General features: G+C 65.4%; 108 protein-coding genes, 2 tRNA genes and 1 pseudogene (1 of these 111 running past the window's edge). 57 read left to right on the top strand and 54 right to left on the bottom strand.

The features are described from left to right. Positions 1 to 388: the start of an MFS transporter gene (locus E4K64_RS22305; RefSeq protein ID WP_135165439.1), read on the bottom strand. The gene continues 857 nt to the left of window position 1, outside the view; only the first 388 of its 1245 coding nucleotides appear in the window; it begins with the start codon at positions 386 to 388; the stop codon falls past the left edge of the window. Positions 389 to 555: 167 nt separating this feature from the next. Between E4K64_RS22305 and E4K64_RS22300 the strand changes: the two genes are divergently transcribed. The 5 genes from E4K64_RS22300 to E4K64_RS22280 all read left to right on the top strand — a co-directional run bounded on the left by E4K64_RS22300 (position 556) and on the right by E4K64_RS22280 (position 10093). Further along, a complete protein-coding gene (locus tag E4K64_RS22300) occupies positions 556 to 1908 on the top strand; it encodes an Nramp family divalent metal transporter (protein ID WP_135165438.1) in 1353 nt (450 codons plus the stop codon). A gap of 652 nt (positions 1909 to 2560) precedes the next feature. After that, positions 2561 to 5581 carry an ATP-binding protein gene (locus E4K64_RS22295; protein ID WP_283812332.1) on the top strand — a complete coding sequence of 1007 codons (3021 nt, stop codon included), beginning with the start codon at positions 2561 to 2563 and terminating at the stop codon, positions 5579 to 5581. Next, on the top strand, positions 5578 to 6864 hold the full coding sequence (locus E4K64_RS22290; protein ID WP_135165436.1) for a cytochrome P450: 1287 nt from the start codon (positions 5578 to 5580) through the stop codon (positions 6862 to 6864). The genes E4K64_RS22295 and E4K64_RS22290 overlap by 4 nt, the downstream gene beginning before the upstream one ends. A 20-nt stretch (positions 6865 to 6884) precedes the next feature. Beyond that, positions 6885 to 8696, top strand: coding sequence for a hypothetical protein (locus tag E4K64_RS22285; protein WP_135165435.1), 1812 nt, complete (start codon positions 6885 to 6887; stop codon positions 8694 to 8696). Continuing rightward, the gene (locus tag E4K64_RS22280) at positions 8693 to 10093 is read left to right on the top strand and encodes a Dyp-type peroxidase (RefSeq protein ID WP_235884744.1); all 1401 of its coding nucleotides are present in this window, start codon (positions 8693 to 8695) and stop codon (positions 10091 to 10093) included. Before E4K64_RS22285 ends, E4K64_RS22280 begins: the two co-directional genes overlap by 4 nt. A 58-nt stretch (positions 10094 to 10151) precedes the next feature. Here the strand turns inward: E4K64_RS22280 and E4K64_RS22275 are convergent, their stop codons facing one another. The 3 genes from E4K64_RS22275 to hemB form a co-directional block, all read right to left on the bottom strand. Continuing rightward, positions 10152 to 10928, bottom strand: coding sequence for an arginyltransferase (locus tag E4K64_RS22275; protein WP_126258524.1), 777 nt, complete (start codon positions 10926 to 10928; stop codon positions 10152 to 10154). A 120-nt stretch (positions 10929 to 11048) separates the two neighbouring features. Next, positions 11049 to 11591, bottom strand: a complete 543-nt coding sequence (locus E4K64_RS22270) for an RDD family protein (protein ID WP_167772184.1) — start codon at positions 11589 to 11591, stop codon at positions 11049 to 11051. A gap of 245 nt (positions 11592 to 11836) precedes the next feature. Further along, positions 11837 to 12898 (bottom strand): porphobilinogen synthase, encoded by a 1062-nt coding sequence (gene hemB, locus E4K64_RS22265; RefSeq protein ID WP_135165433.1) that lies wholly within the window; start codon positions 12896 to 12898, stop codon positions 11837 to 11839. A 125-nt stretch (positions 12899 to 13023) separates the two neighbouring features. Here hemB and E4K64_RS22260 point away from each other — a divergent pair, with 125 nt between their 5' ends. The 12 genes from E4K64_RS22260 (at position 13024) to E4K64_RS22200 (ending at position 23785) form a co-directional block, all read left to right on the top strand. Next, positions 13024 to 13509, top strand: a complete 486-nt coding sequence (locus tag E4K64_RS22260) for a DUF6163 family protein (RefSeq protein ID WP_126258521.1) — start codon at positions 13024 to 13026, stop codon at positions 13507 to 13509. A gap of 511 nt (positions 13510 to 14020) precedes the next feature. After that, complete coding sequence (gene ldtR / locus E4K64_RS22255) at positions 14021 to 14539, top strand: transcriptional regulator LdtR (RefSeq protein WP_018320040.1); 519 nt, start codon at positions 14021 to 14023, stop codon at positions 14537 to 14539. A 201-nt stretch (positions 14540 to 14740) separates the two neighbouring features. After that, positions 14741 to 14977 (top strand): hypothetical protein, encoded by a 237-nt coding sequence (locus tag E4K64_RS22250; protein WP_135165453.1) that lies wholly within the window; start codon positions 14741 to 14743, stop codon positions 14975 to 14977. A 37-nt stretch (positions 14978 to 15014) separates the two neighbouring features. Further along, entirely contained in the window at positions 15015 to 15236 is a 222-nt protein-coding gene (locus E4K64_RS22245) for a hypothetical protein (RefSeq protein WP_135165432.1), read from the top strand. A 267-nt stretch (positions 15237 to 15503) separates the two neighbouring features. Continuing rightward, the gene (gene glyA, locus E4K64_RS22240; protein ID WP_135165431.1) at positions 15504 to 16802 is read left to right on the top strand and encodes a serine hydroxymethyltransferase; all 1299 of its coding nucleotides are present in this window, start codon (positions 15504 to 15506) and stop codon (positions 16800 to 16802) included. Between the two features lie 43 nt (positions 16803 to 16845). Further along, entirely contained in the window at positions 16846 to 17328 is a 483-nt protein-coding gene (gene nrdR, locus E4K64_RS22235; protein WP_028135990.1) for a transcriptional regulator NrdR, read from the top strand. Then, positions 17325 to 18473: a bifunctional diaminohydroxyphosphoribosylaminopyrimidine deaminase/5-amino-6-(5-phosphoribosylamino)uracil reductase RibD gene (gene ribD, locus E4K64_RS22230; RefSeq protein WP_135165430.1), complete on the top strand. Its 1149-nt coding sequence runs from the start codon at positions 17325 to 17327 to the stop codon at positions 18471 to 18473. Before nrdR ends, ribD begins: the two co-directional genes overlap by 4 nt. Then, complete coding sequence (locus E4K64_RS22225; protein ID WP_135165429.1) at positions 18473 to 19096, top strand: riboflavin synthase; 624 nt, start codon at positions 18473 to 18475, stop codon at positions 19094 to 19096. Before ribD ends, E4K64_RS22225 begins: the two co-directional genes overlap by 1 nt. A 181-nt stretch (positions 19097 to 19277) precedes the next feature. Next, positions 19278 to 19769 (top strand): 6,7-dimethyl-8-ribityllumazine synthase, encoded by a 492-nt coding sequence (gene ribH, locus E4K64_RS22215; protein ID WP_135165428.1) that lies wholly within the window; start codon positions 19278 to 19280, stop codon positions 19767 to 19769. A gap of 4 nt (positions 19770 to 19773) precedes the next feature. Beyond that, a complete protein-coding gene (nusB, locus tag E4K64_RS22210) occupies positions 19774 to 20271 on the top strand; it encodes a transcription antitermination factor NusB (RefSeq protein WP_126258513.1) in 498 nt (165 codons plus the stop codon). A gap of 156 nt (positions 20272 to 20427) precedes the next feature. After that, positions 20428 to 21429, top strand: coding sequence for a thiamine-phosphate kinase (thiL, locus tag E4K64_RS22205; RefSeq protein WP_135165427.1), 1002 nt, complete (start codon positions 20428 to 20430; stop codon positions 21427 to 21429). Between the two features lie 235 nt (positions 21430 to 21664). After that, positions 21665 to 23785: a sodium-translocating pyrophosphatase gene (locus E4K64_RS22200; RefSeq protein WP_126258511.1), complete on the top strand. Its 2121-nt coding sequence runs from the start codon at positions 21665 to 21667 to the stop codon at positions 23783 to 23785. Positions 23786 to 23972: 187 nt separating this feature from the next. Here the strand turns inward: E4K64_RS22200 and E4K64_RS22195 are convergent, their stop codons facing one another. Continuing rightward, on the bottom strand, positions 23973 to 24971 hold the full coding sequence (locus E4K64_RS22195) for a Bug family tripartite tricarboxylate transporter substrate binding protein (RefSeq protein ID WP_135165426.1): 999 nt from the start codon (positions 24969 to 24971) through the stop codon (positions 23973 to 23975). A gap of 228 nt (positions 24972 to 25199) precedes the next feature. Beyond that, positions 25200 to 25685: an outer membrane protein assembly factor BamE gene (locus tag E4K64_RS22190; protein WP_167772183.1), complete on the bottom strand. Its 486-nt coding sequence runs from the start codon at positions 25683 to 25685 to the stop codon at positions 25200 to 25202. A gap of 98 nt (positions 25686 to 25783) precedes the next feature. Between E4K64_RS22190 and E4K64_RS22185 the strand changes: the two genes are divergently transcribed. The 7 genes from E4K64_RS22185 (at position 25784) to E4K64_RS22155 (ending at position 30512) form a co-directional block, all read left to right on the top strand. Beyond that, entirely contained in the window at positions 25784 to 26335 is a 552-nt protein-coding gene (locus E4K64_RS22185) for a ubiquinol-cytochrome C chaperone family protein (RefSeq protein WP_135165424.1), read from the top strand. After that, a complete protein-coding gene (locus tag E4K64_RS22180; RefSeq protein WP_135165423.1) occupies positions 26332 to 26901 on the top strand; it encodes a YceD family protein in 570 nt (189 codons plus the stop codon). The genes E4K64_RS22185 and E4K64_RS22180 overlap by 4 nt, the downstream gene beginning before the upstream one ends. Before the next feature lie 300 nt (positions 26902 to 27201). After that, positions 27202 to 28263, top strand: coding sequence for a phosphate acyltransferase PlsX (gene plsX / locus E4K64_RS22175; protein WP_135165422.1), 1062 nt, complete (start codon positions 27202 to 27204; stop codon positions 28261 to 28263). After that, complete coding sequence (locus E4K64_RS22170) at positions 28260 to 29240, top strand: beta-ketoacyl-ACP synthase III (RefSeq protein WP_135165421.1); 981 nt, start codon at positions 28260 to 28262, stop codon at positions 29238 to 29240. The genes plsX and E4K64_RS22170 overlap by 4 nt, the downstream gene beginning before the upstream one ends. Positions 29241 to 29374: 134 nt before the next feature. After that, positions 29375 to 29716, top strand: a complete 342-nt coding sequence (locus E4K64_RS22165; RefSeq protein ID WP_205680496.1) for an integration host factor subunit alpha — start codon at positions 29375 to 29377, stop codon at positions 29714 to 29716. A gap of 24 nt (positions 29717 to 29740) precedes the next feature. After that, positions 29741 to 30322: a MerR family transcriptional regulator gene (locus E4K64_RS22160; protein ID WP_126258504.1), complete on the top strand. Its 582-nt coding sequence runs from the start codon at positions 29741 to 29743 to the stop codon at positions 30320 to 30322. Between the two features lie 112 nt (positions 30323 to 30434). After that, positions 30435 to 30512, top strand: a tRNA-Pro gene (locus tag E4K64_RS22155). Between the two features lie 361 nt (positions 30513 to 30873). Here E4K64_RS22155 and E4K64_RS22150 read toward each other — a convergent pair. Genes E4K64_RS22150 through E4K64_RS22140 form a run of 3 tightly spaced genes read right to left on the bottom strand, consistent with a single transcriptional unit; the run spans position 30874 to position 33892 of the window. Then, positions 30874 to 31401 carry a hypothetical protein gene (locus E4K64_RS22150; RefSeq protein ID WP_126258503.1) on the bottom strand — a complete coding sequence of 176 codons (528 nt, stop codon included), beginning with the start codon at positions 31399 to 31401 and terminating at the stop codon, positions 30874 to 30876. Then, entirely contained in the window at positions 31398 to 32507 is a 1110-nt protein-coding gene (locus E4K64_RS22145) for an FAD-dependent oxidoreductase (protein WP_135165420.1), read from the bottom strand. The genes E4K64_RS22150 and E4K64_RS22145 overlap by 4 nt, the downstream gene beginning before the upstream one ends. Next, positions 32504 to 33892, bottom strand: coding sequence for an MFS transporter (locus tag E4K64_RS22140; RefSeq protein ID WP_135165419.1), 1389 nt, complete (start codon positions 33890 to 33892; stop codon positions 32504 to 32506). Before E4K64_RS22140 ends, E4K64_RS22145 begins: the two co-directional genes overlap by 4 nt. Positions 33893 to 34015: 123 nt before the next feature. On the opposite strand from E4K64_RS22140, the gene E4K64_RS22135 reads away from it, so the two are divergent. Then, entirely contained in the window at positions 34016 to 34768 is a 753-nt protein-coding gene (locus E4K64_RS22135; RefSeq protein WP_135165418.1) for a GntR family transcriptional regulator, read from the top strand. A 62-nt stretch (positions 34769 to 34830) separates the two neighbouring features. Next, positions 34831 to 34909: transfer RNA gene (locus tag E4K64_RS22130), tRNA-Pro, on the top strand. Between the two features lie 78 nt (positions 34910 to 34987). Here the strand turns inward: E4K64_RS22130 and E4K64_RS22125 are convergent. The 3 genes from E4K64_RS22125 to E4K64_RS22115 all read right to left on the bottom strand — a co-directional run bounded on the left by E4K64_RS22125 (position 34988) and on the right by E4K64_RS22115 (position 38208). Next, positions 34988 to 36115 carry an acyltransferase family protein gene (locus E4K64_RS22125; RefSeq protein WP_135165417.1) on the bottom strand — a complete coding sequence of 376 codons (1128 nt, stop codon included), beginning with the start codon at positions 36113 to 36115 and terminating at the stop codon, positions 34988 to 34990. 427 nt (positions 36116 to 36542) lie between these two features. Beyond that, complete coding sequence (locus E4K64_RS22120; protein WP_135165416.1) at positions 36543 to 37325, bottom strand: outer membrane protein; 783 nt, start codon at positions 37323 to 37325, stop codon at positions 36543 to 36545. 298 nt (positions 37326 to 37623) lie between these two features. Beyond that, positions 37624 to 38208: a TetR/AcrR family transcriptional regulator gene (locus E4K64_RS22115; RefSeq protein ID WP_235884743.1), complete on the bottom strand. Its 585-nt coding sequence runs from the start codon at positions 38206 to 38208 to the stop codon at positions 37624 to 37626. A 163-nt stretch (positions 38209 to 38371) separates the two neighbouring features. On the opposite strand from E4K64_RS22115, the gene E4K64_RS22110 reads away from it, so the two are divergent. After that, positions 38372 to 39337, top strand: coding sequence for an alpha/beta fold hydrolase (locus tag E4K64_RS22110; protein WP_135165414.1), 966 nt, complete (start codon positions 38372 to 38374; stop codon positions 39335 to 39337). 123 nt (positions 39338 to 39460) lie between these two features. Here E4K64_RS22110 and E4K64_RS22105 read toward each other — a convergent pair whose 3' ends face one another. After that, entirely contained in the window at positions 39461 to 39700 is a 240-nt protein-coding gene (locus tag E4K64_RS22105; RefSeq protein ID WP_126258496.1) for a hypothetical protein, read from the bottom strand. A 629-nt stretch (positions 39701 to 40329) separates the two neighbouring features. Here E4K64_RS22105 and E4K64_RS22100 point away from each other — a divergent pair. Continuing rightward, complete coding sequence (locus E4K64_RS22100; protein ID WP_135165413.1) at positions 40330 to 41301, top strand: SDR family NAD(P)-dependent oxidoreductase; 972 nt, start codon at positions 40330 to 40332, stop codon at positions 41299 to 41301. Between the two features lie 252 nt (positions 41302 to 41553). Next, positions 41554 to 42669, top strand: a complete 1116-nt coding sequence (locus E4K64_RS22095; protein WP_135165412.1) for an alpha/beta hydrolase family protein — start codon at positions 41554 to 41556, stop codon at positions 42667 to 42669. A gap of 16 nt (positions 42670 to 42685) precedes the next feature. Here the strand turns inward: E4K64_RS22095 and E4K64_RS22090 are convergent, their stop codons facing one another. Then, positions 42686 to 43192, bottom strand: a complete 507-nt coding sequence (locus E4K64_RS22090; RefSeq protein ID WP_126258493.1) for a MarR family winged helix-turn-helix transcriptional regulator — start codon at positions 43190 to 43192, stop codon at positions 42686 to 42688. A 410-nt stretch (positions 43193 to 43602) separates the two neighbouring features. Between E4K64_RS22090 and E4K64_RS22085 the strand changes: the two genes are divergently transcribed. Then, positions 43603 to 45090, top strand: a complete 1488-nt coding sequence (locus E4K64_RS22085) for a porin (protein ID WP_135165410.1) — start codon at positions 43603 to 43605, stop codon at positions 45088 to 45090. Positions 45091 to 45360: 270 nt separating this feature from the next. Here E4K64_RS22085 and E4K64_RS22080 read toward each other — a convergent pair whose 3' ends face one another. The 3 genes from E4K64_RS22080 to E4K64_RS22070 all read right to left on the bottom strand — a co-directional run bounded on the left by E4K64_RS22080 (position 45361) and on the right by E4K64_RS22070 (position 47244). Next, positions 45361 to 45831: a GcrA family cell cycle regulator gene (locus E4K64_RS22080; RefSeq protein ID WP_135165409.1), complete on the bottom strand. Its 471-nt coding sequence runs from the start codon at positions 45829 to 45831 to the stop codon at positions 45361 to 45363. 72 nt (positions 45832 to 45903) lie between these two features. After that, positions 45904 to 46101 (bottom strand): hypothetical protein, encoded by a 198-nt coding sequence (locus E4K64_RS22075; RefSeq protein WP_007603456.1) that lies wholly within the window; start codon positions 46099 to 46101, stop codon positions 45904 to 45906. 201 nt (positions 46102 to 46302) lie between these two features. Next, positions 46303 to 47244, bottom strand: a complete 942-nt coding sequence (locus tag E4K64_RS22070; protein ID WP_135165408.1) for an acetamidase/formamidase family protein — start codon at positions 47242 to 47244, stop codon at positions 46303 to 46305. A 167-nt stretch (positions 47245 to 47411) separates the two neighbouring features. On the opposite strand from E4K64_RS22070, the gene E4K64_RS22065 reads away from it, so the two are divergent. The 3 genes from E4K64_RS22065 to E4K64_RS22055 are packed head-to-tail and all read left to right on the top strand — an operon-like array spanning position 47412 to position 50205. Next, entirely contained in the window at positions 47412 to 48179 is a 768-nt protein-coding gene (locus tag E4K64_RS22065) for a YdcF family protein (RefSeq protein ID WP_167772188.1), read from the top strand. A gap of 55 nt (positions 48180 to 48234) precedes the next feature. After that, a complete protein-coding gene (locus E4K64_RS22060) occupies positions 48235 to 49017 on the top strand; it encodes a DUF169 domain-containing protein (protein WP_126258488.1) in 783 nt (260 codons plus the stop codon). A 9-nt stretch (positions 49018 to 49026) separates the two neighbouring features. Next, entirely contained in the window at positions 49027 to 50205 is a 1179-nt protein-coding gene (locus tag E4K64_RS22055; RefSeq protein ID WP_135165406.1) for a saccharopine dehydrogenase family protein, read from the top strand. Positions 50206 to 50217: 12 nt separating this feature from the next. Here the strand turns inward: E4K64_RS22055 and E4K64_RS22050 are convergent, their stop codons facing one another. Continuing rightward, positions 50218 to 50658, bottom strand: a complete 441-nt coding sequence (locus E4K64_RS22050) for a hypothetical protein (RefSeq protein WP_135165405.1) — start codon at positions 50656 to 50658, stop codon at positions 50218 to 50220. 331 nt (positions 50659 to 50989) lie between these two features. Here E4K64_RS22050 and E4K64_RS22045 point away from each other — a divergent pair. Next, positions 50990 to 51404: pseudogene (locus E4K64_RS22045) on the top strand (MarR family winged helix-turn-helix transcriptional regulator). A gap of 100 nt (positions 51405 to 51504) precedes the next feature. Here E4K64_RS22045 and E4K64_RS22040 read toward each other — a convergent pair. The 3 genes from E4K64_RS22040 to E4K64_RS22030 form a co-directional block, all read right to left on the bottom strand. Continuing rightward, the gene (locus E4K64_RS22040) at positions 51505 to 52752 is read right to left on the bottom strand and encodes an O-antigen ligase family protein (RefSeq protein ID WP_167772181.1); all 1248 of its coding nucleotides are present in this window, start codon (positions 52750 to 52752) and stop codon (positions 51505 to 51507) included. Positions 52753 to 52909: 157 nt separating this feature from the next. After that, positions 52910 to 54457 (bottom strand): undecaprenyl-phosphate glucose phosphotransferase, encoded by a 1548-nt coding sequence (locus E4K64_RS22035; RefSeq protein WP_167772180.1) that lies wholly within the window; start codon positions 54455 to 54457, stop codon positions 52910 to 52912. A 118-nt stretch (positions 54458 to 54575) separates the two neighbouring features. Beyond that, the gene (locus E4K64_RS22030) at positions 54576 to 55709 is read right to left on the bottom strand and encodes a glycosyltransferase family 4 protein (protein WP_135165402.1); all 1134 of its coding nucleotides are present in this window, start codon (positions 55707 to 55709) and stop codon (positions 54576 to 54578) included. A 202-nt stretch (positions 55710 to 55911) separates the two neighbouring features. Here E4K64_RS22030 and E4K64_RS22025 point away from each other — a divergent pair, with 202 nt between their 5' ends. Beyond that, positions 55912 to 58212 (top strand): GumC family protein, encoded by a 2301-nt coding sequence (locus E4K64_RS22025; protein ID WP_135165401.1) that lies wholly within the window; start codon positions 55912 to 55914, stop codon positions 58210 to 58212. A gap of 175 nt (positions 58213 to 58387) precedes the next feature. Here the strand turns inward: E4K64_RS22025 and E4K64_RS22020 are convergent, their stop codons facing one another. Beyond that, positions 58388 to 59569, bottom strand: a complete 1182-nt coding sequence (locus tag E4K64_RS22020) for a GNAT family N-acetyltransferase (RefSeq protein ID WP_135165400.1) — start codon at positions 59567 to 59569, stop codon at positions 58388 to 58390. A 158-nt stretch (positions 59570 to 59727) separates the two neighbouring features. Here E4K64_RS22020 and E4K64_RS22015 point away from each other — a divergent pair, with 158 nt between their 5' ends. Continuing rightward, a complete protein-coding gene (locus E4K64_RS22015; RefSeq protein WP_135165399.1) occupies positions 59728 to 60774 on the top strand; it encodes a polysaccharide deacetylase family protein in 1047 nt (348 codons plus the stop codon). Here E4K64_RS22015 and E4K64_RS22010 read toward each other — a convergent pair. Further along, positions 60758 to 60979 carry a DUF2842 domain-containing protein gene (locus E4K64_RS22010; protein WP_126258479.1) on the bottom strand — a complete coding sequence of 74 codons (222 nt, stop codon included), beginning with the start codon at positions 60977 to 60979 and terminating at the stop codon, positions 60758 to 60760. The genes E4K64_RS22015 and E4K64_RS22010 overlap by 17 nt on opposite strands. 95 nt (positions 60980 to 61074) lie before the next feature. Between E4K64_RS22010 and E4K64_RS22005 the strand changes: the two genes are divergently transcribed. Further along, complete coding sequence (locus tag E4K64_RS22005; protein WP_135165398.1) at positions 61075 to 62151, top strand: COX15/CtaA family protein; 1077 nt, start codon at positions 61075 to 61077, stop codon at positions 62149 to 62151. 17 nt (positions 62152 to 62168) lie between these two features. Here E4K64_RS22005 and E4K64_RS22000 read toward each other — a convergent pair whose 3' ends face one another. The 4 genes from E4K64_RS22000 to E4K64_RS21985 all read right to left on the bottom strand — a co-directional run bounded on the left by E4K64_RS22000 (position 62169) and on the right by E4K64_RS21985 (position 65621). Next, positions 62169 to 62510: a hypothetical protein gene (locus tag E4K64_RS22000; RefSeq protein WP_135165397.1), complete on the bottom strand. Its 342-nt coding sequence runs from the start codon at positions 62508 to 62510 to the stop codon at positions 62169 to 62171. 175 nt (positions 62511 to 62685) lie between these two features. Then, positions 62686 to 63966 (bottom strand): O-acetylhomoserine aminocarboxypropyltransferase, encoded by a 1281-nt coding sequence (locus E4K64_RS21995; RefSeq protein ID WP_135165396.1) that lies wholly within the window; start codon positions 63964 to 63966, stop codon positions 62686 to 62688. A 138-nt stretch (positions 63967 to 64104) separates the two neighbouring features. Beyond that, on the bottom strand, positions 64105 to 64689 hold the full coding sequence (locus E4K64_RS21990) for a CoA-binding protein (protein ID WP_135165395.1): 585 nt from the start codon (positions 64687 to 64689) through the stop codon (positions 64105 to 64107). Positions 64690 to 64796: 107 nt separating this feature from the next. After that, complete coding sequence (locus E4K64_RS21985; protein ID WP_135165394.1) at positions 64797 to 65621, bottom strand: enoyl-CoA hydratase; 825 nt, start codon at positions 65619 to 65621, stop codon at positions 64797 to 64799. Between the two features lie 86 nt (positions 65622 to 65707). On the opposite strand from E4K64_RS21985, the gene E4K64_RS21980 reads away from it, so the two are divergent. The 6 genes from E4K64_RS21980 to E4K64_RS21955 all read left to right on the top strand — a co-directional run bounded on the left by E4K64_RS21980 (position 65708) and on the right by E4K64_RS21955 (position 69387). Next, the gene (locus tag E4K64_RS21980) at positions 65708 to 66136 is read left to right on the top strand and encodes a PaaI family thioesterase (RefSeq protein WP_126258473.1); all 429 of its coding nucleotides are present in this window, start codon (positions 65708 to 65710) and stop codon (positions 66134 to 66136) included. A 157-nt stretch (positions 66137 to 66293) separates the two neighbouring features. Then, entirely contained in the window at positions 66294 to 66758 is a 465-nt protein-coding gene (gene rplM / locus E4K64_RS21975) for a 50S ribosomal protein L13 (protein ID WP_011087726.1), read from the top strand. A 1-nt stretch (position 66759) separates the two neighbouring features. Beyond that, on the top strand, positions 66760 to 67239 hold the full coding sequence (rpsI, locus tag E4K64_RS21970) for a 30S ribosomal protein S9 (protein WP_028136031.1): 480 nt from the start codon (positions 66760 to 66762) through the stop codon (positions 67237 to 67239). A 229-nt stretch (positions 67240 to 67468) separates the two neighbouring features. Beyond that, complete coding sequence (locus tag E4K64_RS21965) at positions 67469 to 68689, top strand: GGDEF domain-containing protein (RefSeq protein WP_135165393.1); 1221 nt, start codon at positions 67469 to 67471, stop codon at positions 68687 to 68689. A 60-nt stretch (positions 68690 to 68749) separates the two neighbouring features. Continuing rightward, positions 68750 to 68989: a hypothetical protein gene (locus tag E4K64_RS21960; RefSeq protein WP_135165392.1), complete on the top strand. Its 240-nt coding sequence runs from the start codon at positions 68750 to 68752 to the stop codon at positions 68987 to 68989. Between the two features lie 101 nt (positions 68990 to 69090). Further along, positions 69091 to 69387 (top strand): antibiotic biosynthesis monooxygenase family protein, encoded by a 297-nt coding sequence (locus E4K64_RS21955; protein WP_126258470.1) that lies wholly within the window; start codon positions 69091 to 69093, stop codon positions 69385 to 69387. A gap of 16 nt (positions 69388 to 69403) precedes the next feature. Here E4K64_RS21955 and E4K64_RS21950 read toward each other — a convergent pair whose 3' ends face one another. Then, positions 69404 to 70555 (bottom strand): AI-2E family transporter, encoded by a 1152-nt coding sequence (locus E4K64_RS21950; RefSeq protein WP_135165391.1) that lies wholly within the window; start codon positions 70553 to 70555, stop codon positions 69404 to 69406. Between the two features lie 134 nt (positions 70556 to 70689). Here E4K64_RS21950 and E4K64_RS21945 point away from each other — a divergent pair, with 134 nt between their 5' ends. Continuing rightward, positions 70690 to 71388 (top strand): hypothetical protein, encoded by a 699-nt coding sequence (locus tag E4K64_RS21945; RefSeq protein ID WP_135165390.1) that lies wholly within the window; start codon positions 70690 to 70692, stop codon positions 71386 to 71388. A gap of 90 nt (positions 71389 to 71478) precedes the next feature. Next, a complete protein-coding gene (locus tag E4K64_RS21940; RefSeq protein ID WP_135165389.1) occupies positions 71479 to 72252 on the top strand; it encodes a gamma-glutamyl-gamma-aminobutyrate hydrolase family protein in 774 nt (257 codons plus the stop codon). Between the two features lie 154 nt (positions 72253 to 72406). Here the strand turns inward: E4K64_RS21940 and E4K64_RS21935 are convergent, their stop codons facing one another. From E4K64_RS21935 to E4K64_RS21920, 4 genes are all read right to left on the bottom strand, one after another. Beyond that, positions 72407 to 73288 (bottom strand): AraC family transcriptional regulator, encoded by an 882-nt coding sequence (locus tag E4K64_RS21935; protein WP_135165388.1) that lies wholly within the window; start codon positions 73286 to 73288, stop codon positions 72407 to 72409. A 236-nt stretch (positions 73289 to 73524) separates the two neighbouring features. After that, positions 73525 to 76752: an autotransporter domain-containing protein gene (locus tag E4K64_RS21930; RefSeq protein ID WP_167772179.1), complete on the bottom strand. Its 3228-nt coding sequence runs from the start codon at positions 76750 to 76752 to the stop codon at positions 73525 to 73527. Positions 76753 to 77006: 254 nt separating this feature from the next. Then, on the bottom strand, positions 77007 to 77708 hold the full coding sequence (locus tag E4K64_RS21925) for a Crp/Fnr family transcriptional regulator (RefSeq protein WP_135165386.1): 702 nt from the start codon (positions 77706 to 77708) through the stop codon (positions 77007 to 77009). Between the two features lie 17 nt (positions 77709 to 77725). After that, on the bottom strand, positions 77726 to 77965 hold the full coding sequence (locus tag E4K64_RS21920) for a hypothetical protein (RefSeq protein ID WP_135165385.1): 240 nt from the start codon (positions 77963 to 77965) through the stop codon (positions 77726 to 77728). A 158-nt stretch (positions 77966 to 78123) separates the two neighbouring features. Here E4K64_RS21920 and E4K64_RS21915 point away from each other — a divergent pair, with 158 nt between their 5' ends. Beyond that, positions 78124 to 78858: a Crp/Fnr family transcriptional regulator gene (locus tag E4K64_RS21915; protein ID WP_135165384.1), complete on the top strand. Its 735-nt coding sequence runs from the start codon at positions 78124 to 78126 to the stop codon at positions 78856 to 78858. Positions 78859 to 78871: 13 nt separating this feature from the next. Here E4K64_RS21915 and E4K64_RS21910 read toward each other — a convergent pair whose 3' ends face one another. The 9 genes from E4K64_RS21910 to lptF all read right to left on the bottom strand — a co-directional run bounded on the left by E4K64_RS21910 (position 78872) and on the right by lptF (position 88790). Further along, entirely contained in the window at positions 78872 to 79588 is a 717-nt protein-coding gene (locus tag E4K64_RS21910) for a Crp/Fnr family transcriptional regulator (protein ID WP_135165383.1), read from the bottom strand. Between the two features lie 157 nt (positions 79589 to 79745). After that, entirely contained in the window at positions 79746 to 79985 is a 240-nt protein-coding gene (locus tag E4K64_RS21905; RefSeq protein ID WP_135165382.1) for a hypothetical protein, read from the bottom strand. Positions 79986 to 80062: 77 nt separating this feature from the next. Then, entirely contained in the window at positions 80063 to 81121 is a 1059-nt protein-coding gene (locus tag E4K64_RS21900; protein WP_135165381.1) for an alcohol dehydrogenase, read from the bottom strand. Positions 81122 to 81144: 23 nt separating this feature from the next. After that, positions 81145 to 82002 (bottom strand): 16S rRNA (adenine(1518)-N(6)/adenine(1519)-N(6))-dimethyltransferase RsmA, encoded by an 858-nt coding sequence (gene rsmA / locus E4K64_RS21895; protein ID WP_135165380.1) that lies wholly within the window; start codon positions 82000 to 82002, stop codon positions 81145 to 81147. After that, positions 82002 to 83036, bottom strand: coding sequence for a 4-hydroxythreonine-4-phosphate dehydrogenase PdxA (gene pdxA, locus E4K64_RS21890; protein ID WP_135165379.1), 1035 nt, complete (start codon positions 83034 to 83036; stop codon positions 82002 to 82004). The genes rsmA and pdxA overlap by 1 nt, the downstream gene beginning before the upstream one ends. Then, positions 83036 to 83971 carry a SurA N-terminal domain-containing protein gene (locus tag E4K64_RS21885; protein WP_167772178.1) on the bottom strand — a complete coding sequence of 312 codons (936 nt, stop codon included), beginning with the start codon at positions 83969 to 83971 and terminating at the stop codon, positions 83036 to 83038. The genes pdxA and E4K64_RS21885 overlap by 1 nt, the downstream gene beginning before the upstream one ends. Before the next feature lie 69 nt (positions 83972 to 84040). Next, complete coding sequence (locus E4K64_RS21880) at positions 84041 to 86527, bottom strand: LPS-assembly protein LptD (RefSeq protein WP_167772177.1); 2487 nt, start codon at positions 86525 to 86527, stop codon at positions 84041 to 84043. Beyond that, positions 86527 to 87624: an LPS export ABC transporter permease LptG gene (gene lptG, locus E4K64_RS21875; RefSeq protein ID WP_135165376.1), complete on the bottom strand. Its 1098-nt coding sequence runs from the start codon at positions 87622 to 87624 to the stop codon at positions 86527 to 86529. The genes E4K64_RS21880 and lptG overlap by 1 nt, the downstream gene beginning before the upstream one ends. Beyond that, positions 87621 to 88790, bottom strand: coding sequence for an LPS export ABC transporter permease LptF (gene lptF, locus E4K64_RS21870; RefSeq protein WP_135165375.1), 1170 nt, complete (start codon positions 88788 to 88790; stop codon positions 87621 to 87623). Before lptF ends, lptG begins: the two co-directional genes overlap by 4 nt. A 340-nt stretch (positions 88791 to 89130) precedes the next feature. Here lptF and E4K64_RS21865 point away from each other — a divergent pair, with 340 nt between their 5' ends. From E4K64_RS21865 to E4K64_RS21850, 4 genes are all read left to right on the top strand, one after another. Further along, on the top strand, positions 89131 to 90630 hold the full coding sequence (locus tag E4K64_RS21865) for a leucyl aminopeptidase (protein ID WP_135165374.1): 1500 nt from the start codon (positions 89131 to 89133) through the stop codon (positions 90628 to 90630). 6 nt (positions 90631 to 90636) lie between these two features. Next, positions 90637 to 91089: a DNA polymerase III subunit chi gene (locus E4K64_RS21860; protein ID WP_135165373.1), complete on the top strand. Its 453-nt coding sequence runs from the start codon at positions 90637 to 90639 to the stop codon at positions 91087 to 91089. A 165-nt stretch (positions 91090 to 91254) separates the two neighbouring features. Next, the gene (locus tag E4K64_RS21855; protein ID WP_209311979.1) at positions 91255 to 91734 is read left to right on the top strand and encodes a hypothetical protein; all 480 of its coding nucleotides are present in this window, start codon (positions 91255 to 91257) and stop codon (positions 91732 to 91734) included. 340 nt (positions 91735 to 92074) lie between these two features. After that, positions 92075 to 93040, top strand: coding sequence for a tripartite tricarboxylate transporter substrate binding protein BugD (locus E4K64_RS21850; protein ID WP_135165371.1), 966 nt, complete (start codon positions 92075 to 92077; stop codon positions 93038 to 93040). Between the two features lie 152 nt (positions 93041 to 93192). Here E4K64_RS21850 and E4K64_RS21845 read toward each other — a convergent pair whose 3' ends face one another. From E4K64_RS21845 to E4K64_RS21840, 3 genes are all read right to left on the bottom strand, one after another. After that, on the bottom strand, positions 93193 to 95055 hold the full coding sequence (locus tag E4K64_RS21845; RefSeq protein WP_135165370.1) for an ABC-F family ATP-binding cassette domain-containing protein: 1863 nt from the start codon (positions 95053 to 95055) through the stop codon (positions 93193 to 93195). A 62-nt stretch (positions 95056 to 95117) separates the two neighbouring features. Further along, positions 95118 to 95291: a hypothetical protein gene (locus E4K64_RS40485; RefSeq protein WP_164718711.1), complete on the bottom strand. Its 174-nt coding sequence runs from the start codon at positions 95289 to 95291 to the stop codon at positions 95118 to 95120. A 225-nt stretch (positions 95292 to 95516) separates the two neighbouring features. Then, entirely contained in the window at positions 95517 to 95771 is a 255-nt protein-coding gene (locus tag E4K64_RS21840; RefSeq protein ID WP_135165369.1) for a sulfur globule protein precursor, read from the bottom strand. 323 nt (positions 95772 to 96094) lie between these two features. Between E4K64_RS21840 and ndk the strand changes: the two genes are divergently transcribed. Beyond that, the gene (ndk, locus tag E4K64_RS21835) at positions 96095 to 96517 is read left to right on the top strand and encodes a nucleoside-diphosphate kinase (RefSeq protein WP_135165368.1); all 423 of its coding nucleotides are present in this window, start codon (positions 96095 to 96097) and stop codon (positions 96515 to 96517) included. A 41-nt stretch (positions 96518 to 96558) separates the two neighbouring features. Then, on the top strand, positions 96559 to 97419 hold the full coding sequence (locus tag E4K64_RS21830) for a TerC family protein (RefSeq protein WP_135165367.1): 861 nt from the start codon (positions 96559 to 96561) through the stop codon (positions 97417 to 97419). 9 nt (positions 97420 to 97428) lie between these two features. Here the strand turns inward: E4K64_RS21830 and E4K64_RS21825 are convergent, their stop codons facing one another. The 5 genes from E4K64_RS21825 to E4K64_RS21805 form a co-directional block, all read right to left on the bottom strand. Then, positions 97429 to 97740: a DUF3240 family protein gene (locus E4K64_RS21825; RefSeq protein WP_135165366.1), complete on the bottom strand. Its 312-nt coding sequence runs from the start codon at positions 97738 to 97740 to the stop codon at positions 97429 to 97431. Continuing rightward, entirely contained in the window at positions 97737 to 100811 is a 3075-nt protein-coding gene (locus tag E4K64_RS21820; RefSeq protein WP_135165365.1) for an efflux RND transporter permease subunit, read from the bottom strand. The genes E4K64_RS21825 and E4K64_RS21820 overlap by 4 nt, the downstream gene beginning before the upstream one ends. Beyond that, a complete protein-coding gene (locus E4K64_RS21815; protein ID WP_235884747.1) occupies positions 100812 to 101846 on the bottom strand; it encodes an efflux RND transporter periplasmic adaptor subunit in 1035 nt (344 codons plus the stop codon). Between the two features lie 329 nt (positions 101847 to 102175). Then, positions 102176 to 102739 carry a cytochrome b/b6 domain-containing protein gene (locus E4K64_RS21810; RefSeq protein WP_126258441.1) on the bottom strand — a complete coding sequence of 188 codons (564 nt, stop codon included), beginning with the start codon at positions 102737 to 102739 and terminating at the stop codon, positions 102176 to 102178. Positions 102740 to 102750: 11 nt separating this feature from the next. Further along, on the bottom strand, positions 102751 to 103026 hold the full coding sequence (locus E4K64_RS21805) for a PepSY domain-containing protein (protein ID WP_135165363.1): 276 nt from the start codon (positions 103024 to 103026) through the stop codon (positions 102751 to 102753). An 84-nt stretch (positions 103027 to 103110) separates the two neighbouring features. Between E4K64_RS21805 and E4K64_RS21800 the strand changes: the two genes are divergently transcribed. From E4K64_RS21800 to E4K64_RS21790, 3 genes are read left to right on the top strand one after another with little or no spacing between them, the layout of a single operon-like run. Further along, positions 103111 to 103485, top strand: a complete 375-nt coding sequence (locus E4K64_RS21800; RefSeq protein WP_430642522.1) for a PepSY domain-containing protein — start codon at positions 103111 to 103113, stop codon at positions 103483 to 103485. Further along, a complete protein-coding gene (locus tag E4K64_RS21795) occupies positions 103485 to 104150 on the top strand; it encodes a response regulator transcription factor (RefSeq protein WP_126258438.1) in 666 nt (221 codons plus the stop codon). The genes E4K64_RS21800 and E4K64_RS21795 overlap by 1 nt, the downstream gene beginning before the upstream one ends. Further along, a complete protein-coding gene (locus tag E4K64_RS21790) occupies positions 104147 to 105523 on the top strand; it encodes a sensor histidine kinase (protein WP_135165362.1) in 1377 nt (458 codons plus the stop codon). The genes E4K64_RS21795 and E4K64_RS21790 overlap by 4 nt, the downstream gene beginning before the upstream one ends. 37 nt (positions 105524 to 105560) lie before the next feature. On the opposite strand, the gene ppx is transcribed toward E4K64_RS21790, so the two are convergent. From ppx to E4K64_RS21770, 4 genes are all read right to left on the bottom strand, one after another. Continuing rightward, on the bottom strand, positions 105561 to 107063 hold the full coding sequence (gene ppx / locus E4K64_RS21785; RefSeq protein ID WP_135165361.1) for an exopolyphosphatase: 1503 nt from the start codon (positions 107061 to 107063) through the stop codon (positions 105561 to 105563). A gap of 15 nt (positions 107064 to 107078) precedes the next feature. Continuing rightward, positions 107079 to 109271, bottom strand: a complete 2193-nt coding sequence (locus E4K64_RS21780) for an RNA degradosome polyphosphate kinase (protein WP_167772187.1) — start codon at positions 109269 to 109271, stop codon at positions 107079 to 107081. Between the two features lie 153 nt (positions 109272 to 109424). Further along, complete coding sequence (locus tag E4K64_RS21775; protein WP_135165360.1) at positions 109425 to 110102, bottom strand: P-loop NTPase family protein; 678 nt, start codon at positions 110100 to 110102, stop codon at positions 109425 to 109427. A 92-nt stretch (positions 110103 to 110194) separates the two neighbouring features. Next, entirely contained in the window at positions 110195 to 110737 is a 543-nt protein-coding gene (locus tag E4K64_RS21770) for a CDP-alcohol phosphatidyltransferase family protein (RefSeq protein WP_025035876.1), read from the bottom strand. Between the two features lie 155 nt (positions 110738 to 110892). Between E4K64_RS21770 and purM the strand changes: the two genes are divergently transcribed. Then, positions 110893 to 111966, top strand: coding sequence for a phosphoribosylformylglycinamidine cyclo-ligase (gene purM / locus E4K64_RS21765; RefSeq protein ID WP_135165359.1), 1074 nt, complete (start codon positions 110893 to 110895; stop codon positions 111964 to 111966). Next, positions 111966 to 112619, top strand: a complete 654-nt coding sequence (purN, locus tag E4K64_RS21760; RefSeq protein ID WP_167772175.1) for a phosphoribosylglycinamide formyltransferase — start codon at positions 111966 to 111968, stop codon at positions 112617 to 112619. The genes purM and purN overlap by 1 nt, the downstream gene beginning before the upstream one ends. Before the next feature lie 92 nt (positions 112620 to 112711). Here purN and E4K64_RS21755 read toward each other — a convergent pair whose 3' ends face one another. Next, on the bottom strand, positions 112712 to 112918 hold the full coding sequence (locus tag E4K64_RS21755) for a cold-shock protein (protein ID WP_018645416.1): 207 nt from the start codon (positions 112916 to 112918) through the stop codon (positions 112712 to 112714). Between the last annotated feature and the right edge of the window lie 216 nt (positions 112919 to 113134).

The raw sequence follows: 113134 nt of genomic DNA, 5'->3' as shown, positions 1-113134 counted from the left end.
AGGGCACCAGCGCCGGCGCGGCCACGCTGTAGACGACGGTGCCGCACACCGCAGCGAAGCCGAGCAGCGCCAGCAGCGGCAGATTGAGCGCGCCGAGCGCGAGCAGCAGCACGATGGTCCCGAGCGCCACGGCCCGCAGCGCCTCGGCTCCCGCCATCAGCGAGCGGCGCGAGATGCGGTCGGCGAGCAGGCCGGCCGGAATCGCGAACAGCACGAAGGGCAGGGTCAGCGCGGTCTGCAACAGGCCGGTCTGGCCTTCCGCGACCCCGAGCGTGAGCACCGCAACGATGGGGGCAGCCGCCAAGGCGATCTGTTCGGCCGACTGCGCCGCGAGGTTGGACCAGGCGAGGCGGCTGAAGGTGTCGGGGAGGCGAGGCGGGTTTGACATGGCTCATGTCCTGCAAAGTCGGATTGGCGCCAGTATCCGGCTCCGAGGCCGCCAAACCCACCCGCTTCCCGACAAAGGGGGCGGACAACCGCCAGGACGAGAACCCATGCCACCAGATGCAGTTGCAAATGAGTTGCAATAAGCCTCGATATCGGTATTCTCGTCGTATGGATGCCAGAACCCCTGATTTGACCCCCGACACCGCCGGCTGGCGCACTGACGCGCCCGTCACCAAGAGCCTCGCCGAGGTGAACGCCACGATCGCGCTTCCGGTCGCAGGCCGCTGGTGGCGCCGGCTGCTCGCTTTCGTCGGCCCGGGCTATCTCGTCTCGGTCGGCTACATGGACCCCGGCAACTGGGCGACCGACCTCGCCGGCGGTTCCAAGTTCGGCTACACGCTGCTCTCCGTCATCCTGCTCTCGAACCTGATGGCGATCCTGCTGCAATCGCTGGCGGCGCGGCTCGGCATCGTCACCGACCGCGACCTCGCGCAGGCCTGCCGCGCCACCTATTCGCCGGCGGTGAACTTCCTGCTCTGGATTGCCTGCGAGGCGGCGATCATCGCCTGCGATCTCGCCGAGGTCATCGGCACCGCGATCGCGCTGAAACTCCTGTTCGGCATTCCCCTGATCGGCGGCGCGCTGCTCGCCGCACTCGATGCCTTCCTGCTGCTGCTCCTGATGAACCGCGGCTTCCGTTTCCTCGAAGCCTTCGTCATCGCGCTGCTGGCGGTGATCGCGGTCTGCTTCGCGGTCCAGATCGCGGCCGCGGCGCCGCCGGTCGCGGAGGTGCTGCGCGGCTTCATGCCGAAGAGCGAGATCTTCACCAACCCCGAAATGCTCTACATCGCGATCGGCATCATCGGCGCGACGGTGATGCCGCACAATCTCTATCTGCACTCCTCGATCGTGCAGACGCGCGCATATGAGCGCAACGACAAGGGCCGCCGCGAGGCGATCAAATGGGCGACGACGGACTCGACCATTGCCCTGATGCTGGCGCTGTTCATCAACGCCGCAATCCTCGTCGTCGCAGCTGCGACCTTCCACCAAAGCGGCCATTCGGATGTCGCCGAGATCGGGCAGGCGTTCGAGCTGTTGTCGCCGCTGCTAGGCCTCGGCATCGCCTCGACGCTGTTTGCGGTGGCGCTGCTCGCCTCCGGCCTGAACTCGACGGTGACGGCGACGCTCGCCGGCCAGATCGTGATGGAAGGCTTTCTCGATCTGCGCCTGCCGAGCTGGGCGCGCCGCCTGCTGACGCGCGGCATCGCCATCGTCCCCGTGATCATCGTCACCGCGATCTATGGCGAGCGCGGCACGGCGGATCTGCTGGTGTTCAGCCAGGTCGTGCTGTCGATGCAGTTGCCCTTCGCCGTCATCCCGCTGGTCCGCTTCGTCTCCGACCGCCGCAAGATGGGGAAGTTCGCGATTCCAGCCTACGTCGCCGCGATCGCCTGGATCGTCGCGGGCGTGATCGTGGTCCTGAACCTGAAGCTGTTGTTCGATACGTTGTTTGGATGAGTGCAGGGACTGCCTGCTCCTTTGGAGCGGAGGCCCTGCAACGAGTTGGCTCCCGCGCGAGCCCGGCCGTCCCCTTGTGCGCGCATTCCGCTGGGCCCTCCCGAGTTCCGCGCCGTCGGGCGGCTTTCGCCGCGAACCCGCGAACTACGGCTTTTCAATTGGTGCGAAGAGGTTATACTACCTTCAATTGCTAGTGGCCGCAGATTGCTCATGGGCCCTGTTATGACATTGCGTTTTTCAGGATTGATTTTTCTCCCGGCGGGATAATCGGCGGTCCCGCGCCGGAGTCAGTGCGCCGCATTTTCTCCGGTTACGTCTATGGGTTGTGCGCGACGTCGGCGCGCGGAGCCAATGGTGAGGCCATTGGTTCGATGGACTGATTTTGACTGCGCGGGTTCACGTCCGGGGAAGGGACGATGATCAGGCCAGAAAGCGTTGATTGCTGCGTTGAAATCATTGATGAGTGTGTACTGCCGTGACCAAGTGTCCCGCATGTTCGGCCCGTGTGTCTCGCGAGCACCGCTTCTGTGCTCAATGCGGCGCTCGCCTCGATCGTGCCGTGGAGCAGCCCGCCGCTCCAACGGTTGCCAGTACACTTGACCGCGAGGCGCGGGTCGTTCCGCTGCACGATTACACCGCGGTTCGGTCACAGATGCTGACTGAAAACAAGCAGGTCAGCGTTCTCTTCGTCGACGTATGTGACTCGACATCCCTGCTCCAGCACGCCGACCCCGAGGAATCCCGCAACTATCTCGGCAAGGCGCTGAACCATTTGGCCGAGGCGGTCGGGACCTATGGCGGCACGGTGAGCCAGTTGCTCGGCGACGGGCTCGTCGCCTTGTTCGGCGCGCCCGTGGCGCAGGAGGATCACGCGCTGCGGGCGTGCCTTGCCGCCCTCAAGATGCAGCGAGCAACCATTCCCGGCCACGCGGTTCAGGGCGTGGCCAGCCCGATGCTGCGCGTCGGCATCAATTCGGGCGAAGTCCTGGTCGGCGTCGTCGGGCAATACGGCTGGTCGCACTACGGAGCGGACGGCAAGACGATTCACCTTGCATCGCGGCTCGAAAAGATGGCTCCGCCCGGCGGCATTCTGATCAGTGCCGCGACGCAGCGCCTCGTCGCGCAGCAGATCGACACGCGGCCGGTCGGGATGCGCTCGGTCCGAGGGCTGGACGGTCCGGTCGAACTCCATGAGGTCGTGGTCGCGACCGAAAGCTCGGCGGCGGCGCCGCTGACGCGCAAGCAGCGCTGGGCGCCCCTGGTCGGCCGCGAGGATTCCCTGCGGATGCTGGCCGGGGATCTCGACATCGTTCGAACCGGCGCGATGCGAACGATCGGGCTGTGCGGCGATGCCGGAATCGGCAAGTCCCGCTTGATCGCCGACTGGATCGCCGCGCTTGCAAGTCAGGGCATCGACGTCTGCCTTTCGCAGGCGAGAGGTTATGCGAGCGCGCGCGCCTACAGCACCGCCGCGGACCTGATCGCGAGCCTGGCCCGGTTGCCGCAAACAGGCGGGACGGATGCGCAATCCGTTGGGCGGACCCTGGTCGCCGAATGGGCCCCCGAGGGCGCCGCACATCTGGCGGCGATCAATGACCTGTTGGATCTTGCGGCGCCGGATCAGGCCTGGCTGGCGCTGAACCCGGTGCAGCGGCGACGTCGCATCGGCGAGGCATTGCTGTGGCTCGTGCGCAGACGCGCCCAGGCGGGCCCGTTCGTGCTCGTGCTCGAGGACGTTTTCCTGGCCGACCGCGAGAGCCGGCGGCTGTTCGAGGCCCTGCTTCCAAAGCTTAAGGGACTGCCGATCCTCGTCTGCGTCAGCTATCGACCCGATTTCGACCATCAGTGGCGCGAGGCACCGTGGTTTGCAGAGCGGATGATCGAGCCTCTCCGCGACGGCGAGATGCTCAGGCTCGCGCGCGCCCTGCTGGGGGATGAACTGTCCGTGCTCGGCATCATGAGCGAATTGGTCGCGCGCGCCGACGGCAATCCCTTCTTCCTGGAGCAGTTGGTCATTACGCTGATCGACGACGGATCACTCGAGGGAACGCCGGGTGCCTACCGGCTGCAGCGGCCGCCCGGAGAGCTGCGCGTGCCGGGCTCCATCGCCGCGGTGATCAGTGCGCGCGTCGACAGGCTGCCCGAAGCCGCCAAATCCGCGCTCGAAGCCGCGGCGATCCTTGGCGACCCCATCACGCGCGAACTGATCGCGGCGATGCAGGCCGTGGACCTGGGGCGTGCCGAAGAATTGCTGGGTCTGTGCGTTGCATCCGGGTTGTTGGCGGGGCCGGATCAGGCGCGCGGTTCGCTCGAGCAGCACGCGTTCGCGTTTCGCCACGCATTGGTGCGCGACGTCGTGCTCGCCGCTCTCACGCGCGCGCGGCTGAAGGCGCTGCACCGGCAGGCCTTCCTGGCGTTGCATGCGCGGCCAGGGGCCGCTGAGGCGGATATCGCGCCGGCGCTGGCGCACCATGCCTTCAAAGGGGAGGAATGGGAGCAGGCGGCGAGATTCACCGTCAAGTCGATGGCCCGTGCCATCTCGCGCTCGGCCAATCAGGAAGCCCTTCAATCGTTCGAGAAAGGACTTCAGGCCGCCCGCCGTGTCGATGACGCCTCGATTGCGCTGACGCTCGAACTCGCGCTTCGGCTGGAGGCGATCGGGGCGATGCTGGCGCTCGGTCAGATCGACGACATCTTCAGCAATATGGAGCGTGCGGAAGCCATCGCGGTGCAGCTGAACGACCAGCGCGCACGAGCGGCGGTGTCGACCGAGACGGCGGTGTTCCTGTGGATGCGCGGACGCTTCGAGCAGGGTCTGCGGTATGCCTCACAGGGTCTGGAGGCCGCTCGCCTGGCGCAGCGCCGCCACATGATGATGGCGGCGCATCAGACCCGCCTGATGCACCTCCACGCTCTCGGCCGATATGCAGAGGCCGCCGTCGAAGGCCAGGTTCTGCTCTCCGACTACGGGCCGGAGCTGTCGGCGCATGTCGTCCAACCCGGATGGGCCGCCATTCCCATCGTCAATCTGTATGCGTTTCATGCCAGCACGCTCTGGCGACTGGGAGACAGTGCAACCGCCCACGCATTCTGTGCCAAGGCCTACGAGATCTTGTCGAACATCAATCATCCCTATTCCCGGCTGCTGATCGACACCGTCCAGTCGCAGATATGGATCGAGGGCATGGAGCTCGATCCTGCCGAGACCTTGATGCGCGCGGGCGTGCAGCAATGCGTGACGCATAACGTCCCGACCATGCTTTCGGTTTGCACGGGCGTTCTCGGCAGCGCGCTTGCGCGCAACGGCAAGGCCGCCGAGGCGGCGACGATGCTGGAGAAGGGATTCGCCGATCGCATCTACGAGGCGGCCGGACCCTACGGCAGGACGTTCATGCGGGTGAGCCTGGGCGTCGCCTATCGCAAGCTCGGTCGGCTCGACGATGCGATCGCGGTCGGCCGCAAGGCCGTCGAGGAGACCGCCGAAGAATACGGCCACCAGACCGAAGCGCTGTACGAGCTGGCGGAAACCTTGCGGCAGGCGGGCGATCTGGCAGGCGCCGAAGCGAATTTCAAGCGAGCCGCCGAGGCGGCGGACCGTCTGGGCATGCCCCACTATCGCAGGCAGGCCGCCGCGGTGCTCGCAGACGGGCGGAAGGACGGGTATGCAGCATGAAACTCTCGACCTATGAACCCGACGCGTTGCCGCCGGGAGTACGCCGTCTCTCCTATGGCCTGTTCTGCTGGCTCAACCGCCACACCACCGTCTTGCGCGCATTCGGCGCACTGCTTCGACACTGGCCTTCGGTCGGAGGCCGGCTCGGCTTGGCGGCGCGCGCCAGTGCCGTCAGGGACGTGCTGACGCGTACGCGCAGCTTCTCCAACACGGCGCATGCCGCCAACATGGTTTCTGGCGACTATCTCATCGGGATGGATCCCGGCCCGACCTATTCGGCCGACCGGGATCTGGTCCATGCGCGGCTGGCGGCGCTGGACGTTCCCGCCGATTCCGATGCCGAGGCGCAGCAACGGATCAAGGCTCTGAGCGGGCGCGGGGTGGGCGCATTCGACCTGATCGACGACTACCTGATGTGGGTCGTATTCCACGCCATGCGGCCGCTGTTCGGCGCGGCCACGGGTGCGGTGGTGGCGGGGTCGGCGACCGCTTCCGCGCAAGGCGATGTCGACGAAGGCTTGCAGCGACAATACATGCTCGAAATCCGCTATGTCGCAGGACAACTCCTGGCTGGCAGCCTGGCGACACTCGATCTTCGGCGACGGGCGGAAGCCTGCGGGGATGCGCTGCAGGCGCGGATCGATCGCGTGAGCGGCCCGATCGGCGCCGCCTGGGGCGTCAAGAGCGCCTCCGAGGATATTGAACGGAACGCGGTCGGCCTTGCCTGGATCTCGCATCCTGTCACCGTTCAGTCGGGGGCCCTTATCGTTCAGGAGCTGCTGGGACGCGCGAAGGTCTACGAGGAGCTGCGATCGAAGGCCGGCAGGCTCGGCGAGCCCGGCGTCTGGACCGATCCCGAGTTCCGCAAGATCGTGCGCAACCACGTGCTCGAGCTGATGCGTTTCCGGCCGATCTTTCCGCTGCTGGCGCGCGATGTGCCGCGTGACACGGAAATGAAGACCGGCGCGCGATACAACGCCGGATGTCCTGGCGGCGGCAAGGTCTCGCTGCTGTCGATTGCAGCGCTGTTCGATCCCAGCGCCGTTCCCCAGAGCGGTCGCTTCTGCCCGGACCGCGATTGGGGCAAGAACGATGCCTTGCGGTATCTCATGTTCGGATATGGCACCCGCCAATGCCCCGCGCGGGATCACGCGGTGGAGATCCTGACCAGCGCGCTGATCGGCCTGCTCACCTTGCCGCGGCTGCAACTGGCGCGCGGTGAAGGCAAGGCCATCGCCTATGACGGGCCGCTGATGCTGCGCATGCGCATGCGTACCACCTGAGTGAGCGGGAGAACACGGCCATGCTCGAGATCGTCCGGCAGCAGATGATCTGCATCGTTGCGCCAGGCTGGGGCGGCGGCGCGGAAATTCCAAAGCAGCTTCACGATGCATTGGATGCCCTGCTGGAGGACGTCGCGGTGGTGCACTTCGCCTCGATCGGGCTGCTGCCGGCCTTGGCCGGTGCCCCGAACCAGCAGCCGGTGCTCGTGCTCGAGCTTGCGGTGGAGGAGGGGTTGCGCCCTTACGATCTTCTATACCGCCTCGTCTACCATCCCGACGGCGCGATGTGGACGCTGTTCGGCGCCATGGTCGCTCCCCATGTCGCCGTGCCCACAGCCAAGGACAAGGAGCAATTGCTGAACCAGCTGATGAGCTGGCACAGCATCGCCGCCGGCGGCTTCGTCGGCGCGCGCGACCGCTCGGTCCGGCAGATCAAGATGGAGAGCGACCTGCTGGATCAGACGCGCATCGAAGCGCGAAAGCTGAAGCCGAAATACAGCAACGACCGCACCGCATTCGCCCTGGCGCTGGCGCGGTGGGCCTACGCCAATCCCCGTTTCGAGTGGGCGGTCAAACCCGCGCCGCGATCCTATTGGCGCGGGAAGGGGGCGAGCATCGGTGCGAAGCTCGCTTATCCCGTGGCGGCGATCGTGCTGTGGTTCGTCGTGCTCGGGATCGTCTGGGCGCTTCCGCGGGCCTATAACTGGTTCTTCGGCGAACCGGGGCATGTGGGGCGGGCCATCGAAGACGCCGTCACCAAGACGAGCGAATGCCTGCTGACGATGAGCTGGCACGGGCTGCTGGCGTTCGCGCTGATCGCATTCCTGGTCTGGCTGTTCCTGGTGCCGCTGCCCGCTCAATTCGTGTCCTGGAGGCGCTGGCTGAACAGCGTCCAGCAGGAGCTCGATCGGCCGACCCAGACGCTCTCGTCGCTGGCCACCTATGCGGGTGGCTGGCTGATCGGTGTGCCGCTGCTGCTGGCCGTCGCCGCGTGCGCCCTTGCCTACACGGTGGCGCCGCTGGCCTACGCGGTTGCGCCGGACTATATGATTAATGTCGTCGAACCGAAGCTGCCAAAGCTGACGGGATTGCAGATCGTTGGGATCGCCGTCGTCGCGATCGCCGCGGTGCTTTGCATCGGTGCGCTGTTTTACCGGCTCAACCGCCGGTTCAAGAAGCTGAGTGAGCAGTTCTTTCATCCGCTCGAGGACGACGTTCCGCGCGCCCAGCAGATCCATCCGTCGATCGAGCGATGCGAGGCCGATCTGGTCGATGGAACCCAGCATATGTTCAGCCTCACGGAGCTGCGCGGTCCGCCATGGTGGAGCGCGTGGTGCATCCGGGCGGCGCTGCGCATCGTGACGTTTGCCGGACGCGTGTTCTTCACGCAAGGCTGGCTCGGCAACGCGCCGGGCATCCATTTCGGGCATTGGCACATTATCGACAACGGTCGCCGCTTTCTGTTCTGCTCGAACTACGACGGCAATTTCGGCGGCTATCTCGACGACTTCATCAACGGCGCGGCCGTCGGCACCACGCTGGCCTGGCGGTGGACCGAGCTGCGTCCACGCGCTCCGGCGCTGCCCGAACAGCCCGGCATCGCAAAGCCGCGTAGCTTTCCGCCGACGCGCTTCGTGGTGTTTCGCGGCGTGAAGTGCGAGCTGAGATTCAAGTCCTATGCGCGCGACAGCATGCTGCCGCATCTCTACCATTTCGACGCCTGCAACCGGACAGTCGACCAGATCAATCTCGCCACGGGGCTGCGCGACGCCTTGTTCGGCGAGCGCAACGAGAAGAACGACGATCTGATCATGAGGGTCATCGAGACATGAGGCACGCTCCAAGTCTCTCCGAACAAAGCCACGACATCCAGGGCATGTTGAAGAGCGGTTTCGGCTCGCTCACCACCAGCCGTTTCAGGCTGCTGACGATCCTCGATGAGAGGCTCGCGAAGGCATGGCTGGCGCAGCTGCTCGACACCGGCCTGGTCGCCAGCGCAGAACAGGTTGGCAAGCCGAAGCAGGAGAAGCAGCAGAAGGAGCCTCTCGATGCCGTCGTCGCGATCGGCTTCACCTATTCGGGGCTGACGAAGCTGGGCTGCCGGGAAACCAGCGAACATCCGTTTCCGACGCCGTTCCGCAGCGGCATGGGCAGCGAATTGCGCGCCAAGCTGTTGCGGGATGAATACCGGCAGTGGACCTGGACCGATCGCGAAGGCCCCGGCGGCGGCGAGGTGGTGCACATCCTGCTGGCGGAATGGAAGGCGCGCGGCGTAGCTTCGCGGCTGCCCGCGATCGATCCGCACGTCTTCTCCGTTATCGAGGTGGGGGAGGATTCCGACTTCTTCGACGGGGATGGCAAGCTGCGTGAGCCGTTCGGGTTTCGCGATGGGCTCGCCCAGCCGGTGATCCGGGGCCTCAGGGACCAGGATGGCGAGAGCTTGAAGCAGGCGCGAGAGGGCGCTCGCGATCTCTATGACGACCGGGTCGTGGAGCCGGGCGAATTCATCCTGGGCTATCGTAACGAGTACGACGAGCTGACCTTTTGCCCGAACGTGGAGGGATGGACCAGTGCCAGCGGGCGGTTCACCCTGAACGGAAGCTACCTTGCGGTACGTCAATTCGAGCAGGATGTGGCCGCCTTCGAGGCGTTCGAGGCCGCGAATGCGGACTTCGCGGCGGCGAACGGCGTCTCGGCCGGCGAGAAGCTGATGGGGCGCCGGAAGAACGGGCTGCCGTTGTCGTGGAAAGGCGATCCGGCCGTGCCTGTGTCGGATTCGGCGGCCGATGCATTCCGCTATCGCGTCGAGGACGCCGACGGTTTCATGTGTCCCAAGGGCGCTCATGTGCGCCGCTCCAATCCCCGGGACTCACTTGGTATCGACGTGCAATCGAGCATCAAGTCGTCCAAGCTGCACCGGTTGCTGCGGCGTGGGCGGCCCTATCGCGAGAAGTCGGGCCGCCAAGGTATTTTCTTCATCGCCTGCAATGCGGATCTCGAGCGGCAGTTCGAGTTCATCCACCAGCGCTGGCTGCAGAACCGGAGATTTGGAGCGCTCGAGAGCCAGGACGACCCGATCGTGGGGTCGCAGCAATGCCCGAAGGCCTTCACCATTCCCGACCAGCCGAGCGGCGGCGAAGTTTCGCTGCAGCACTTCACGCAGACGCTCGGCGGGGGTTACTTCTTTCTGCCGGGGATCACAGCGCTGAACTTCATCGCACGCGCTTGAGGTTGTTGTTTGCGGGTGACCTTTGCGGAAGCCGCTTCGCGCTCTTCCGGATCGCGCCTCAATCCTGCGGCTCGGACGCCGCATCGCCCTGCGCGTCGATGCGCAGCCAGCCGGAGGGCGCGAGGCGCTGCTGCGGCAGGAAGCGGGCCTTGTAGTCCATCTTCTTGGAGCCCTCGATCCAGTAGCCGAGATAGACGTAAGGCAGCCCCTGCCGGCGGGCGCGGGCGATGTGGTCGAGGATCATGAAGGTGCCCATCGAGCGGCTGACCTGGCTCGGCTCGAAGAACGAATAGACCATCGACAGGCCGTCGCTGAGCACGTCGGTGAGGGCGACGGCGATCAGCTCCTCGCCGCGGCCGGTGACACCGCTGTCGGGGCCGCGCTTGCGGTATTCGATGATGCGGGTCTCGACATGGCTGTCCTCGACCATCATGGCGTAGTCGAGCACGGTCATGTCGGCCATGCCGCCGTGGCGGTGGCGGGCGTCGAGATAGGCCCGGAACACGGAATATTGCTCGGAGGTGGGCACCGCGCTGCGCTGCTCGCCGATGATGTCGGCGTTGCGCGCCATCACCTTGCGGAAGTTGCGCGAGGGCCGGAACTCGTTGGCGACGACCCGGACCGAGACGCAGGCGCGGCACTGGTCGCAGGCCGGCCGGTAGGCGATCGACTGGCTGCGGCGGAAGCCGCCATGGGTCAGCAGGTCGTTGAGGTCGCCGGCCCGGTCCCCAACCAGATGCGTGAACACCTTGCGCTCATGCCGCCCCGGCAAATACGGGCAGGGGGAGGGCGCCGTAAGGTAAAATTGGGGGGTGTCGCGCGAGTGCTGGGTCAAGGGACGTCGTGGGCCTCCGAAGTGAATGTCAGCATCGCGCTACGCAAGCCCCTGGTCAATCGGTCTGCTCGGCGGGTCGGATCAGACAGCTTTAGTCGCTCCTGGTTGATAGGTTCTTGCTCACCAGCCTCTGGCGCCCTGTGGCACCGGTGCGCGGACGGAATTGTTGATCACGACCGTTCCCAGCACGAAATCGTGCAGCAGCCGCCGGCGGCCGTTGAACAGGCCGACCAGCACCACGAAGGGCGTCAGGAACGAGACCGTCACCCAGAACAGCACGGCATGGGTGGCGCCGAGCACGAAATAGCCTGGCGCGCCGTACCAGGTGCGCAGCTCCAGATCCATCAGGCGCATGCCGATGGTCGCCGACGAGGGACCGCCGATGCAGGCGCCGTAATAGACGATGGCCCAGATGACCGAGGCGGGCCAGGCCAGCCAGAACAGCGCCCAGCCGATGCCGAGCGTAACCACCCCGAACAACGCGATGAAGATGTAGCCGAGGATCACCGGCACGGAGATCACGACCATGTCGATCAGGAAGGCGAACACCCGCCGCGTCGCAACGCCCCGGAACAGCTCCGGCTGCAGATAGGGGTCGTAGGCGTGCGGCTGCACCCCGCCGTTATTGCGCCAGGCGCCTGAATTGCCCGAGTCGTACGACATCGTCCGTCCTCCCAAGGGGAAAACCCCGTGGCAAGACATGGGAACAGGCCATGCCCGTGCCAAGGGCGCGGACATTAACAAGCCGAAATATTCCGGCGATTCGGGGGCGGGAGGCTGCCGCGCACGCAGCTGCCGTAGGGTGGGCAAAGGCGCGTAGCGCCGTGCCCACCATTCTCTCGATTTCGATAAAGGTGGTGGGCACGCTTTCGCTTTGCCCACCCTACAGCACCTTTTCCTACGGCACCTTATCCTTGGGCGCGCAGCTTCTCCGCCGCCTTCGGCGCGAAGTAGCTCAGCACGCCGTCGGCGCCGGCGCGCTTGAAGGCGAGCAGGCTCTCCATCATCGCGCGATCGCCGTCGAGCCAGCCGTTGTTCGCGGCGGCCGCGATCATCGCGTATTCGCCCGAGACCTGGTAGGCGAAGGTCGGCATCGCGAAGGTGTCCTTCACGCGGCGAACCACGTCGAGATAGGGCATGCCCGGCTTCACCATCACCATGTCGGCGCCCTCGGTGATGTCGAGCTCGACCTCGCGCAGCGCCTCGTCGCTGTTGGCGCTGTCCATCTGATAGGTGCGCTTGTCGCCGGTGAGCGTCTTGGCCGAGCCGATGGCGTCGCGGAACGGGCCGTAGAAGGCCGAGGCGTATTTGGCTGCATAGGCCATGATCTGCACGTCGAGCAGGCCGGAGCGATCCAGCCCCTCGCGGATCGCGGCGACGCGGCCGTCCATCATGTCCGAGGGCGCGATGATGTCGCAGCCGGCTTCGGCCTGCACCAGGGCCTGGCGCACCAGCACGGCGACCGTCTCGTCGTTCAGGATCTTGCCGTCGGAAATCAGGCCGTCATGGCCGTGGCTGGTGAACGGATCGAGCGCGACGTCGCAGAGCAGGCCGATCTCCGGAAACTCCTTTTTGATCGCGCGCACGGCCTGGCAGACCAGGTTGTTCGGGTTGGTCGCCTCAGAGCCTTCCTCGTCGCGCAAGGACGGCTCGGTGTAGGGAAACAGCGCGATGCAGGGAATGGTGAGCTTCATGGCGCGCTCGGCCTCGCGCACGGCCTGGTCGACACTGAGGCGCTCGACGCCGGGCATCGAGGCGACCTGCTCGCGCTTGTTGTTGCCGTCGATCAGGAACAGCGGCCAGATCAGATCGTCGGTGGTGAGCACGTTCTCCCGCACCATGCGCCGGGCCCATTCGGCCTTGCGGTTGCGGCGCGGCCGGACGGTCAGATCGAGGGCATGGGGCACCGCGGTGCCCTCGTGGCGCGAGACCTCGCGCAATTCGATCGGACGTCCGTATTTGATCGCCATCACTCTTCCTCCGGCTGGAATTATTCTTATACCAGCTCGCACGGTTCCCGTCACCGCGGCTTGACCTGCCGCAAGGGATGGGTAGCCGATTGATTTTGCGGGCCGAAGCAGCCAGAAGGGGGACCATGTCCGAGATCTCCACCCGCGATGCGGCCCGCGACAGCGCCAGGGACAATAACAGAGACAACGCGATCTCCGTCGCTGCGATCTCGTCGGAGCGGGCCGAGTCCGACGACAATGTCTGGACGCGCCGCCTGGTGCTGTTCCTGCGGGTGATGGCGCTGCTCTCGATCCTGAAAGGTCTCTATCACTGGGCGCAGGTGACGGGCTTTGTCGGCGGCGAGGACGAGGCGTTCGAGAACCAGTCGATGGCCTGGCAGGCCGCGACCGTCTACTTTGCCGTGATCGAGCTCGTCGCCGCCGTCGGCCTGTGGCTGGCAACGCCGTGGGGCGCCGTGGTGTGGCTGACCACCGTGGTGTCGATGGCGGTGATCGAGCTGATGTTTCCGGGCATCTACGGCGGCAGCCTGGTCGTCGTCGGCGTCGAAGCCTTCATGCTCGCCGCCTATCTCGCGCTTGCCTGGATGGCCGCGCGCGAACGGCCGCCGTAGCGCTCCTTCGATACATCGATGCTCTCGTGCCCCGGACGAAGCGCAGCGCGCCGCACTTGCGGCGTGGTGCGCTGCAGAGCCGGGGCCCATCCTTCCAACATCTCGTTCGTCGCTGCCGGGTCCCGGCTCTGCGCTTCGCTCGTCCGGGACACGAGAGCGGAGTTGTGCGCGTTTGGTTGACCGCTGGTTGCTTAAAATTTGAAGTAAGTTTTCGTTGACCAGCCGGTTCCGCCACAGCTGTTACGCGCCCGTTTCGAAACCAGGCGGGCCTGTTCTGGAATGCGACAACAGGGGCGGACGGAGGGTGAACAGGACCTTGCGAAGGTCAACAGAGCCTTTCGAAAAGTGCTTGTGGCACAGGCTTAATCCGCAATTCACTGTCTTAAATTCATGATCTCTTTATTCTCTTATTTAAGCCGATCTTCAAACGAGCCCCTTAAGTTGCACCTATCAGGCGGGACACAAGTTTCGTCGAATAAGTGTCGACAAAAACGACAACAGGGGAAGTGTCATGATGAAAGCCGTCGCAACTGCGGCAGATACCGCAGAGCGCGTCTCCGGCCAGCAGGGTTCGGTGCAGTCGCTCTATCTGGAAGCTTTGACTCTGGTGGAGCGGCTGCATCGCCGGCTCCTCGACGTGATCAAGGACGAATTCGATCGCCGCGGCCGCGCGGACATCAACTCGGTGCAGGCGCTCCTGCTCTATAACATCGGCGACAAGGAGCTGACCGCGGGCGAGCTGCGCACGCGCGGTTACTATCTCGGCTCCAACGTCTCCTACAATCTGAAGAAGCTGGTCGAGCTCGGCTTCCTCGATCATCAGCGCTCGCGCGTCGATCGCCGCTCGGTGCGCATCCGCCTGACCCCGCAGGGCCAGGAAGTCCGCCGCATCGTCGATGCGCTCTACCAGAAGCACGTCAAGACGGTGGAGCAGGTCGGCGGCATCTCGGGCGAGGAGTTCTCGACCCTCAACAAGTCGCTGCATCGCCTCGAGCGGTTCTGGACCGACCAGATCCTCTATCGCCTCTGAGTTTTCCGAAGGGACCAAGGTCAAGCCGGCCCGCAACAAGACCGGCAAGCCTGCCCGAACGTGCCTGACTTCCCCAAACGCGCCGGCCCGGAATTGCCCCGGGCCGGTGCGTTTCCTTTTTTGCGCTGCAAAAAAAATCGCGGCTGCGCGGAACAAGTTCCGGGCCCAGGGCTTATCTCCCTCGGGATCGGAGACATGTCGATGCTGGTCGAGCGCGGGCTTCAGGCGATGAACGTGGAACTCGTGAGCGAGGCCTACGCCATCGCCGCGAACTACCTTCGCCGCTCCGGCACGATCCCGGATACGCTCGTCACCAACGAACGCCTGCTCGGGATCATCATCAAGCTGCTCCAGCAGGGCGAATTCAACAGGATCAGGCTCGCCAACAAGGCCATCGCCCAATTCCAGGCGCAGTCCGGGGCCCGCGCGGTTGCCTGATCAACAATCTCAAACCATCGACCAACCAGAGGGTGCCATGGAAGCCGCCATCGACCGCATCATGCAGACCTATGACCTGCTCGCCAACCGCACCGCCGCGGCCAGCGAGGAGGCGCGCATGAAGGTGACCAACTACCTGACCACGTTGATGGAAGCCGGCGAGAAGGACCCCCACAGGTTGACGGTGTGCGGCCTCACCTATCTGCGCCAGCTCGACGGCAGCGTGGACCCGGTCAAGGCGGGATATACGGGGCTGTGACGCGACTTCTGCCGGAGCCCGCGGCTTCGGGCTGACCAGCTAAGGCCCGAAGCGGCCCCATTCCGGATGAGGCGGAAGGGGCCTCCCGCGACCCGGCCCGATCACCGAAAACCTCCACTCTCCACCATATCTGGCATAAATATCAGGCCCGACCCGCAAATGCTTGGCCTGTTGCGGGCGATGTGGTAGATCGCGCGTGCTTCCGACCGCCACACCAGACCCGCCCGCAGCCCGCCAAAAGGCCGCGGCGGTGGAGATATTCGCAAGATGACCGCACCCAAGACCGCCTCCGCGCCCGATTCGTTTTTCACCGCCTCGCTCGAGCAGGCCGACCCCGAAATCGCCGCCGCCATCAAGGGCGAGCTCGGCCGGCAGCGCCATGAGGTCGAGCTGATTGCCTCCGAGAACATCGTCAGCCGGGCCGTGCTGGAAGCGCAGGGTTCGGTGATGACCAACAAATACGCGGAAGGCTATCCGGGCGCGCGCTATTACGGCGGTTGTGAGTGGGTCGACGTCGCCGAGAACCTCGCGATCGATCGCGCCAAGAAGCTGTTCGGCGCCGGTTTCGCCAACGTGCAGCCGAATTCCGGCAGCCAGATGAACCAGGCGGTGTTCCTGGCGCTGCTGCAGCCCGGCGACACCTTCATGGGCCTCGATCTCGCGGCCGGCGGCCATCTCACCCACGGCTCGCCCGTCAACATGAGCGGCAAGTGGTTCAAGGCCGCGCACTACACCGTGCGCCGCGAGGACCAGATCATCGACATGGATGCGGTGGCCAAGCAGGCCGAGCAGGTCAAGCCGAAGCTGATCATCGCCGGCGGCTCGGCCTATTCGCGCGCCTGGGACTTCAAGCGCTTCCGCGAGATCGCGGACAGCGTCGGCGCGTACCTGCTGGTGGACATGGCGCACTTCGCCGGGCTCGTCGCCGGCGGCGTGCATGCCTCGCCGGTGCCGTACGCCCACGTCACCACCACCACGACCCACAAGTCGCTGCGCGGTCCGCGCGGCGGCCTCATGCTGTGGAATGACGAGACCCTGACCAAGAAGCTCAACTCGGCGATCTTCCCGGGCCTGCAGGGCGGTCCCCTGATGCACGTGATCGCGGCGAAGGCGGTGGCCTTCGGCGAGGCGCTGCGTCCGGACTTCAAGGTCTATGCCAGGAACGTCGTCGAGAACGCCAAGGCGCTGGCCGAGACCCTGAAGGGCCATGGTCTCGATATCGTCTCCGGCGGCACCGACAATCATCTGATGCTGGTCGATCTCCGGCCGAAGGGCCTGAAGGGCAACGTCTCGGAGAAGGCGCTGGTCCGCGCCGCCATCACCTGCAACAAGAACGGCATTCCGTTCGACCCCGAGTCGCCCTTCGTCACGTCGGGCATTCGGCTCGGCACGCCGGCCGCGACCAGCCGCGGCTTCGGCGTCGCTGAATTCCAGCAGGTCGGCGGCATGATCGCCGAGGTTCTCAACGCGATCGCGCAATCCGCCGACGGCAAGGCGCCGCTGGTGGAAGCTGCGATCAAGGAACGGGTCAAGGCGCTCACCGATCGGTTCCCGATCTATCAGTAAGGCCAAGAGAAACTGATCAAGACAAACTGATCAAGGCAAGCGGATGCGCTGTCCGAACTGCAACAGTCTCGATACGCAGGTAAAGGACTCGCGTCCGACCGAGGACTCGTCCGTGATCCGCAGGCGGCGCGTATGCGTCGCCTGCAATTTCCGCTTCACCACTTTCGAGCGGGTGCAGCTGCGCGAGCTCACCGTGATCAAGCGCAACGGCCGCCGCGTGCCGTTCGACCGCGACAAGCTGATGCGCTCGGTGCAGATCTCGTTGCGCAAGCGGCAGGTCGAGCCGGAGCGGGTGGAGAAGATGGTCTCCACCATCGTGCGCGAGCTCGAGACCGGGGGCGAGGCCGAGATCTCGTCCGAGGTGATCGGGGAGACCGTGATGGAGCATCTGCGCACGCTCGACGACGTCGCCTATGTGCGCTTCGCCTCGGTCTATCGCAATTTTCGCGAGGCCAAGGATTTCGCCGAGGTGCTCGGCGAGCTCTCCGGCGAGGAGGAAGCGCGGCTCGCCGCGATCCGCAAATGATCTTCCGCATCCTGGAAGATCAGTTCGCGCAGAAGGCCCGCGAGGCCAAGGACGCCGATCTTCGTTTCATGCAGCTTGCGCTCGCGCTGGGCAAGCGCGGGCAGGGACGCACCTCGCCCAACCCGGCCGTCGGTGCCGTCGTGGTCAAGGATGGCGTGATCGTCGGCCGCGGCTGGACCCAGCCAGGCGGGCGTCCGCATGCCGAGCCTGAAGCCTTGCTGCGGGCCGGCGAAGCCGCGCGCGGTGCCACGCTCTACGTCACGCTGGAGCCGTGCTCGCATTTCGGCAAGTCGCCGCCTTGCGCCGATGCAGTGATTGCGGCCGGCATCAAGCGCGTGGTGGCGGCGATCGAGGATCCCAATCCGGAGGTCGCGGGGCAGGGGCATGCGCGCCTGCGCGCGGCCGGCATCAATGTGGACGTGGGCCTGTGCGCGGCGGAAGCCGCGTTCGACCATGCCGGGCATGTCCGCCGTATCCGCGATAAGCGCCCGCATGTGATCCTGAAGCTCGCGGTCTCGCCCGACGGCAAGATCGGTGCGGCCGGCGGCAAGCCGGTCGCGATCACGGGGGAGGCGGTGCGCAATCGCGTGCATCTCCTGCGGGCGCAAAGCGATGCGATCCTGGTCGGCATCGGCACGGTGCTGGCGGACGATCCGCTTCTCACCTGCCGTTTGCCCGGCATGGCGGCGCGCTCGCCGGTGCGCGTGGTGCTCGATCAGAGCCTGCGGATTCCCGGCGCGAGCAGGCTGATAGGCTCCGCGCGCGAGACGCCGCTCTGGGTGATGGGTTCTGAGCTTGCGGAAGCCGCAGCAGCGACGCGGCTCGGTGCAACCGGCGCGCAAGTGATCCGCGTCCCGCCGGCAGGCGCCTCCGGGCTCGATTTACCGGCCGTGCTGCACGCGCTGGCCGGGAAGGGCATCACCCGCCTGATGGTCGAGGGCGGTAGCCGGGTGGCGTCCTCGTTCGTCGCGGCCGACCTCGTCGACGAGATCTGGCTGTTCCGCGGCGCGGAAGCTTTGGGCAGTGGCGGCGTCGATGCGCTCGATGCATTGCCCCTGTCGAAAATCACGCAGTCGCAGGCCTACAAGGTTCATGCTAGCGAAACATTCGACAAGGATACTCTCACCATCTACGAGCGCGCGTAATGTTCACCGGCATTGTCACTGATATCGGCGAGATCGTCGGCTTCACGCCTGTGGCGCAGGGGCAGTTGCACCGGCTGCGCATCGCCTGCCGCTATGATCAGACCACCATCGCCGACGGCGCCTCGATCGCCTGCAACGGCGTCTGCCTGACGGTCGTTGCCTCCGGCGTTGCCGACGGCAGGGACTCTCAGCAAAGGACCTGGTTCGATGTCGATACCGCGGCCGAGACGCTGGCGCTGACCACGGCCAGGCACTGGAAGGTCGGAACGAAGCTCAACCTCGAACGCGCCCTCAAGATCGGCGACGAGCTCGGCGGCCACATCGTCGCCGGACATGCCGACGGCATCGCGACCCTCCTGAGCCGCGAGGACCTGCCCGATATGGCGCGGTTCGAGCTCTCGACCACGCGGGAGCTGGCACGGTTCATCGCCACCAAGGGCTCGATCACGCTCGATGGCGTCTCGCTGACGGTCAATACGGTGAAGGATGCGACCTTTTCGGTGCTGATCATCCCTCACACGCTGACGGTCACCACGATCGGTGGCTGGAAGGCGGGGGACGAGGTCAATATCGAGGTCGATCTGATGGCCCGCTACGCGGCGCGACTGACGGAAATGAAGTGACGGCAAGGCCGGTCTTTCCGGGGCGGCTCGAAGAGCCGAACCCGGAATCTCGAGATTCTCGGGTGCGCAAGGGCCCACCCTAGTTCGATGCCTTGCATCGCCCCGGAATGACAGTTTCTAACTTGGCTTACCCGCCTGCGGCGACTACATAACGCGCCAACCTCTAGAACGGAACTTAACGATGGCAGACGCGCGGCGCGCACCCTTGAAGGACCAGACCGACATTTCCGGCGCGCGCGCGCTGATTGTCGAGGCGCGGTTCTATGACGATCTCCAGGATGCGCTTCTGGACGGCGCGGTGGCCGAGCTGAAGGCGGCCGGCTTGAACCACGACGTCATCACGGTCCCTGGCGCGCTGGAGATTCCGGCCGCGGTGGCCATTGCGGTGGATGCCGCGGCGGCGAGCGGCAAGCCCTATGACGCCGTGATCGCGCTCGGCTGCGTGATCCGCGGCGACACCATTCATTTCGAGATCGTCTCGCAGGAATCCTCGCGGGCGCTGATGGACCTCGCGGTTGCGCGCAAGCTGCCGCTCGGCAACGGCATCCTCACCGTCAACACCGAGGCGCAGGCCTGGGCGCGGGCGCGCGCCAGCGAGCTCAACAAGGGCGGCGATGCCGCGCGCGCGGCGCTTGCGATGCTGCGCATCAAACGCCGCCTGGCGCAGGCCTGAGCCCATGGTCGACAACACCAAGAAGCCGGCAGGCCCTGCCGAGAAGAAGGCGAACCGGCGCGGTGCGGCGCGGCTCGCGGCCGTGCAGGCGCTGTACCAGATGGATATCGCGGGCGCCGGCATCAACGACATCTTCGCCGAATTCGAGAGCCATTGGCTCGGCAACGAGGTCGAGGGCGACACGTATCTGCCGGCGGAAGCTGCCTTCTTCCGCGACGTCGTCTCGGGCGTCGTGCGCGACCAGAAGAAGCTGGATCCGCTGATCGACGAGGCGCTGTCGAAGGGCTGGCCCTTGAAGCGGATCGAGGCGATCCTGCGCGCGGTGCTGCGGGCAGGGGCCTACGAATTGGAGCATCGCAAGGACGTGCCGGGCCGCGTCGTCGTCTCCGAATATGTCGACGTCGCTAACGCGTTTGTCGACCGCGAGGAGACCGGCATGGTGAACGCCGTGCTCGACCAGATCGGCCGCCAGTTTCGCGGCGACGAGTTCGGGCGGGGGTAAATTTGAGACGATGACTTCCGCCGTAGCCGTCACCCTGAGGTGCCGGAGCGAAGCGGAGGCCTCGAAGGGCGGCGGCGTGCCGCTGAGGCCGCACCTCGGCCGTGCATCCTTCGAGGCTCGCAAGGGCTCGCACCTCAGGATGACGGATCTGCTATCTTGACGCAGGACAAATACGAAGCCTCCGCCGAAGATTCCCTCATCGCGCGCTATTTCAAGCCGCTGGCGACCGATCCCGGTGCGTTCGGGCTGGTCGATGACGCTGCGGTGCTGTCGTCGTCCGGCGACGATATCGTCGTCACCACCGACGCCGTCGTCGAGGGCGTGCACTATCTTGCCAGCGATCCGCCTGACACCATCGCGCGCAAGGCGTTGCGGGTGAACCTGTCCGATCTCGCCGCCAAGGGCGCGATGCCGGCCGGCTTCGTGCTGACGCTGGCGCTGCGCAGCAAGGAGGATGCCTGGCTGCGGCCGTTTGCGGACGCGCTGGGCGAAGACGCAAGAGAATTCGCTTGTCCGCTGCTCGGCGGCGACACGGTCTCGACGCCGGGCCCGCAGATGATCTCGATCACGGCCTTTGGCCGCATCCCGCAGGGGCGGATGGTCGGCCGTACCGGCGCGAGGCCGGGCGATCGCATCCTGGTGACGGGCACGATCGGCGATGCGGCGCTCGGCCTCGACGTGCTCAAGGGCGGCGCTGCTGCCATGGCGCTCGCGAGCAGTCCCGCCGCGAAGGAGGCCCTGGTCGCGCGCTATCGCGTGCCGCAGCCGCGCAATGTGCTGGCACCGGCCGTGCGCGATCATGCGAGCGCGGCGATGGATGTCTCCGACGGGCTCGCCGGCGATCTGGTGAAGCTCTGCGCGGCGTCCGGGGTCTCAGCCAGTGTCGAGGTGGCAAGCGTGCCGCTCTCGGCCGCGGCAGCAAGCCTGGTCGCCCGCAACGTCGTTGGCATCGAGACACTGCTCGCGGGAGGCGACGATTACGAGGTGCTGTGCACGGCCCCGCCGGCGCAAGCCGACGCGCTGATCGCCGCGGGGCGGGCGGCCGGCCTTGCCGTCGCGGCGATCGGCACCATCGTGGCGGGGAAGGAGAGGCCGCGCTTCCTCGACGGGCACGGCCAGGAACTGGCTTTGACGCGGCTGTCCTACAGCCACTTCTAGGAATCGCTCCAAAGCGGCATCCTGGTTCTCAGCACTTGGTTCTAAATACCTGCCGAGATCGGCGCTTTCGGCCTTATCCGGCGTTGCACCCTCAATATGATTTTGGCAAGCTCGCGGCCGACTGAGGCCGCCCCTTTTGGGCAAGGGGCGGCTTTGTTCGAAATCAAGGCGCCGCACCGTACAACGGACAACAAGAGGCGCCGGGGGTACATCAAGGATCTGAGGCAAACATCACATGACAGCATTATGGTTGATAGTGCTCTGCGGAGTGCTTTCCGTCGTCTACGCGATTTGGGCGACGTCTTCGGTGTTAAGCGCGGATGCGGGGTCGCCGCGCATGCAGGAGATCGCAGGGGCGGTGCGTGAAGGCGCACAGGCCTATCTGCGGCGCCAGTACACCACGATCGGTATCGTCGGCATCGTCATCTTCGTGCTGCTTGCCTATTTCCTCGGTCTCTATGTCGCGATTGGTTTTGCCATCGGCGCCATCCTGTCGGGAGCGGCCGGCTTCATCGGCATGAACGTCTCGGTCCGCGCCAATGTGCGTACGGCCCAGGCCGCGACGACGTCGCTCGCCGGCGGCCTCGAGCTCGCCTTCAAGGCGGGCGCGATCACCGGCCTTCTGGTCGCGGGTCTCGCATTGTTGGGGGTGACGCTTTATTTTGCCTTCCTGGTCCATTCGCTGAAGCTCGCGCCTGACAGCCGCGTCGTCGTCGACGCCCTGGTGGCGCTCGGCTTCGGCGCCTCGCTGATCTCGATCTTCGCCCGTCTCGGCGGCGGCATCTTCACCAAGGGTGCGGACGTCGGCGGCGATCTCGTCGGCAAGGTCGAGGCCGGCATTCCCGAGGACGATCCGCGCAATCCGGCGACCATCGCCGACAATGTCGGCGACAATGTCGGCGACTGCGCCGGCATGGCCGCCGACCTGTTCGAGACCTATGCGGTGACCGCGGTCGCCACCATGGTCTTGGCGGCGATCTACTTCGCCAAGACGCCGATCCTCGCCAACATGATGACGCTGCCGCTCGCCATCGGCGGCATCTGCATCATCACCTCGATCATCGGCACCTTCTTCGTCAAGCTCGGGCCGAGCCAGTCGATCATGGGCGCGCTCTACAAGGGCCTGATCGCAACCGGCGTGCTGTCGCTGATCGGCATCGCGCTGGTGATCTACTATCTGATCGGCTTCGGCAAGCTCGAGGGCGTCAGCTACACCGGCATGGCGTTGTTCGAGTGCGGCGTGGTCGGCCTCGTCGTCACCGCGCTGATCATCTGGATCACCGAATACTACACGGGCACCGACTACCGTCCGGTGAAGTCGATCGCGCAAGCCTCGGTCACCGGCCACGGCACCAACGTGATCCAGGGCCTTGCCATCTCCATGGAAGCGACCGCGCTGCCCGCGATTGTCATCATCGCCGGCATCCTGGTGACCTACAGCCTCGCCGGGCTGTTCGGCATCGCGATCGCGACTGCCACCATGCTGGCGCTCGCCGGCATGATCGTCGCCCTCGACGCCTTCGGCCCCGTCACCGACAATGCCGGCGGCATTGCCGAGATGGCCGGACTGCCCAAGGAGGTGCGCAAATCGACCGACGCGCTCGATGCGGTCGGCAACACCACCAAGGCGGTGACCAAGGGTTACGCGATCGGCTCGGCCGGTCTTGGTGCTCTCGTGCTGTTCGCGGCCTACAACGAGGACCTCAAGTTCTTCGTTGCCCGCTCCGCGCAGCATCCCTACTTCGCCGGCGTCAATCCGGACTTCTCGCTCAACAACCCCTATGTGGTGGTGGGCCTGTTGTTCGGCGGCCTGTTGCCCTATCTGTTCGGCGCGATGGGCATGACCGCCGTGGGGCGTGCCGCCAGCGCGATCGTCGAGGAGGTCCGGCGCCAATTCCGCGAGAAGCCGGGCATCATGCAGGGCACCGACAAGCCTGACTACGGCAAGGCGGTCGACCTGCTGACCAAGGCGGCGATCAAGGAGATGATCATCCCCTCGCTGCTCCCGGTGCTGTCGCCGATCGTCGTCTACTTCGTGATCTACCTGATCGCGGGCGGCGGCGCGGCCGGCAAGTCGGCGGCGTTCTCCGCGGTCGGCGCCATGCTGCTCGGCGTCATCGTGACGGGCCTGTTCGTCGCGATCTCCATGACCTCGGGCGGCGGCGCCTGGGACAACGCCAAGAAGTACATCGAGGACGGTCATTTCGGCGGCAAGGGCTCCGATGCCCACAAGTCGGCGGTGACCGGCGACACCGTCGGCGATCCCTACAAGGATACGGCCGGACCTGCGGTGAATCCGATGATCAAGATCACGAACATCGTGGCCTTGCTGCTGCTGGCGGTTCTGGCGCACTGAGGGCGCCAAGTCTGCAAAACAGAACCCCGCGGTGCGAGCCGCGGGTTTTTGATGTCTCCTCAATCTCACTGTCATCGCACGCGCAGGCGGGCGATCCAGTATTCCAGAGGTCATCGTGGGATACGGATAAGTCGCGGCGTACTGGATTCCCCGCCTTCGCGGGGAATGACAGCGTGAGCGCGATCGATTACTGCACGTCCATCTGCAGCCCTTCCTTCTGGATGATGCCGGCGAACTTCTTCGTCTCGGCGTCCACGAAGGCGGCGAATTGCTGCGGCGTGCCGTAGTCGGCGCGGGCGCCCATGGCGGCGATCTGCTTCTTGACGTCGTCGCGCTCGAGCATCGCCTTGATCTGAAGATTGAGCGCGTTCAGCACCTCCGGCGAGACGCCCTTCGGCAGGAACACCGCGAACCAGGACGATACGTCGAAATTTGCCAGTTCCGGCGCGCTCTCGCGCATGGTCGGCAGGTTCGGCGCGAGCTCGCTGCGCTCGGTCGTGGTGACGCAGAGGCCGTTGAGCGTGCCGCTCTGCACCTGCGGCAGGGTCGGGTAGAGATTGTCGAACAGGATCTGGATGTCGCCCGCAAGCGCGGCCTGGAGCGCGGGGCCGGCGCCGCGGAACGGAATGTGCGTCATCTTCAGGCCGGTGAGCTGGAGAAACCAGGCGCCGGTGAGATGAGGGCTCTGGCCGACGCCGGAGGAGGCGTAGCTGAGCTTGTCCGGATTGGCCTTGAGATAGGCGATCAGCTCGGGGATCGACTTGATGCCGGTCTTCGGATGCGCCGACACGATGTTCGGGATCCGGATCATGTTGGTCACCGGCTGAAGCTGGTCTGGCTTGTAGGTGAGATTCTTGAAGATGCTGTAGGCGATCGCGTTCGGGCCCGGATTGCCGACCAGGATGGTGTGGCCGTCAGGCTTGGCGCGGACCACCTCGGCCGTGCCGATGGTGCCGCCGCCACCGGAGCGGTTTTCCACGACGGCCGACTGGCCCCATGCGTTCTGCAGATGCGCGGCCAGAAGCCGGCCCATCACGTCGGTCGAGCCGCCGGCTGCGGCCGGCACGACCAGACGGACGTTCTCGGTCGGCTTCCAGTCCGCAAGGCTCGATCGCGGCAGGATCGCTGCGGCCGAAAGGCCGGCAGCAGCGGTAAGCACGCGACGTCGGGACAAAATTTTAGGCACGAATCCACTCCCTGCTTCTTTCTTTGCAGGGAGCGTAGGGAACCGCAGATGCGACGGCAAGTCGCGCGCGAGGGCAAGTGCCGCACCGAGGGCGGCACGACGCCGCAGGCGAGGGCGATTTACCTTCGGGCGGAATTGGAAGGCGCTCCAGATACTTGTCTTGCAGCTCTTGCAGCGTTTTCTTGAGGCGAGCCGGTCCCCGACGCCGCTGGAAAACGCCTTCGAGACTCAGTTGAAGCTGAGCAGCTTGAACAGCGGCGTGAGGTAGCTCATCTCCTGACCCGACGTCGGCGTGGTGCGGCTGATGAAGTCGAAGATCTTGCCGTCCTGCAGGCCGTAATTCGCCAGCCGCCGCACGCGCCGGTTCTTGTCGAAATAGACCGCGATCACGCGCTGGTCGACCACCTTCTGGTTCATGAAAGCGACCGGGCGCTCCGAGCGCTGCGAGATGTAGTAGAAGACTTCGCCGTCGAGAGTGGCGACGGTGGAGGGCGTGCCCATCACGATCAGCACCTGATCCTGGCTCGCGCCGATCGGAATCTGCTCCAGCGCGCCGGGCGGCAGGATGTAACCCTTCTGGAATTGCTCGCCGGTGCAGCCCGCGAGCGCGGCGCCGACCAGGGTCGCGGCGGCGAGCATGCGCAAGACGCGCCAGCGTGCATGGAGGCCGCGCCGCGTGGTCGCGCGCAGGCTGGTCTGGTTCGTTGTCGTCATAGCGGAACTGATTCCGTCCCCTTGCGTCGCGCGAGGCGCTGAAGTACCGGGCGGAGGCTCTGAATGCAACACGCGCGCGCCCGCTTGCGGAAACCACAATGCTTTGGCCGTTCAATCACTTCAGGAAACCCCGGCTAACCCCGCCGGACACCATTGAAGCCATCTATGGCATGATCGTGACGCAGGCGCGAGAACCCATATTTTACCGCGACTTGGCCGTGCCCGATACGGTTAACGGACGTTTCGACCTGTTGCTGCTGCATCTGTGGCTGCTGCTGCAACGCCTGCGCACGGTTCAAAGCGCCACCGAGCTGTCGCAGGCGCTGTTCGACCGATTCTGCGAGGACATGGACGACAATCTGCGCGAGATGGGGGTGGGCGACCAGACCGTGCCGAAGCGGATGCGAGCCTTCGGCGAGGCCTTTTACGGCCGCGTCCAGGCCTATGACCAGGCCATGGAGGCCGGCGGCAAGGCCCTGGCGGAAGCGATCTGCAAGAATATCTTGAACGGGACCGGCTTGGACCAGGCGGAGCGGCTCGCGGCCTATGCCCGGGCCAGCGAGGCCGCTCTCGGCCGGGCCGACGAGGCTGCGCTGTTGCGGGCCTCGTTTCGGTTTCCCCCAGCGCTTCCCGAGGATGTCACGCCATGAGCCGACCTGCGACCGGATCCCAGCCCGATCCTTGGCGGGCACCTGTCATCGTTGCCCAGATCCCCGACACCGGCCTGCATCGCAAGCTCGAGGCCTCGGCCGGCGAGCGGCAGGCCATCGCGGAGGTCGGCGGCGTACGGGAGGTCCTGTCCGCCAGCGCCGACCTCGACGTGGTGCCCAGGAGCGGCGGCCGGGTTCAGGTGACCGGCACCGTCCGGGCCAGGGTCGGCCAGATCTGCGTGGTCACGCTGGATCCGATCGAGAGCGAGATAGAGGAGGAGATTGATCTGATGTTCGCCCCCGAGCCCGAGGCGCGGCGCCTTGCCGAGCTGATCGAGGAGGGCGAGGACGACTCGGAGGCGCCTGAGGTCGCCGATCCGCCGGAGGCGATCATGGGTGGCATCATCGATCTCGGCCGGGTCGCCACCGATGCCCTGTTCCTCGCCATCGACCCTTATCCGCGCAAGGAGGGGGCCGTGTTCGAGGCGGACGTCACCGCCCTCGATCCGGAGGACCATCCGTTCGCCGCATTGAAGGCGCTGCAGGACAAGAAGAAAGGCCAATAGGTGGGTCTTTCCATGTCGGATCGCCCTGCGAGGGTGCGCGAGGCATTTGCCGGGATGGTTTCAAAGAACCTCTTATCTAGCTGATCTCAATCTGTTTCTTGCGAATTCCGGGGTTTCTCAACCGGATCGCCCAGAAAGCAAAAGGCTGGGGGCAAGAGGTTGTTTCGGGATAACAAAACGCTATTGTCGCGCCCCGGTCGGGGCGCGGCGTGGCGCCTGACCGGTCGCCATGTCCGTGGCGAACCCATCCGCGGCCCCGCTCGTTCAGGACCGCACCAGACCAGGTTTTCCAGGACTTTTATGCCAAGCAAGGTTCGCATTGCGCTTGACGCCATGGGGGGCGACGGCGGCGCCGCCGTGGTCATTCCGGGCGCGGCCATCTCGCTTGGCAGGCATCGCGACACCGAATTCCTGCTGGTCGGCGACCGCGCCAGGATCGAGCCCGAGCTCGACCGGCACCCCCAGCTCAAGGCCGCCTCGAAGATCATCCACACCGACGTGGCCGTCAGCGGGTCGGACAAGCCGAGCCAGGCGCTGCGGCGCGGCCGCAAGACGTCCTCGATGTGGCTTGCCATCGACGCGGTGAAGAAGGGAGAGGCGGATGTCGCGGTCTCCGCCGGCAATACCGGCGCGCTGATGGCGATGTCGCGCTTCCACCTGCGCACGCTGAAGGGGATCGATCGCCCGGCGATTACGGGGATCTGGCCGACCAGGCGCGGCGAGTCCGCCGTGCTCGACCTCGGCGCCACCATCGGTGGCGACGCGCACCATCTGGTGGCGCTCGCACTGATGGGCGCCGCGATGGCGAGCGTGCTGTTCGACAAGAAGCGGCCCACGGTCGGGCTGCTCAATATCGGAACCGAGGAGATCAAGGGGCACGAGGAAATCCGCGAGGCCGGGGAAATCCTGCGTGCCAGGAACCTGCCGGAGCTCGACTATATCGGTTTCGTCGAGGGTGACGGCATCGGCAAGGGGCTGGCCGACGTCATCGTCACCGAAGGTTTCAGCGGCAACATCGCGCTCAAGGCCGCCGAGGGAACCGCCAGGCAGATGGCCGAATTACTCCGCGACGAGATGAAGCGGAGCTGGCTGTCCAAGCTCGGCTATCTCTTTGCCCGCAGCGCCTTCCAGGCCCTGCGCGACAAGATGGATCCGAACAAGTCCAATGGCGGCGTGTTCCTGGGTCTGAACGGACTGGTTGTCAAAAGCCACGGCGGAACCAGCGCCGAAGGCTTTGCCTATGCGATCGATGTTGGCTATGAGATGGCTCACTACGATCTCCTGAACAAGATCAATCAGATGCTCAACCGCGAGGGTGGTGCACTCAATTCGGTGCAGGCCGCGCAGGAGGCTGTTTCGTGACTCAAATTCGTTCGGTCGTGCTCGGCTGCGGCTCCTATCTGCCGGAGCAGGTGGTGACCAACGCCCAATTGGCGGCGCGCATCGACACCTCCGACGAGTGGATCGTGCAGCGCACCGGCATTCGCGAGCGGCGCATCGCGGCCGAGGGCGAGTTCACCTCGCATCTGGCCATCAAGGCGGCGCAGGCCGCGCTCAGCGATGCCGGCCTGGATGCGCAGTCGATCGACCTCATCGTGCTGGCGACCTCGACGCCGGACAACACCTTTCCCGCCACCGCCGTCGCCGTGCAGAACGCGCTCGGCATCAACCACGGCGCGGCCTTCGACCTCCAGGCGGTTTGCTCGGGCTTCGTGTTCGCGCTCGCCACCGCCGACAATTTCCTGCGCACCGGCGCCTTCAAGCGCGCGCTGGTGATCGGCGCCGAGACCTTCTCGCGCATCCTCGACTGGAACGACCGCGGCACCTGCGTGCTGTTCGGCGACGGTGCCGGCGCGGTCGTGCTGGAGGCGCAGGAGCAGCCCGGCAATGCCGCCACCGACCGCGGCGTCGTGACCACGCATCTGCGCTCCGACGGCCGCCACAAGGCAAAGCTGTTCGTCGACGGCGGCCCGTCCTCGACCCAGACCGTCGGCCATCTGCGCATGGAGGGCCGCGAGGTCTTCAAGCATGCGGTCGGCATGATCACCGACGTCATCGTCGATGCCTTCCAGGCGACCGGGCTCGATGCCGACAGCATCGACTGGTTCGTGCCGCACCAGGCCAACAAGCGAATCATCGACGCCTCCGCCCACAAGCTGCATATCGCGCCGGAGAAGGTGGTGCTGACTGTGGACCGTCACGGCAACACCTCGGCCGCCTCGATTCCGCTGGCGCTGTCGGTGGCCCGCAAGGACGGCCGCATCAAGAAGGGCGACCTGGTGCTGCTGGAAGCGATGGGCGGCGGCTTCACCTGGGGCTCCGCGCTGGTGCGCTGGTAGAGCCACACTCGGTAAAATTTTGCCGGAATCAGCTGGGATTATCGATGCGCGTGCATTGATGAGCGCTGTTGACCGCTGTATCGTAACCTCATAATTTCAGACAACAATTGTTCGCCGTGATGTGGGGCAGGGCGATGACCGATCAAAGTAAAACCGTAACGCGAGTCGACCTGTGCGAAGCCGTCTACCAGAAGGTGGGCCTGTCGCGCACGGAATCGTCCGCCTTCGTGGAACTCGTGCTGAAGGAGATCACCGACTGCCTGGAGAAGGGCGAGACGGTGAAATTGTCCTCGTTCGGGTCGTTCATGGTGCGCAAGAAGGGTCAGCGCATCGGCCGTAATCCGAAAACCGGCACCGAAGTGCCGATCTCGCCGCGCCGCGTCATGGTGTTCAAGCCGTCGGCGATCCTGAAGCAGCGGATCAACGCCCAGCATCGGACCAACGGCGACGGCAGCAAGGCACAACCCGAGGCGTAACCGCCTTTCGGAAAGGACTGGCATTTGGACAAGGCGCCGGATGCGTTCCGAACCATCAGCGAAGTAGCGCAGGAGCTCGACATCCCGCAGCACGTGCTGCGGTTCTGGGAGACCCGGTTCTCCCAGATCAAGCCGATGAAGCGCAGCGGCGGCCGCCGCTATTACCGCCCCGACGACGTCGACCTGCTCAAGGGCATCCGCCGGCTGCTCTACGGCGAGGGCTACACCATCCGCGGGGTGCAGCGGATCCTGAAAGAGCACGGCGTCAAATCGGTGCAGGGGCTCGCCGACAGCGCTGCCGCGGTCTCGTTCGGCGCCATCGAGGACGCCATCGGCGCCAGCCTGATGGAGCCCGAGGACGAGGAGGCGCCGATCAAGGGCGTCACCGACACCGACGACGACGACTACCAGGGCGACGAAGAGGAAGGCATCGACTTCCGCTTCACCGAGGTCGACGACGAAGAGATCCTCACCACCTTCCGCAAGGGCGTCACCCCCGCCGCGCCCGCCGGCCCCAGCGCGCTGGACCGCGAACGGCTCGGCCGGGCGCTCGCCGACCTCGTCGCAGCCAAGGAGATGCTGGATCAGGCGCTGAAGGACGGGTGAGGGGCGGTATTCGGACCGCTTGCGGCCAGTTCCGAGCCTGTGGGGCAGGAACGGCAAAATGCTGCGGCCTCGCCTTGCACATCGCGCCGATCCTAGCTAATGGAACGACGTTCGGAGCGTGGCGCAGCCCGGTTAGCGCACTAGTCTGGGAGACTAGGGGTCGGAGGTTCAAATCCTCTCGCTCCGACCAATTTTTCTCAAAGCATTTGTCGGGTGGTTGGACGGTCGGGATAGAGCCCGTGCCGGCGCTGACGCATGTGCGACGGTCGTGGCGGTGGCTGCTGTGGTGGCCGGCAGACTAAAATGCCGAAAACAACCCCATGCACATTAGCGATGCCGTTGCTGGATAATGCTTTTCGATGTTGATTGATGTTTTTCCGAAATCGACTTGACCCGTCGGGCAAAACAGGGGTATGGTGTCATCATGCAGCGTGGGTCAGGACGCCACCGCCTCGACCGCGCTAACGCCTTTGAAGGCTGCCAGTCCCGAAGGTCTCGCGCATCTCCTTGCGGCAACCGTCGCACCCGGCCACGAGCGGCGACGCTCCCCGTCAGCCCAGCTCCGACCCCAGCGCCTGCTCCAGCAGCTTCCGGCTCGGCTCGTAGCGATTGACGAATTGATCGATCAGCAGCGGCGTCAATCCGGTGCGGCAGGCTTCGATGGTGTCGGTGATGTCGGCGAGCTTCATCTGGATCGCGGCGGGGTTGCCGGAGGCGCAGAGTTTTCGGACATAGTCGAGATAGATCTCGCATTCGGCGGGGCCGACCTCCTGGAAGCGGCGGTAATAGTCCGCATTCGGCGGCGGGGTCGTGATGTCGATGATGTCACACGCTTCCTGGCTGATGCCGAGCGCGTTGAGCATCTCGCGGCCGCCGCCACGCTCCATCATCGCATCGTGCAGGAGGGCGGATTCGATATGGGCACGGGTTGCGTCCGGCTTGCGGAAGATCAGGCGGAGCGCCACGCGTTCGAAATGCTGCGCCCAGGGGCGGCCGAGATGATCCCTGATGCCGGCCTGCTGCTGGTCCACGGCCGCGATGATGTCTGTGTACCAGGATGCGCTTGGAACGAGCGTCATGCGTTGGTCCCTTCTCGTCTTGCGTGTTTGCGATTCGAATCCTCGGATGAGAGTTCGATCAGCCGCTGCTCGCTCGGGCGAACGGTGCGGCTGAGGCTGCGCTGGCTTGCGACGTCCTCGACCCGGCGCTGCCAGCCCTCGACCATCGGGCGCATCGCGGCTTCCCAGTCGCCAAGCGCGGCATCGATGTCGTCAGAGTGCGCAACGGCCTCGGCGAGCGCGACGGCGTTGACGATGCTGACGCCGGCACCTTGCCCCAGGCTCGAGGGCATCGCATGGGCGGCATCGCCGACGATCGCCGCGCGTCCTCTCGACCAGGTCGAAAGCGTCGTTGTTGCGTAGCGGTCGTGGCGGCCTGCGTTGCCAACCCGCCGCAATGTCGGCGCGAGATCAGGAAATCGCGCGGTCCAGAGCGCACCGGCGATCGGAACGGACGTCGCTTCGAGATCGGTGATGGGCGCCATCAGGCAGAAATAGAAGGCATCCGGGCCGCATGGCGTGTAGAGCACCCGCAACGGACGTCCCCGGTAATCATAATAATCGTGAATGCTGTTCCAATTGTCGTCGCGCAGTCCGTCGCGATCGAGAAGGATTCGCGTGATGCCGTCCTGGTGCGCGACGCGTGTGATCGGAATGTCCAGCGCTTGCGCGATGGTCGATCTCACGCCGTCGGCGGCGATGACCAGATCGGCTGCGAGCCGGGTGCCGTCTGCGAGGATCAACGCGCCACGCGGATCCGCCGCAACGGCCCGCGATCCACCGGCGATGTTGACGCCGGCGCGTCTTGCCGCATCGATCAGCGCGACATGAAGAGCCGCCCGGGTCGTGGTGACGATGTTTCCGTCGGTGGATGCATTCGATTGCCGCGCGCCGTCGATGTAGACGCAATGCGCGGCAGGTTTGAATGCTCCACGCATGAAGTCGTCGTAGGCACCGGTCTTGCGAAGGGCATCATGGACGAAACCGTGGACATAGAGACCGGCGCCGACGCTTCTTGGCTCGGGATCGGCTTCGTACACGGATACGCGCCATCCCTTGCGCGCCAGCACGGCCGCCGCGGCGAGGCCGGCATAGCCGGCCCCGGCAATCACTGCTGTACGGGTCATTCGGCCGGTGCCTCGATGCCCTTCGGCGACGCTGCGACGTCCCGCGCCGCCGACGTTGCCTCGAGCGTCTTGCCTTTCGTGTTGGGGCCGACCAGCGCCACCACGATGATGCTGGCGATCAGCAGGCCGTCGCTCACCAGGAAGAGCGCGAGCCGGCCGTGCAGCACGGCAAAGATGCCGAACGCCAGCAGCAGAAGGATGCCGCCGACGCGGCCCCAGGCCGAGGCCATGCCCATCGCCGTCGTTCGAATCTCGGTCGGATAGAGCTCAGGCGTATAGGTGTAGATGCAGGTCGACCCGTTGCCGAGGAAGAAGGCGGTGAACCATGCGCAGGCCATGATCGTGACAGGCGTGTTGGCAAGGCCGAACAGCGTGCTGGAGATCCCGATTCCGGCGAAGCAGATCATCAGCCAGTATTTCCGGCCGACGAGATCGAGGAAGTAGCCCGCGCCGATATAGCCGGGAATGAAGCCGGAAAAGATCACCACCGTGAACTCGGTCGATCGCACGATGGAGAAACCGTCCATGGCGAGCAACGTCGGAAGCACGGACTGGAAGGTGTAGAGTACGCCGTACTCGGTGAACCAAACCATCCACAGCATGATGGTTACCGGCAGGACGGCGGGCGCGACGATCTCGCGCCGGCTGACCGGACGGGTGACGGGCACTGGGATCGCAACAACAGGCGGAAGAGTCCCGCCGTTTGATCGCGCCACCTGCGCTTCGATCGATGCAACGATCCGCTCGGCTTCCTCGGTGCGGCCCTGGCTCATCAGCCATCGCGGGCTCTCCGGGAGGAAGGACCGCATCAGGCCGATCAGCAGTGCAAACGGGAAGGTGAGCGCGAGCGTCCAGCGCCAGCCGACTGTCGGGATCAGTAGGAGCGCCCAAACCGGGGACAGGGCGATGCCGATCGCGAAGAACGCCATCATCCAGCCGTTGAAGCGGCCGCGGAGCCGCGAGGGCCACAGCTCTGCCAGATAAGGTGGCACCACGCAGCTCTCCATGCCGACGAAGATCCATGTGAAGAAGTTCAGCAGGCAGAAGACCTCGATGCCGGGGGCCAGCGCGCGGGACGCCGAGAACAGCGAGTAGAGGCCAAGGCTCCAGGTCATGACGGCCTTGCGCCCGAACCGGTCGGCGGCGAAGCCGACGAGGAGGGAGCCGAGCAGATAGCCGCTCAGGCCGATCGCCGAGGTGACGCCGAGCGCGAGCGGGCCGAGGTTCCATTCGGTTCGAAAAGCTGCGAAGGCAAAGCCGGTGACGGCCGTGTCCAACGTGTCGAAGAACAGCGAAAGTCCAGCAATGATAAGAACTTGAATGTGGAAGCGGGAGGGAGGTAGCCGGTCGATTCGGGCAACGAGCCCTTGGGCAGTGATGCTCATGGACGAGATCCTTTGCTTGCGCGAAAACGGCCCGGCGTCGCCCTCGCATGGCACGGCGCAAGTGATAGAATGACCGTGCATGCACAGTTTATGCACGATGAATAAAGCAAGGCAAGATATTTCATGATGGCCAGCAGACCACCTCCGCCGCCCGGCAAAGGGAAGGGCGTCGAGTTCGCCTATACGGCGCTCCGGCGCGAGATCGTGTCGCTCACCTTGCGGCCCGGCACGCCGCTCGATGAGGCGGCCCTCGCGGCAAGATTGGGGCTCTCGCGAACACCCGTGCACGAGGCGCTCGTCAGGCTCGCCTCGGAATCGCTGGTGGTGCTGCTGCCGAACCGCGGCGCGAGCGTCGCAAGCCTCAACTGGGATGACCTTCGCGAGATGTTCGAGGCGCTCGATATCACCCAGCGGCTCGTCACCAGGTGGGCGGCGCTACGCCGAACCGATGCCCAGCTTGCCGAGATCGATGCCGAGCGGCTTGCATTCGAGCAGCATGAAGCGGCGGGACGCGCGGAGGAGATGAACGAAAGCAATTGGCGGTTTCACGCGCTGATCGCTGCCGCCTGCGGCAACAAGCTGATCGAACGCAACTATCTCCACCTGCTCACGCTCGCGCTACGCATCGCCTATCTGGCCTACAATGTGGAGCATTTCGCGTCGAAGGCCGCGTATCAGAAGCACATGGATACGATCCTGACGGAGCACATCGCGATGGTTGCCGCCATCAGGGCCAGGGACGGCGACAAGGCGGATGCCCTGGGACGCTCGCACGCCGATCTCGGCCGGCAACGGATACAGGATGTGCTGACGAGAGGGGTGAGCAATTCGCTGGATATCGCACTTGATCATCCCATCACGATGTTGAAGCAATGATGGTGCGGCCAGGGGATGGCAGCCCTTGTTCGTGATAGCTTCGACGCTGATGGAACGACGTTCGGAGTGTGGCTCAGCTCGATTGGCGCACTAGTCTGGGAGACCTAGGGGTCGGAGGTTCAAATCCTCTCGCTCCGACCAATTCTTTCAAAGCAAGTGGATTGACCGCCGGCTTCGAGCCCGCTTCCGACAGTTGCGCGTTCGCGACAACCTGGAAGCCTACTTGTGCGAGCGCGGATTGCCCAAGGGGGTTACCGCGAACTTCTCCTGCACGGAAAACAGATAGCTCGCAAGCTGCTTGTGCCGCATCTCTGTCACCGAGGCGAGCACTGCTGCGAGTACATTGGCCAGGACGACGGTGCATCCGAAAACGATCCATCCCCCGTCCTTCCAGAGCAGGAACGCTGGATACATGATCGTGTGGTGGAGCAGGTACAGCGTGAAGGAGTATCCGGCAAAGAACCGAACCGTCTGCACGATGGCGGCCGAGCTGGAAGGTTTTGTTGCCTGCGTCGCACCAACGATCCCGTACAAGAACAGAACGAGGAGAGGATAGGTTCTTGGCTGATACTCGGCATAAGGCCGCATAATCATGAAGTAGGCCGCGGCAGATGCCACGGCGATCGCCAGCGAGACCTTGCGAGGCGGGAGCCAACCGCGGCGCGCGAGAAAGTAGACGTAGGCGCCTCCGAGCCACAACAGAAACAAAGATTGGCCGAGCCCATCATTCTGAAGCGCGCCAAAAATGTAGTGGATGGGGATTTGCCCAAAGAACAGGGCGACAGGGATGAGTAGGAGCGCTGCTTGAGGCCGCGCGCCCAAGAAGAAGAGTGCTGCGACAAAGAGATAGATGTGCCATTCGATGACGAGCGTCCACAGCTGACTGCCTGATCCGAATGTTGGCGCCCGCAAGAAACTGAAATGCTCGAGCGGACCGCGGTACGTCTCGATCATGAAGATGTTGGCGACGAACGCCTTAAAATTGTAGCTGGCAGCGAGAGTCGCATCTCCGATGAAATGCAGTGTCAACGCGTCGATCGCGGCGATGGCGAGCAAGCAGGGTACCAGCCCCGAATAAATACGGGCCAAGCGTTCGATGAAAAAATGAGAAAACCCGTACTGCGAGTCTCTGGAAGATCTCTCGACCAAAGTATAGCTGATCAAAAATCCGGACAGCACGAAAAAGAGCAGCACGCCGACGTTTTGCGGGAGAGGCAACGCGCCGCCGCGTAGCTGCGGCATGAAGAAAGAGATTCCGTGTCCGATGCAGACCGCCTGCGCCGCGAGCGCGCGGAGCGCGTCCAGCGCCATCGAAGTTCCGTTCTTGGCGGGATTGAGATTGAACATGGAGGTCTGCTTCTGGAGGTCCGGACACTACGCGACAACCTCCAATCGATCAACCAGCGCGCCCGCTCAATGAAGGGTCCCTCTCCGCTCCGACCATTTGTCCAAATCATTTCTCGGGCGGATTGACCGGGCGTAGGGCGCGCGCCGGCGGGGCCGCGTGCGCGACGATCGGCGGCGGGTGGCTGCTTCGGTGGTCGGCAGTGCGCGGCAGCCCGGTTGTTTTCGAGATTCCTGCGACGTTGAAATTCTTGAGCGTCTGGCCGATCGCCTTGCAGATTGTGTGAGGTTCAGCTGAAGCGAAATGCCTTGTTCAGTTCAGCGGCAATCTCCGAAGTGGGGACTTGTCGGTAAGTCTTGGTCATCTGAGCCTCCCAATGCAGAAGGCCGGCTCAAAGAGCCGGCCTTTATTCGTCTGGATTGAAGCTAATCAGTACCTGGCGATGAGCGGGCCGCCAAAGCGATAGTTCAACCGGACCAGACCAATGTCGACATCCTGACCAATCCGGTCGCTTCCGAGGAAGGCGCCTGTCGGCGCGGTGAAGTTAAGCGTGCGGTGGCCGAGGAAGATGTGGTCGTACTCGACGCCCACGGACCAGTTCGGCGCAAAACCGAACTCCAGGCCTACGCCGACGGTGGCACCCCAGCGCGTTTCGCTGGCTGACGCCAGAAGCGTGCCAGCGCCTGGCGTACCGGCTGCGGCATAGATGTCGTACTTGTCGCCGACCACTGCGCCGCCGCCCTTCACATAAAGCAGGACGCTGTTCCAGGCGTAGCCGACATGACCGGTGAGCAGTCCGAAGGAATCGATGCGAGAACGGTTGCGATCACCAGTAACCAGCCCTGTGCCAGGGAAGACCAAGCTTACGTTGTCGCCACTGAAGTCGGCCCAGTTACCCTGGCCCTCCAGGCCAAACACCCAACTGGCCGACTGCCAGCGATAGCCCAGCTGGCCACCGACCGTGCCGCCCGTCGCATTGTGGCAACCCTCACCCACGAGAGTGCCCGTCACCGGCGTCACGAAATCCCAGCACTTGTGGGCCGAGCCGCCGCCGCCGTTGATGCCGACGTAGAAGCCGCTCCAGTCGTAAATGGCAGCGACCGCAGGGGCCGGAGCCTTGGTGTAGGGTCGCGCGGCAAGATCCGCCGCGCTGGCGGGAGCCGCCAGAGCTAGAGCCAATGTTCCGGCCGCAGCCGCCATTACCTTTTTCATGTGAGTTTCTCCCCAGACTAACGAGTTCAATGAATCGACGTGTTCGCCCGCCTGCCAGATCAAATGCTACGCCTGTGTTCAGGATTTGCTGTAGCCGGCTTGCAACACTTCCTGGCAAAGACAGCGGAGGATTCCCAATCTATGTCAATGGGTTGGGGAACCCTATGCACGATACGATGCACATGCCAAATTAGGGTCGATAGCGAACTAGGCTTGGGAATGGAGTTCGGGCGCCGGCTTTTCTCCGGCGATCGGCGCGGACACGTTTAGCAGCGCAAGCGTTGAGCATTGACGCCCTCTACCTCAAATACCCCACCACCAACCTTGTCGTCTCCTCCACCAGCGTTCGCACCATTTTCTCCGACAGCATCTCGGCCCCGTGCAGCACCGTGTTGTGCGTGACCGCCTCGATCGCGCTGACGCAGATGAAGGTCGCGACGTCGAGGTCGATCTTTCGCATCTCCTTGCGGCGGCTTTCGAGATAGGTGTGCACTAATGTGTGGATCTCGCGGTTGAAGGCCTCGACGTCTTTGAGCTGGCCGGTGCGCGGGATCTGCTCGGCGAGCACGCGGTGCAGTTTCGGATTGATGCGGTGGGCTTCGATCGCGACGGTGACGAGCTTGCGCACGGCCTTGTCGATCGGCAGGTCGGCGACCTCCGCGAGTGCCGTGCGGACGATGCCCATGATCTCCTCGTTGTGACGCTCGATCACGGCGGCGACGAGCGCCTCCTTGCTCGGGAAATATTGGTAGAGCGAGCCGACGCTGACGCCGGCCACTTCCGCGATGCGGTTGGTGCTCGCCTTCTCGAAACCGTCACGCGTCAGAATGCGAGCGGTCGCCTCGACCAGCGCGTCGACGGTGGCGCGGGATCGCGCCTGCAAGGCGTTTTTCCGGGGCTTTGTCGGCGGCGTGCGCGCCATGGCTGTACGATCCGAATGCGAGTTGGAAAAGCGAGCGTATGCTCGCATTATATCCGCCTGTGTTGGCCTTCCGGCAAGCGCCTTCGTCGCCATATGGAAGCGCAAGCCAGGCGGAGAACGGACCATGAGCGTCGCAAGACTTGTGTCGTCCCTGCAGTTTTGTCCTGTCAGGTGCGCGCCGCGCAGGCGCGATCCCGCGCCGAGCTTGCAGAGCCGCTTGCTCAACATCGTGCTGCGGCAGCTTCCCTACAAGCAGCAGCTCGCGTCCGCGGAAGCCGTGCAGGCGCATGTGCAGAAGCTCGCCTTGCAGCCCGCCTCGTTCGAGCCGACGGGGCTGGGCCGCGGCGTCGAGGCGACGCTGACCAAGATGGGCGGCTGGCCGGTCTATTACACGGCGCCGGTCTCGGGCCATGAAGGCTGCAACTTCGTCATGTTCCTGCATGGCGGCGGCTACATCAACGAGATCGTGCCGGCGCATTGGCGCTTCATCGGCGAGATGACGCGCAAGGCGAATGTCGTGTGCGTCGTGCCGATCTATCCGCTGGCGCCGCGCGCCACGGCGAAGGACGTCGTTCCGGCCACGGCCGAGCTGTTGCGGATGCTGCTGGAGGACGCCGGCTCCGCGAAGGTCACATTGGTCGGTAACTCGGCCGGCGCGGGCCTCGCGCTTGCGGCGTGCCAATGGCTGCGCGATCGCGGCCATCGGCAGCCGAACCAGATGGTGCTGATCTCGCCCGCCGCCGATGCCTCGGTCAGCCGTCCCGAGCAGATCGAGCTCGCCAGGCGCGATCCGATCCAGGACATTCCGGGCATCGTCGAGGCCGGGCGGCTCTATGCCGGCGCGCTCGATATCGGCCATCCCTTCGTCAGTCCGCTCAACGGCGCCTTCCGCGCGCTGGCGCCGATGACGATCTTCGCAGGAACGCGCGATCTGCTTTACCCCGACAGCGTCGATCTGGCGGCGCGGGCGAGGGCGGTGGGCGTGCCGGTGGAGCTGCTTCTGATGCGTGATCAGCCGCACAATTATGCGCTGATGCCGACGCCGGAGGGGCGACGGGCGCGTGCGATCATCATGCGCGCGGTGGCGTGAAGGGAAGGTGTGATCGTTGTCACAGAGCGCAGCGACTCAATGAGGCCGGCGCGGTCGAGCCCATGCGGAGGGAAGGGAGCGCGCCTCCGGGGGCGTTTCCTCGATGCTCGTAGTTCTACGGGCCTAGGCGTGGCCCTTGATCTCGTAGTGACCCGGCACGCATTTGAAGCGCTCGAGGCGCCAGTTGGCGTGATAGATCGGATGCTCGCCCATCCATTTCGCTAGGGGGGCCTGTGCGCCGATCGCGCACTGCATCATCGAAATCTCGGGCGTCATGTTGCTGTCGGTCACGATTTCTTCGACGCAACTGCCTGAGCTGGCTGCGCTAAGCCGGCAGAGCACGGCTACGACGGTCACGAACATTCCTGTCACCTCATTGGTCGTTTTGGACCACCTAGATGATGCAAGCGGAGTGCCAGAGCCTGTGACACGCAAACAACACGCTGGCCTGGCCGACTCGACCCAGCGTCCGGAGTCCATTTGGCGATTCGGATTGTAAAAAATCTGCCCATAAACCGAAGCCGGACAAATACGGGAACCAGGCACTTATGCCCGACTGTGACGCCGGCGCCGCGGGCGCTCCCTCGCAACGGCCCGGCTATGTCACGTGCCTTCCTGGCGACGACCGCGCAAGTGCCTCGTCCTTCGAGACGACCGCTTTCAGCGGTCTCCTCAAGATGAGGCTGACGGGCATCAGGATGAGGCTGACAGGCATCGGTGCATGTTGAAACGAGCGCAGCGGACTCTGCCCTCATCCTGAGGGCCCGCCAACGGCGGGCGTCTCGAAGGATGGCTGCGGAGGAGGCTGCGCCAGATGCAATAGTCTTGATCGCACCTAGGCGGCCGATAATCCGCGCGCCGAAATAACTGATGCCGGAGGTTGCATCGCCGATCCGCTTTCATTTGCCGATGCAGCGCTGCTACATTTGCGCGCGCCGGCGGGCGGCGCGGCGACGAAGAAACATACCGACAAGGGAGGGGCCGAAAGTCCCATGAAGGATTTTGCAGGAAAGATCGCGGTCATCACCGGCGGCGGCACAGGAATGGGGCGCGAACTCGCACGGCAACTCGTCGCCGAGGGCTGCAACGTCGCGATGTGCGACGTCTCGGAAGCTGCGATGGCCGAGACCAAGCGGCTGTGCGAGACCGAGAAGCTGCCGCAGGGCCTGCGCGTCACGACCCATGTCGCGGACATTGCGATCGAGGATCATCTGAAGCGTTTTCGCGACGAGCTCGCCGAGCAGCACAAGACCGACCGAATCCATTTGCTGTTCAACAATGCCGGCATCGGCGGCGGCGGCAGCCTGTTCACCAACACGCGCGAGCAGTGGGAGCGCACCTTCAACATCTGCTGGGGCGGGGTCTATCTCGGCGTGCGCACCTTCCTGCCGATGCTGGTGGCGGCGGACGAGGCCCACATCGTCAACACCGCGAGCGTCAACGGCTTCTGGGCCTCGATCGGCATGAACCAGTCGCACACCGCCTACAGCTCGGCGAAGTTCGCGGTGAAGGGATTCACCGAAGCGCTGATCAACGACCTGCGCCTGCACGCGCCGCACGTCAAATGCTCGGTGGTGATGCCGGGCCATATCGGCACCTCCATCGTCTCCAATTCGCGCAAGGTGCAGAGCGCCGACGGGTCGGAGCGGCTTAGCGACGACGAGGTCGCGCTGACCCGCAAGCGCATGGTCGCGGCCGGCGTGCCGGATGCCGACAGGATGTCGGACGAGGACATCCAGGCGGCGTTCGCCGAGCGCGCCCGCAGCTTCCTGGAGGATGCGCCGACGACGGCGGCCGAGGCCGCCAAGATCATTCTCGACGGCGTCAAGGCGGAGCGCTGGCGCATCCTCGTCGGCGAGGACGCCAAGCGATTGGACGAGCGCGTGCGCGCGGCGCCCGAGCAGGCTTACGACCGCGCCTTCTACGAAAGTTTTACGCAGGAGGTCGGCTGGCGGCTCGGCTGAGACTGCCAGCCGGGGGCGTGCCGATGTGGGTATGATAGCCATCATGTCAAGAGGTGCGCGGGAGATTTCGTGCGCCACCTCTTGCCAGTCCCTGGCCGCCTATGCCGGATTGGAATGTCATGCATGCGTCATGGATCGTCGTTCAAGCGATGTTGATCTTGAACGCCTGTAATGCCGCGCGCGGCGTCTTGGTCGGGGAACAGAAATAGTCTAATCAATCAGGGATAACGCGATGATCGAGCGTAGCTCCCGATGATGCCCGCATGCCTCTCCGACGACTGGACCCTTTGCCCGGAGCGAGAGGATATCTCCGCCGAGTTCGCGCGGCTGCTGACCGCGGCCCAGGAGGGCGGCGCCACCATCGCCGAATGCCTGATGATCGCGCGGCAGCTGAAGCGGGGCGATGACAGCTCCTGGCATGGCGAGTGGAAGAAGCTGGCGCGAGCCAACCGGCAGCGCGCCGAGGCCGCCTTCGCGGAAGGTCACATGGCCAGCGCACAGCGCAACTGGCTGCGGGCCATGAACTATTATGGCGCGGCGGCGATGCCGCTGGAGCAGGACGACGAGCGCCGCTGGGTCGCGGTGCTCGCGATGCAGGAATGCGCGCGCCGCTACCTTTCGGCGCGCAGCCCGGCGGGCGAGGTCGTGACCATTCCCTGGCTCGAGGGACACGCGCTGCAGGGCTACTTCGTCCCTGCGCCGTCCGGCAACGTGCGAGCGCCGACCGTGATCTGCATCGGCGAGCCCGGCCACCGCAAGGAAGAATTCCTGTTCAAGCTGGTGCCGCACGCGCGCGAGCGCGGATTCTCGCTGCTGGCCCTGGATCTGTTCGGCGAGCAGCGCGACGATTACATCGAGGCGCTGTTGCGGCGCCGCGATCTCGAAGGCGCGATTCCCTGCGTCATGGACTATCTGGAGGGGCGCAGCGACATCGATTTCGCGCGCGTCGGCATCATTGCCGATGGCTGGGGCTCTTCCTTCGTGGCGCGCGCGGTGTTGCAGGAGCCGCGGCTTGCCGCCGCGGTCTGCGACGGCGGCCTGTGGGACCTGCACGAGCGGGCCTTCTTTGCCAGCCGATTCGCGCTGAGCGACGTCAGCATCGTGCCGGTGCCGCATGCGCCGCTGATGGCCTCCAGCGCCGACTGCCCGGTGCTGATCACGCTCGGCGAGGACGGCTGGCTCAAGGCCGACCGGGCGCGTCAGATCGTCCAAAGCTCCCGGCTCGACAGCTCGGATGTGATGTTGAAGGTGTTCACGGCGGCCGAGACCGGCGCGGCGCAGTCCCATGCGGACAATCCGAGCCTTGCCAACGAATACATCTTCGACTGGCTCGAATCGCGGCTCGGCGCCGCCGCCCGGCGGATCTGAGCGCCGCCTTGGGGTGCTAGAAGTCGAGCGAGATCCGGACGCAGGCCTTCTCGAGGCGATTCTTCAGCGTCGCGAGCTTGGCGGTGAATTCGGTCAGCTCGTCCTCGTCGAACTCCTGGAAGACGAATTCGCGAATCGTCTTGTACTGCTCGTTGAGGCTCGCGATGTGCTTCTGCGTCTTCTCGGCCAGCGACAACCGCACCACGCGGGCGTCGGTCGGCGAGGGGCGACGGCGCAACAGGCCCTTCTTCTCGAGCAGCTTGGACTGGGTGGTGACGAAGGACGGATCGACGTGAAGGAGCTTGGAGACGACGTTGATCGGGATGCCGTCGTCCTTGTCGAGGTCGGAGATGGCCATCAGGATCAGCCATTGCGGGCCGCTGATGCCGAGCGTTTTCGCCCAGAACTGACGCAATTCCTCCAGATACATGTTGATCGACGAGATCTCCCAGGTGAAGCGCCTGATGATATCCAGATTGCCGGTCGAGCGCAGGCGCGCTCCTTCTTTCCTCGTCGCGGACACAGCGTCACTCCCGTGAACCCGTTGTTCAGGCCGGTGTTCGTGGACGGCCATAGTCCACGCAAGCCTACTCTGACGCAAGTGCAGGGCAGGGTAATTGTGTCACGAAAACTACAAATATGATCAGCTCAGCAGATCGGCTGGGACCCCCGGGGGTGTTGCGCGCGGGGCACAGGTTTAGCGAAACCACAAAGCTTAGTAGATAAAGTATTTTGTGTAGATGAATGGCGCGGATATGTTGCTCGTGGCGGTGGGGGGTACTCGATCGTCCCGTTGCAGGTGGTTCGCTCACGTCCCTCGCGTCGAAAGCGAGTGTGTCCGAAGCGCAAAGTGGCCGAGCGGATTTGAAGAGACGGGGATCTGGGGGGCCTCACGGTCCAGTCTCCGTAAAATGAGCAACTTGGAGGTTTTATATGAAAATGGTGAAGAGCCTATTGCTCGGCACTGCGGCGGGACTGATCGCCGTCGGTGGAGCTCAGGCGGCTGATCTCCCCGTGAAGGCCAAGGCGGTCGAATACGTGCGGATCTGCTCGCTGTACGGCGCAGGTTTCTACTACATCCCGGGCACTGACACCTGCATCAAGCTGGGTGGTTACGTCCGCGCCGACATGCTTCTCGGCGGCGGCGGCGACTACGGTTTCAGGAACGGCACGACCAGCGTGAACGGTGGCTCCAATAACCGTCTGACGAACTACTACTTCAGCCGCGCTCGTTTTGACTTCAATGTCGACACCCGCACGGCGACCGAGTACGGCGTTGTTCGTACCTATGCTGACGCGGTGTTCAGCTATGATTCGCAGAACGTCACTGGCAGCAACCCGTCGACCTTCTCGACCGGTTCGGCGACGCTCGGCCTCTACCATGCGTTCATCCAGTTCGCTGGTTTCACCTTCGGCCGCACCGTCTCGATCTTCGACGCTCCGTGGCAGAGCTATCCGGCTGGCGGTCCCGATACCATTCCGGGCGGCTCCAACCACACCAACGGCGTGAACCAGGTTGCCTACACGGCTGACTTCGGCCAAGGCATCACTGCTTCGTTCGCGCTGCAGGACGAGACCTCGGCGAACAATGGTCAGTCGAACCTCTGGAACGTGTCGTCGGGCACGGCCGCCCAGTTCGTGACGGGCGTCTATGGTGCCAGCGCCTGGGGCGGCACGCGTTCGCCCGATATCATCGGTCAGGTTCGTGTCGACCAAGCCTGGGGTCTGGCCCAGATCTCGGTCGCGGCGCATGACATCCATGCCGGCTATTACGGCGCGACGGAAGTCAGCGGTCACCCGTCCGACAAGTGGGGCTGGGCAGTGCAGGGTGCCTTGTCGATCAAGAACATCCCGACCGGCGCAGGCGACGTCATCAACCTGCAGGCGGTCTACACCGACGGTGCAACCCGCTACAATTTCCAGAGCCTGTTCCCGCAGAGCTTCTTCATGTTCAGCGGTAGCGGCAACGGGGCGTATCAGAGCACTGGCTTCGCTGGCGTTGCCGACGGCGTCTTCGGCACCGGGACCGGCATCGATACCGTCAAGACCTGGGGCTTCCGCGGTGGCTACACCCACAACTGGAGCCCGAACTGGGCCAGCGCGATCTACGGTGGCTATGCCCAGCTGAGGTACGGCACCACGGGCAAGGCGCTGATCTGCACCAGCTTCGCCGCGATCGGGTTGGCCGGTTCGACGTGTAATCCGGACTTCAACTTCGCAGTGGTCGGTGTGAACACCGTCTGGACCCCGGTCAAGAACCTGGCGTTCACGGCCGACCTGAGCTACTCGCGTCTGGACCAGAAGTACTCCGGCAACATCGCGAGCCCGGGCATTGCCAGCGCGGCCAAGCCGGCGGCCGTGTACGAGCTGAAGGACCAGAACTCGGTGAGCATGATGCTGCGCGCTCAGCGCAACTTCTGATCATCGATCGCGCAAATCGATGAGAGCCCCGGCGGGAAACCGCCGGGGCTTTTTCACAGGTGTGGTCTTCGGAAAATCGAATGGCCGTTGCGGAACACGAAGGCGAGCCATGCGATTCGATCGCGGCAAATTTATTTACTTACTTGAGCTACTAAGCTATATAGCACTCAGCCAGATACGAAAGTTGCGGCTCTTAGCTTCATGCTAAGCCTCCAGAAACCTCCGGCGATGCCCCGCCGGAGGTTTTTTTTCGTCGAGATGCGCGCAACGTCAGCCGCGTATCGCGCGGGCGCGCGCGGGCGGCCGGTAGGCGAGGCGGCTGTGGCCGGCGCAATAGGGCTGCCCGTCCGGCGCCGTGTTGCCGCAGAAGCAGAAATCGTCTGCGCCCGGCGTCGAGATCGGCCAGCGGCAGCGGTTCTCGGCGAGCTCCAGCAGCGAGCAGCGATTCGCCTCGTCGATCGGACCCGTCACCACGGGGGCGTCGGTGTCGCCATAGATCGTGGCGAGCATCTCGTATTGCAGCCGCGGCACGGCCTTCGCCCGCGCTGCGCCTCTGTCCTGAACCTTGCGCTCATCACCGGTGCGGCCACGCGTCAGGTTGAGACGGGATAGCTTGCCGATCACGGCGTTGCGGCTGACGCCGATGTCGGCGGCAATCTCGCGGCAGGAGAGGCCGGCCTCGAAGTGCTGCTTCAGGAGTTCAATTCGTTCGTCGGTCCAGGTGGGTGAGAGAACAGGCATTTGTAAACGGTCCCAGGTTGCAGATGTCAGCCATCCGCCTCGAGATCCGTCCGCCTCACGCACCGAGCGCGCTCACGTCCTGCCATTGTCGCGGATCGACAAAAGCCCGTCCTTGATGGCGAGACGGATGCCTTCCTCGATCAAGGTGCGTGCGACGCCGGGAACGCTGGTGCCGTGGGTGCCCTGTCTCACCAGCTTCTCCAGGTAGGTGATGGTCGAGAGCGCCAAGGTTACGGGAATGCGGTCAGTCTCGGCTTTTTCGGTGGCCATGGCCCGAACGCTAGCCTCTTACTCGGGTACATAAAAGTAACGATTAAGACTCTATTTAGGTTCAGGGGCGGAAGTCAAATGCATGCTGCGCTTGACGCTCAGCGTGTTGGAATCGCACAGGAAATTAGACGCGACTCGACGCGCCGCGCGGCAGGCCGGGCGGCGGCGGGGGCGTCAGCAGGTCGGGAGGAGCGGCCGAGCTCAGCCGTGCACGATGGCCTTTTCGATCATGCAATGGATGCCTTTCGACCCGTTGACGGTCTGGGTCACCCTGAGATCGGCGGCCAGGCTGCACAGTGTGTAGGCATCCTCGCGCGACAGGTTTCGCGTCTCGCCGAGCAGCGCGATCATGTCGCGCAGCGCGCGCACCACGCATTGGTCGAGGTCGGGGTCCATCGCCATCGTCATGTAGTGAGTCGCCGTCTCGGCGCGGGGATAGTCGAACCTGAGATCCTTGCGCAGCGTCAGGCGGAAGCGGCCCTGCAGCGCGGTCTCGATCGCGGTGACGCAGACCTCGCCGTCGCCCTGCACGCCATGGCCGTCGCCGCAGGAGAACATCGCGCCCGGCACGAACACCGGCAGATAGAGCGTCGCGCCGGCGCCGAGCTCCTTGTTGTCGAGATTGCCGCCCATGGCGCGCGGGATCAGCGAGGAGATGCGTCCCCAGGCTGGCGGCGGCGATACGCCCATCACGCCGAAGAACGGCTTGAGCGGCAGGTCGAGGCCCCACGGCATGCGGCCGGTCATCCTGGTACGGTCGAGCGGGATGTTCAGGATACGCGTCTCGTGGAAATCGTCGGGCAGGGTGCCGGCCAGCGGCTTGATCATGTTCCAGCCCCAATCCTGCCGAAGCTGAACGTCGAGGATCTCGACCGCGAGCACGTCGCCGGGCTCGGCGCCCTCGACCGCGATCGGACCGGTGAGAATGTGGCCGGGCAGCATGCGCTCGTTGCTGGCATGAACCTCGAACATTTCGGGCGGAATGTGAAACTTGTCGCGGTCGGGCAGCATGTCCGGTCCGCCGCTGATAGTGTCGACCGTCACCTCATCGCCGCTCGCGATAGTGAGGACGGGCTCCAGCGCGGCTTCGAAGAAGCCCCAATGGCAGGTCTTGGGGCTGGAATGCAGGTGGTGATGGGTCATTTGCCGCGTCCGGTCGCTTTGATCAGGCCGGGCTTGACCCGGTGATCGATCCTCTTTCAAGAAGCTTTCTGAAGATCGCCGGGCAGGTCAAGCCCCGCGCAGACTGGCAAGCTCATTTCCGCGAGGCTCCCCTGTTCTTCGTTCTGTCCAAGACAATCGGCACCGCGCTGCTGCCGATCAACCTTCTGGTCGAGCTCGGCATCGTCTCGCTGGTGCTGATGGCGACGCGCTTTGCCGCGCTGGGCCGCAGGCTGGCCGTGACCACGCTGGTGCTGCTGGCGCTGGCGGCGTTCTCGCCGCTCGGCAATCTCCTGATCTATCCGCTGGAATCGCGCTTTCCGGCGTGGGACGCCTCGCGCGGGGCGCCCGACGGCATCATCGTGCTCGGCGGCTCGGTCGACACCGACCTGTCGGCGGCGCATCGCACGCCGGTCGTCGCGCACGCCGCCGATCGTCTGTTCGCGCCGGCCGAGCTCGCGCGCCGCTATCCGAATGCGCGCATCGTGTTTACCGGAGGGAGCGCGAACCTCGTCTCTCACGATGCCAGGGAAGCTGACTATTCCGCGCCGATCCTGGAGAATCTGGGCATCCCGAAAGAGCGTCTGATCCTCGAGCGCAATTCGCGGAACACCTGGGAGAATGCGGTCTTCACGAAGCAGCTGGTGACGCCGAAGCCGGGCGAGCGCTGGCTTCTGGTGACGTCGGCCTTCCACATGCCGCGCTCGATGGGAATCTTCCGCAAGGCCGGATTTGAGGTCGAGGCCTATCCGGTCGACTGGCGGATGGGCGGACGGGACGATCTATTCTCCTTCACCAACATGGCCGCGGACGGGCTGCGACGGACCGAAGTGGCCGTCCGCGAGTGGATCGGCCTCGTGGCCTACCGCCTGATGGGCAGGACCGGCGAGTTGCTTCCGGGACCTGCGAAGGACTAAAACGAACCGCAAAACAAGAATACGCGGCGCACGGTCGCTGCGGCCGGAGGAAGCCATGCAACAGCACAGTGCAGACAGCATCGATCTTGCCGGCCTCGTCGCCGATCTCAACAGCCTGCTGCGGCTGAAGACCAATGTGATCGGCATGAAGCTGTTCGCGCAAGCGGCGGAGATGGAGGCGATCCCGAAAATCCGGCGGCCGAATGCGATCCACACCACCGACCAGATCGTCAGCATGGCGGCGCGGCTGGGCTGGACCGTCGGCATCACCGCCGACGATCTTGTAGGTAGCCAGTGCCGCGCGGTGATCGGACTTAGCCCGCAGGACGACAAATGGCTCGCCGGCGAAAACTATGTCGGGGTCTGGCACGGCACGGCGGAGGATGCGCGCAAGCGCCAGGAGGCGCTGGACGTGGTCCCGTTCGGCCAATATCAGGCGCTCGCCGTCAGTCCGCTCGCGAGCGGCCGGCTCGATCCGCCCGACATCTGCCTCGTCTATGCGACGCCCGGGCAGATGATCATCCTGATCAACGGGCTGCAATATACCGGCTACAAGAAGTTCGAATGGGGCGTGGTCGGCGAGACCGCGTGCGCGGATTCCTGGGGGCGGGCGCTCAAGACCGGGGAGCCCAGCCTGTCCTTGCCATGCTATGCCGAACGGCGCTATGGCGGCGTGCCGGACGAGGAGATGCTGATGGCCTTGAAACCCGCGCATCTCGCCAAGGCGATCGAGGGCATGAAGGCGCTGGCCAAGAATGGTCTGCGCTATCCGATCCCGCCCTATGGCATCCAAAGCGACGTCCGTGCCGGCATGGGCGTGAGTTACGCGAAAAAGTAAGGGACGAGCATGAGCTCTGCGAAATTCGACATCGTCGTCTACGGCGCGACCGGTTTCACCGGCCAGCTCGTCGCCGAATATCTGGCGGCGCAATACAAGGACGACAAGTCGCTGACATGGGCGATGGCCGGCCGCAGCCTGGACAAGCTGAAATCGGTGCGCGATGCGATCGGTGCGCCCGCCGATACGCCGCTGATCGTGGCGGATGCGTCGGACGCTGCGTCGCTGAAGGCGATGGTGGCGCAGACGAGGTCCGTGATCACGACGGTGGGGCCGTACCAGTTCTATGGCGAGGACCTACTCGCGGCCTGCGTCGCTGCGGGTGCGGATTATTTCGATCTCTGCGGCGAGCCGGTCTGGATGCGGCAGATGATCGACAAGTACGAGGCGGCGGCCAAGGCGAGCGGCTCGCGCATCGTGTTCTCCTGCGGTTACGATTCCGTGCCGTTCGAGCTCGGCACGTTCTTCGTGCAGGAAGAAGCCAGGCGCGTGTTCGGCGCGCCGGCCGCGCGCGTGAAGGGCCGCGTGCGCGACATGCGCGGCACGCTGTCAGGCGGCACCGCGGCGAGTGCCAAAGCGACTTTCGATGCGGTCGCCAAGGACCTCAGCCTCGTCGCCATTCTCAACGACCATTTTGCGCTGACGCCGGGGTTCACCGGCCCGAAGCAGCCCAAGGGCAACCGGGCGGCTTACGAGGAGGATCTGCAATCCTGGGCCGCCCCGTTCATGATGGCGCTGATCAACACCCGCAACGTCCATCGTTCCAACATGCTGATGGGCTTTCCCTACGGCAAGGATTTCGTCTACGACGAGATGGTCCTGACCGGTCCCGGCGAGAAGGGCGAGGCCAACGCAAAGCGCGTGATGGCGGCCAATGCCGAGAAGACCGGCCCTAACGCGCCGAAGCCGGGCGAAGGGCCGTCGAAGGAGGAGCGCGAGAACGGCTTGTTCGATCTGCTCTACGTCGCGATCGCACCGGACGGACGCCAGGTCCGCGCCGGCGTCACCGGCGACCGCGATCCCGGCTACGGCTCGACCTCCAAGATGATCTCCGAATGCGCGATCTGCCTGCTGCGTGATGCGACGGATGTTCCGGGCGGCTTCTGGACGCCGGGCGCGGCCATGCAGCACAAGCTGGTCAAGCGGCTGGTCGATCACGCCGGGCTGACGTTCGAGGTGGAGACGTGAGCCTTCGCTTTCTCACCTGTTGCGGGACCGGGCTTTCATTCTCAAGCCGTCTCGCGCGTTGAGCATGAGCAGGGTGATGTTCGCAGCTCCGGCGATAAGCTCAAGAGCCTGGACCGCATAGAAGACTGCATCGAGCTCGGCGGCCTTCGCCTTGTGTGCGAGAAAGAAAGCGGCGGGGACAAGCACGAGAAGGCCGTTAGCCGCGATCAGCGGCATTCGCTTGATCTTCGCGCCGATCAGGCCGGCTCGCCGCCCCTGTGAAAGCGCAAGGCCCGATCCGGCCGTCGCCGCAAGCGCAGGGATCAGCACGAGAAAGCCCCACGGTATGGCAGTCTTGACGGCAGCGATGACGGATTGGGACGCGAAGAGCTCGCTGAACGCAGTAGAGAGCCAGAAAGTCGAGATCGTGAGAAGCGCGGTCCCGCCTGCAACGGGATGAATCATCTTGATCACGGCCTGTTTCCCTTCTGGTTATCGTTCGAGCCCCGAGGCGACCCCGGTGGGTGCGATGCGACCGCCGCGAACGTGACCCAGCCTTCTGCGGGGCGCGTTTCATGACGTAAGATTTCCGCTGCTACCGCTTCATGCGGCGCGGAAATCGGGCCCGCGCCTCCGAGAAGCGGCGGCCTCAGAACGGCATTCGGTGGGGTCGGCTGGATCGCATGGCGCATCACGGGCATGACAAACTCTCGCGTCTGGTCCAATATGACATCATGGTGTCGAAGTCGGCGCCAGCGATAGCCCAATTGACATGATGGTGTCAATAGGGATTTATGGAGTCAATATGCGCGCTATCAAGCGATCTCCGGCGGGTGACGCCATGACCGATCTCATTCTCGACCTATTCAGGGTCAATAACCTGACCTTGACGTGGGGCGATCGTTGGCGCGGACCGTGCGCAGCCGGTCGCCTGGCTCGCCCGCGACCTCGGCGCTAACCGCCAGAACGTTCAGCGTATCGTCAATGACCTGGCCCATGAAGGGCTCGTCACCTTTGAACTCAATCCACATCATCGCCGCGCCCATCTCGTGGTCCTGACCGACAAGGGACTGAAGACCTACGACGCTGCCATCCGCCTGTATGCCCCCAAGATCAACTCGCTGGTACAAGGTCTCCCGATAGAAGAGATCAAGACCGCCGGCCGCCTCATCAAGGCGCTGCGCAAGAAGCTCGAACAGGAAGTGAGTGCAGATGCCTGACCAGACCTTTGCGCAACGTCCATTTGAATATCCTGGACGACAATGCGGCGCCGAACCGCGACGCTCCAGAAGCTGTCAGCCTCGAGAGAGCGTTCCCATCTCAAGCTGAAGGCGCTTCGTCTTCGGCCCTGATCCTGTAGATCTGTGCGGCCGCGATCATGCCCCACATCGCGCCAAGCATCATCCAGAAGTGCCGCCAGTGGTCGGTGTCGATCACGAAGCTTTCGCCGACGGTGCCGACGAAGGCGGAGAAGATCGCGAGATAAGCGCGCTGCCAGGGCACCGGGACGAAGATGTGGCGGAAGCCCATGATCACTGTGGTGAAGACCAGCGCGGGATAGCACACGCCGGACAGCCAGCCGCCGGACATGAAGGCGTTGAGATAGGAGTTGTGGGTGTCCTCGGGAAAGAAGCGGTGGAATTGCAAGGGACCGATGCCGAACGGCAGGTCGAGCGCCATCTCCGCGCCGAGGATGTGACGGCCGAACCGGCCGAAGCGGCCTTCGTCATAGCTCTGGTCGAAGCTTGCGCGCTGCTTGAACATCTCCGCGGTGGACTCGAACGACAGCAGCACCGCGATCAGCGCCAGCCCCAGCACCGCGGCCACGACCGCCATGACGACGATGCGCGATCGCTGCGCGTTGGTGCGGCCGGTCAGCACCATCAGCGCCAGCATGAAGGCCGAGGTCAGCACCAACCCGCCCCAGGCGGCACGCGAGAAGGCGAGCAGGATCGCCAGCGCCATGATGGCGAAGGCGATGACGTTGCGGAACGCCTTGGCCAGCTTGTCCGATACCACGCTCTGCAGCGCAAACAGCGCTGGCAGGATCAGGAAGGCGCCGAGCACGTTCGGGTCCTTGAACGTGCCGCGCGCCCGTCCGTAGAGCGTGAGGAGGTCGTTGCCGCCAGGCACCAGGTGGAAGTAGCCGGCGACCGCCAGGAGCGAAGCCACCATCGCGCCGACCACGAGCCCGCGGCGGAGCATGTCGAGCCGGGCCGCGGTGTCCTCGGACATCACCATGGCGAAGAACACGACGGTCACCGCCATGTACCAGGAGGTCGCGATCCAGCTCACCACCTCGGACTGCTCGAACAGCGGGATCGCGCTGATCGTGTAGCCGAGATTGAGCAGGACCAGCAGTGCGATCAGCGGCATCAGCGCGAGCCGCAAGCGAAGGCCGGTGGCGAAGAACGTGACGGCGGCAAATAGCGTCACGATCTCGTAGGGGCTCGGTTCGATGAAGACGACCGCGCCGGAGGCGCCGACCAGCCACACCAGCGCGCGCTGCAGCGCCAGCACGCCGGGCGCGGCCAGTTTCACTCCATCGGCTGTCGCCGCATACGCCATCACTTGCTCATACGCTTACGCAACTCGTACGCCACAACTTCCGCTGTCATCGCCCGGCTTGACCGGGCGATCCAGTACTCCGCGGCGCGCGTTGCAGAAAAACGGCCGGAGCTGCGGCGTACTGGATGCCCCGGTCAAGCCGGGGCATGACGGAAACTCAATACGCGTTCTCGTTCTTGGTCAGTAGCGAGATCGGCGTCTTCAGGAGAATGTAGAGGTCGAACAGCACCGACCAGTTTTCGATGTAATAGAGGTCGAACTCGACGCGCTTCTGAATCTTCTCTTCGTTGTCGATCTCGCCGCGCCAGCCGTTGATCTGGGCCCAGCCGGTGATGCCCGGCTTGACGCGGTGGCGGGCGAAATAGCCGTCGACGGCCTCGTCGAACAGCCGGCTCTGCAGCTTGCCCTGCACCGCGTGGGGGCGCGGGCCGACCAGGGAGAGATTGCCGGCGAAGACCACGTTGAAGAGCTGCGGCAGCTCGTCGAGGCTGGTCTTGCGGATGAAGCGGCCGACGCGGGTGACGCGCGGATCGTTCTTGGTCACGACCTTGGAGGCGATGGGATCGGCCTGGTGATGGTACATCGAGCGGAACTTGTAGACGTCGATGCGCTCGTTGTTGAAGCCGAAGCGCTTCTGGCGGAACAGCACGGGTCCCGGGCTGTCGAGCTTCACCGCGAGCGCGACGAGGCCCATCACCGGCAGGGCCGCGAGCAGGGCAAGGCTGCCGACGACGCGGTCGAACAGCCATTTCATCACGAGATCCCAATCCGTGATCGGCGCCTCGAACACGTCGAGAGTCGGCACCTCGCCGAGATAGGAATAGGAGCGCGGCCGGAAGCGCAGCTTGTTGGTGTGCGCGGAGAGGCGGATGTCGACGGGCAGCACCCAGAGCTTCTTCAGCATCTCCAGGATGCGCGTCTCGGCCGAGATCGGCAGCGCGAACAGCACGAGATCGACGCGGGTGCGGCGGGCGAACTCGAGGATGTCGTCGACCTTGCCGAGCTTGTGCGCCCCGGCGCAGGTGTCGAGCGCGCGGCTGTCGTTGCGGTCGTCGAACACGCCGAGCACGTGGATGTCGGAATCCTCCTGCGCCTTCAGCGCCTCGACCAGCTGCTCGCCGTTGCTGTCGGAGCCGACGATGATGGTGCGGCGGTCGAGCCGGCCCTGGCGCGCCCAGCCGCGCACCAGCGAGCGCAGCACCAGTCGCTCGGCGATCAGGGCGGCGAGCCCGAGGACGTAGAAGGCGGCCAGCCACAGCCGGGAGATTTCGCTGCCGTATTTGGCGAAGAAGGAGATGCCGATGAACAGCAGGAAGACGAAAGACCAGGACGAGATCATCCGCGTCATCTGCCGCAGCTGTCCGCGGAACAGCTGGACCTGATAGAGGTCGGCGGCCTGGAAGCAGACCACGGCGGCGACCGCGACGGCGACGACCTCCCCAGGGTAGACCCAGCTGAAGCCCGAGAGCGGCATCACGTAGCCGACATAGAGCGCGATGCCAACGAGGCTCAGCAGCGCGAAGTCGGCGAGGCGCACGAAGCCGGCGATCACGATCGGCGAATAGGCGCGGGAGACCTTCTGGTTGACGACTTCGAGCGCTGCCGGCGAGAGCCGGCGACGGCGCTCGACGAAAGATGGGTCAGCGGGCTTCGCCGCAGCGCTGGTCGCGGCGTCGAGCATCGAGCGTGCGTTGAGCGGTTCCACGGGCGTCCACGTCCATTTCAAAGCCCGCGGCACGGCGTTGAGCGCCCGGGCGAGCATCCCCTGGACCTTGGACTATCGAACAAATCGGAAGATTCTCTAAAGCGGGTCTTAAGAATGGTTAGTGATCGGTAAATGCGTCGCGATAGCCGGCGAGCACGCCGTCGACCATCGCGGCTTGCGAGAAATGCGCGGAGATGCGTTCCCGCAAGGTGGCGGCGCGCTGTGCGGTGGTCTGCGGATCGTTCAGCGCTGCGGCGATCGCTTCCGCCATGGCCTCGGGATTGCTCGGCGCGAACAGAGCGGGGCTGTCGGCGCCGAAGATTTCGGGGATGCCGCCGATTCTGGACCCGATCATCGGGATGCCGGCAGCGCCGGCTTCGATCACGACATAGGGCATGGAATCGCCGCGCGAGGGGACGACCAGCAACCGCCCCTTGGAGAAGCCGTAGCGCGCCTTGACGTGGCCGATGAAGCGGATCGCATGGGTGAGGCCGAGCGTCTCCACCTGCGCCTTCAGCGCCGCCATTTCCTCGCCGTCGCCGCCGAGCGTCAAGGTGACCTTCCTGCCGCCCTCGTGCAGGCGCGCCACGGCATCGATCAGGAGATCCGCACCCTTGATGTGCCTGAACTCGCCGACATAGCAGAGGTCGGTGGCATCGTCGGCGGTCACGACAGGCTCGAACTCCTCGGGCGTGACGCCGTTGAAGACGCAACGCACCACGCCCTTGGGGGTGCCGACGATGCGTTGATAGGTGTCGCGGGCGAACGCGCTCTCGAACAGGAACAGGTCGGTCGAATCCATCAGCGCGCGCTCCAGCCGCGCGTAGAACTCGCCCTTGAAGGTGTTGAGGGGATAATGCAGCGAGCCGCCATGGGGCGTGTAGATGCGGATGGTGTCGTCGGAGCGTCGCCGCATCCGGATGAAGGCGCCGGCCTTGGCGCCGTGGCCGTGCATGACGTCGGGCTTCAGCGTGGCGATCAGGCGCCGCATGCGTAGCCACACCAGGACGTCGTCCGGCGAGGGCTCGCGGCGGATCGCGAGCCGGTGCACGCCGAGCTTCAGCCGCGGCGCGAGCTCGGCAAGTGCCTTGTCGGCACGTTGGCCGCCGGTGAGACTGTCGGCGAGAATGCCGACATGATGGCCGCGGTCGACCTGGCCGTTGGCGATATCGAGGATATGGCGGAAGATGCCGCCGACCGGAGCGCGCACGGCGTGCAGGATACGAAGCGGCCGGTCAGGAGAGGGAGGCATGTATCAAAACCAGCGCTCGACGGCGAATGCCGAACAATTCCTTGGAAATATCGAGATGGATTAAGGGGCCTCGTGGTTAACAAACGGTGACGAGCGTGCGTGCGGCCATCGCCGACGCCGCGATTAACCCAGCGGCAACCTTAATGGAGTGTAATCGCCCCGGTTGCGGTAGCTTGGTGGCGTTGCCCTGCGGGAGTGTTCGATGCGTTTAGCGTTCTGGCGTGCCGGCAAGGACAAGGCGGTAATTGCGCGTGCCGTGTCAAAGCCGAAGGCCGAAGTCGCGCCCAAAGCTGATAAGGCTGACAAGGCTGAAGTCAAGGTCGAGCCCAGGATTGAAGCAAGGCCTGCACCGATCGTCACGAAGCAGGCGCAAGTTGAAGCCGGCGATATCGACCTGCACGCGCTCGGAGCGGCATTGGCGCGCAAGCGCGGCTGGATCGTCGTGCCGACGGTGCTGGCGCTGGTCGCCTCAATTGCCGCCGTCAATCTCGTCACGCCGCGCTACAAGTCCGAATCGCGCATCCTGATCGATGGCCGCGAGAACGTATTCCTGCGCCCGAACAGCGACCGCGCCGAGGAGCGCCAGGCGCTCGACGCCGAGGCCGTCACCAGCCAGGTGCAGCTCGTGCTGTCGCGCGATCTCGCGCGCGAGATCATCAGGAAGAACAAGCTTGCCGAACGTCCCGAATTCGATCCCGTGCTGCAAGGCGTCTCGCCGCTGAAGTCGTTGGCCGCGATGATCGGGCTCGGCCGCGATCCGTTCTCGATGACGCCGGAAGAGCGCGTGCTCGATGCCTATTACGAGCGCCTGCAGGCCTACGCCGTCGACAAGTCGCGCGTGATCGTTGTCGAATTCCAATCCGCCGATTCCGAGCTTGCGGCGCGCGTCGCCAATTCGATCGCCGACGGCTATCTCGTGCTGCAGCAGGCGGTCCGCCAGGAGCAGGCCAAGAACGCCAGCCAGTGGCTCGCCGGGGAGATCGAGAGCTTGCGCAAGAAGGTCTCCGAGGCCGAGGCCAGGGTCGAGGACTTCCGTTCCAAGTCGAGCCTGTTCATCGGCACCAACAACACCACGCTGTCGAACCAGCAGATGGGCGAGGTCAACACCCAGCTCAACAATGCGCGCTCGATGAAGGCGGATGCGGAATCCAAGGCGCGGCTGATCAAGGAGATGCTCCAGAGCGGCAAGCCGATCGAGGCGGCGGAGGTGCTGAACTCCGAGCTGGTGCGGCGGCTGTCGGAGCAACGCGTGACGCTGCGTGCCCAGCTTGCCGAGCAATCCTCGACGTTGCTCGGCAACCATCCGCGCATCAAGGAATTGAAAGCCCAATTGGGCGATCTCGACACCCAGATCCGGGACGAGGCCAGCAAGATCTCGCGCTCGCTGGAGAATGACGCGCGGATCGCCAGCGGTAGGGTCGACGGCCTGACCGTGAGCCTGGAGCAGCTCAAGAAGCAGGCGGCCTCGACCAACGGTCAGGACGTCCAGCTCCGTGCGCTCGAGCGCGAGGCCAAGGCGCAGCGCGATCTGCTCGAGACCTATCTCGCCAAGTACCGCGAGGCCAACACCCGCGAGACCATCGATACCGCGCCGACCGACGGCCGCATCATCTCGCGCGCCATCGTCTCGAACACGCCGGCCTATCCGAAGAAGCTGCCGATCGTGCTGATCGCGACGATCGCGACGCTGCTGCTGTCGTCCGGCGTCGTCGTCACCGGCGAGCTGTTGCGCCAGACCGCGCCGCGCGCGGTGGCGGCAGTTTTCCCGGCACAGGCGCCGCTGCGGCAAGAGGTGACGGTCCAACCGGCCGTCGCGCCCGCCTTCGATCCGGGCATCGAGCCCGCTATGGTGGAGCGCGCGCCGCTCCAGCCGGAGATGACGACCGATACGGACGTCACCGAATTCACCGAGATCGAACGTCTGGCCGAGGACTTGCGCGCCGCCGGCGCTGCGGCGAAGAAGGTCACCGTGCTCGGCACCGCCCCAGGCGAGGCCATCACGCTGTCGACGCTGACGCTGGCTCGGCATCTGGCGCGCGAGGCGCGTGTCGTGGTGGTCGATCTCGCCGCGTCCTCGCCGACGATCGCCGCGGTGTCCGTCGATGCTTCGGCGCCGGGCCTTGCCGAGCTGATGCAGGGCGAGGCGTCGTTCGCGCAAGTTATCACCCGGGACAAGCTGTCGCGGCTGCATCTGGTCATGGCCGGCCGTCCCGGCTTCGACCGCAGCCTGCTGCAATCGCCGCGGGTGACGCTCGCCATCGACGCGCTGCTGCGCGCCTATGATCACGTGCTGATCGATGCCGGCAGCGCCTCGGATCTTCCGGCCGAGCTGCTGACGGCGCATGCCCGCGCCGTCGTGGTGCCCGATGCCGCGATGACGCCGGATGCGCGCACGCTGATGTGCGAGCAGCTCCGGGCCGTCGGCTTCAGCGCGGTGACGATGCTGAACAAGCCGGTGCAGCCGTCGAATGCGGTCGACGCGCCGCGCGTGGTGGCGGCGTAGGCGATCTAACCCTCGCACTCGGAATCGTAGGGTGGGCAAAGGCGCGCTTGCGCCGTGCCCACCACCTGTCCAATATAGTGACGGAAGACGTGGGCACGCTTCCGCCTTCGCTCTTCGAGCTACGGCGGACAAGTCGCTTTGCCCAGCCTACGATATCGACGTTCGCGGAGGGGGCTTACCCGAACGCCTGCCGCAGCCGGCGGGCCAGGTCGAACAGCATCTGGTTCTGCTTCACCAGCCGCTTGCCGTGGCTCAGCGATGACATCGCCATCGCGGCGAGTGTTCCGCGCGAGGTCAGCGGGACGAAACTGTCGAAGATCTCTTCGTCGTCCTTGCAGAACATCCGCTTGTACTCGTCCGAGCCGATGCCGAGGTCGAGCGAGCGGTAGCCGCGCTCGCCGTAGCGGTCGATGATGTAGCGCATCAGGATCAGGCCGGGGCTGTAGCGGGCGTGCTCGGACATCGTGTAGGTGTTGAACATCATCGAGAAGCGCTCGCCGTCGGCGACGCCGGCGAAGATCGCGATCACCTCGTCGTCGCATTCGAGCGCATGGATGTCGATGACGCGGCCTTCGCCGCGCGGCGCAAGGCAGGCGCTGCGGACGAACTGTTCGACGCCGGGCTCGGCGAAGACGTTCGGGAGCTTCTGCTCCGCCATCCGCACCGGCTTGACGCGAAAGAACCAGTCGAGCAGGCGGGCAATGTCGGCGTCGGTGGTGGCCAGGTGGTAGCGATAGCCGGCGAGCGCCTGGAGCTTCTTTTCCTTGCTCTTGAGACGGCGGCGAAGCGAATTGCTGATCCGCGATGCCGGCGGCCCGCCCGGCTCCATCACCAGCTGCGGACAGCCGTTGATGGCGCTCTGTCGCGGCAGCAGCGCAAACGGGTTCGGCTGATCGTGCCAGCGCAGCGGCTGCTGCGTCAGCGCGAGCACGTCGAGGTGCTGGCGGAGCGGCGCCAGCAGCGCCTCGAGATCGGCGGCATTGGTCTGCGCGGCGCAGGCGGCGTCCCACAAGCCCATGTTGAAGGTCGTATGCTTGCCGCCCATGAAGCAGGCCGTGCGCACGCCGTGGCCTTGGCGCAGCGAGAGCGGCAGCAGCAGCAGCGGATTGTGATCGGCGTCGCGGGCGATCACGACGAAGGGGCGCGCGCCCTCGCGCGCGCCGACCAGCCGCTGCCAGGGGCTCAGCAGATCGAACCGCTGGTAGGGTGTGAAGAGGTGGCCGGGCTCCTCGAAGCCGCGCCAGACCGCCTCGGCGGCGTCGAGATCGGTGACGATCTCGACCTGCGCGATACGGCTCGCTTTCGACCGCGCTGGCGCTTCTGCCGTCCGGCTTTGCATCGCCGCAGCCATGGTCATTCGCGAAACCTGTCGAGAAATCAGAAATAGACGTCAATCGGCCTGTGGCCGACCTTTGCAAAGAAAGGTCAACAAAGGGTAAGGACAATGGGAGCGGGAACGGGCGCCTTGAGGGCGCCAAGGTTGAGGCTCAGGGGTGGGGCTCAAGGGTGGGGATATTGGCCTCCGACGACAGATGGCTGGAACGGCTGCGCCTCGAGCTGGCCTGGTTCACCGGCCGGGCCGCGCTGGGCAGCCGCGGTGCCGGCGCCATCCTGCGCTTTGAACGTGTGCGCCCGCGGCGCGGCGGGTTTCAGCCGCTGCGCGCGCACGAGATCACGCCGCAATTCCTCGACCGCGCCATTCGCGCGCTGAAGCGCTGGGAGTACGATTTTCTCGGCATGGACGAGGTCTGCCGGCGCGCGGTGACGTTGCCGGAGCCGCGGCGCTTCGTGGCGCTCACTTTCGACGGCGCGGCTAGGGATCTCATCGATTTCGCCTACCCGGTTCTGGCACATCACGCGGTGCCCTTCACGATCTACGTGCCCACCGCGTTTCCCGACGGCGTCGGACAGGCCTGGTGGCTCGGGCTCGAACAGGTGATCGCGCGCGAGAGCCGCATCAACCTGATGATGGGCGAGAAAGAGCAGCGCTTCGTCGTCACCGATCGGGCCGGGAAGCAGGCACTGTTTGCGCATCTCGAGAGTTGGTTGCGCTCGCTGTCGCCGGCGGATCTGGCGGCGGCGATCGCCGATCTCTGCACGCGCTACCGGATCGACCTTGCCGCACTCTCGCGCGAGGCGTCGATGGATTGGGAGGATCTGGCGAAGCTCGCTGCCGATCCGCTCGTCACGATCGGCAGCGCGACCGTGAACTATCCTGTTCTCGCCAACATGAAGGACAGTGCGGCGCTGCGGGAGATGACGATGGGCAAGGCCGTTGCGGAAGCCGCCTTCCACCGCGAGGTCGGGCATTTCGCCTTTCCGTTCGGCGATCGCGCCTCGTTCCGGCGCAGTCATGTCATCATGGCGGAGGAGGCCGGCTTTGCCAGCGCGGTGTCGAGCATCCCGGGCATCGTGGATGCGGAGGGACGGACCAATTTGCGCGCGCTGCCGCGGATCTCCTGGGACGGCCGTGTGCGCTCACTGCGCATGTTGCGCGTCTTGGTGTCGGGCGCTGCCTTCGCGCCGGTGAAACCGACCGGCAGCACTACCGGCCAGACTTGACGCGGTCGGGCCGCTGCATCCAGCTCACGATCGGCATCGCCGGCAGCACCCAGCCCATCCCGACCACCACGTAGTAGATCGCCTGCCGCCAGCCGGACTCGGCAATCCACGGCATCTGCGCCGCGGCCATGCCGAGCAGGGCCCAGACCGTGGCCAGCACCAGGAGCAGAATGGCGCCGAGGAACTTGCGGGTGCGGATCGTCATGACGGGAGCTTGCTGTTATCGCGTAACTTGCGCTGCGGGAGCGGGGGACTATAAGGGGCACGCAGTCCGGTTCAAGCCCTGGTTTTGACCCCTGAATGACGACGAATTCCGTTCCGACCAATCCGCATCGCGCCGTGCGCTGGTGGCTGATCTCCGTCGCCGCGCTGATCGCGTTGATGGTGCTGGTGGGCGGCGCGACGCGGCTGACGGAATCCGGTCTTTCGATCGTCGAGTGGAAGCCGGTCACCGGCAGCGTGCCGCCGCTGTCGGAGGCGCAGTGGACCGAGGCGTTCGAGGCCTACAAGAAGATCCCGCAATATCGCGAGCTCAATGCCGGCATGAGCCTGTCCGAGTTCAAGGAGATATTCTGGTGGGAGTGGAGCCACCGCTTGCTCGGCCGCTTCATCGGCGTCGCCTATCTGTTGCCGTTCCTGTTCTTCCTGTGGCGCGGCGGTCTGTCCGGTGAGCTGAAGCGCCGGCTGTGGCTGCTGTTCGCGCTCGGCGGGCTCCAGGGCGCGGTGGGCTGGTGGATGGTCGCCTCGGGCCTGACGGAACGGGTCGAGGTGTCGCAATATCGGCTGGCGACGCATCTGCTGCTCGCGCTGCTGATCTTCGCCGGCATCGTCTGGACGGTGCGGCGGCTCAAAGAGCGGCCGCAGATCTCGGCGCCGGCGCGGCTGCGGCTCACGAGCGCGCTGCTGCTGGTCGTAACGTTGGTGCAGATCTATTTCGGTGCGCTGGTCGCGGGCCTGCGCGCCGGCCGCGCCTACAACACCTGGCCGCAGATCGACGGCGCGTTCATTCCCTCGGCCGAGCGGCTGTGGTTCGAGACGCCGTGGTGGCGCAACATGTTCGACAACCTCCTGACGGTGCAGTTCGAGCACCGCATGACCGCCTATGCGCTGTTCGTGCTGGCGTTGCTGCACGCAATCGACGCGGTGCGCTCGCGCGCAGGCGCGGCCGGGGCGCTGTGGCTGCTCGCCGCGGTGAGCGTGCAGGCGGTGCTCGGCATCCTCACGCTGCTCAACCAGGTGCCGATCGACCTTGCGCTGTCGCACCAGGCGGTCGCGATCGCGGTGCTGACGCTTGCGGTGATGCAGGTGGAACGGCTCGCTTCGCGCCAGCAGACGCACGCGCAGCCGCGCGCGGTTCCGGTCGGTCAGGCCGGCTGATCAGATCGGCCGACTGATCAGCAATAGCCGTAAACACCGCACGCATAGGGCAGGCGCCAGAAATAATCGACCTGCTTCCCGCCGTAATAGGCGCCCTGATAGTCGTAGTCCCAAGGACGGCCGTAATAGCCGGGCAGCGTGTGAGAGCCGGGCAGGAGCGGTGTGCCGGGCAGATTGCGGATGTAGCTGCCGACGCCATAGGCCGGCGAGATCAGTGCATCCGGATCAGTCTCGACATAGACCTGCGGCGGCTCCTGCGGCGCGACGGCCCGCCGCTTCGGCGTGGCCGGCAAGTCGGCAGCAACGGCAGCCGAGACCGTCAGCATCACTGTCAGGGCAGGCACCATCCAGCGCAGCATCGTCGGCTCCGAATCAAAGGGGCGATCCAAGGACGATGTATGGGGCAGATATGGTTAATGACTGTTAACTGACGGTCGCCAAAGCGACCGTCATTCCGAGCCCGGAATCTCGAGATGGTGATGCTATGTGAGGTTCCGGGTTCGCGCTTCGCGCGCCCCGGAACGACGCGGCAAATTACGCCCCCAGCGCCTGTTCCAGATCCGCGATCAGGTCTTCCTTGTCCTCGATGCCGATCGAGAGCCGCACCACGTCGGGGCCGGCGCCGGACTTGATCTTGGCGGCGTCGTCGAGCTGGCTGTGCGTGGTCGAAGCCGGGTGGATCACCAGCGAGCGGGTGTCGCCGACATTGGCGAGGTGCGAGAACAGCTGCAGCTTCGACACCAGGTTGACGCCGGCGTCATAGCCGCCCTTCAGGCTGAAGGTGAACACGGCGCCTGCGCCCTTCGGCGCGTATTTGCGGGCGAGCCGGTTGTACTTGTCGCTCGGCAGGCCCGCATAATTGACCGAGGCCACCGCCGGATGTCCGGCGAGGAATTCGGCGACCGCCTTGGCGTTGTCGCAGTGCTTCTGCATGCGCAGCGGCAAGGTCTCGATGCCGGTCAGGATCATGAAGGCGTTGAACGGCGACAGCGCGGGGCCGAGATCGCGCAGGCCGAGCACGCGGCAGGCGATCGCGAAGGCGAAATTGCCGAAGGTCTCCTGGAGGCGGATGCCGTGATATTCGGGCCGCGGCTCCGACAGCATCGGATATTTGCCGCCGGTGGACCAGTCGAAGGTGCCGGCATCGACGATGATGCCGCCGAGCGAATTGCCGTGACCGCCCAAAAATTTCGTCAGCGAGTGCACGACGATGTCGGCGCCGTGGTCGATCGGGCGGATCAGATAGGGCGAGGCCAGCGTGTTGTCGACGATCAGCGGCACGCCCGCCTTGCGCGCCACCGTCGAGATCGCCTCGATGTCGGTGATGCTGCCGGCGGGATTGGCGATGGATTCGATGAAGATGGCCTTCGTGCGCGGCGTCACCGCGCGCTCGAAGCTCGCGATGTCATCGGAATCGGCCCAAACCACGTTCCAGCCGAAGCTCTTGAAGGCGTGCGTGAACTGGTTGATCGAGCCGCCGTAGAGCTTTCGCGCGGCGATGAACTCGTCGCCGGGCTGCAGCAATTGCTGCAGCACCACGACCTGCGCGGCATGGCCCGAGGCCACCGCCAGCGCGGCCGTGCCGCCTTCGAGCGCCGCGACGCGCTCTTCCAGCACCGCATTGGTGGGATTGCCGATGCGGGTATAGATGTTGCCGAATGCCTGCAGGCCGAACAGCGAGGCGGCGTGGTCGGCGTCGTTGAACACGAACGAGGTGGTTTGATAAATCGGAGTCGCGCGCGCGCCGGTGGTGGGGTCGGGCTGTGCACCGGCATGCACTGCGAGGGTTGAAAATCCCGGAAGGCGATCGCTCATTGAGGGCGTCCTGTTCTTGTGGCCTGAAATCGCGCGGCATGCTGATGGGCGCCGCGCTCGCCGTCAAGGCGCCACGTCAGTTCGGAGTGATCTTGCTAGGCATTGCCGCGTTCGCGAAACGAATCCTTCGCGATTGCGTCAGCTTTGCTCGTTCTTGTTTTTCGCGGCGCGATCCGATGCCGCGGTATCGCCGCCGCCGACACTCATCCGATTGAGGGAGAGCCGCATGCCTTGCGTCGGTGCCGGCGCGCGCTTGGAGCTCAGCGTGCGTGAATTCACGCCCATCCAGGATATCTCGGACGACAGGCGGCCATATTCGATCTTGGGGCAGCGGTTCATCACCACCTTGATACCGACCGATTCCGCCTTCGCCGCCGCGGCATCGTCACGCGCGCCGAGCTGCATCCAGATCACCTTCGGCAGCGGATCGAGCGTGAGCGCCTCTTCGACCACGGGCATGATGTGGCTGGAATTGCGAAAGATGTCGATCATGTCGATCGGACGCCCGATGTCCGAGAGTGAGGCGACAAAGGGTTTTCCGAGCAGCTCCTTGCCGACATGGCCCGGATTGACCGGGATCATGTCGTAGCCGCGCTGCGCCAGGTATTTGAACGCGAAATAGCTCGGCCGCACGTTGACCGGCGAGGCGCCGACCATCGCGATCGACTTCACGCTGTTGAGGATGCCGCGGATGTAATTGTCGGGATAGGCGTCGTGGTTCATCGGATCTTCTTTGCTGCTGTCATTGCGAGGAGCGAAGCGACGAAGCAATCCAGTCTGTCACTGCGGAGGGAGTCTGGATTGCTTCGCTGCGCTCGCAATGACGAATTCTATTCATCCCGCCATGTCGGCTTGCGCTTCTCGATGAAGGCGCCGATGCCTTCCTCGGCGTCGCGCGCCATCATGTTCTCGGTCATCACCTCTGCCGCATAGCGATAGGCGTCCGCAAGGCTCATCTCGGCCTGGCGGTAGAACGCCTCCTTGCCGAGCTTGACGGTGTAGGCGGATTTCAGCGCGACCTGTTGCGCGAGCTCGATGGCGGCACCGAGTTCGGTGCCGGCGGGCACGACGCGGTTGATGAGACCGATCTCGCGAGCCCGCTCGGCCGTGACAGGCTCTCCTGTCAGCAGCATCTCCATGGCCTGCTTGCGCGGGACGTTGCGCGACAGCGCCACCATCGGCGTCGAGCAGAACAGGCCGATGTCGACGCCGGGCGTGGCGAACTTGGCGTCCTCCGATGCGATCGCAAGATCGCAGCTGGCAACCAGCTGGCAGCCGGCCGCGGTCGCGATGCCCTGAACGGACGCGACGACAGGCTTCGGCAGATGCACGATGGCCTGCATCATGGCGCTGCAGGCATTCATCATCTCGGCGAAGAAGGCGCGGCCGCGATCGGGATCGGTGCGGCGCGCGGTGAGCTCCTTCATGTCGTGACCGGCCGAGAAGGCCGGGCCGTTGGCGGCGATCACGACGCCGCGGACCGCCTTGTCGTCGCGGATATCATCGAGCTCCGCATGCAGGCTCGCGATCATCGCGGCCGACAGGCTGTTGCGCGCGGCCGGGCGGTTCAGCGTCAGGACCGCGATGGAACCTGAGGTCTCGCGCAGCAGGATCGGCGGTTGCGGGGAGGGGGCGCGGGCGGCCGTGACGGACATTGACGCGATTTCCGCTAAATGATTGCAATTGGATGACGCAGATAACTTAATGTAACAGGGCAAGCGAAGCGAGGGCGGGGAACAGCATGGCGTTAGCGAAATTGAGCGTGGCAGAGGTCGAGCAGTTCCTCCGTCACGAGTTTCCCCAGGCCTTCAGCGGCGACGACATCACGATCGAAAGCGCGGACGGCCAGACCTGCCTCTTGCGGCAGCGTTACAGCGAAAGGATGCTGCGGCCGGGCGGCACCGTGTCCGGCCCGACGCTGATGGCGTTGGCCGATTTCGCCATGTATGTGGTGCTCCTGTCCGCGATCGGGCCGGTCGGGCTCGCCGTGACCACCAATCTCAACATCAACTTCCTGCGCAAGGGCCTGCCCGGCCAGGACGTGCTGGCCGAGGCGCGGCTGCTCAAGCTCGGCAAGCGGCTGGCGGTCGGGGAGGTGAAGCTGTTGTCCGGCACTTCGCCCGACCCGATCGCCCATGTCACCTCGACCTATTCCATTCCAAATGTTTGAGCTTTTTGCAGGTAATATAGCACCATATTTATAAGTAATTGATATTACAGACGTAATTTACGTTGCTGGGCATTGACCGTGGCGCGTCTCTTCTCTAGAACCCGCGCAGTCCGGTGCGGTGTTCGCGCCGATGCTCCCCGTCCACGGAAACTCTGACATGAAAACCTTTTCGGCAAAGCCGGCTGAGGTGACGAAGAAGTGGGTGCTGATCGACGCCAAGGGTCTGGTCGTCGGCCGTCTCGCCACCATCGTCGCCATGCGCCTGCGCGGCAAGCACCTCCCGACCTACACCCCGCACGTCGATTGCGGCGACAACGTCATCATCATCAACGCGCAGCATGCGGTCCTCACCGGTCGCAAGCGCGAGCAGAAGACCTATTACAAGCACACCGGCTATGTCGGCCACGTCAAGGAGCGCACCGCGCGCCAGATCCTCGAGGGCAAGCATCCCGAGCGCGTGCTCGAGAAGGCCGTCGAGCGCATGATTCCGCGTGGCCCGCTCGGTCGCGTGCAGATGGGCAACCTGCGTGTCTACGGCGGGGCCGATCATCCGCACGAGGCGCAGCAGCCCGAGAAGATCGACATCGCCAAGTTGAACCGCAAGAACACGAGGGCCGCATAACATGGCCGAATCCATCCAGTCGCTCGACCAGCTCTCGCAGCTCAAGACGGCGGCCGCGCCCGACGCGCCCAAGCACGAGAAGAAGGTCGACAAGTTCAACCGCGCCTATGCCACCGGCAAGCGCAAGGACGCGGTCGCCCGCGTGTGGATCAAGCCGGGCGCCGGCAAGGTCACCGTCAATTCGCGCGAGGTCGAGGTCTATTTCGCCCGTCCCGTGCTGCGCATGATGATCGAGCAGCCGTTCTCCGTGGCCCAGCGTTCGGGCCAGTACGACGTGATCTGCACCGTCGCCGGCGGCGGCCTGTCCGGCCAGGCCGGCGCGGTCCGTCACGGCATCTCCAAGGCGCTGACCTATTTCGAGCCGGAGCTGCGCGGCGTGCTCAAGAAGGGCGGCTTCCTCACCCGCGACTCGCGCGTGGTCGAGCGCAAGAAGTACGGCAAGGCCAAGGCCCGCCGCTCCTTCCAGTTCTCGAAGCGTTAATCGCTTTTGTCGCATTCGCCGCGAAAGCGGCTTCAATGAGATGCAAAAGGGCGCTGATTTCAGCGCCCTTTTTGCTGCTCGTTTGTACGCAAATTGAGGGCGTGTTTCAGGAAAACTTGGCATCCCGCGAAAACCTGAATGGAACTCGCCAGACCTAGCGTCGCCTTCGGAAGGGCGCGCAAATCGGATGTGCCGATCGCGTAACTGCTATGATCTAAAGGGGGCCGACATGATGTCGCTCGATAGCATCACGCTCTATTTGGTCGCCACCATGGTTGCCGCATTGCTCGGCGCGATGATGGTGTTTTTCGGCAGGCAGGAAAACAGCCCTGCACTGAAATGGTGGGGCACCGCCTATCTGCTCGGTGCCGCGTCCGTCGCGCTATGGACCGCGGCCGGCGACAGACTCGGTCCGCATCTCTATCTGGCGTTAAATGCCGTCGGCTTCGTTGCCTGCGGCATGGTGTGGAACGCGGCGCGCGTCTTCCATGGCCGCAAGCCGAACTGGCCGGGTCTCGTGCTCGGCGCGCTCGCCTGGGTCGCCGCCGTGACATTGCTGGATCCCGCGGCATCCATGCTGCGCATGATCGTCGGCGCCGGCATCGTCTCGGTCTATGCGGCGCTGACCGCCAGCGAGCTCTGGACCGAACGGCGCAAGAGTCTGCAACGACGTTGGCCGGCCTTCGTGATGCCGGTGATGCACGGCTGCGTGTTGATGCTGCCGATCCTGATCGGCAGCTTCCTGCGCCCGAACGATGCCGGCTTCTCCGGCAGCATCTGGGTCACCGTATTCGCGGTCGAGCTCATCCTCTATGCCGTCGGTACCGTCTTCGTGATCTTCATGCTGGTGTCCGAGCGCACGGTGACCGCGCACCGGACCGCGGCTTCCACCGATCCCCTGACCGGCATGCTCAACCGCCGCGGCTTCTCCGAGGCCTGCGGCCGCGTCATCGAGCGCGAGGCCAAGGCCGGGCGCCCCGTGACCGTGATGATCTTCGACATCGACCACTTCAAGTCGATCAACGACCGCTTCGGCCATCCCGCCGGCGACGAGATGCTGAAGCTGTTCTCGACCGTCGTCGTCAGCAATTTACGCATCTCCGACCTGTCGGGCCGCATCGGCGGCGAGGAATTCGCAGCGCTCTTGCCGTGCTCGCTGGAGGAGGGCGTGCTGGTCGCCGAGCGCGTGCGCGAGGCGTTCGAGACCTCCGGCGTCGTGGTCGATGAGGGGCCGGTCGATACCACCGTCAGCATCGGCGTCGCCGGCGGGCCTGCCGGCACCGAGCTCGAGGTGCTGCTGGCGTCCGCCGACACCGCGCTCTACCAGGCCAAGCGCGGCGGCCGTAACCGCGTCGAGGCGGCGGAGGAGCTGCCATTGTCGCTGGAGAACTGGCGCCGCCAGAGCGCCGCGAGGGTCGGTGCGCCGCAGGCGCGGCCGGCCACCGCCTGAGACGCGAGGCGGCGTTTGCGGTAATGCTCTGTTTACCATTCGATCCCTACCATTGCGGTCATGGAATCGATCCGTCGACAGAACCCGCAAGCCGCCCTGATGTCGCTCGAAGCCGCTGCGGCCTCGGCACGCAGCGGTTTCGCCTGTCTGTTCTCGACCGCGGATGAATACGAGAGCGCGCTGATCAGCGAGCGCCGCGCGCAGGGCCGCTACACGCAAAGCCGCCGCAGCACCTGGCCGCTCGCGCTGTTCGTCGGTTGCGCCCTCATCGTGGCGGGCACGGTCCTGCTGCTGGTCTGAGAGATCTGCATATTTGGGCCGACCGGGGCGCCGTTTCGGCGCCTTTTTCTTTTTCGCCGGCTGCGCTAGACACCCCCATCGAACAAGAAGGGTGGAAACCGATGATCACCGAGATCGCGCAAATCGACGTCAAGCCGGGCAGCGAGAAGGACTTCGAGGCCGCCGTCGCCAAAGCCAAGGCCGCTTTCGGCCGCTCCAAGGGCTTTCACGGCTTCGAATTGCACAAGTCGATCGAGAAGCCGCAACGCTACCGGCTGATGGTGAAGTGGGCGACGCTTGAGAACCACACCGTCGATTTCCGCGGCTCGGAGCATTTCACCGAATGGCGCGGCCTCGTCGGCCAGTATTTCGCGTCGCCCCCCGAGGTCGAGCACACCGAGACCGTGCTGACGACCTGAGCCGAGGCGGGCCGCCTCACGCCGCCTCCATCAGCGGCGCCGCCTCATAAGTCTTGAAATGGTCGATCATGACCTTGGCGATGGCGACCAGCGGCAGCGCCAGGGCCAGGCCCCAGATTCCGAACACGACGCCGAGCAGGATCTGGAACGCGAATAGCGTGGCCGGCGGAATGTCCAGCGCTTGCCGTTGCAGGACCGGCGTCAGCACGTAGCTCTCCATGGCGTGCACGCCCATGAAGAGCAGAAAGGCCGACAGGGCCGGGATCCAGCCCGAGGCAAGGCTTGCCAGCACCACGATGACGCCGGCGATGATGGCCCCGACAGTCGGGATGAAGGCGAGCAGGCCGGCCTGAATTCCCAGGATGAACGAGCCGGGAATGCCAATGAGGGCGAGGCCGATCCAGGTCACCACGCCGACCGCGAGCATGACGATGATCTGCGCGATCAGCCAGCGCTCGAGGGTCTCGGCTATGCGGTCGATGACGAGGGTGACGCGGGTGCGGTGCCTGGCCGGCGCCAGGAACAAGAGGCCGTCGTGATAGACGGCCGGCTGGGCGGCGAAGGCGAAGCCCAGGAACAGCACGATGAAGATGTTGCCGACACCGTGGATGGTGCCGAGCAGCACCTTGAAGGTCTGGCTCACGATCGCGCCGCCGCTGGAGGCCAGCGCGCCCGCGCCGGGCAAGGCGCTGCGTGAGGGCGTCGGCGGTGGGGGGCTCGTCTCCGCCGGCGGACTGACCGCGGAATCGGCTCCGCCGTTGCCGAGATCGAAGAAGCTGGTGTCGATGCCGTGGCTGTCGAGGAACGACCTGACATTGGCGAGCTGCGACTTGAGGGTCTTGCTCAGCAGCGAAGCCTGCTCGGCGATGGTGGCGCCGCCGAGATAGGCGATGCCGGCGAGCATCAAGCCAAGCGCGGTGCAGACGATCGCGAGCCGCACCGCATGCGGCAGAGGCACGCGGCGACCGAGCGCGATCGTCAGCGCGTTGAGGCCGAGACCGAGCAGCATGCCGGTGAAGATCAGCAGCAATGTCGCCGCGAAATACCAGGTGAAGACAAGCAGCGCGGTGAACAGCACGACGCCGATGCCCCCGACCGAGATCGCCCAGGCCTGATCCCGGGCCAGTTCGCTGCGGGTGAGGGAGCGTTCATTTTTGGTTAGGGTCACATCGGGTCCTTTCGCAGCCAAGAGCGCCGCACTCTCTCGATAAACGCGCTTCCGATCAAGACCGCGTCAACGCTCTGGTTTGACGCCGGCACGCCGACGGTGCAGAGCGGTGAGGACAGAACGACGGGGGCGGTTTGAGCTTCATCAGCAAATGGGCCGGTCTTCTCGGACTCCTGGCCGTGCTCGTGATCGGCGACCAGATCCGCATCCACCGGCCCGGCCACAAATATCGCCTCACGGTCGAGGTGACGACGCCCGACGGGATCAAGTCCGGATCCGGCATTGTGGCCGTCGTGCCCGACCGCAATTACAACCGCGGCGGCCGCACCACGATGCGCGGGGAGGCGGTGTTCGTCGACCTCGGTCAGGGCAAGAATCTGGTGGCCTCGCTGGCGCACTGGCAGGGCACCAGGCTGGACTTTGACGACATCAACTATGTCGCGCTCCGCGCCTACGGCGCCGCACGCGGCAACCGCGTCTCGTTCAACGATATGCACCGGCAGACCGGCGTGGTCCCGGTGCAGGCAGACCTCGTTCCCGTGCTCCTGAGCTTGGGCGATCCCGGCGATCCCACGACCGCCCGGCTCGTCGCCGCCGACCATGCGGAGGCGGTTCTGGGCGAGGGCTATGCGATCCGCGGCCTTTCGGCCGAAGTCGTGCCCAACGGGTTTTGGCCGATTGATTTCGGTGGGGTGCTCGGGGAGCCCGTGACGCGTGGCATCGACGCGAAGCTGCCCTGGCTGGCCGCGCGCGGCGATGGCGCGGCAACCGCGCTGAAGGCCGCCGGTCTGCCCGCCGGGGGCGAGGCCCGGGCGGCATTTGCGCGAAAATAGCATTGCCGTCCCGCGATCCCTTCTGTTGAATTTGTTCCATCCGAGGGGCATGTTGGGAGAATCTTCTGACGGCGAGGCGCGGAACGACAGATGAGAAAGCCGGTCGTCGGCGTGATCGGGAATGCCCATCGCGTCGAAAATCGATTTCAGGTCCAGATGGTCGGCGAGCGTAATTTGCGCGCCGTCGCCGAGGTTTCCGGCGGCTTGCCGGTGATGTTCGCGGGCTCGCCTGACATCACCGATATTGCGGCGCTGCTCGACACCGTGGACGGCATCATCCTCACCGGCGCCCGGGCCAACGTGCACCCGACCCGTTTCAACGTCGACCCCTGCGAAAAGCACGAGCCCTACGACATCCACCGCGACGAGGTGGCGCTGGCCCTTTCCGTTGCCTGCGTTGCCCGCGGCATCCCGCTGTTCGGCATCTGCCGCGGCCTGCAGGAGATGAACGTCGCCTTCGGCGGCTCGCTGCATCCGGAGATCCGCGAAATTCCCGGCCGTATGAACCATCGCATGCCACGGCTCGAGAACGGCGAAATTCATCCCGATCCGACCGTCGTATTCGCCGACCGCCACGATGTCGACCTGACGCCGGGCGGGGCGTTCGCGAGGATTCTCGGCTGCGAGAAGATCAGGGTCAATTCGCTGCACGGCCAGGGCATTCTTGATCCCGGCAAGCGCGTGCTGATCGAGGGCGTCGCCGAGGACGGCACCATCGAGGCGATCCGGATCGCGGAAGCCCCGAGCTTCGCGCTCGGCGTGCAATGGCACGCCGAATACGATCCCCAGCACAATCCGATCAACCGCAAGCTGTTCGAGGCGTTTGGCGAAGCGCTGGTGGCGCGGCAGAGGGCGGCGGCGTAACTCGCCCTCCTATCCCGGACGCGCTGCGGCGTTCTTCCGCTGCTGCGCAGAGCCAGGACCCAGCGCTCTGGACTCCGGTGCGGCATGGGCCCCGGCTCTGCGTCCGGGGCACGCGCACGTATCCGGGAATGACGATGCATGCGGTGAGAGCAGTTCATTTCAACGGCAGGAACAGATCCGCGGCCGCCTCGTGCTCGGCGACATCAGGAACGAAGCTCAGCCGCTGGCAATAGATCGGGAAGTCGCGGGCTTCCTCGCCGCTGGCCGGAAGCCAGTCGCGATAGAGGAACAGCGCGGCGGGCTCGAGATTGTCGGTGTTGCCGACGACGCGCAGCACGGCGCAGCGTCCGCCCGGAATCTCGCCGGCCTTGATCGCTGCCCCGTTTGCCTCGATCGGCTCGTCGGTTCCGACGCAGAGGTCCACGCTGTAGTCGGCAGGCGAGGCCGGCCGCCGCTCGGACCGCCAGACGTTGAAGGTTGGACTCGTGCTCGGGTGCAGGCCGGCGGCTTTGCGCCAGGCGATGAACCGCTGGATGGTGGCGGGAAGCGTCGCCGGATCGCCGCGGTGCTCCATGATCGCCACCGCCGTCGTCGGCACATCGCAGATCGTCACGTCGTCGCTGGTAAAGGTCTTCTGCATGAACTTGCTCCTCGCATTGTCGAGAGGCCCGAAGGCCGCGAGCCACGGCTCCCAGTCGGGAGACTTCCGGAACGACGACGGCGATTGCCCGAACCGTTGCCGAAAGGCGCGGGCGAAGGCGTCAGGCGCGTCGTAGCCGGCATCCATCGCGATATCCGTGACGCTTACGGCGTCGCTGTAGGCCAATCGGTACGAAGCGCGCTTCATGCGGGCGAGCTGGATATAGCGATGCACGGACAGCCCGAAGGTCGCCGTGAACTGCCGGTGGAAATGATACTTCGAGTAGGAGGCGACGCTGCTCAGCGCATCCAGGTCAAGATCGTCGTCGAGATGCCGGTCGATGTGATCCAGCACCCGCTGCATCCGGGCATGGTAGTTGCGAAGCGCCGCCGTCATCGTTCCGTTCTCCGTGGCAGCGCCAGCTAAAGCCTATGCGGGCAGGAGGTGCTCGACCGATCTTGCGGTTTTGCCACGGGTCGCAGAGCGGCGCCAAGGATCGTTCACGACGCCCCCGCCAGTGCAGAGCAATCGCCTATGGCATTCTTCACGAGCTGAACGCGCGCCATCGAAGGATGGCCACAGAGAAGGCGCTCCCAAATGCGATAGGCGCGCCCCTTCTTCGACGAGCCGGGCTACCAGCGGTAACGCAGCGTGCCGGTGCCCGCATAGGTCTGGGCGCGTTCGGCGAATGTGCCGTCGAGCTTTGCCGATAGCGTGATGCCGCGGGCGAGATGCAGATCGGCCCCGGCGGAGATGAGCGCGTTGTCTTTCGCCGGCGTCGCGCCGTTGACGACGAAGCTCGCCCCCGGCAGCGTCTGGAACACCGCTGACAGCGCGGGATCGCTGACCCAGTCATGCGCGTAGGCGAGGCGGCCGCGCAGCGTCAACGCCGTGTCGGGCGCAACCAGCATGGCGCGGTCGAAGCGGGCGCCAAGCTCGCCGCGTGTGTCGGTCGCGCTGCGCGCAGTGTAGGCGAGGCCGAAGCCGGCGCCGGTGAGATCGGTCTCGCTGTAGGCCGGCGTGCGGAAGCTCTGCGCCTGCAGCGCCGCGTAGGGCGTGATCCCGGCGAGCGACGTCACGACGCGATGGCCGCCTTCGATGCGCCCGCCATAGCTCTGCGCGTTGAAGCGTGCGGTGAGATGATCGCCGAAAGCAGCGAAGCGGTCGGTCGACACCCAATGGCTGGCCGCCGCCAGCGAGGCGGCGACATAGGCCGGCCCGGAGCGCACCGCCGCATAGACGCCGCCCTGGAATGCGTCGCTCTTGCCGCCGCCGAGTCCTTGCGCGAGGTCCCATCGGGTGCCGCCGCCGGCGAGTGCAAAGCCGACCATCGCGTCGCGGGTCAGGTGATAATCGAGCCCCGCGGCACCGCCCGCGACTTGCGCGGTGATGTCGTGGCTGCCGATGACCGCGTCGCCATTGGTCTTGCCGGTGCCGCCGAAGCCACTGGCCCACACGTTCCAGCGCGGCTCGAAGACCGACGGAGCCTTGTCGAGCGGCGTCTTCGTCGCCTTGGCATAGGCGAGGGCGATGTCGTCCGGCACGGCCGCGCGTTCTGGTGCGAAGCCGAGCGCCGTCCGTCCGGCGCCGTCGCGCCCGCCCGTGGACGGGTCGAGCATCAGGCCCAGGAACTGGCCCATGAACTGGAATGTGCCCTGCTGCGCCCCGGTCGCGGGTTCACCGGAGAGTTGCGACAGCGCGGTGCCGAGATTGCCTCCGGTGAGGCCGAAGATGCTTGCGAAATTAGCCGGCAGCGCGCCGCCGCCGTTGAAGGCGTTGTTGAGCACATCGGCAACGTTCTGCTGGTTCACGTTCAGCCCGGTGCCGGCGCCGAGGGCGGCCGAGAGATTGAGCAGCACATCCGTCGGCGTGTAGCTCAGGCTGGCGACGAAGTTCGTCGCGCTGGCGCCTGCGAAGGTTGTGCCGCCGAGGCCGCCGGCCGCGTGCAGGATCGTGGACTGTTTTGCAACCGTGCTTCCCGGAGCAAGTCTCACCTGCACGCCCGCGCCGGTGAGCGTCGCGGTGCCCGAGACGTCGGCGCGCGAGGCCGTCACCGATCCGAGCTGCACGAGATAAAGCGCGCCCGACTGCATCGCGAGGCTGCCGGAAATGGTCAGCACCGAGCCGGGTGCACCGGAACCGGGCGCGAGCCTGCCGCCGCTGTTCACGGTCACCGATCCGACCATGCCAATGCCGGACAGCGTGCCGCCGCTGTTCACCGTCGTGCTCGACACGATCGAGCCGTTGACCGCAAGCGTGCCGCCGTTGACGGTGGTCGCGCCGGTGTAGTTGCTGGCGGCGGTGAAAATGGTGGTGCCGGCCTCCACAGTTACCGTGCCGAAGCTGCCGGAAATGACGGGGGCGAAGATGTAGTTCGATGCCGTATGATTGAACACGATGTAGCCGGTGCCGGTCCTGAACCTGACCAACGGCGTGTTCAGCGCACCGGGCGCGACGGCTGTCTGACCGGACGCGGCACCGATATTCAGCGTTCCCACTGAAAAGGCCAAATTGCCGAGCGTCACGGAAGACGCCGAGACGACGGCGCCATTGGCGACCGTCAGTACGCCGGTGCCGCTGAGTCCGACATCCATAGCCAGTGAGGTGGTCCAGGATGATCCGGCTCCAGTGACCGTCACTGTGCCCGTCGTTCCCAAAGCGGCGCCGATGATCCCGATCAAGCTGCTCACCGCGCCGCCGTCTGCGATCGTCAGCGTGCCGGTGCCGTTTTGCCCGACATAGAAATTGCTGGAATTGGTCCAGGACGAACCGGCACCGGTGACCGTCACGCTGCCGGTCGAACCGGCATTGGCGGCGATCGCGCCGACCGTGTTGCTGACCGCGCCGCCGCCTGCGATCGTCAGTGTACCTGTGCCGTCCTGACCGACCGAGAGACTGCCGGAATTGGTCCAGGACGAGCCCGTGCCGGTGACCGTCGCCGTGCCGGTCGCGCCGACATTGGCGCCGATCTTGGCGGTCGTGTTGCTCACCGCACCGCCACTGGCGATGGTCAGCGTACCGTTGCCGGCTTCCCCGATCGAGACTGTGCCGGAATTGGTCCAGGACGAGCCGGCGCCTGTGACGGTCACCGTGCCGGTCGCTCCGGAATTGGCGCCGATATGTCCGTCGGCGCCGTTGCTGACCGCGCCGCCGTTCCGGATCGTCAGCACGCCGGTGCCGGTTTGGCCGACATAGAGATTGCCGGTATCGGTCCAGGTTGAGCCCGCGCCGTCGACCGTCACGCTGCCGGTTGCGCCGGAATTGACGCCGATGAACGCGTCGGCGCCGTTGCTCACCGTGCCGCCGTTCTGGATCGTCAGCGTGCCCGTGCCTGAATTGCCGACATAGAGCGCGATGTGATTGGTCCAGGTTGAGCCCGCGCCGTCGACCGTCACGGTGCCGGTCGCGCCGGCACCGCGGCCGACATGCCCGGACTGGTTGCCCACCGCGCCCCCGTTCCGGATCGTCAGCGTGCCGGCGCCGGAATAGCCGACGGAGAGATCGGCGGAGTTGCTCCAGGACGAGCCTGCGCCATCAACCGTAGCCGTACCGGTCGCGCCGAGAAAGCGCCCGAGGGCCCCGACCGAATCAGACAGCGTCGCCCCGTTCTGGATGGTCAGGCCTCCGGTCGCCGACAAGCCGATGATAACGGTCTGCGCCTGAGCGTTGCCGGACGAGATGACGGCCGCGTTAGGCGAACTGGTGTCGATGGTTGCGTTGGTGGCGTTGGTCGGGACGCCACCGGGCGTCCAATTGCCGGCCGTGAACCAATCCGGGGTGGCGCCGTTCCAGCTTTGAGCCTGCGCTTGTGTCGTTACAGTCCATGCCAGTGTCGCCAGGGACAGTCTTAGCGCGGCCAACGACGCTATGGCGGTCCGACCGCGTTTGACGCCCTGGCTTGGAGTCCTCGCTCCCTGCGACATTCCCAGTGCCCTCTTGGCCGGGCACCGAGCGTCGCAAACGACATCTCACCAGCCTTCCAGGGACGCGCGCAATGCGGACGGCTAGCGTAAGCCCGGTTGCGTCCCCCTTAGTAATGGAACCAACATCACTGCGGGCTGGAACTTGTCAATGCTTGTCGCCGGCAGTCGCACGGAAATTTAGCTGGCCGCGTTCAGCTCAGATAGTCCGGCGCGAAGTCCGCAAGCCTGCGCAGCTCCTCGGGTTGCAGCAGCTCGATCTCGCTGCCCTCCCAGGCGATCAATCCACGATGCCTCAGCTCCTGGATGGTGCGATTGACGTGGACGATCGAGAGTCCGCAGGCATCTGCAACGTGCCGCTGCGTCATCGGCATCTGGAAGCAGCCGTCGTTGAGAAGGCCGACGAGCTCCAGCCTTGCGGCGAGCTCGCAGATGAGGTGCGCGACCTTGGCCAGGGCCGCCTGCGCGCCGAGGCGGGCGATCCATCGTCGCGAGATCGCCGCATCGATCAGCGTCTCGCGCCAGAACGCGCGAGTCAAATGGACCGAGCCGTCGAGAAGCTGCTTGAGCTGGCTGTGCGCGACCGCGCCGACGATAGTCGGTCCGAGGCCGACGAGGTCTGCATCGATCGGCGAGACCAGCAGCGTGTGCAGGCAGGGCATGTCGCCGGGAACGTGGAAGGCGAGGATCTGGCTGCGGTCGCCGACGATGCGGGTCTGGTAGAGGAAGCCGTGCACGACGAAGACGCAGCGCGAGACGGTCTCGCCCTGGCGCAGCACGGTCTCGCCGTCGGCGACCTGGCGCAGCGTGGCGGGCAGGACGGCGATCTGACGGCGTTCGTCCTCGGACAGGTCTTCGACGGCCTGCAGACGCGCGATGAACTTCTGATGCGGCATGAGCCTCGCGTGCCGGTTCAATCCTCGCGCGGCCTGGATGCCGCGACGAAGCGCTCCGACAGCCTTGCGAGGGTCCAGTCGGAGACGGGCGCAGAGCGGAACTCGCGAATAGCACGGGCGAGTTCCTGATCGGACATCGGCCGGACCGGCTGCTTCAGCGTGCCTTCGACGAAGGCATTCTCGATGCTGTCGAGGTGCTCGCTCGCATCCGGCGTGAACAGGCTGCGGATATTTTCCAGGATCGTCGTAGCGCTCATGAAGGGACGGCTCGGCTCGTCGTCGAGGTGACGGGCTGGATGCGACCCGGTACGGTCGCAGATCGATTAGCAACCTCTGCTTCCGAGACGCGTTCTAGTCCGCTGAAGCCAAGCCGGACGTATCATTTGATAGAACCGGCGCGATTTTTGGCGGCCCCATGGAAAAAGCCCACGACGTGCTGATCCGGAACCTGTGCGAGCACACTGCGCTCGCACCGGAGGATCTCGCCGAGATCCGCGCGCTCACCTTCACGCTGCGCGATTTCGAATCGAACGAGGATTTCATCCGCCAGGGCGACGAACCCGAGCATTCGGCGCTGGTCGTCTCGGGCATGGTCGCGCGCTACCATCTGCTCGGCGGCGGCGGGCGGCAATATCTCGCCTTCCACCTCACCGGCGACCTGCCGGACGCGCAGGGCCTGTTCATCGACCAGATGGACCACGGATTGAGCGCGCTGGGGCCCGCCTCGGTCGCCTTCATCCCGCACCGCGAATTGTTCATCGCGTTCCGGCGGCGGCCGAGCTTTGGGCTGGCCGTCTGGCGCGAGACGCTGCTCGATGCCGCGATCTTTCGCGAGGCCATCACCAACAACAGCGCCCGGCCGATGCAGGCGCGCATGGCGCACCTGTTCTGCGAGCTGTTCTACCGCGCCCGCGCCGCGCAGCTCGTCCGCGGCAATCGCTGCCCCTTGCCGATCAGCCTGGCGCAGCTCGGCGAGACGCTGGGCATGGCGATCGCGACCGTGAACCGGACGCTCGCCGAGCTCCGGCGCAGCGGCGCCATGGATCTGCGTGAGGGCGAGCTGATCGTCCTGAAATGGCGCGACTTGCAGCGGCTCGGCGACTTCAGCCCGACCTATCTGCACCAGAAACGGCAGTCGCCGCGGGCGTGAGACCGCCGGGATGCTAGCCATCGGCGGATGCTGCGCCGAGCACTTCGTCAAAATGCTTCTTCACCCAATCGTTGCAGCAGCAGGCTCTGGCGGCGAGCGCCGCTGCGTCGAGGATCAGGATGGCGCCGCGCCGGGTGGCGAGGATGCGCCGCGCCTTGAACATCTGGATGACGCGGCTGGCATAGCTGCGGGAGACGCCGAGCATGCCGGCGAGCTGCTCATGGGTGAGGGGGATCTCGGCCTGGCCGATACGCTCCTGCGTGGAGATGATCCACTTGGCGGCGCGCTGCTCGATCGAATGCGCGGCGTTGCAGGCCGCGTTCTGCAGCAATTGCGCGAACTGGCAATCGGCATAGCGCGAAAACGCCTCTTCCAGCGCGGCCGACCTCTGCTGCGCCTGCTCGAGCGCGCGCAGCGGCAGCCGGACGAGCGGGCCGCCGAGCTTCACGACGATGCGGGAATAAGCCAGCGAAGCATTGCGGCCGGCGGCAACGCCCACCGCACCCTCGCGTCCCACCAGCAGGCTTTCGACCTCGCGATCATCCTCGACCGGAACGGCGAACGACACGAGCGTGGAGCCGCAGGGGAAATGGACCGCCGCCACGGCGTCGCCGGCGTGATGGAGGATGTGGCCCGCCTCGATGTCGACCGGCTGGAGATGAGGTGCAAGAAGTTCGAAATCTCGCGGGGCGAGCTGCCGGAGCAGATCGTTCTGGGGCCGACCGGTCACAGTCTCTTCTCTTGGCTGGCCGGGAATCGGCGCCGGTCAGAACCCTACGTTTCCGTGGCGGAACCAACGGTTCCAAAGTGCACACAAGGCGAGGCTCGGGGCCGAAAAGTTCGCGCGCCGGCCTTTGCCGCCTGGCCCCGCATGCTGCGATGAAACATCACCCGACGACGCGGGCTTCGCGGTCCCCTGTGGATCGGCGTTCGGCCGCGTGCGCGCGATAGGCGTCGATCGCCCTGTTGGCCAGCATCAGCTGCCGGCGTTCGCCGGTCCTGAGCTGGGCTTCGATGGCGTCGAGAAGGACGTTCGCGCTCTCGTCCGGCGGGCCGAGCTCGCCGCTCTGCTCCAGGCAGCTCCAGGCAATGAAGAATGCGCTTTCGACGGTGCAGCGGATGGACATGCGCTGCCAACGCGGCGAGGTCGAAGGCGTTCCGTGCGGCGGGCGCAACTTGCGTCGGGCCCGCAGCAAGCGATCGGTCAGTTCTTCAACACGATGCGGCCGACGACCTTGCCGGCACGAAGCTCGTCGATCCATTTCTGGACGTCGCCCATCGGCTCCTCGCGCATCGGCGTCGGCCTGATCTTGCCGGCGCGTGCCAGCGCCATCAGCTCGTGGGCCTCGGCGAGCGTGCCGACCATGAAGCCCTCGATGGTCATGCGCTTGTAGACCCATTGCACCATCGGCAGCGTGAACTGGCCGCCCATCAGGCCGGAGACCACGATCTTGCCGCCGCGCGCGGCGACCGCGACCGCAAAGGCCATCGACTTCTCGTTGCCGGCGAAATCGACGATCTCGTCGAAGCCGCCTTCGGTCTCCTTCAGGATGCGCTTGATCACGTCGGGCTCGGACGGGTCGTAGGCGATTGCGGCGCCGTTCTTGAGCGCGGTGTCGCGCGCGGCCGGCGCGAGGTCGGCGACCGTGATCGGCTGCTTGAACATCGCCTGGGCGAACGACAGTCCCATCATGCCGACGCCGCCGAGACCGATCAGCAGAAGGTTGCGCTGGCGCGGACGGTCGACCAGGCGCTTGAGCGCGCCATAGGCGGTGACGCCGGAGCACATCAAGGTCGCGGCCTGGTTGACGGGCAGCGGATCGTAGTCGAGCAGATATTTCGCGTCGGGCACCAGCACGTGGGTGGCAAAGCCCCCGTCGATGGAGACGCCGAGGAAGCGCTGCTTCACGCAGAGATTCTCGTCGCCATTGGCGCAATCGCGGCACTGGCCGCAGCCGATCCAGGGGAAGACGGCCTTCTTCGCGCCGACGAGACCTGCCGGCACGTCGGGGCCGACCTCGTCGACCACGCCGGCGATCTCGTGGCCCAGCGTGAACGGCAGCGTCATGCCGCGCGTGGTGTCGAGCTTCTTGCCGCCGCCGAGATCGGCATAGCCGTCCTGGATGTGCAGGTCGGAATGGCAGAGGCCGCAGCGCTCGATGCGCACCAGCACCTCGCGGCCTTGCGGCTTCGGCGTGTCGACGATGGTCTCGCACAAGGGCGCGTCGAACTTGACCAGGGACTGCCTGCGCATCAGCGCCATTTTCTTTCCTCCGGAATTCTTGGTTACTCGGTTTCGCTGCGTATATCCGCCAATTCGCGCGCCATGGCAACAAAGCCGGAAATCGGAATGGTCTCCGCGCGCCGCGTCGCATCGACGCCGGCGGCCTGCGCAAGCCGCGCCGGATCGACCCCGAGCGACTTCAGGCTTTGCCGCAGCATCTTGCGGCGCTGGCCGAAGGCGGCGGCTGCGACCTGTTCGAGCAGCTTGCGATCGCAGGCAAGCGGCTCTGCGCGCGGCTTGAGGCGCACGACGGAGGAGGTGACCTTGGGCGGCGGCACGAAGGCGGACGGCGCGATGTCGAACAGGATCTTGGTCTCGCAGCGCCAGTTGGCGAGCACGCCGAGCCGGCCATAGGCCTCCTCATCCTCGCGCGCCACGATGCGCTCGCCGACCTCGCGCTGGAACATCAGCACCATCATGTCGTACCAGGGCGGCCAGGGCTCGCTGCTGAGCCAGTTGATCAAGAGCTGGGTCGCGATGTTGTAGGGCAGGTTGGCGACGATCTTTGCTCGCTCGCCGTCGAGCAACGGGCGGGGATCGAATGTCATGGCGTCGCCGTGCACGATCTCGAGCCTGTCAGGATAGTGCGCGGAAATATCCTGCAAGGCCGGGATCGCGCGCTCGTCGTGCTCGATGGCGATCACCCGCCTCGCGCCGAGCGCGAGCAGCGCGCGCGTCAGCCCGCCCGGGCCGGGGCCGATCTCGACGATGGTGGAATCCTCGAGCGGCGCCGCGGCGCGCGCGATCCGCGCCGTGAGATTGAGGTCGAGCAGAAAGTTCTGGCCGAGCGATTTGCGCGCCGACAGCGCGTGGCGGCGAATGACCTCGCGCAGCGGCGGGAGGTCGTCGATCGCGCTCATCAGCTTTGTGGGCTTTGTGAAGCCGCCATGCGGCTGGCGAGCCTCAAGGCTGCGATCAGGCTGGCCGGGTTGGCCTTGGCCGTGCCGGCGATGTCGAAGGCGGTGCCGTGATCGGGCGAGGTGCGGACGAAGGGCAGGCCGAGCGTGACATTGACCGCGTTGTCGAACGCGACCGTCTTGATCGGGATCAGCGCCTGGTCGTGATACATGCAGATGGCGCAGTCATAGGTGCTGCGCGCGGCCTCGTGGAACATGGTGTCGGCGGGCAGCGGGCCCCTGGTCTCGATGCCGTCGTTGCGCAGGACTTTCAGCGCCGGGGCGATGACGGTCTGCTCCTCGTGGCCGAGCGAGCCGTCCTCGCCGGCATGCGGATTGAGGCCGGAGACCGCGATGCGCGGCCGCGCGATGCCAAAACGGGATTTCAGCTCGGTTGCGACGATGCGCACCGTCGAGACGATCAGCTCGCTGGTGAGCTGGGCCAAGGCATCGCGGATCGAGACGTGAATGGTCACGGGCACCACGGCGAGTTGCGGCGACCACAGCATCATCACCGGCTGCGGCACGCGCCCGTTCTCTGCGGCGAGCTCGGCGAGGAATTCGGTGTGGCCGGGATGACGGAAGCCCGAGCGGTAGAGCACGCTCTTGGCGATCGGATTGGTGACGACGGCGCCGGCGCGGCCCTCGCGAACATCTCTGACCGCCTGCCGGATCGAGGCGAGCGCGGCGGGCGCGCTCGATGCGTCGGGCTTGCCGGGCTCGGCGGTCGCGCGCTCGCCGGTGGCGACCACGGGCAGAGCCTCGGTGAAGGCGGCAGCGGCCTCGCCGGGGCTCACCGCCGCGGTCCTGACGCCGGCCCCCAGCGACAGGGCGAGCGCCTTGGCGCGGCGCGCGATCAGCGCCTCGTCGCCGAGCAGATAGAAGGCGGGCAGGTTCAGCTCGCGGCGCCGCAGCCAGGCCGCGATCGTGATGTCGGGGCCGATGCCGGCCGGCTCTCCCAGGGTCAGGGCAAGGGGCTTTGCTGCGCGATCGGCCATCAGCGGTTGCGATATTCGATCATCGCCGCCTTGCGGAGCTCGTCGAGATAGGCCTTCTGGGTCTTCTCGTATTTCTCCTGATACATCTTCTCGCGGACCTCGCGCTTCTTCGGCGTGTCGATCATGGTCGGCTTGCGCGAGCACAGCACCACCATCTCGATGCCGTTCTTGGTCAGCTCGGGCGCGGTCAGGTGGCCGATCGGGGTATCGTCGAGCACCTTGCGCAGCGCCTCCGGCAGTTCGGCGGTGGTCTTGGTGACGGCGTCCCGAATGGTGGCGTTCGGTGTCGAGCGGAACAGCGAATTGGCTTCTTCGCAGCTTCCGACGCGCGCGCGATAGCTCTCGGCTTCCTTCTTCCGGGTCTCCAGGAACGCCGGGGACGAGCCGCGCGGCGCGATCAGCACGATCGGCTGCATCTTGTACTCGGTGCCTTCGACCTGCAGCTTGTCGCCGGTCTGGGCCTGCACGGCCTGCGCGACGTCGCGCTCGCCGACCAGCAGCTTCTCCTTGAAGCGGCCGCGCACGAGGCTGGTCCAGACCATCTCGGCCCTCATGCGGCTCTTCAGCGTCTCGGGGCGGAGGCCTTTGGATTCGAGCGACTTGGCGAGCTGGTCCGGCGTGATGCGCATGCGCTGCGCCATGCCCTCGAAGGACTGGTTGATGTCGGAGGCGCTGGGATCGACCCCGTACTTCTTGCCCTCCTTGATCTTCACCTTGTCGTCGATCAGCTCGTTGATGACCTCCTGCCGGCTCGGGGACTTCTGCGTCGTCAGCTGGTCGAGCTTGGAGCGCTGCTCGATATCGAAATCGGTGATCGGATCGCCGTTGACCATGACGACGATGTTCTGCGCGCGCGACGGCGAGGGCAGTCCGGTCAGGATCAGCCCGGCAGTGATGGCGAGCAGGAGGCGGAAGACGGGCAATGGGGTCGTCATGATTGTCGCTCGCATGTCAGCCGCGTCGAGCCTGTGATGGGGGCAAGCGCGGCCGGCACTTCAAACCGTTCACTGGAGGCCGGAGGAACTGCTGGTCGTCGACGTGGTCGCCAGCGTGCGCAGGCCGATCTGGAACATGAACGCGTGGCTCAACACGGGCGGCGTGGTGCCCGCAGAATAACTATACGAAGTTACGTAGTTCGCCGCCAGCACGAAGCAATCGTCGACATAGCCGGCACCGACCACATATTGGTTGATCTTGTTGGCCTCGAGGTCCCAGCGCGCCGAGCCCGACACCACCCAGTTGTTCGCCACCTTCAGCGAGCCCGAGGTCAGGATACCCTCGCGGCGGGTCAGATAGCCGAGCTCCGGCTGCGCTGCGTAACTGCCGTACAGCATGCTGACCGACCAGCGATTGAAGTTGGCGCGGCCTTCCGCCTCGAAGCGCTGCACGTTCCAGGTCTGCTCGTCCATGCGGGAGCGGACGCTGAACGTGTAGGTGCTGTTGGGCGAGTAGCTGGCGCTCGCGACGTAATCGGAACGCGGCTTGTCCAGGCCGGAATTGATGCCCGTATTGATGGCGTCCTGGACCGCGAAGGAATTCATGCCGAACAGCTGGTAGGACTGGCCGAACAGCACCTTGACGGCGCCGCCCTTGTCGAACTGCGTGGTGGACTGCACGCCGACATTGGCGCGGCCGCCGCCCTCGACGCGGTCGTAGCCGGAGAACTTGTCGACGCTGAACAGGTTCGAGGCGTCGAACACCAGGCTCTGGGCGTCCTCGTTCGGGAGCTTGCCGGCATAGGTCTCGTTCGGCCGGATGATGATCTGCGCGATCGGCTCGAGCGTGGTCGATCCCCAGGGCTGGATGTTGATGAAGGGGTAGCGGTATTCGAGGCCCACGGTCGGCATCAGGCGGAACGCCTGGGTGTCGCCGACGGGAAGATAGTTCGACACGCCCGGCTGGTTGGAGACCGAGGAGTTGATCGCGTCGGCGCGCAGGCTCGCGAACGGCGTCCAGATCTGGCCGAACGGGTCGGTGAAGGACTTGCGCCATTGCGCTTCCGCCGTGAGGCGGGTGTAGGTGCCAGGGAAGCCGCGCAGCAGGCACTGCGAGGGCATGCGGGCGAGCGGATCGGCCGATGCCGTCGTGCACAGGCTGTTGGTGTTGGCCAGCGTCGTGATCGGATCGAACACCGACTGGTCGCGCGACAGGTTGACGAAATTGGCCTTGTAGCTGAACTCGCCGCCGAACACCGGATAGTTGAGCACGTTGGAATAGTCGATCACAGGATAGACGATCGGCACCTGGCTCTGGTTACCCGAATAGCTCAGCCAGTACATCGTGCGCGCGTCGAAGAAGCTGCGGTTGCCGACACCGGTCAGATAGAGCTGCGACAGCGCCTCCGTCGGCAGCAGCAGGAACGAGCCGAGCGGATCGCGGTACTGATAGAGGCGGTAGTCCGAGAAGAAATAATAGTCGGACATCAGGACGCCGTCCCAGCCCCAGACCCATTTGTCGTTCAATGCGAACTGACCCTTGGTGTCGATGGCGCCGCGGAAATCGCGGTCGCCGGGCTGCCCGGCAAACGCGCCGGGATCGAGCTGGTTGATGCCGTAGGCGCGGATCTGGTAGGCGCCGTCGATCAGGCGCTGTCGGAATTCGCCCTGCAGCAGCACGCCTTGCCGCGACAGGAAGCGCGGGGTGAAGGTTGCGTCCATGTCGGGCGCGATCGCCCAATAATAGGGAACCTCGACGCCATAGCCCGTGTTGTCCGTGCCGGAAATGTAACCCGGCATCAGGAAGCCGCTCTTGCGCTTCACGGTCGGGTCGGGCGTCGAGAAATAGGGCATGTAGGCGAGCGGCACGCCGAAGAATTCGAGCTGTGCCGTCTCGAAATACAGCATCTTCTCCTGCTGGTCGTGGATGATGCGCGCACCCTTGACCTGCCACAGCGGCGGCTTCTTCGGATCGTCCCGACACGGCGCGCAGGCCGTGTAGACGCCGTTCTCGAACACCGTGTAATTGCCGCTGGAGCGGTCGGCGCGGCTCGCGGCCATGCGGGTCTGGTCGGCGGTGTCCACGCGCAGCGAATCGACGAAACCGTCGCGGTAATCGTCGGAGAGATCCATGATCTCGGCATAGGTGATCTTGCCGTCGGCATCCGTCATGCGGATGTTGCCTTCGGCATGCAGCCGCTTGGTCTTCTGGTCGTAGATGACCCTGTCGGCCTCGACGCTGGTGCCGTTGTAGAACAGCTGGACGTTGCCGACCGCGGAGACGCGCGAATTGTTGTAGTCGTAGTCGACCTCGGTCGCCTGCACCAGCATCTGGTTGTCGTTGGCGGCCCTGGGCGGCTTCGGACGCGGCGGCAGCGGATTGTAGGTATATTGGGCGGAGGCCGGCGCCACGGCGGCAACGTCGATCAGCCCGCCGAGCGAGGCAGCGGTCACGACGGCGAGCAGCAGCCTGCGGATGGACAAGCCGCGCCCGTTCGCGCGCATCAGCATGCGCCGCGTCAAACGAGACACGAGCCCTCGTTGGACGGCACTCACTAACCGTCCTCCTGATAGAGCAAGGCCAAAAAGCCGGTGAGGCCGCCCACTACAACGGGCAACCACGCCGCAGCGATCGGATGCATCAACTCAGCCTTGCTCAAGTCCTCAGTTACTTTCGACAGAACGTAGAGCAGAAAGCCTGCGCCCACGCCACTCAAAACCATCTTTTGCACGCCGCCCATCCGGAAGAAGCGCAACGACACGGAGGCCGCGAGCATCACCATGGCCGCAAGCAAAAACGGCTGTGCCAGAAGCTTCTGATACTGGAGTCGGTAACCGGCTGTCGCGAAGCCCGAGCTTTCGGAGGAGCGGATGTAGCTCGGTAGTTGCCAAAAGGACACAGTCTCGGGGGTGGAGAAGCTGTTGCGGACCTGCGCCTCGGTCAGCGTCGTCGGAATCTCGAGGCTGGCCTGGTCGATCGGCGGGGCGTCCAGCGAGAAGCGGCGGACGCCCTTGAACAGCCAGCGGCCGGCCTCGAGCGTCGCCTCGCGCGCCTCGACCCGTTCCTTGAAGTGCTGGTCCGGGTCGAACCGGAACAGCGTCAGCCCCGTGAGCCGGACGCCCTGCTGCTCGCTGCGCGCCGCGTTGATGATGGTCTGGCCGTCGCTGGTCACCTGATTGAGCCAGAAGCCGGAGGCGTCCTGGATGCCGCCGCCGGGCGCCGAGCCGAACAGCTCGGCCTCCATGCGCTTGGAGGCTTCGCGCAAGTTGGCCGACATCGGATTGTAGGCGACGGTGGCGATCACGCCGATCAGGAGCGCGCTGCCGAGCGCCGGCGAGATGAACTGCCATGCGGAGATGCCGGCGGCGCGCGCGACCACGAGCTCTAATCGGCGGGAGAGGGCGAGATAGCAGGTCATGGCGCCGATCAGCATGCAGAACGGCGTCAGCTTCTCCAGAAGCTGCGGCACCCGGAACAGCGAGGTCTCGGCCACCATGAGCGCCGAGGCGGAGGCGAGGCCAGAGGTCTTGCGCACCATCTCGATGTAGTCGACCAGCACCAGCAGCAGGAAGATACTCGCGAACACGCCGAGCGCCGCGACCACGAAGCGGCCGGCGAAATAGCGCCCGAGTGTGTTGGTGAGCATGCTCATGCGGTGGCCGGACGTCCGAACAGCCGCGCGATGCGCGCATTCGACCTGTTGATGGCCTCCATCAGGCCGGGGGGCGGCTCGACCACGACGCCGCTGACGATGATCCACAACCCGATGCCGATGGCGCCGAACACCATCGCGTATTGCACCAGCACCGGGCCCGACGACTTCACCGCCATCACCGAGCAGGCAAAGCCCGCCATGCGCAGGCCGAACACCGCGATGATCGACGAGCCGATCGAGAAGTTGCGGCTCTGGCGGGTGGTGCGCGGCGCGCCGAGGAAGGCGAAGGTCAGCACGGCAAAGGCGAAGGGATAGATCGGCGCGAGCAGGCTGTCATGCAGGGCCGAGCGGAATTGCCCGGGGATCTGCTTGTAGACGGGGTCGTCCTCGGACGGCGAGAACAGCTCCCAGAGATAGCGCTCGCGGATGCCGAGGGTGACGTCGCGGCCCTGGTTGGAGAATTTCGACATGTCGAAGCCGTAGCGGCCGAAGGCCACCAGCGCGGGATCGCGCTTGCCCGCCTCGAAGCGCTGCAGATTGCCTGTCTCCAGCACCAGGAACGAGCCGGTCTCGTTCTTCACGACCTCGCCGCGTTCGGCGACGATCGAGACGCGCTCGTTCGGATCGCGGCGGTCGTCGATGAAGATGCCGGCAAGAATGCCGCCGGGCTGGCGTTCGCGAATCCGGATCGTGAGGTTCTTGTCGAGCTGGGCGAAGCGGCCGGGCTGCAGGATGTTGGTGAGCACGTCCGCGGTGATCTCGGCATCCCACTGCTTGATTCGCCGCATGCCGTCGGGGGCGAGATAGGCCGCGATGAAGGCAACCAGCAGCGCCACCACGCAGGTCGCGTAGAAGAACGGATAGAACAGCCGGAACGGCGAGAAGCCGGCGGCATTCATCACGATGATCTCGGAATCGGTCGCGAGCTTGTTCAGCGTGTGCGAGATCGCGATCATCAGCGCGATCGGCGAGATGATCAGCACCAGGGCCGGGATGACGAGGCTGGTGATGCCGAGGAAGGTGAGGATGGTCTGACCCTGGCTCGTCATCAGGTCGATGCCGCGCAACGCCTGCGTAATCCAGATCACGCCGGTGAGGCTGACCAGGACCAGCGCAAACGACGCCAGCGTCGTGCGGAAGATATACCTATCGATCGACCCCATGCGCTACCGCACGAATCCCACCAAGTCCCCAATGTCGGCTGAAATTCCGCTTGCCCAACCAATCCCCGATCAGGGGATCCCCAAGGTTGGCCGCAGGGCTCTTCCGCCAGCTTACTCTCTCACTACCATCCCTTTGATCCGTCAACAAAATGGCTGCCCCGTGGCACCCTCAATATATGGTTAATATTTCGCTCGTTGTGACCCTGAGGCCACGGGGGTGCTTGGCATCCGCCCGGCCACTGGCCCATAGTGCGCAACGCTCAGTGAATCATCGTTCAGGTCTGGCCCCGACCACGGCCGCAAATGAACAAAAAGACCAAAGCTTTTGAAGGAGTTACCCATGTCCGATGCCATCAAGGTCGGCTTCGTCCCGTTGTCATCAGCCGCCCGTGGCATCCTGGTCGTGTTCTGCGACGACAGCCTGAAGGTCGGTCCCGCGACCGCCAAGGCGCTGGGCGGCGCTCTCGACCTCGTGAAGCGGGCGGCGGCCGCCGCCGCCTTCAAGGGTAAAAGCGGGGCGGCGCTGGACATCCTGGCGCCGGAAGGGGTGAAAGCCACCCGACTGCTGGTGATCGGCGCCGGCAAGGCGGCCGGCCTGAAGGCGAACGATTTCCTCAAATTCGGCGGTGTGGCCGCGAGCAAGCTTCCCGCCGGGACTGCCGCCATGACCGTCATGGCGGAGCTGCCGGATGGCGCGATGACGAGCGAGCAGGCGGTTGCGATCGCCTCCGGCCTGCGCCTACGCGCCTACAAGTTCGACCGTTACAAGACCAAGAAGAAGGACGGCGAGGAGGGCGGCTCGCGCGCCGACATCTCGCTTGCGGTCGGCGATGCCGCTGCCGCGAAGAAGGCGTTTGTCGCGGCCGGCCATGTCGTCGACGGCGTGATCATCGCGCGCGACCTCGTCAACGAGCCGCCGAACGTGCTCTTCCCCGAGGAGTTCGCGCGCCGCGCCAGTCAGCTCCGCAAGCTCGGCGTCAAGGTCGAGGTGCTCGACGTCAAGGCGATGCAGAAGCTCGGCATGGGCGCGCTGCTCGGTGTCGGTCAGGGCTCGGCGCGGCCGAGCCGTACCGTGATCATGCGCTGGGACGGCGGCAAGAAGGGCGAGGCGCCGGTCGCCTTCGTCGGCAAGGGCGTCTGTTTCGACACCGGCGGTATCTCGATCAAGCCGGCCGGCAGCATGGAGGACATGAAGGGCGACATGGGCGGCGCGGCCTGCGTCGTCGGCCTGATGCACGCGCTGGCGGCGCGCAAGGCCAAGGCCAACGTGGTCGGCGCCATCGGCCTCGTCGAGAACATGCCTGACGGCAATGCGCAGCGGCCGGGCGACATCGTTACCTCGATGTCGGGCCAGACCATCGAGATCATCAACACCGACGCGGAAGGCCGTCTCGTGCTGGCCGACGTGCTCTGGTACGTCGCCAAGAAGGTGAAGCCGGAATTCATGGTGGATCTGGCGACGCTGACCGGCGCGATCGTGGTCGCGCTTGGCACCGAGCATGCCGGCATGTTCTCCAACAATGACGAGCTTGCCGAACGCCTGCTGACGGCCGGTATCGAATGCGGGGAAAAGGTCTGGCGCATGCCGCTCGGTCCCGAATACGACAAGCTGATCGATTCCCAATTCGCCGACATGAAGAACACCGGCGGCCGTCATGGCGGCTCGATCACCGCGGCGCAGTTCCTGCAGCGCTTCGTCGACAACACGCCCTGGGCCCATCTCGACATCGCCGGCACCGCCATGGGCGCGCCGAAGACCGACGTCAACCACAGCTGGGGCAGCGGCTACGGTGTCCGCCTGCTCGACCGCCTCGTCGCCGACCATTACGAGCGCAAATGACCCGAGATGACTGAAGTCCTGTTCTATCATCTGCAAAACATGACGGTGGAGAACGTGTTGCCGCCGCTTCTCGAGAAATCGCTCGAGCGCGGCTGGCGCGTCGTGGTGCAGTCGACCTCGGAAGAACGCGCCGACGCGCTCGACGCGCATTTGTGGACCTATCGCGACGATTCCTTCCTGCCGCACGCGACATGGCGCGTGAACGACGCCGCCGATCAGCCCATCGTGCTGGCGATCGAGGAGGGCAATCCCAACGGCGCCCATGTCCGCTTCCTGGTCGACAATGCCGCCCTCCCGGAGGACGCGCAGGGCTATGCGCGCATGGTGCTGCTGTTCAACGGCGACGACCCGGATGCGCTGGCGCTCGCCCGCAGCACCTGGACGGACTGCAAGGCGCGGGGATTTGATGTCACCTATTGGCAGGCCGACGAGCGGGGCCGGTGGCAGCGTCGGAATTAGGGGCCTTCGCAATTAATGATAATTTGCACTTTTCGGGCGATGCTGGCTTTGGTCACCTTCGTGCCGCAAAGTGATGTTGGGACAATCGCTTAGGGCTGGTCCTTCACGCGGGGAATTTGGTTTATCGTGCGACATCAAAAGCTTCCCAAGTCGCTGTTGGTTGCGTTGGCTGCCGTCGCACCGCTGGTCGCGGGCTGTTCGGGCGGGAGCGATCTGTTGTCGAAGGATGCGGAATGGTTCCAGAAACCGGGCCGTCTCTTCATCAAGAACATCTCGATCGAGTCGCCGCCGCTGACCCCCGACAAGCCGGTCGGAGCTGAGGATCTCGTCAGCGCCGACGGCGCCTGTCCCGGCATGGCGCCGCCGCCCGGGCCGGCCGACGCCAATGCGTCGACGACGGCGCCGATGGGCGGCACGGTCGCGCTCGGCCACACCGAATGCGACGTGGTGCGCGGCATCGGCGCGCCCTCGAGCGTCAATCTCTCCAACGATGCCGCCGGCCGCCGCGTCGCCATCGTGACCTGGACCACCGGTCCCCGCGCCGGCATCTACACCTTCACCGCCGGCCGCCTGTCCGCGATCGAGGGCAATCCGGACCCGCAGCCAGTGCCGAGGGCGGCGAAGCCGAAGAAGAAGCACGCGTAAAGCGAATCCACCGCTATCGACGTATATGCCCCGGACGCGGCGCAGCGCTTGAGCGATGCGCGGCCGAGCCGGGGCCGAGGAGCCGCGTGTACGCTGAAGCGTGGGTCCCGGCTCAGCGTCGCGTCATTTCATGGCGCGTCGCGTCCGGGACACGAGGCCTTCTACCCCGCCGCTTCATCAAACCGAGTGCTGGACTTGAGCCTATGCGCGCCAGTGCCATCGGCCGCGCGCGCCTTCGCACAGATCGCAACACTCCTGATGCGTCTGATGCGTCTCTTTGGTGATGGCCGCGCGGCCGGGAATGCGCTTTGATGGTGCCAACAACAATCCGGAGGAAACCATGCGGTTCATTGCCCTCGTGTCGGCGCTGCTGCTGCCGTTTGGCGCGGCGCTCGCCCAGGACTATCCGACCAGGCCCATCACCATGCTGGTGCCGTTCGCCGCCGGCGGGCCGACCGACACCATCGCGCGCCTGACCGCGGCGGGCATGGCGAAATCGCTGGGACAGCAGGTCATCGTCGAGAACGCGACCGGGGCCGGCGGCACCATCGGCTCGACCCGCGCCGCGCGCGCCCAGCCGGACGGCTACACGCTGCTGATCCATCACGTCGGCATCTCGACCGCGGCGACGCTGTATCGCAACCTCAGCTACGACACCAAGACGGCCTTTGCGCCGATCGGGCTCGTGACCAACGCGCCGATGACCATCATCGCGCGTGCGGATTTTCCGGCCGACACGCTCAAGGAATTGGTCGCCTACGCCCAGCAGCAGGGCGACAAGCTGACCTACGCCAATGCCGGGTTGGGTGCGGCATCGCATCTCTGCGGCATGCTGTTCATGACGGCGATCCAGAAGCAGCTCACCACGGTGCCGTACAAGGGCAACGGTCCGATCATGAACGATCTGCTCGGCAAGCAGATCGATCTCACCTGCGACCAGGCGACCAACACCACCGGTCCGATCACGGCCAAGCAGGTCAAGGCCTACGCGATCACCACCAAGGAGCGGCTGAAGAGTCTTCCCGACCTGCCGACGGCGGACGAGGCCGGCCTCAAGGGGTTCGAGCTCGGCGTCTGGCACGGCATCTATGCGCCCAAGGGCACACCGCCGGCGGTCATTCAGAAGCTGACGGCGGCGCTCCAGACCGCACTGAAGGATCCCGCCTTGATCGCCCGGTTCAACGACATCAACACCGAGCCGGTGCCGCAGGACAAGGCCACGCCGGAGGCGCTGGGTGCGATGCTGACGAGTGAGATCGACCGCTGGGCGCCGATCATCAAGGCAGCCGGGCAGTACGCGGATTGAGCCGTTGCTGCTACAGGCGCCGGCCTCGGGCGAGGCGCTACCGACACGGGAAAGCGGATATTCGTCAACAGCAAAGTGCCAGGTAATAAATTACCGGTACTTTGCATGGGGTTGTTTTCAGATTTTGATTGAGCCGGCGCGCGGCAGTGACGCTACCCCGCCGCCTCGTCAAACTGCGTGCTTGCTTCCAGCCATTGCTCCTCCGCCCGCGCCAGCGCGTCGGCGGCGTTGGCACGCGCCTTCGACAGCTGGGCGGCCTGCTTGGGATCGCGCGTAAAAATATCGGGCAGGGCAAGGGCGGTGTCGATCTTGGTGATGATCTCGCTGACGCGGGCGATCTCGGCTTCGGCCTCCGCGATGCGCTTCTTCAGCGAGCCGCGATTGTCCGACCTTGCGCGCTGCGGCTTTTCGCTTGGCGCACTGCGCTCGCGCGGGGCGGGCTCGCCATTGCGTGTGGACAGCACCAGGCGGCGATATTCGTCGAGGTCGCCGTCGTAATTGGTCACGGTGCGATCGGCGACGATCCAGAGCCGGTCGGCGCAGGCCTCGATCAGATAGCGATCGTGCGAGACCATGATCACCGCGCCGGGAAATTCGTTGATGGCTTCGGCCAAAGCGCCGCGGCTGTCGATGTCGAGATGGTTGGTCGGCTCGTCCAGGATGATCATGTTGGGACCGAAGAAGGTCGCAAGGCCCAGGAGCAGCCGTGCCTTCTCGCCGCCCGACAATTTGCCGGCCTTGGTGTCGGCCGCCTTGCCGGAGAAGCCGATCGCGCCGGCGCGTGCCCGCACCTTGGCCTCCGGCGCATCGCCCATCAGCTTGCGGACGTGGTCATAGGCGGAGGCGTCCTCGTTGAGCTCGTCGAGCTGATGCTGCGCGAAATAGGCGATCGACAGCTTGTCGGCCCGCGTCACCCTGCCGGAGAACGGCGCAAGGCGTCCGGCCAGCAACTTGACCAGCGTCGACTTGCCGTTGCCGTTGGCACCCAGCAGCGCGATGCGGTCGTCATTGTCGATCCGCAAGGTGACGCGATTGAGCACGGGGCTCGCCGGATCGTAGCCGACCGAGGCGTTGTCGACCGCGATGATCGGCGGCGAGAGGATCTTTTCCGGCGCGGGAAAGCTGATCTCGCGCACGTCATCGGTCACCAGCGCCGTAATCGGCTTCAGCCGCTCCAGCATCTTGACGCGGGACTGTGCCTGCCGCGCTTTCGAGGCCTTGGCCTTGAAGCGGTCGACGAAGGCCTGCAGGCGGGCGCGCTCGGCCTCCTGGCGCTTGACCTGTTTGGCATCGAGCAGCTCGCGCGCGGCGCGCTGCTCCTCGAATGAGGAATAGCTGCCCTTGTAGAGCGTGAGCTTGCCGCGCTCCAGATGCAGGATCTGGTCGACCGAGCTTTCCAGCAGATCACGGTCGTGGCTGATCACGATCACGGTGCGCGGATAATGCGCCAGGTGATCCTCCAGCCACAGCGTGCCTTCGAGGTCGAGATAGTTGGTGGGCTCGTCGAGCAGCAACAAATCGGGGGCCGCGAACAGGGTGGCGGCAAGCGCGACGCGCATGCGCCAGCCGCCGGAGAATTCGGCGCAGGGGCGGAGCTGATCGGCAGCGGAGAAGCCGAGGCCGGAGAGAATCGCAGCGGCGCGGCTCGGCGCCGAATGCGCGTCGATGTCGACGAGGCGGGTCTGGATCTCGGCGATCCGATGCGGATCGGTCGCGCTCTCGGCTTCAGTGAGCAGCGCGTCGCGTTCGAGGTCGGCCTTGAGCACGACGGTGATCAGGCTTTCCGGCCCGTTCGGGGCTTCCTGGGCCAGGCTGCCGATCCGCCAGCGCGGCGGCAAGGTCACCGAGCCATGCTCGGCCGCCAGTTCGCCGCGGATCACCTTGAACAGCGTCGACTTGCCGGTGCCGTTGCGTCCGACCAGGCCGACGCGCGAGCCCGGCGTGATCTGCACGGAACTCTGGTCAATCAGAAGGCGTCCGGCGAGGCGGATGGAGAGATCGGTGATGGACAGCATGCGGCCTTGTCACCGCAGCCGTGGTCAAACGCAACCCGTTTCTGCAATGGCTTGATCGCCGCTCAATGCGCGTCGCGGTCGCGCCGCTCCAGCTCGTTGAGGAGCTGCTCGAGATGCGTCGGGAGCCGTGTCTCGGGACGCAGGCTCTGCTGGAGCCGTTCGCCCACGGCATCGCAAATCGATCGGCTGGTGCGCCGGTCGATCTGTTCGCTGTCATTGGCAAAGGGCCCAACCATCGCGCGGTTCCGTGTGCTCAGGGTAAAGACACAGTACCAAGTCATTGACCCCCAAAATGGTTTCGCCATTCCTTGGGGATCGCTGCCATTCTCGTCAAAATTGCATGAACCCCGCCCCATCCACCCAAAATGCGAAGCCCCGGCGGGGGGATCGCCGGGGCTCCTCTTGGAAGGTACCTGTGGGGGGCGCAGATACCTCGGGGGATTAGAAAGGTGCTGTCGGGCTCAGTAGCAGCGGTTGATCAGCCGCCAGCGGGGTCCCCAGGGGGTCGGGACCAGCCGGCGCACATAGCACCCGCCATAACCGTAGGAGACCGGGGCATAGAAGCGCGGTCCGCCCCAGCGGTAGCCGCCGTGCCAGCCGCCACCGCCATGCCAGCCCGGGCCGCCGCCATGCCAGTGAGCGGAGGCCGAGGTCGGGGCCAGCGCGGCACCGAGCGCAACCGCAGCGACAGCGGCAAGCGAAAGTTTCCTCAACATGGTGATCTCCTCAAAACTGCCGGCGCGGGGGCAATCCGCGTCGATGGAAAGGCCGCCGAAACGTCCGCCTGATGGTCAGGCTTGTGATCAGGCTTGGGTTTCGATGGAAGGAGCATAAGCCGGCAGGCCGAACCAAAGCCTGAATGGAGGCTTCAGATTCGGTTCATCTGGGTGAAATCTCGGTAATTCATGCCTAGATCCGGCCGGGCCGCCTGCGGCGAAGCGCCTGTGAGAGGCTTTGGGCGCTCGCTTGCCGTCCGGCAAAGGCGCCGATATAAGCCCCGCAACCCGGCAATCACCGCTTTCTTCCCAAGGACAAGATCATGGCCATCGAACGCACTTTCTCGATCATCAAGCCCGACGCGACCGCGCGTAACCTGACCGGCGCCGTCAATGCCGTGATCGAAAAGGCGGGCCTGCGTATCGTCGCGCAGAAGCGCATCCGCATGACCAAGGAACAGGCCGAGACCTTCTATGCCGTCCACAAGGCGCGCCCGTTCTTCGGCGAGCTCGTCGAGTTCATGACCTCCGGTCCGGTCGTGGTGCAGGTGCTGGAAGGCGAGGGCGCGATCGCCAAGTACCGCGAGGTGATGGGCGCGACCGATCCGGCCAAGGCGGCCGAGGGCACCGTCCGCAAGCTCTACGCCAAGTCGATCGGCGAGAATTCGGTGCACGGCTCGGATGCGCCGGAGACGGCCGCGATCGAGATCGCGCAGTTCTTCTCGGGCAACGAGATCGTCGGCTGATCAATCCGCCGTAAGTTAAAGACCGGACGAAAGGACTCATTGTGGACTGGCTCTGGCAGATCTTCGATCCCGCGACGATCGGGGCGTTCTTCACCCAGTTTCGCAACGAGATGGCTGCGCCGACCTTCTGGATCGCGGTCGGCAAGATCATCTGGATCAACATCCTGCTCTCCGGCGACAACGCGCTGGTGATTGCGCTGGCCTGCCGCGGCCTCTCGCCGCGACACCGGCTGTGGGGCATGATCTTCGGCGCCGGCGCGGCGGTGACGCTGCGGATCATCTTCACCGGCATCGTCGCAACGCTGATGGAGCTGCCTTACCTCAAGCTGATCGGCGGACTCGCGCTGATCGTGATCGCGGCCAAGCTCCTGGTGCCGGAACACGAGGACGAGGACGACGTCGACGCCGCCGCGCATCTGTGGCACGCCATCCAGATCGTCGTGGTCGCCGACATCGTCATGAGTCTCGACAACGTCATTGCGGTGGCTGCCGCTGCCAATGGCAGCGTGCCGCTCCTGATCCTCGGCCTTGCCATCAGCGTGCCGCTGATCGTCGCCGGCGCGGCGCTGATCATGGCGCTGCTCGAAAAGCTGCCGGTGCTGGTCTGGGCCGGTGCGGCGCTGCTCGGCTGGATCGCGGGCGAGGTGATGGCGACCGATCCCGGCGTCGCGCCCAGGCTGCACGCGCTGTTCGACGGTCCGTTCGGCGCCTCGCTCGACAGCATGCTCGGTGCCTTGCGGATTCCGCCGCAATTCGGCCATGGCGGCGCCGGCGGCGAATATTTCTGCGCAGCGCTCGGCGTCATCGTCGTGCTGGTGGTCGGCACCATCTGGCGCCGGCGCAAACTGACCGCCGCCGCGCTGGAATCGTCCGAGCGCCACGCCAGGGCGTCGGCCGAATAGGCCGACCTCTCAGTCGATCCTGCCGAGTTCCATGACCGGCGTCGTCCAGTAGACCAGCTTGGTTCCGGCGAACGAAACCCGCAGACGGTCGAGCAGCCGGCCCGCCTCTTTTCCTGGCAGCACCACTTGCACGACGGTCTGGTCGGCATGGCCCTTCACGCGTTCGGCGGCCGTATGCAATCGAACCTCGGTGCCGTGACCCGAGCCCGGCGTGGCCGTGAATCCGGAAACCAGATCGCTCTGTTCGGCGAGATGGTCGAACACCTCGTCGCGGAGCCGATGCGGCACGATCAGCGTGAGGCAGACAAGCTGGTCGATCATTTCGCCACCTTCGACGTGCCGCCGTAGCGGCGATACAGGATCGGCAGGAGAATCAGGGTGAGCAGGGTGGAGGACAGCAATCCTCCAATCACGACGATAGCGAGCGGCCGCTGCACCTCGGATCCCGGACCGGATGCGAACAGCAGCGGGATCAGGCCCAGCGCCGTGATGCTCGCGGTCATCAGCACGGGCCGCAGCCTGCGCATGGCGCCCTCGACGACGATGCGGTGCTCGGGGAGGCCGTGGGCGCGCAGCTGATTGAAATAGGACACCAGGACGACGCCGTTGAGCACGGCGATGCCGAGCAGCGCGATGAATCCGACCGAGGCCGGCACCGACAGGTACTCACCCGTCACCACCAGGGCGAAGACGCCGCCGATCAAGGCAAAGGGAATGTTGACGAGCACCAGCAAGGCCTGGCGGATGGCGCCGAACGTGGTGAACAGCAGCACGAAGATCAGGCCGATCGCGACGGGAACCACGATCGACAGGCGCGCGGCGGCGCGTTGCTGATTCTCGAACTGTCCGCCCCAGGTCAGCCGGTAGCCGTTCGGAAGCGGCAGCTCGGTCGCCACCTTCTGGCGCCCGGCTTCGACGAAGCCGACCATGTCGCGGCCGCGCACGTTGGCGCGCACCACGCTCATGCGGGCGCCGTCCTCGCGGTCGATCTTCACCGGACCGTCGACGCGCTGGATGCGGGCGACCTGTGACAACGCGACATGCTGTCCCGAGGCCAGCGTCAGCGGCAGGCTCGCCAGCAGCGTCGGCGCTTCCCGCGTCGTCTCGCCGCCCCGGACCAGGATCGGCGTGCGGCGTCCCTCCTCGAGCGCGGTCCCGATGGTTCGGCCCTCGATCTGGGTTCGCAGCGAGTTGACGATGGAGTCCACGGTCAGACCGAGGCGGCCGGCCTCCATGCGATTGACCGCGACCGTGTAATATTGAGCGCCTTCGTTCAGCGTGGTGTAGACGTCCTCGGCCCCGTCGATGCTGGAGAGGATCGCCGACAGTCTTGCCGCGGTTTCATTCAGCCTGGCGATGTCGGGGCCGAAGATCTTGACGGCGACGTCGCCGCGCACGCCGCTGATCATCTCCTGCACGCGCATGTCGATGGGCTGGGTGAAGCTGAGCGAGATGCCGGGAAAGCCGGTCAGGACCTCGCGAAGCTTCTGCAGCAGGGCCTCGCGGTTGTCGGTCGCGCGCTCGGCCGCCGGCTTGAGCACGAGGAACGTGTCGGTCTGGTTGGGACCCATGGGGTCGAGGCCAAGCTCGTCCGATCCGGTGCGGGCGACGATGCCGGCAATATCAGGCACGGCCAAAAGCGCGGTCTGGAGCCTGGCGTTCATGGCAAGCGACTCGTCGAGGTTGACGGAGGGAAGCGTCTCCACGCTGACGATGACATCGCCTTCGTCCATCGTCGGCATGAAGGTCTTGCCGAGCTTGGTATAGGCGAAGCCCGCCGCGACCAGGCCGATCAGGGCGGCCGCCATCACCTTGCGCTCGTTGTTCAAGGCCCAGTCCAGTGCCGGCGCGTAGACCCGTTGGGCCGCACGTACCAGCAGGGGATCGCGATGCGAGGCGGACTTGAGCACGAAGGAGGTCGCGACCGGGATCACGGTGAGCGCCAGCAGCAGCGAGCCGGCCAGCGCGAAAATGATGGCCAGCGCGACCGGGATGAACAGCTTGCCCTCCAGCCCCTGCAGCGTCAGCAGGGGGACGAACACGATGATGATGATGAGCACGCCCGAGGCGACCGGCTCCAGCACTTCGCAAACCGAACGGTAGATCAGGTGGATCAGCGGGAGAGACTTGCCCGGTTCGTGCTTGCCGAGGTTGCCGACGATGTTCTCGACCACGACCACCAGGGCGTCGATCAGCATGCCGATCGCGATCGCAAGTCCGCCGAGACTCATCAGGTTGGCCGACATTCCCACCACGCGCATGATGATCAACGCGATCACGATGGCGAGCGGCAGGCTGAGCGCGATCACGAGCGAAGCCCGCCAATTGCCGAGGAAGAGCAGCAGAAGAACGATGACGAGAGCGGTGGCCTCGCCGAGGGCCCGCACCACGGTGCCGACGGCGCGATTGACCAGGCGGCTGCGGTCATAGAACACGTTGATCGAAACGCTCTTGGGCAGAGAGCCGTGTAGCTCGGCGAGCCGGGCGCGTACGTCGCGGATGAGCTGACCCGCGTTGGCGCCGCGCAGGCCGAGGACGAGCCCCTCGACGGTTTCGCCGCGGCCGTCCGCCGTGACGGCGCCATAGCGCGTCAGCGTCCCGACTTTGACGGTCGCGACGTCGTTGACCAGGATCGGCACACCCTCGCGGGTGTCGACCACGATGGCCTTGATGTCCTCGATCGAACGGATGCTGCCTTCGATCCGAACCAGCGCGCTGTCCTCGCCCTGGTTCACCCGTCCGGCGCCGTCGTTGCGGCTGTTGGCTTCGATGGCTCGGCGAAACAGGTCGTAGGAAATGCCGCGCGCCGCCAGCGCGTCGTTGCGCGGCACGATCTCGAAGGCGCGGACATAGCCGCCGAGCGCATTGACGTCGGCAACGCCGGGCACGGTCCGCAGCGCGGGGCGGATCACCCAGTCGAGCAGGGTCCGGCGCTCGGCGAGCGAAAGCTCGGGACTGTCGATGGTGAACATGAACATCTCGCCGAGGGGGCTCGTGATCGGCGCCAGACCGCCGCTCACCCCTTCCGGGAAGTCGCGCGAGATGTTCGACAGGCGCTCCGAGACCTGGTTGCGTGCCCAGTAGATGTCGGTGCCGTCCTCGAAATCGACGGTGATGTCGGCCAGCGCGTATTTCGTGGTCGAACGAAGCACCTTCTTGTTCGGCAATCCGAGCAGCTCGAGCTCGACGGGGACGGTAATGCGCTGCTCGACTTCTTCGGGGGTGAGGCCCGGCGCCTTCATGATGATCTTCACCTGAACCGGCGAGACGTCGGGAAAGGCGTCGATCGGCAGGCCGGGCAGGAGGACAGCGCCCGCGCCGATCAGCAGCAGCACGCTCAGCATCACGAACAGCCGCTGCGACAACGCGAACGCAACCAGGCGGCGGAGCATCTATTGTCCCAGGCCTAAGAGAATGCCGCGAAGCGCCGAGATGCCGCCGATCGCGATCGCATCCCGGTCCGTAATCGGGCCCGACACGACGACGTGATCCTGATCCTCAGCGAGCAGCTTGACCGGGACCAGGCGGAAGCCGCCGTCGAAGGCGACGAAGACCGAGGTCTGCTCGCCCCTCCGGATCAGCCCGCTATAGGGAATCTCAAAGGCGCTTTCGCCGGCGGAAAGAAAGCCGATGCGGGCCGCGGTGGTCTGACCGGGATGCAGCTCGCCGTCGTTGGGGACCTCCGCGCGCACCAGGATGGTCTGGGTGGCAGGGTCGATGGTCTCGGAGACCAGCACGACCGTGCCGGGCGTGGAATAGCCCTCGATCTCGACTTTCGCGCCGGTGCGGATCGCTCGAATATTGGCGGCGGGAACTGCGATCTCGGCCCACAGCGGCGACAGCCGCGCCAGCTTGACCAGCGGCGCGGATTGTTCGAGCCGCTGCCCTGGCGACACCGCGACCTCGACCACGGACGCGGTTTGCGGCGCATTGACCGTGAGCGTGCCGCTGATCGCCGCTTCCTGGGCCAGTCGGGAAATGGCATCGTCCGACATCCCGCTGAGGCGCAGCATCTGGCGCCGTTCGGCGACGACGAGAGCCGCCTGGCGCGCTTCGGCCTGGCTCGCCTCCAGCACGCGTTGCGGCACGGCCTTGCCCTCGAACAGATCGACGTTCCGCTTGAGTTGCTGGCTGGCGAGATGCTCCTGCGCGATCGCGTGCAAATAGTCGCGTTGCTGGGAGACGAAGCTTGGACTCTCCAGGGTGACCAGCGGCTGGCCGGCCGTGGCGCGATCGCCGCGCCCGACCAGGAGATTGGCGACCATGCCCGCCACCGGCGCGCTGACAACCCACAATTGCGGTGTGGGGACCATGATCTGGACCGGGTAAGGCAGCGTCAGATCGGTCCGGCTGGCAACCGGATGGGTTACCCGGACGCCGAGATTGCGCGCCTGCGCATCGCTCAGCTTCACCTCGTCCTGCGCCATCGATGCCGAACTCAGCAGGCTCAATGCAACGGCGAAGAGCGCACGAACGAGCACGCCCCCGGACGAGGTGAGAGGGAGAGTTCTGCGACGGACTCGCATGAGGAAAAACCCAGACCTGGAGGCGAGCGAAGCGCTGATCGATTGCAGGTTTCGCTTAGCCCACCGGAGCATCGATGGGTTGATTTGCCTCAAGCGGGCCAGCCCCTTTGGAAGGCTGCTCGCCGTTCGTGGCGCGCTTCGGTTGATCTCAGTCGATTGCTTCATGGCCGCAGAGGTCAAGCTGTCGTCGCGCCTTTCGGAAAGGGGGCGGGCAGGCCAACCGACCTCGCTCATGATGGACGCTTCCTTCCCGTGATCATCGCCGTCACCAGGCTCTCACGGTGCTCGAAGCTTGCCAGCAGGACGCCAAGCACATGGACGACCACGAGGCCGATCGTGAGGTTGGCGAACGCCTCATGGACCTCCTCCACCCATTTCGCTCCCCAGAAGCTGTCGGTCGTCATCATGTAGCCGGTGGTGCAGGTGCCGATCAGCATGACGATCAGCGCCACGACCATCATGCCGCCGGCAGGATTGTGGCCAAGAAAGCGTGGCGCCCTGAGCAGCGCCACATCGCGCATATAGGCGAGCACCGCGCGCGGCGAGCGCACGAAGTCGCTGAAGCGTGCATGGCGCGGTCCCACGAAGCCCCACACGATCCGGAGCGCAAGCAACCCGGCAATGGTGTAGCCGGCGGCGATATGGATCTTTTCTATCTCGTCCCCGGTCGCATAGGCGAGCAGAAACAGCCCGGCCAGCGACCAATGGAATACGCGCACGAAAAGGTCCCAGACCTTTACCGTAGCCGGCGGCTTGGCGCCGCCGGCTACGACCGTATCGTGAATGGCGCTCATGATGCGGCCCCTTACAGCTGACCGACGATCCGGCCGCTGGTCGGATCGACGAACAATTCGACCCGGCTGCCGGACTTGTCGATCGTGTAGAGCTCGCCGCAGGCGTTCTTGAGCTTGGCCTTCTGGACCTTGTAGCCCTGGGCTTCGATCTTGGACTGCAATTGCTCGATCGACAGCCAGCTGGTCTGCGGCGCCGCAGTGCAGGGACGCCCGAGGCTGCCGGCGTGAGCGGTCGCGGCGGCTGCGAGCAAGGCGGCGGTGGCGGCGATGATGGTGATCTTGCGCATGTTCTCTCCAGCTTGTGGCGCCCGGCCGCGTCATGCGGCGAGGCGATGGGCGGACAGTGCCAGAACCGCCCTGACGGCCGCCTGTTGATCCACGTCAGCAATTTGTCAGGTCGATTGGGGCATTCTCTGCCAATGCAATCCTCAGGCTTTCTGGAATTCCTCGCGGTGCCGCTGCTGGCAGGATTCCTGCTCGCGCCGATGCCTGCGGCCGCAGGCGACCACGATAAGGGCGCGCCGGACGCGGTTCGCCGCGCAGTCGAGGCCGGCGAGATCAAGTCGCTCGCCGACATTCTCGCCTCGCTCCGTGGCAAGCTGCCGGGCGAGGTTGCGGGGGTCGAGATAGAGCGTGAGCGCGGCCGCTGGATTTACGAGTTTCGCCTGGTTGACGACAAGGGCCGGCTCTACGAAGCGCATGTGGACGCGCGTAGCGGCGAGATCGAACGCATCAAGGAGAAGTGATGCGCGTGCTGCTCGTGGAGGACGATCGACGGATCGCGGCCGATGTGGAGAGGGCGCTCCGCGCGGCCGGTTATGTGGTCGAGACCGTCGGCAACGGCGAGGAAGCCTGGTTCCGCGGTGACACCGAGGATTACGGCGCGATCGTCCTCGATCTCGGCTTGCCCGGCATGGACGGTCTGGCGGTGCTCAAGCGCTGGCGCGCGAATGGGCGGTCTATGCCGGTGCTGATCCTGACGGCGCGCGGCAGCTGGGCCGAGCGCGTCGATGGCATCGACGCGGGCGCCGACGATTACCTGCCGAAACCGTTTCGCATGGAGGAATTGCTGGCGCGGCTGCGCTCGATCGTGCGCCGCTCGGCGGGGCATGCCTCGCCACGGATCATCGCCGGCGAGGTCGAGCTCGACGAGCGTCAAATGAAGGTGATGCTGCGCGGGGTACCCGTCGCGTTGTCGCCGTTGGAATACCGCCTGATCGCCTTTCTCCTGCACCATCGCGGCCGCGTCGTATCGCAGCAGGAGCTCGATGAAAACGTCTATGGCCACGGCGAGGACCACGAGTCGAATGCGCTCGAAGTGCTGATCGGCCGCGTGCGCAAGAAGCTCGGTGCCGACCTGATCGAGACCCGACGCGGCTTCGGCTATCTGGTACCGGAGACGACGCCATGAGCTGGGGCTCGCTGCGGCTGCGACTGGTCGCTGGCGGACTCGTAGCTATCCTGGTCGCGCTGACGATTGCCGGCGCCGGGCTGACGTTGCTGTTCGAACGCCATGTCGCGCGCACCATCGGCGAGGATCTCGACGTTTATCTGAAGCAACTCGTCGCGGGTATCGACGCCGACGCGCAGGGCAGGCTGGTGGTCGGCCGGCCGCCGGCCGATCCTCGTTTTGCCGACCCTCTTTCGGGCTTGTACTGGCAGGTATCGGACGATGGCGGTCAGGTGCTGCGTTCACGTTCGCTCTGGGACACGGCGTTGGACCTGCCGCGGGATGAGCCGTCGCCTCGCGAATTGCATCGTCATGTCATCCCTGGACCCGCCGACGCGCGGCTCCTGGTCAGCGAACGCCGCGTGATGCTTACCCTGGGCGACCGCCGCGCGCCGGTGCGTGTCGCGGTGGCGGCCGATCTCGCCCGCGTGTCGGCCGCCGCCTCGCATTTCGCCAGGGATCTGGCGCTGGCGCTTGGCGTGCTGGGGCTGGTGCTGGCGGCGGCCACCTCGATCCAGGTCGGCCTCGGCCTTCATCCGCTGGACGCACTTCGCCGCGGCGTCGCGGACGTCCGCTCCGGGCAGCGCAAGCATCTCCCCGTCGAGGTCCCGACTGAGGTGAAGCCGCTGGTGGAAGAGGTCAACAGCCTGATCGACGCCCAGGAACGCGAAATCGAACGGTCGCGCAGCCGCGCCGCCGACCTGGCACACGGGCTGAAGACGCCGCTTGCCGCACTCGCGGCCGATGTCGCGCTGTTGCGTCAGCGCGGTGAGAAGGAGGTCGCGCAGGCAATCGAGGCCGTCGGCGAGACAATGAGCCGTCACGTCGACCGCGAGCTGGCACGTGCGCGGGCGAGGGGGACGGCACGCCTGCGCGGCGGTATTTCCACGCCGCTCAGACCGCTTGTCCAGTCCCTGATCCTGACGCTGGCGCGTACGCCTGCGGCACAGCGGCTCGCCTTCAAGACCTGCATGACGGGCGAGCCGAGCGTGCCGCTCGATCGCACTGATCTGGCGGAAGTGCTGGGCAATCTCTTGGAAAACGCCGCTCGTCACGCCAAGAGCGAAGTGCGCATAGTCGCGGATGCGGCGAAACCGGCGATCACGGTCGAGGATGATGGTCCGGGCATCGCGCCCGCCGAACGTTCACGCGTGCTCGAACGCGGGGTCAGGCTGGACGAGCGTGGCGAAGGGGCCGGCCTCGGCCTCGCGATCGTTCAGGACGTGCTCAGTGCCTATGGATGGCAGCTCATTCTCGCCGAGTCCGAGCTCGGTGGACTGCAAGCCATCGTCGCGCCGGCGGGCAGCCGCGATCGGATGGCTGCTGCTGATTGAAGAACCCCAGCCGCTCGCTTGACACCTGTTCTGTTCGTCAGCGCCGCACGATCGAGCCGGCGCGGCCAATCAGGCGGGCGAGCTGGCGGAAACGGCTGCCGACGCGGTCGGCGACGAGGTCGCCGAGGCGGTGCTCGAACACCAGCATTAATTTGCGTCCCTGGCTGCGGAAATGCGTGGCGGGCAAGACACCCGGACGTGCCGCCGAGATCAGATGCGCGACGCGGAACGCCGCGCCCAAGAGACGCGCGCGTTCGAGCTGTGCCGGCGTCAGCAGCTCCTGCGTGGTGACGGGCGGCTGATTTTCTTCGCTGAGGCCCGCATAGCGATAGAACACCGACAGGCCGACGAAGGCGCGCTCGGTGTGGGTGATCGCGCCGAAATTGCCGTTGACGACGAGGCTCAGCGTCTGCTCGCCGCGGTGATCCGGATGCACGCGCCAGCCGATATCGGACAAGAGGCACGCGGTGTGGCGCAGCCGCCGGTCTTCCTCGGTCTCGCGCAGCTTGACCACGCGCACGAGGCGATCGGTCCAGGCGATCAGCTCGCGGGCGTGCTTCGCCGAGCGCGACAGCAGCTGGTTCAGCTCCTCCGCGGCGCAGATCAGGCCGTCCTTGTTGCGTTCCGCCTCCGGCAGCTTCTCGTGCAGCAGGCCCTCGCGCACGCCGAAGGTCGAGAACACGATGGTCTTCGGCTTCGCCACCCGGATGATGTGCTCGAGCACCAGGGCCGCATAGGTGAGGAGCGGGCGGCGCGCGTCGGCAACGCTCTCGATGTCGGCGAGCATGTTCGCGGCCGCCAGGCGCCGCAGCCTGCGGGAAAAGTCGAGCGCCTCCGCCGCGGACAGCGAATAGCCGTGCATCACCTGGAGCGGATAGCCGCTCTGGATGATATGAATGCGCGCGAGGGCGCGCCAGGTACCGCCGACCGCGTAGAAGTTGCGGCCGCGGCCCGCGGTCAGCTGCGGCACCTCGTCGAGCTCCTCGCGCACGATGCGATCGGCGCGCTTGAGCGATCTGTGCGCAAGATCCTGTAGCGCAAGCCCGCCGAGCGGCAGGGTCACGCCGCTTCGCACGCTGTTCTTGCGCACGTCGATCAATTCGAGCGAGCCGCCGCCGAGGTCGCCGACGATGCCGTCGGGATGATGGATGCCTGAGATCACGCCGAGCGCCGACAGCCGCGCCTCGCGCGGGCCCGAAAGGATCTCGATCTTCACGGCGCAGATGCGCTCGGCCTTGGCGATGAAATCAGCGCCGTTGGAGGCGTCGCGGCAGGCGGCTGTGGCGATCGCGAACACGCGTCCGACCTGCATCACGCGGCACAAGGCGCGAAAGCGCTTGAGCGAGGTCAGCGCCTTGTCGACGGCGTCGGGGGCGAGCAGGCCGGTGCTCTGCACCTCGCGCCCGAGACCGCACAGCGTCTTCTCGTTGAAGATCGGAATGAGACTCCGCGCCAGCGCCTCGTAGACGACGAGACGGACCGAGTTGGAGCCGATGTCGATGACCGCGACGCTCGAGCCGCGCTTGCGCGGCCGCTTCACGTCGGAAATCCCCGATCAGGACGGATGGCGTTCGTTCCGGCGCGTGAGACGACGCGGCGAGGATTCCTTGAGCGACTTTCCACGGCCAGACAGACTCGGATTTGTCATGAAGTAGTTGTGGACGTTGAAAGGCTCCTCGCCTTTCGCGGTCTTCATACGCGTTGAGGACCCGTCCGGCAACAACTGCCAGCTCTGTTCATTGTCTTTCAGGTTGGCGACCATGATCTGTTCGAGAACCTGCTGATGCACCGTCGGATTTTGCAGCGGACACAGCACCTCGACGCGGCGGTCGAGGTTACGCGGCATCATGTCGGCGGACGAGATATACACAGCCGCCTTGGCGCTCGGCAGGCCCTGGCCCATGCCGAAGCAGTAGATTCGGCCGTGTTCCAGGAAGCGCCCGATGATCGATTTGACCCGGATGTTCTCGGATAGGCCGGGAATGCCGGGGCGCAGGCAACAGATGCCGCGCACCACGAGCTCGACCTGCACGCCGGCCTGCGAGGCCTCGTAGAGCGCGTCGATGATATCGGGGTCGACCAGCGCATTCATCTTCATCCAGACCGCGCCGTGCCGGCCGTGCCGCGCGTGCGCGGTCTCGCCCTGGATGTGCTCGATGATGCGCTTGCGCAAGGTCAGCGGCGACACCGCCATCTTTTCCAGATCGCTCGGCGCGGCGTAGCCGGTGATGAAATTGAACACGCGCGCGGCGTCGCGGCCGATGGTCGGATCGGAGGTGAAGTAGGAAAGATCGGTGTAGATGCGCGCGGTGACCGGGTGATAGTTGCCGGTGCCGGTATGAACATAGGTGGTGAGGCTGCCACCCTCGCGGCGCACCACCATCGAGAGTTTTGCGTGCGTCTTCAGCTCAAGGAAGCCGTAGACGACCTGCACGCCGGCGCGTTCAAGGTCGCGCGCCCAGCGGATGTTGGCTTCCTCGTCGAAGCGCGCCTTCAGCTCGATCAGCGCCGTGACGGATTTGCCGGCCTCGGCGGCTTCGGCGAGCGTGCGCACGATCGGCGAGTTGTTGGAGGTGCGGTAGAGCGTCTGCTTGATCGCGACGACATCGGGGTCGCGTGCGGCCTGCTGCAGGAACTGCACCACGACGTCGAAGGATTCGTAAGGATGATGGACGACGAGATCCTTCTGCCGGATCGCGGCAAAGATGTCGCCGCCATGCTCGCGCACACGCTCGGGGTGGCGCGGCACGTAAGGGGTGAATTCAAGATCGGGACGGTCGATGCGGGTGAGCTGCGAGAGCTCGTTCATCGCCTGCACGCCGTCGACCAGGAAGACCTCGTCGTCGGCGGCCGACAGCGCGTGCTGAACGAAGTTGCGCAACTGCTCCGGCATCTTGGCGTCGATCTCGAGCCGGATCACCGATCCGCGGCGGCGGCGCTTCAGCGCCGTCTCGAACAGGCGGACGAGGTCTTCCGCCTCTTCCTCGATTTCGAGCTCGGAGTCGCGGATGATCCGGAAGGCGCCCTGGCCGTGCAGATTGTAGCCGGGGAACAGGCGGTTGATGAACAGGGCGGTTGCCTGTTCCAGCGAGATCAGCCGAACGATCTTGCCGTCGGCCGGCAGGCGGATGAAGCGGTCGATCTTGCCGGGCATGCGGATCAGCGCGTTCATCTGCTTGCCGTCGGCGGCGCGCGTGAGCTGGAGCGCGATGGTGAAGCCGAGGCTCGGGATGAACGGGAAGGGGTGCGCCGGGTCGATCGCCAGCGGCGTCAGCAGCGGGAACACGTTGTTGAGGAAGTACTCCTCGATCCAGGTCCGTTCCGCCTTGGTGACGTCCTTGCCGTCGACCAGCACGATGCCGGCATCGGCCAGCGTGCCGCGCAGGTCGCGCCAGATCGCCTGCTGGTCGGAGGCAAGTTCGGACACGGTGCGGTTGATCAGCGCGAGCTGCTCGGACGGCGTCAGGCCGTCGGGGCTGCGTTCGGCGATGCCCTCGCGCACCTGGGCCTTGATGCCGGCGACGCGGACCATGAAGAATTCGTCGAGGTTATTTGCTGAAATCGACAGGAATCGCACCCGCTCCAGCATCGGGTGGTTGGAATTGACCGATTCCTCCAGGACGCGGCGGTTGAAATGCAGCCAGGAGAGCTCGCGATTGATGAATCGTTCGGGGCTGGACGCGATCGCCGGCAGACCCTCGACTTCCACGATTTTTTCTTTTGTTTCAATGGTTTGCGCAGAGTCCATCAGAAGTCTGTCCATCCTGTCTCGCCTCACTTTGCGATCTATGCGCAAAACCCGCGGGAGCATGTGTTACAGCGATGACGTTTCGATGACATTGATGTTCCGCCGCTTCGCTGCGTCAAGCGGGCCTCGCGGCCTGCGCGCGGGCGCGCGGGATCAGGCATCCCGGAGTAGCTCGGCGGCCAGCGCCCGGGTCACGGGGCGGCCGAGCCGCAGGGCCTCGCTGTCGAGCAGTTCCACGGCCTGGCGGGCGGCGGCCGAGGACCGCTCCAGGCGGGTGGCGAGATAGCTGACCACGCTCTCGTCCACGTTGAGCTGGCGGTCGGCGCAGAATTTCACGATCAGGCCGCGGAACAGCTGGTCGTCCGGGGGCAGCAGCGTGACCACCGGCACGGCGCGCAGACGCGAGCGCAGGTCGCGAAGCTCGATCTCCAGCGCGGCCGGCAGCTCGCGTCCGGTGAAGAGCACGTAGGCGCCGTCCTCGCGGGCAAGGTTCATCAGGTGAAAGAGGGCGCGTTCGTCGAAATCGCCCGCCCGGAGATCCTCGACCACCACGGCGCCGGTGGCGAGCGCGCCCGGAACGCCGGCGGCGGTCAGGACGTTGGCGGCGGTCGAGCGGGCGCCTGATATTTCGGCCCAGATCGCGGCGAGGTGGCTCTTGCCGCTGCCTTCCGGGCCGGCGAGCCACATGATCCGGTTCGGCCATTCCGGCCAGCTGTCGATCAGCGCCACACCGGCCGCGTTGGCGGGGCCCTCGAGGAAATTGTCCCGGCTGAGGCTCTCCGCATGCGGAAGCGAAAACGCCAATTGTCGGGGATGGACGCGGCCTGCCACGCTTGTCTTGCTCCATGCCGGCGCGCCGGCCCGTCTGAAGAGAATTCCGACTTGATCGGGCGGGAGTTGGCCTTTTGCGGGGCCGCATTCCCTCATTTGGCCTCGATCGTACTCATGTGCCGCAGCCATTCGACCAGATAGAGCGACACCGAGGAGAGCGTGAAGACCGTGACGAGGCCCATCAGGATGATATCATAAGGGGCCGGCTTGAAGCCGAAGGCAAGCGCCGCCAGCACCAGCGCCGCGAACGCCACTTGTGCAACGGTGTTGAGCTTCGACACTTTCGACGGCTTCATCTCGACCGGCCGGTCGAACAGCCAGGATACGATCACGGCGGCGACAATCATGATGTCGCGCGAGACCACCAGGATCACGATCCAGCGCGGGATCGCGCCCCAGATGCCCAGCGCCATGTAGATCGAGACCAGCAACGCCTTGTCCGCGAGCGGGTCGAGCAGGGCCCCGAGCTCGCTCGTCATGTTGAAGCGCTTGGCCAGGAAGCCGTCCACGGCGTCGCTGATACCGGCGATCAGGAAGACGGCGAACGCGACCTCCATTTGGCTCGACACGATGGCCCAGACGATGATCGGGACCAGCATGATGCGGCCCAGCGTGATGATGTTCGGAATACTCACGAAAGCGCTTCCCGGCACCCGGTCTGACCTCGAATCCGGCCCCTCGGGAGGCTGAACCGGTTGATATCTACATAGTATAGGCAGGAGCGCCATGCGAGCCATTGCGTGTCCCCGGAATTCGACGTAACCAGCCGCAAACCCACTGGAAATCGGGCATGACCGACCGCAAAAACGGCCTCACTTACGCCGATTCAGGCGTCGATATCGACGCGGGCAACCGCCTGGTCGATCTGATCAAGCCGATGGTGCGCGCCACGGCACGGCCGGGCGCCGACGCCGAGATCGGCGGCTTCGGCGGCCTGTTCGACCTCAAGGCGGCCGGTTTCAAGGACCCGGTCCTGGTCGCCGCGACCGACGGCGTCGGCACCAAGGTCAAGATCGCGATCGAGACCGGGCTGCACGGCGGGATCGGCATCGACCTCGTCGCCATGAGCGTCAACGATCTCGTGGTGCAGGGCGCCGAGCCGTTGTTCTTTCTGGACTATTTCGCCTGCGGCAAGCTCGACCCCGAGGCCACGGCCTCGATCGTTGCGGGCGTCGCGGAAGGCTGCCGCGAATCCGGCTGCGCCCTGATCGGCGGTGAGACCGCCGAGATGCCCGGCCTGTACAAGGACGGCGATTACGATCTCGGCGGATTTGCCGTCGGTGCCGCCGAGCGCGGTACGCTGCTGCCGCGCAAGGACATCGCGGCGGGCGACGCCGTGATTGGCCTTGCCTCTTCCGGCGTGCATTCCAACGGCTTTTCCCTGGTCCGCAAGATCGTGGAACAATCAGGCCTCGGCTTCACCGCGCAAGCGCCGTTCGCACCCGTGATGACGCTCGGCGGCGCGCTGCTGACACCGACGCGGCTCTACGTCAAATCCTGCCTGCGCGCGATCCGCGAGACCGGCGCAGTGAAGGGCCTTGCCCACATCACCGGCGGCGGCTTCACCGACAACATTCCGCGCGTGCTGCCGCAGCATCTCGGCGTCGGCATTGACCTCGCCCGTCTGCCGGTGCTGCCGGTGTTCAAATGGCTGGCGGCGCAGGCCGGCATCGCCGAGCTGGAAATGCTGCGCACCTTCAACTGCGGCATCGGCATGATCGCGATCGTCGAGCCCGACAAGGTCGACAAGGTGATCGAGGTCTTCACCGACGCCGGCGAGACCGTGGCGCAGCTCGGCACCGTGATTCCGGCCGCGGGCGAGCACCGCGTCGTCTATAACGGCCACCTCGATCTGGCGCTGTGATGAAGCGCCGCGTCGCCATCCTGATCTCCGGCCGCGGCTCCAACATGGCCGCGCTGATCAGGGCCGCAAGCTCGGCGGATTTCCCGGCGGAGATCTCGCTCGTCATCTCGAACAAGGCCGATGCGCTCGGGCTCGAGCGGGCCAAAGCGAGCGGCGTCAACACGCTGGTGATCGAGAGCAAGCCGTTCGGCAAGGATCGCGCCGGCTTCGAGAAGGTGCTGCAGGCAGCGCTCGATGAGCACGGTATCGAGCTGATTTGTCTCGGCGGCTTCATGCGCCTGTTCACGGCGGAATTCACCAGGGCCTGGTACGGGCGGATGCTCAACATCCACCCCTCGCTGCTGCCGTCCTTCCCCGGCCTCGACCCGCACGGCCAGGCGTTGCGCGCCGGCGTCAAGCTGTCGGGGGCGACGGTGCACTTCGTGATCCCCGAGACCGATGCCGGCCCGATCGTGATGCAGGGCGCGGTGCCCGTCAGCGACCACGACACGGGAGATACGCTGTCGGAGCGCATCCTCGAAGTCGAGCACCGCATCTATCCCGAAGCGCTGCGGCTGCTCGCGACCGGCAAGGTCCGGATCGAGGGCGATGTCTGCAAGACGGATGGCAGCGGGCCGTCTGAGAATTTCCTGATTGCGCCGGTGGTAGGCTGAAGCGCCGTCCTCGCGGCGCTCGCCCCAAATAAAATCCCCCGGCAGAGCCGGGGGCAACGTCATGATCTCCCGTGTGTCAGCTTCGAGAGAAATCAGGAGACCTTGAGGTTCTCCGCGGATGCTTTGCCGCGGTTCTCCACGAGGTCGTATTCAACCACCTGGTTCTCGTTGAGGGTCGAGAGTCCGGCGCGCTCGACGGCGGAGATGTGAACGAACACATCCTTGTCGCCGCCGTTCGGCTTGATGAACCCATAGCCCTTGGTCGGGTTGAACCATTTGACGGTGCCCTTTTGCGGCATCGCTAGTCTCCTCCACTAGATAGAAAAAAGACGCGGCCGCTTTTTCGCGTGCCACGCCACAAACGGGCTTCCGGAAGTCTGTTCGAGTCTCAATGTCGCGAAACGCACAGCCGAGCGGCCAATTCCGATTGTGTCCGATATTGCAACATGAAAATCGCGCGTTAGCAAGCCGCGCGCGGTTTTCAAGACTGGGACGGGTACCATCGTCTGCTTTTT

The organism is Bradyrhizobium frederickii (genome assembly GCF_004570865.1).
GTDB lineage: Bacteria > Pseudomonadota > Alphaproteobacteria > Rhizobiales > Xanthobacteraceae > Bradyrhizobium > Bradyrhizobium frederickii.
This window is presented reverse-complemented; position numbering and strand designations above follow the sequence as displayed.

Coding starts and splice junctions, on each gene's coding strand:
- E4K64_RS22300 (WP_135165438.1), top strand. CDS start 556: ATGGATGCCAGAACCCCTGATTTGACCCCCGACACCGCCGGCTGGCGC.
- E4K64_RS22295 (WP_283812332.1), top strand. CDS start 2,561: ATGCTGACTGAAAACAAGCAGGTCAGCGTTCTCTTCGTCGACGTATGT.
- E4K64_RS22290 (WP_135165436.1), top strand. CDS start 5,578: ATGAAACTCTCGACCTATGAACCCGACGCGTTGCCGCCGGGAGTACGC.
- E4K64_RS22285 (WP_135165435.1), top strand. CDS start 6,885: ATGCTCGAGATCGTCCGGCAGCAGATGATCTGCATCGTTGCGCCAGGC.
- E4K64_RS22280 (WP_235884744.1), top strand. CDS start 8,693: ATGAGGCACGCTCCAAGTCTCTCCGAACAAAGCCACGACATCCAGGGC.
- E4K64_RS22270 (WP_167772184.1), bottom strand. CDS start 11,591: ATGTCGTACGACTCGGGCAATTCAGGCGCCTGGCGCAATAACGGCGGG.
- hemB (WP_135165433.1), bottom strand. CDS start 12,898: ATGGCGATCAAATACGGACGTCCGATCGAATTGCGCGAGGTCTCGCGC.
- E4K64_RS22260 (WP_126258521.1), top strand. CDS start 13,024: ATGTCCGAGATCTCCACCCGCGATGCGGCCCGCGACAGCGCCAGGGAC.
- ldtR (WP_018320040.1), top strand. CDS start 14,021: ATGATGAAAGCCGTCGCAACTGCGGCAGATACCGCAGAGCGCGTCTCC.
- E4K64_RS22250 (WP_135165453.1), top strand. CDS start 14,741: ATGCTGGTCGAGCGCGGGCTTCAGGCGATGAACGTGGAACTCGTGAGC.
- E4K64_RS22245 (WP_135165432.1), top strand. CDS start 15,015: ATGGAAGCCGCCATCGACCGCATCATGCAGACCTATGACCTGCTCGCC.
- glyA (WP_135165431.1), top strand. CDS start 15,504: ATGACCGCACCCAAGACCGCCTCCGCGCCCGATTCGTTTTTCACCGCC.
- nrdR (WP_028135990.1), top strand. CDS start 16,846: ATGCGCTGTCCGAACTGCAACAGTCTCGATACGCAGGTAAAGGACTCG.
- ribD (WP_135165430.1), top strand. CDS start 17,325: ATGATCTTCCGCATCCTGGAAGATCAGTTCGCGCAGAAGGCCCGCGAG.
- E4K64_RS22225 (WP_135165429.1), top strand. CDS start 18,473: ATGTTCACCGGCATTGTCACTGATATCGGCGAGATCGTCGGCTTCACG.
- ribH (WP_135165428.1), top strand. CDS start 19,278: ATGGCAGACGCGCGGCGCGCACCCTTGAAGGACCAGACCGACATTTCC.
- nusB (WP_126258513.1), top strand. CDS start 19,774: ATGGTCGACAACACCAAGAAGCCGGCAGGCCCTGCCGAGAAGAAGGCG.
- E4K64_RS22200 (WP_126258511.1), top strand. CDS start 21,665: ATGACAGCATTATGGTTGATAGTGCTCTGCGGAGTGCTTTCCGTCGTC.
- E4K64_RS22190 (WP_167772183.1), bottom strand. CDS start 25,685: ATGACGACAACGAACCAGACCAGCCTGCGCGCGACCACGCGGCGCGGC.
- E4K64_RS22185 (WP_135165424.1), top strand. CDS start 25,784: ATGCTTTGGCCGTTCAATCACTTCAGGAAACCCCGGCTAACCCCGCCG.
- E4K64_RS22180 (WP_135165423.1), top strand. CDS start 26,332: ATGAGCCGACCTGCGACCGGATCCCAGCCCGATCCTTGGCGGGCACCT.
- plsX (WP_135165422.1), top strand. CDS start 27,202: ATGCCAAGCAAGGTTCGCATTGCGCTTGACGCCATGGGGGGCGACGGC.
- E4K64_RS22165 (WP_205680496.1), top strand. CDS start 29,375: ATGACCGATCAAAGTAAAACCGTAACGCGAGTCGACCTGTGCGAAGCC.
- E4K64_RS22150 (WP_126258503.1), bottom strand. CDS start 31,401: ATGACGCTCGTTCCAAGCGCATCCTGGTACACAGACATCATCGCGGCC.
- E4K64_RS22145 (WP_135165420.1), bottom strand. CDS start 32,507: ATGACCCGTACAGCAGTGATTGCCGGGGCCGGCTATGCCGGCCTCGCC.
- E4K64_RS22140 (WP_135165419.1), bottom strand. CDS start 33,892: ATGAGCATCACTGCCCAAGGGCTCGTTGCCCGAATCGACCGGCTACCT.
- E4K64_RS22135 (WP_135165418.1), top strand. CDS start 34,016: ATGATGGCCAGCAGACCACCTCCGCCGCCCGGCAAAGGGAAGGGCGTC.
- E4K64_RS22125 (WP_135165417.1), bottom strand. CDS start 36,115: ATGTTCAATCTCAATCCCGCCAAGAACGGAACTTCGATGGCGCTGGAC.
- E4K64_RS22120 (WP_135165416.1), bottom strand. CDS start 37,325: ATGAAAAAGGTAATGGCGGCTGCGGCCGGAACATTGGCTCTAGCTCTG.
- E4K64_RS22110 (WP_135165414.1), top strand. CDS start 38,372: ATGAGCGTCGCAAGACTTGTGTCGTCCCTGCAGTTTTGTCCTGTCAGG.
- E4K64_RS22105 (WP_126258496.1), bottom strand. CDS start 39,700: ATGTTCGTGACCGTCGTAGCCGTGCTCTGCCGGCTTAGCGCAGCCAGC.
- E4K64_RS22100 (WP_135165413.1), top strand. CDS start 40,330: ATGAAGGATTTTGCAGGAAAGATCGCGGTCATCACCGGCGGCGGCACA.
- E4K64_RS22095 (WP_135165412.1), top strand. CDS start 41,554: ATGATGCCCGCATGCCTCTCCGACGACTGGACCCTTTGCCCGGAGCGA.
- E4K64_RS22085 (WP_135165410.1), top strand. CDS start 43,603: ATGAAAATGGTGAAGAGCCTATTGCTCGGCACTGCGGCGGGACTGATC.
- E4K64_RS22080 (WP_135165409.1), bottom strand. CDS start 45,831: ATGCCTGTTCTCTCACCCACCTGGACCGACGAACGAATTGAACTCCTG.
- E4K64_RS22075 (WP_007603456.1), bottom strand. CDS start 46,101: ATGGCCACCGAAAAAGCCGAGACTGACCGCATTCCCGTAACCTTGGCG.
- E4K64_RS22070 (WP_135165408.1), bottom strand. CDS start 47,244: ATGACCCATCACCACCTGCATTCCAGCCCCAAGACCTGCCATTGGGGC.
- E4K64_RS22060 (WP_126258488.1), top strand. CDS start 48,235: ATGCAACAGCACAGTGCAGACAGCATCGATCTTGCCGGCCTCGTCGCC.
- E4K64_RS22055 (WP_135165406.1), top strand. CDS start 49,027: ATGAGCTCTGCGAAATTCGACATCGTCGTCTACGGCGCGACCGGTTTC.
- E4K64_RS22040 (WP_167772181.1), bottom strand. CDS start 52,752: ATGGCGTATGCGGCGACAGCCGATGGAGTGAAACTGGCCGCGCCCGGC.
- E4K64_RS22030 (WP_135165402.1), bottom strand. CDS start 55,709: ATGCCTCCCTCTCCTGACCGGCCGCTTCGTATCCTGCACGCCGTGCGC.
- E4K64_RS22025 (WP_135165401.1), top strand. CDS start 55,912: ATGCGTTTAGCGTTCTGGCGTGCCGGCAAGGACAAGGCGGTAATTGCG.
- E4K64_RS22020 (WP_135165400.1), bottom strand. CDS start 59,569: ATGACCATGGCTGCGGCGATGCAAAGCCGGACGGCAGAAGCGCCAGCG.
- E4K64_RS22010 (WP_126258479.1), bottom strand. CDS start 60,979: ATGACGATCCGCACCCGCAAGTTCCTCGGCGCCATTCTGCTCCTGGTG.
- E4K64_RS22005 (WP_135165398.1), top strand. CDS start 61,075: ATGACGACGAATTCCGTTCCGACCAATCCGCATCGCGCCGTGCGCTGG.
- E4K64_RS22000 (WP_135165397.1), bottom strand. CDS start 62,510: ATGCTGCGCTGGATGGTGCCTGCCCTGACAGTGATGCTGACGGTCTCG.
- E4K64_RS21995 (WP_135165396.1), bottom strand. CDS start 63,966: ATGAGCGATCGCCTTCCGGGATTTTCAACCCTCGCAGTGCATGCCGGT.
- E4K64_RS21990 (WP_135165395.1), bottom strand. CDS start 64,689: ATGAACCACGACGCCTATCCCGACAATTACATCCGCGGCATCCTCAAC.
- E4K64_RS21985 (WP_135165394.1), bottom strand. CDS start 65,621: ATGTCCGTCACGGCCGCCCGCGCCCCCTCCCCGCAACCGCCGATCCTG.
- E4K64_RS21980 (WP_126258473.1), top strand. CDS start 65,708: ATGGCGTTAGCGAAATTGAGCGTGGCAGAGGTCGAGCAGTTCCTCCGT.
- rplM (WP_011087726.1), top strand. CDS start 66,294: ATGAAAACCTTTTCGGCAAAGCCGGCTGAGGTGACGAAGAAGTGGGTG.
- rpsI (WP_028136031.1), top strand. CDS start 66,760: ATGGCCGAATCCATCCAGTCGCTCGACCAGCTCTCGCAGCTCAAGACG.
- E4K64_RS21965 (WP_135165393.1), top strand. CDS start 67,469: ATGATGTCGCTCGATAGCATCACGCTCTATTTGGTCGCCACCATGGTT.
- E4K64_RS21960 (WP_135165392.1), top strand. CDS start 68,750: ATGGAATCGATCCGTCGACAGAACCCGCAAGCCGCCCTGATGTCGCTC.
- E4K64_RS21955 (WP_126258470.1), top strand. CDS start 69,091: ATGATCACCGAGATCGCGCAAATCGACGTCAAGCCGGGCAGCGAGAAG.
- E4K64_RS21940 (WP_135165389.1), top strand. CDS start 71,479: ATGAGAAAGCCGGTCGTCGGCGTGATCGGGAATGCCCATCGCGTCGAA.
- E4K64_RS21935 (WP_135165388.1), bottom strand. CDS start 73,288: ATGACGGCGGCGCTTCGCAACTACCATGCCCGGATGCAGCGGGTGCTG.
- E4K64_RS21925 (WP_135165386.1), bottom strand. CDS start 77,708: ATGCCGCATCAGAAGTTCATCGCGCGTCTGCAGGCCGTCGAAGACCTG.
- E4K64_RS21920 (WP_135165385.1), bottom strand. CDS start 77,965: ATGAGCGCTACGACGATCCTGGAAAATATCCGCAGCCTGTTCACGCCG.
- E4K64_RS21915 (WP_135165384.1), top strand. CDS start 78,124: ATGGAAAAAGCCCACGACGTGCTGATCCGGAACCTGTGCGAGCACACT.
- E4K64_RS21905 (WP_135165382.1), bottom strand. CDS start 79,985: ATGTCCATCCGCTGCACCGTCGAAAGCGCATTCTTCATTGCCTGGAGC.
- E4K64_RS21900 (WP_135165381.1), bottom strand. CDS start 81,121: ATGGCGCTGATGCGCAGGCAGTCCCTGGTCAAGTTCGACGCGCCCTTG.
- rsmA (WP_135165380.1), bottom strand. CDS start 82,002: ATGAGCGCGATCGACGACCTCCCGCCGCTGCGCGAGGTCATTCGCCGC.
- pdxA (WP_135165379.1), bottom strand. CDS start 83,036: ATGGCCGATCGCGCAGCAAAGCCCCTTGCCCTGACCCTGGGAGAGCCG.
- E4K64_RS21885 (WP_167772178.1), bottom strand. CDS start 83,971: ATGACGACCCCATTGCCCGTCTTCCGCCTCCTGCTCGCCATCACTGCC.
- lptG (WP_135165376.1), bottom strand. CDS start 87,624: ATGAGCATGCTCACCAACACACTCGGGCGCTATTTCGCCGGCCGCTTC.
- lptF (WP_135165375.1), bottom strand. CDS start 88,790: ATGGGGTCGATCGATAGGTATATCTTCCGCACGACGCTGGCGTCGTTT.
- E4K64_RS21865 (WP_135165374.1), top strand. CDS start 89,131: ATGTCCGATGCCATCAAGGTCGGCTTCGTCCCGTTGTCATCAGCCGCC.
- E4K64_RS21860 (WP_135165373.1), top strand. CDS start 90,637: ATGACTGAAGTCCTGTTCTATCATCTGCAAAACATGACGGTGGAGAAC.
- E4K64_RS21850 (WP_135165371.1), top strand. CDS start 92,075: ATGCGGTTCATTGCCCTCGTGTCGGCGCTGCTGCTGCCGTTTGGCGCG.
- E4K64_RS21845 (WP_135165370.1), bottom strand. CDS start 95,055: ATGCTGTCCATCACCGATCTCTCCATCCGCCTCGCCGGACGCCTTCTG.
- E4K64_RS40485 (WP_164718711.1), bottom strand. CDS start 95,291: ATGGTTGGGCCCTTTGCCAATGACAGCGAACAGATCGACCGGCGCACC.
- E4K64_RS21840 (WP_135165369.1), bottom strand. CDS start 95,771: ATGTTGAGGAAACTTTCGCTTGCCGCTGTCGCTGCGGTTGCGCTCGGT.
- ndk (WP_135165368.1), top strand. CDS start 96,095: ATGGCCATCGAACGCACTTTCTCGATCATCAAGCCCGACGCGACCGCG.
- E4K64_RS21825 (WP_135165366.1), bottom strand. CDS start 97,740: ATGATCGACCAGCTTGTCTGCCTCACGCTGATCGTGCCGCATCGGCTC.
- E4K64_RS21820 (WP_135165365.1), bottom strand. CDS start 100,811: ATGCTCCGCCGCCTGGTTGCGTTCGCGTTGTCGCAGCGGCTGTTCGTG.
- E4K64_RS21815 (WP_235884747.1), bottom strand. CDS start 101,846: ATGGCGCAGGACGAGGTGAAGCTGAGCGATGCGCAGGCGCGCAATCTC.
- E4K64_RS21810 (WP_126258441.1), bottom strand. CDS start 102,739: ATGAGCGCCATTCACGATACGGTCGTAGCCGGCGGCGCCAAGCCGCCG.
- E4K64_RS21805 (WP_135165363.1), bottom strand. CDS start 103,026: ATGCGCAAGATCACCATCATCGCCGCCACCGCCGCCTTGCTCGCAGCC.
- E4K64_RS21795 (WP_126258438.1), top strand. CDS start 103,485: ATGCGCGTGCTGCTCGTGGAGGACGATCGACGGATCGCGGCCGATGTG.
- E4K64_RS21790 (WP_135165362.1), top strand. CDS start 104,147: ATGAGCTGGGGCTCGCTGCGGCTGCGACTGGTCGCTGGCGGACTCGTA.
- E4K64_RS21780 (WP_167772187.1), bottom strand. CDS start 109,271: ATGGACTCTGCGCAAACCATTGAAACAAAAGAAAAAATCGTGGAAGTC.
- purM (WP_135165359.1), top strand. CDS start 110,893: ATGACCGACCGCAAAAACGGCCTCACTTACGCCGATTCAGGCGTCGAT.
- purN (WP_167772175.1), top strand. CDS start 111,966: ATGAAGCGCCGCGTCGCCATCCTGATCTCCGGCCGCGGCTCCAACATG.
- E4K64_RS21755 (WP_018645416.1), bottom strand. CDS start 112,918: ATGCCGCAAAAGGGCACCGTCAAATGGTTCAACCCGACCAAGGGCTAT.